95 protein-coding genes and 1 tRNA gene (1 of these 96 running past the window's edge) are annotated in these 115,343 nt (G+C 48.1%); 47 read left to right on the top strand and 49 right to left on the bottom strand.

The window, feature by feature from the left end; translation table 11 throughout:
* The 3 genes from B067_RS0115700 to B067_RS0115690 form a co-directional block, all read right to left on the bottom strand.
* A protein-coding gene (locus B067_RS0115700) for a heparin lyase I family protein (protein WP_019531046.1) crosses the window boundary here: on the bottom strand, positions 1-212 show its beginning. The gene continues 613 nt to the left of window position 1, outside the view; only the first 212 of its 825 coding nucleotides appear in the window; its start codon is at positions 210-212; the stop codon falls past the left edge of the window.
* Between the two features lie 236 nt (positions 213-448).
* Positions 449-1,660, bottom strand: a complete 1,212-nt coding sequence (locus tag B067_RS21445; RefSeq protein ID WP_019531045.1) for a glycosyltransferase family 4 protein — start codon at positions 1,658-1,660, stop codon at positions 449-451.
* Between the two features lie 10 nt (positions 1,661-1,670).
* Positions 1,671-2,711: a glycosyltransferase gene (locus B067_RS0115690; protein ID WP_169335588.1), complete on the bottom strand. Its 1,041-nt coding sequence runs from the start codon at positions 2,709-2,711 to the stop codon at positions 1,671-1,673.
* 258 nt (positions 2,712-2,969) lie between these two features.
* On the opposite strand from B067_RS0115690, the gene B067_RS0115685 reads away from it, so the two are divergent.
* From B067_RS0115685 to B067_RS0115675, 3 genes are read left to right on the top strand one after another with little or no spacing between them, the layout of a single operon-like run.
* Positions 2,970-3,797 carry a sulfotransferase gene (locus tag B067_RS0115685; RefSeq protein WP_019531043.1) on the top strand — a complete coding sequence of 276 codons (828 nt, stop codon included), beginning with the start codon at positions 2,970-2,972 and terminating at the stop codon, positions 3,795-3,797.
* 56 nt (positions 3,798-3,853) lie between these two features.
* Positions 3,854-5,308: a lipopolysaccharide biosynthesis protein gene (locus tag B067_RS0115680; RefSeq protein ID WP_019531042.1), complete on the top strand. Its 1,455-nt coding sequence runs from the start codon at positions 3,854-3,856 to the stop codon at positions 5,306-5,308.
* 4 nt (positions 5,309-5,312) lie between these two features.
* Entirely contained in the window at positions 5,313-6,329 is a 1,017-nt protein-coding gene (locus B067_RS0115675; RefSeq protein ID WP_083921447.1) for an acyltransferase family protein, read from the top strand.
* A gap of 107 nt (positions 6,330-6,436) precedes the next feature.
* On the opposite strand, the gene B067_RS0115670 is transcribed toward B067_RS0115675, so the two are convergent.
* Complete coding sequence (locus B067_RS0115670) at positions 6,437-7,594, bottom strand: DegT/DnrJ/EryC1/StrS family aminotransferase (RefSeq protein ID WP_019531040.1); 1,158 nt, start codon at positions 7,592-7,594, stop codon at positions 6,437-6,439.
* A complete protein-coding gene (locus B067_RS0115665) occupies positions 7,573-8,772 on the bottom strand; it encodes a glycosyltransferase family 2 protein (protein ID WP_019531039.1) in 1,200 nt (399 codons plus the stop codon). Before B067_RS0115665 ends, B067_RS0115670 begins: the two co-directional genes overlap by 22 nt.
* Before the next feature lie 341 nt (positions 8,773-9,113).
* Here B067_RS0115665 and B067_RS0115660 point away from each other — a divergent pair, with 341 nt between their 5' ends.
* Positions 9,114-10,241 carry a glycosyltransferase gene (locus tag B067_RS0115660; protein ID WP_019531038.1) on the top strand — a complete coding sequence of 376 codons (1,128 nt, stop codon included), beginning with the start codon at positions 9,114-9,116 and terminating at the stop codon, positions 10,239-10,241.
* A 90-nt stretch (positions 10,242-10,331) separates the two neighbouring features.
* Here B067_RS0115660 and B067_RS22180 read toward each other — a convergent pair whose 3' ends face one another.
* From B067_RS22180 to B067_RS0115620, 8 genes are all read right to left on the bottom strand, one after another.
* On the bottom strand, positions 10,332-10,931 hold the full coding sequence (locus B067_RS22180) for a PEP-CTERM sorting domain-containing protein (RefSeq protein ID WP_019531037.1): 600 nt from the start codon (positions 10,929-10,931) through the stop codon (positions 10,332-10,334).
* A gap of 452 nt (positions 10,932-11,383) precedes the next feature.
* On the bottom strand, positions 11,384-12,079 hold the full coding sequence (locus tag B067_RS22175; RefSeq protein WP_019531036.1) for a PEP-CTERM sorting domain-containing protein: 696 nt from the start codon (positions 12,077-12,079) through the stop codon (positions 11,384-11,386).
* Positions 12,080-12,515: 436 nt separating this feature from the next.
* Positions 12,516-15,143, bottom strand: a complete 2,628-nt coding sequence (locus B067_RS0115645) for a tetratricopeptide repeat protein (RefSeq protein ID WP_019531035.1) — start codon at positions 15,141-15,143, stop codon at positions 12,516-12,518.
* A 32-nt stretch (positions 15,144-15,175) separates the two neighbouring features.
* Positions 15,176-16,519: a PEP-CTERM-box response regulator transcription factor gene (prsR, locus tag B067_RS0115640; RefSeq protein WP_019531034.1), complete on the bottom strand. Its 1,344-nt coding sequence runs from the start codon at positions 16,517-16,519 to the stop codon at positions 15,176-15,178.
* 40 nt (positions 16,520-16,559) lie between these two features.
* Entirely contained in the window at positions 16,560-18,605 is a 2,046-nt protein-coding gene (prsK, locus tag B067_RS0115635; RefSeq protein WP_019531033.1) for an XrtA/PEP-CTERM system histidine kinase PrsK, read from the bottom strand.
* A 114-nt stretch (positions 18,606-18,719) separates the two neighbouring features.
* The gene (locus tag B067_RS0115630) at positions 18,720-20,957 is read right to left on the bottom strand and encodes a DUF1631 domain-containing protein (RefSeq protein ID WP_169335587.1); all 2,238 of its coding nucleotides are present in this window, start codon (positions 20,955-20,957) and stop codon (positions 18,720-18,722) included.
* Between the two features lie 206 nt (positions 20,958-21,163).
* Complete coding sequence (locus tag B067_RS0115625; RefSeq protein ID WP_019531031.1) at positions 21,164-21,748, bottom strand: fibronectin type III domain-containing protein; 585 nt, start codon at positions 21,746-21,748, stop codon at positions 21,164-21,166.
* Positions 21,749-21,780: 32 nt separating this feature from the next.
* Positions 21,781-22,743, bottom strand: coding sequence for a polyprenyl synthetase family protein (locus B067_RS0115620; RefSeq protein WP_019531030.1), 963 nt, complete (start codon positions 22,741-22,743; stop codon positions 21,781-21,783).
* A 326-nt stretch (positions 22,744-23,069) separates the two neighbouring features.
* Here B067_RS0115620 and rplU point away from each other — a divergent pair, with 326 nt between their 5' ends.
* The 4 genes from rplU (at position 23,070) to proB (ending at position 26,163) form a co-directional block, all read left to right on the top strand.
* A complete protein-coding gene (gene rplU, locus B067_RS0115615; protein WP_019531029.1) occupies positions 23,070-23,381 on the top strand; it encodes a 50S ribosomal protein L21 in 312 nt (103 codons plus the stop codon).
* 20 nt (positions 23,382-23,401) lie between these two features.
* Positions 23,402-23,659 carry a 50S ribosomal protein L27 gene (gene rpmA, locus B067_RS0115610; RefSeq protein ID WP_019531028.1) on the top strand — a complete coding sequence of 86 codons (258 nt, stop codon included), beginning with the start codon at positions 23,402-23,404 and terminating at the stop codon, positions 23,657-23,659.
* A gap of 128 nt (positions 23,660-23,787) precedes the next feature.
* Positions 23,788-24,984 (top strand): Obg family GTPase CgtA, encoded by a 1,197-nt coding sequence (gene cgtA, locus B067_RS0115605; RefSeq protein WP_019531027.1) that lies wholly within the window; start codon positions 23,788-23,790, stop codon positions 24,982-24,984.
* A gap of 51 nt (positions 24,985-25,035) precedes the next feature.
* Positions 25,036-26,163, top strand: a complete 1,128-nt coding sequence (gene proB, locus B067_RS0115600) for a glutamate 5-kinase (protein ID WP_019531026.1) — start codon at positions 25,036-25,038, stop codon at positions 26,161-26,163.
* A gap of 64 nt (positions 26,164-26,227) precedes the next feature.
* Here the strand turns inward: proB and rpsT are convergent, their stop codons facing one another.
* Positions 26,228-26,494, bottom strand: coding sequence for a 30S ribosomal protein S20 (gene rpsT / locus B067_RS0115595; protein ID WP_019531025.1), 267 nt, complete (start codon positions 26,492-26,494; stop codon positions 26,228-26,230).
* Between the two features lie 277 nt (positions 26,495-26,771).
* Here rpsT and B067_RS0115590 point away from each other — a divergent pair, with 277 nt between their 5' ends.
* Positions 26,772-27,095, top strand: coding sequence for a hypothetical protein (locus B067_RS0115590; RefSeq protein ID WP_019531024.1), 324 nt, complete (start codon positions 26,772-26,774; stop codon positions 27,093-27,095).
* On the opposite strand, the gene B067_RS0115585 is transcribed toward B067_RS0115590, so the two are convergent.
* The 4 genes from B067_RS0115585 to B067_RS0115565 all read right to left on the bottom strand — a co-directional run bounded on the left by B067_RS0115585 (position 27,092) and on the right by B067_RS0115565 (position 28,986).
* Complete coding sequence (locus B067_RS0115585) at positions 27,092-27,340, bottom strand: hypothetical protein (protein WP_019531023.1); 249 nt, start codon at positions 27,338-27,340, stop codon at positions 27,092-27,094. The genes B067_RS0115590 and B067_RS0115585 overlap by 4 nt on opposite strands.
* Before the next feature lie 134 nt (positions 27,341-27,474).
* A complete protein-coding gene (locus tag B067_RS0115580; protein WP_019531022.1) occupies positions 27,475-27,744 on the bottom strand; it encodes a hypothetical protein in 270 nt (89 codons plus the stop codon).
* 82 nt (positions 27,745-27,826) lie between these two features.
* Complete coding sequence (locus B067_RS0115575) at positions 27,827-28,042, bottom strand: hypothetical protein (RefSeq protein ID WP_019531021.1); 216 nt, start codon at positions 28,040-28,042, stop codon at positions 27,827-27,829.
* A gap of 867 nt (positions 28,043-28,909) precedes the next feature.
* Positions 28,910-28,986 (bottom strand) — tRNA-Met (locus tag B067_RS0115565).
* A gap of 377 nt (positions 28,987-29,363) precedes the next feature.
* On the opposite strand from B067_RS0115565, the gene B067_RS0115560 reads away from it, so the two are divergent.
* Genes B067_RS0115560 through B067_RS0115550 form a run of 3 tightly spaced genes read left to right on the top strand, consistent with a single transcriptional unit; the run spans position 29,364 to position 32,975 of the window.
* Positions 29,364-30,524, top strand: coding sequence for a 1-acyl-sn-glycerol-3-phosphate acyltransferase (locus B067_RS0115560; RefSeq protein WP_019531019.1), 1,161 nt, complete (start codon positions 29,364-29,366; stop codon positions 30,522-30,524).
* Entirely contained in the window at positions 30,524-32,653 is a 2,130-nt protein-coding gene (dinG, locus tag B067_RS0115555; protein ID WP_019531018.1) for an ATP-dependent DNA helicase DinG, read from the top strand. Before B067_RS0115560 ends, dinG begins: the two co-directional genes overlap by 1 nt.
* A 4-nt stretch (positions 32,654-32,657) precedes the next feature.
* The gene (locus B067_RS0115550; protein ID WP_019531017.1) at positions 32,658-32,975 is read left to right on the top strand and encodes a YqcC family protein; all 318 of its coding nucleotides are present in this window, start codon (positions 32,658-32,660) and stop codon (positions 32,973-32,975) included.
* Between the two features lie 7 nt (positions 32,976-32,982).
* On the opposite strand, the gene B067_RS0115545 is transcribed toward B067_RS0115550, so the two are convergent.
* Complete coding sequence (locus B067_RS0115545) at positions 32,983-33,612, bottom strand: response regulator transcription factor (RefSeq protein ID WP_019531016.1); 630 nt, start codon at positions 33,610-33,612, stop codon at positions 32,983-32,985.
* A gap of 190 nt (positions 33,613-33,802) precedes the next feature.
* Between B067_RS0115545 and B067_RS0115540 the strand changes: the two genes are divergently transcribed.
* Both B067_RS0115540 and B067_RS0115535 read left to right on the top strand, forming a co-directional pair.
* Positions 33,803-36,499 carry an ATP-binding protein gene (locus B067_RS0115540; protein ID WP_083921446.1) on the top strand — a complete coding sequence of 899 codons (2,697 nt, stop codon included), beginning with the start codon at positions 33,803-33,805 and terminating at the stop codon, positions 36,497-36,499.
* A 15-nt stretch (positions 36,500-36,514) separates the two neighbouring features.
* A complete protein-coding gene (locus tag B067_RS0115535) occupies positions 36,515-38,113 on the top strand; it encodes a response regulator (protein ID WP_019531014.1) in 1,599 nt (532 codons plus the stop codon).
* A 43-nt stretch (positions 38,114-38,156) separates the two neighbouring features.
* Here B067_RS0115535 and csrA read toward each other — a convergent pair whose 3' ends face one another.
* The 4 genes from csrA to B067_RS0115515 form a co-directional block, all read right to left on the bottom strand.
* Complete coding sequence (gene csrA, locus B067_RS0115530; protein ID WP_019531013.1) at positions 38,157-38,348, bottom strand: carbon storage regulator CsrA; 192 nt, start codon at positions 38,346-38,348, stop codon at positions 38,157-38,159.
* A gap of 694 nt (positions 38,349-39,042) precedes the next feature.
* The gene (bktB, locus tag B067_RS0115525) at positions 39,043-40,230 is read right to left on the bottom strand and encodes a beta-ketothiolase BktB (RefSeq protein ID WP_019531012.1); all 1,188 of its coding nucleotides are present in this window, start codon (positions 40,228-40,230) and stop codon (positions 39,043-39,045) included.
* Between the two features lie 27 nt (positions 40,231-40,257).
* A complete protein-coding gene (locus B067_RS0115520; protein WP_019531011.1) occupies positions 40,258-40,914 on the bottom strand; it encodes a 3-oxoacid CoA-transferase subunit B in 657 nt (218 codons plus the stop codon).
* An 11-nt stretch (positions 40,915-40,925) separates the two neighbouring features.
* On the bottom strand, positions 40,926-41,627 hold the full coding sequence (locus B067_RS0115515) for a CoA transferase subunit A (RefSeq protein WP_019531010.1): 702 nt from the start codon (positions 41,625-41,627) through the stop codon (positions 40,926-40,928).
* A gap of 146 nt (positions 41,628-41,773) precedes the next feature.
* Between B067_RS0115515 and B067_RS0115510 the strand changes: the two genes are divergently transcribed.
* The 8 genes from B067_RS0115510 (at position 41,774) to B067_RS0115475 (ending at position 51,585) form a co-directional block, all read left to right on the top strand.
* Positions 41,774-42,661, top strand: a complete 888-nt coding sequence (locus B067_RS0115510) for a LysR family transcriptional regulator (RefSeq protein WP_019531009.1) — start codon at positions 41,774-41,776, stop codon at positions 42,659-42,661.
* 542 nt (positions 42,662-43,203) lie between these two features.
* Positions 43,204-44,154 (top strand): extracellular catalytic domain type 1 short-chain-length polyhydroxyalkanoate depolymerase, encoded by a 951-nt coding sequence (locus B067_RS0115505; protein WP_240472875.1) that lies wholly within the window; start codon positions 43,204-43,206, stop codon positions 44,152-44,154.
* Between the two features lie 46 nt (positions 44,155-44,200).
* Positions 44,201-44,386, top strand: coding sequence for a hypothetical protein (locus B067_RS0115500; protein ID WP_019531007.1), 186 nt, complete (start codon positions 44,201-44,203; stop codon positions 44,384-44,386).
* A 310-nt stretch (positions 44,387-44,696) separates the two neighbouring features.
* Entirely contained in the window at positions 44,697-46,136 is a 1,440-nt protein-coding gene (locus B067_RS0115495) for a sodium:solute symporter family transporter (RefSeq protein WP_019531006.1), read from the top strand.
* Between the two features lie 210 nt (positions 46,137-46,346).
* Positions 46,347-48,608: a TonB-dependent receptor gene (locus tag B067_RS0115490; RefSeq protein ID WP_019531005.1), complete on the top strand. Its 2,262-nt coding sequence runs from the start codon at positions 46,347-46,349 to the stop codon at positions 48,606-48,608.
* Between the two features lie 126 nt (positions 48,609-48,734).
* Complete coding sequence (locus B067_RS0115485) at positions 48,735-49,613, top strand: alpha/beta fold hydrolase (RefSeq protein ID WP_019531004.1); 879 nt, start codon at positions 48,735-48,737, stop codon at positions 49,611-49,613.
* Positions 49,614-49,645: 32 nt separating this feature from the next.
* Positions 49,646-50,428, top strand: coding sequence for a 3-hydroxybutyrate dehydrogenase (locus B067_RS0115480; RefSeq protein WP_019531003.1), 783 nt, complete (start codon positions 49,646-49,648; stop codon positions 50,426-50,428).
* A gap of 521 nt (positions 50,429-50,949) precedes the next feature.
* Complete coding sequence (locus B067_RS0115475; protein WP_026244712.1) at positions 50,950-51,585, top strand: TetR/AcrR family transcriptional regulator; 636 nt, start codon at positions 50,950-50,952, stop codon at positions 51,583-51,585.
* Positions 51,586-51,645: 60 nt separating this feature from the next.
* Here B067_RS0115475 and B067_RS20705 read toward each other — a convergent pair whose 3' ends face one another.
* The 5 genes from B067_RS20705 to B067_RS0115450 all read right to left on the bottom strand — a co-directional run bounded on the left by B067_RS20705 (position 51,646) and on the right by B067_RS0115450 (position 58,910).
* The gene (locus tag B067_RS20705) at positions 51,646-51,870 is read right to left on the bottom strand and encodes a hypothetical protein (protein ID WP_019531001.1); all 225 of its coding nucleotides are present in this window, start codon (positions 51,868-51,870) and stop codon (positions 51,646-51,648) included.
* A 98-nt stretch (positions 51,871-51,968) separates the two neighbouring features.
* Positions 51,969-53,192, bottom strand: a complete 1,224-nt coding sequence (locus B067_RS0115465) for a ribonucleotide-diphosphate reductase subunit beta (protein ID WP_019531000.1) — start codon at positions 53,190-53,192, stop codon at positions 51,969-51,971.
* An 88-nt stretch (positions 53,193-53,280) separates the two neighbouring features.
* Positions 53,281-56,151: a ribonucleoside-diphosphate reductase subunit alpha gene (locus B067_RS0115460; protein WP_019530999.1), complete on the bottom strand. Its 2,871-nt coding sequence runs from the start codon at positions 56,149-56,151 to the stop codon at positions 53,281-53,283.
* A 659-nt stretch (positions 56,152-56,810) separates the two neighbouring features.
* Positions 56,811-57,716 (bottom strand): ornithine carbamoyltransferase, encoded by a 906-nt coding sequence (argF, locus tag B067_RS0115455; protein WP_019530998.1) that lies wholly within the window; start codon positions 57,714-57,716, stop codon positions 56,811-56,813.
* 18 nt (positions 57,717-57,734) lie between these two features.
* Entirely contained in the window at positions 57,735-58,910 is a 1,176-nt protein-coding gene (locus B067_RS0115450; protein ID WP_019530997.1) for an acetylornithine transaminase, read from the bottom strand.
* A 284-nt stretch (positions 58,911-59,194) separates the two neighbouring features.
* Between B067_RS0115450 and grxD the strand changes: the two genes are divergently transcribed.
* From grxD to B067_RS0115430, 3 genes are all read left to right on the top strand, one after another.
* Positions 59,195-59,527 carry a Grx4 family monothiol glutaredoxin gene (gene grxD, locus B067_RS0115440; RefSeq protein ID WP_019530995.1) on the top strand — a complete coding sequence of 111 codons (333 nt, stop codon included), beginning with the start codon at positions 59,195-59,197 and terminating at the stop codon, positions 59,525-59,527.
* Between the two features lie 165 nt (positions 59,528-59,692).
* A complete protein-coding gene (locus tag B067_RS21440) occupies positions 59,693-62,248 on the top strand; it encodes a serine/threonine-protein kinase (RefSeq protein ID WP_019530994.1) in 2,556 nt (851 codons plus the stop codon).
* Positions 62,249-62,258: 10 nt separating this feature from the next.
* Positions 62,259-63,023, top strand: a complete 765-nt coding sequence (locus B067_RS0115430) for a hypothetical protein (protein ID WP_019530993.1) — start codon at positions 62,259-62,261, stop codon at positions 63,021-63,023.
* Between the two features lie 68 nt (positions 63,024-63,091).
* Here the strand turns inward: B067_RS0115430 and B067_RS21435 are convergent, their stop codons facing one another.
* Entirely contained in the window at positions 63,092-64,213 is a 1,122-nt protein-coding gene (locus B067_RS21435; RefSeq protein WP_019530992.1) for a GNAT family N-acetyltransferase, read from the bottom strand.
* A gap of 369 nt (positions 64,214-64,582) precedes the next feature.
* On the opposite strand from B067_RS21435, the gene purU reads away from it, so the two are divergent.
* From purU to B067_RS0115400, 5 genes are all read left to right on the top strand, one after another.
* Positions 64,583-65,452 carry a formyltetrahydrofolate deformylase gene (gene purU / locus B067_RS0115420; protein WP_019530991.1) on the top strand — a complete coding sequence of 290 codons (870 nt, stop codon included), beginning with the start codon at positions 64,583-64,585 and terminating at the stop codon, positions 65,450-65,452.
* Between the two features lie 43 nt (positions 65,453-65,495).
* Positions 65,496-66,602: an S-(hydroxymethyl)glutathione dehydrogenase/class III alcohol dehydrogenase gene (locus B067_RS0115415; RefSeq protein ID WP_019530990.1), complete on the top strand. Its 1,107-nt coding sequence runs from the start codon at positions 65,496-65,498 to the stop codon at positions 66,600-66,602.
* Positions 66,603-66,729: 127 nt separating this feature from the next.
* Complete coding sequence (gene speB, locus B067_RS0115410; protein WP_019530989.1) at positions 66,730-67,656, top strand: agmatinase; 927 nt, start codon at positions 66,730-66,732, stop codon at positions 67,654-67,656.
* Positions 67,657-68,034: 378 nt separating this feature from the next.
* Complete coding sequence (locus B067_RS0115405; RefSeq protein WP_019530988.1) at positions 68,035-68,589, top strand: hypothetical protein; 555 nt, start codon at positions 68,035-68,037, stop codon at positions 68,587-68,589.
* A complete protein-coding gene (locus tag B067_RS0115400; RefSeq protein ID WP_019530987.1) occupies positions 68,590-68,982 on the top strand; it encodes a response regulator in 393 nt (130 codons plus the stop codon).
* Here B067_RS0115400 and B067_RS0115395 read toward each other — a convergent pair.
* Together B067_RS0115395 and B067_RS0115390 are read right to left on the bottom strand one after the other, a co-directional pair.
* Complete coding sequence (locus B067_RS0115395; protein ID WP_019530986.1) at positions 68,965-70,095, bottom strand: NADH:flavin oxidoreductase; 1,131 nt, start codon at positions 70,093-70,095, stop codon at positions 68,965-68,967. The two genes, B067_RS0115400 and B067_RS0115395, sit on opposite strands and share 18 nt — an antisense overlap.
* 134 nt (positions 70,096-70,229) lie before the next feature.
* Complete coding sequence (locus B067_RS0115390) at positions 70,230-71,357, bottom strand: aminotransferase class V-fold PLP-dependent enzyme (RefSeq protein WP_019530985.1); 1,128 nt, start codon at positions 71,355-71,357, stop codon at positions 70,230-70,232.
* A gap of 371 nt (positions 71,358-71,728) precedes the next feature.
* Here B067_RS0115390 and B067_RS21430 point away from each other — a divergent pair, with 371 nt between their 5' ends.
* A complete protein-coding gene (locus B067_RS21430; RefSeq protein WP_019530984.1) occupies positions 71,729-74,350 on the top strand; it encodes a sensor domain-containing protein in 2,622 nt (873 codons plus the stop codon).
* 28 nt (positions 74,351-74,378) lie between these two features.
* Here the strand turns inward: B067_RS21430 and B067_RS0115380 are convergent, their stop codons facing one another.
* Positions 74,379-74,972 carry a DUF4136 domain-containing protein gene (locus B067_RS0115380; RefSeq protein ID WP_019530983.1) on the bottom strand — a complete coding sequence of 198 codons (594 nt, stop codon included), beginning with the start codon at positions 74,970-74,972 and terminating at the stop codon, positions 74,379-74,381.
* A 220-nt stretch (positions 74,973-75,192) separates the two neighbouring features.
* On the opposite strand from B067_RS0115380, the gene B067_RS0115370 reads away from it, so the two are divergent.
* From B067_RS0115370 to pepN, 5 genes are all read left to right on the top strand, one after another.
* Positions 75,193-76,836 (top strand): peptide ABC transporter substrate-binding protein, encoded by a 1,644-nt coding sequence (locus B067_RS0115370; protein ID WP_019530981.1) that lies wholly within the window; start codon positions 75,193-75,195, stop codon positions 76,834-76,836.
* 7 nt (positions 76,837-76,843) lie between these two features.
* Positions 76,844-77,782: an ABC transporter permease gene (locus B067_RS0115365; protein ID WP_019530980.1), complete on the top strand. Its 939-nt coding sequence runs from the start codon at positions 76,844-76,846 to the stop codon at positions 77,780-77,782.
* On the top strand, positions 77,779-78,663 hold the full coding sequence (locus B067_RS0115360; protein WP_019530979.1) for an ABC transporter permease: 885 nt from the start codon (positions 77,779-77,781) through the stop codon (positions 78,661-78,663). Before B067_RS0115365 ends, B067_RS0115360 begins: the two co-directional genes overlap by 4 nt.
* A gap of 102 nt (positions 78,664-78,765) precedes the next feature.
* Positions 78,766-80,367 (top strand): ABC transporter ATP-binding protein, encoded by a 1,602-nt coding sequence (locus tag B067_RS0115355; RefSeq protein WP_019530978.1) that lies wholly within the window; start codon positions 78,766-78,768, stop codon positions 80,365-80,367.
* 26 nt (positions 80,368-80,393) lie between these two features.
* Complete coding sequence (gene pepN, locus B067_RS0115350; RefSeq protein WP_019530977.1) at positions 80,394-83,096, top strand: aminopeptidase N; 2,703 nt, start codon at positions 80,394-80,396, stop codon at positions 83,094-83,096.
* Here pepN and B067_RS20685 read toward each other — a convergent pair.
* On the bottom strand, positions 83,093-85,063 hold the full coding sequence (locus B067_RS20685) for a DNA topoisomerase III (RefSeq protein WP_019530976.1): 1,971 nt from the start codon (positions 85,061-85,063) through the stop codon (positions 83,093-83,095). The genes pepN and B067_RS20685 overlap by 4 nt on opposite strands.
* 175 nt (positions 85,064-85,238) lie before the next feature.
* On the opposite strand from B067_RS20685, the gene B067_RS20680 reads away from it, so the two are divergent.
* A complete protein-coding gene (locus B067_RS20680; protein ID WP_019530975.1) occupies positions 85,239-85,904 on the top strand; it encodes a ParA family protein in 666 nt (221 codons plus the stop codon).
* A gap of 94 nt (positions 85,905-85,998) precedes the next feature.
* On the opposite strand, the gene B067_RS0115335 is transcribed toward B067_RS20680, so the two are convergent.
* The 14 genes from B067_RS0115335 to B067_RS21875 form a co-directional block, all read right to left on the bottom strand.
* Complete coding sequence (locus tag B067_RS0115335; protein ID WP_019530974.1) at positions 85,999-86,400, bottom strand: CBS domain-containing protein; 402 nt, start codon at positions 86,398-86,400, stop codon at positions 85,999-86,001.
* A 44-nt stretch (positions 86,401-86,444) separates the two neighbouring features.
* Positions 86,445-87,890 carry an NADH-quinone oxidoreductase subunit N gene (locus B067_RS0115330; RefSeq protein ID WP_019530973.1) on the bottom strand — a complete coding sequence of 482 codons (1,446 nt, stop codon included), beginning with the start codon at positions 87,888-87,890 and terminating at the stop codon, positions 86,445-86,447.
* The gene (gene nuoM / locus B067_RS0115325) at positions 87,887-89,422 is read right to left on the bottom strand and encodes an NADH-quinone oxidoreductase subunit M (protein WP_019530972.1); all 1,536 of its coding nucleotides are present in this window, start codon (positions 89,420-89,422) and stop codon (positions 87,887-87,889) included. The genes B067_RS0115330 and nuoM overlap by 4 nt, the downstream gene beginning before the upstream one ends.
* Positions 89,419-91,263: an NADH-quinone oxidoreductase subunit L gene (gene nuoL, locus B067_RS0115320; RefSeq protein WP_019530971.1), complete on the bottom strand. Its 1,845-nt coding sequence runs from the start codon at positions 91,261-91,263 to the stop codon at positions 89,419-89,421. Before nuoL ends, nuoM begins: the two co-directional genes overlap by 4 nt.
* 2 nt (positions 91,264-91,265) lie before the next feature.
* Positions 91,266-91,580, bottom strand: coding sequence for an NADH-quinone oxidoreductase subunit NuoK (gene nuoK / locus B067_RS0115315; protein ID WP_019530970.1), 315 nt, complete (start codon positions 91,578-91,580; stop codon positions 91,266-91,268).
* On the bottom strand, positions 91,577-92,116 hold the full coding sequence (nuoJ, locus tag B067_RS20675) for an NADH-quinone oxidoreductase subunit J (protein ID WP_476695841.1): 540 nt from the start codon (positions 92,114-92,116) through the stop codon (positions 91,577-91,579). The genes nuoK and nuoJ overlap by 4 nt, the downstream gene beginning before the upstream one ends.
* The gene (gene nuoI, locus B067_RS0115305) at positions 92,113-92,640 is read right to left on the bottom strand and encodes an NADH-quinone oxidoreductase subunit NuoI (protein ID WP_019530968.1); all 528 of its coding nucleotides are present in this window, start codon (positions 92,638-92,640) and stop codon (positions 92,113-92,115) included. Before nuoI ends, nuoJ begins: the two co-directional genes overlap by 4 nt.
* Before the next feature lie 3 nt (positions 92,641-92,643).
* Positions 92,644-93,597, bottom strand: a complete 954-nt coding sequence (nuoH, locus tag B067_RS0115300) for an NADH-quinone oxidoreductase subunit NuoH (protein WP_026244710.1) — start codon at positions 93,595-93,597, stop codon at positions 92,644-92,646.
* Complete coding sequence (nuoG, locus tag B067_RS0115295; protein ID WP_019530966.1) at positions 93,590-96,364, bottom strand: NADH-quinone oxidoreductase subunit NuoG; 2,775 nt, start codon at positions 96,362-96,364, stop codon at positions 93,590-93,592. Before nuoG ends, nuoH begins: the two co-directional genes overlap by 8 nt.
* Entirely contained in the window at positions 96,364-97,734 is a 1,371-nt protein-coding gene (gene nuoF / locus B067_RS0115290; RefSeq protein WP_019530965.1) for an NADH-quinone oxidoreductase subunit NuoF, read from the bottom strand. Before nuoF ends, nuoG begins: the two co-directional genes overlap by 1 nt.
* A complete protein-coding gene (nuoE, locus tag B067_RS0115285; protein WP_035802501.1) occupies positions 97,731-98,216 on the bottom strand; it encodes an NADH-quinone oxidoreductase subunit NuoE in 486 nt (161 codons plus the stop codon). Before nuoE ends, nuoF begins: the two co-directional genes overlap by 4 nt.
* 66 nt (positions 98,217-98,282) lie before the next feature.
* A complete protein-coding gene (gene nuoC, locus B067_RS0115280; protein ID WP_205619989.1) occupies positions 98,283-100,031 on the bottom strand; it encodes an NADH-quinone oxidoreductase subunit C/D in 1,749 nt (582 codons plus the stop codon).
* A 191-nt stretch (positions 100,032-100,222) separates the two neighbouring features.
* Positions 100,223-100,891: a NuoB/complex I 20 kDa subunit family protein gene (locus B067_RS0115275; protein WP_019530962.1), complete on the bottom strand. Its 669-nt coding sequence runs from the start codon at positions 100,889-100,891 to the stop codon at positions 100,223-100,225.
* Positions 100,891-101,340, bottom strand: a complete 450-nt coding sequence (locus tag B067_RS21875) for an NADH-quinone oxidoreductase subunit A (RefSeq protein ID WP_019530961.1) — start codon at positions 101,338-101,340, stop codon at positions 100,891-100,893. Before B067_RS21875 ends, B067_RS0115275 begins: the two co-directional genes overlap by 1 nt.
* Positions 101,341-101,819: 479 nt before the next feature.
* Here B067_RS21875 and B067_RS0115265 point away from each other — a divergent pair, with 479 nt between their 5' ends.
* Positions 101,820-102,983, top strand: a complete 1,164-nt coding sequence (locus B067_RS0115265) for a DUF819 family protein (RefSeq protein ID WP_019530960.1) — start codon at positions 101,820-101,822, stop codon at positions 102,981-102,983.
* A 49-nt stretch (positions 102,984-103,032) separates the two neighbouring features.
* Positions 103,033-103,308 (top strand): acylphosphatase, encoded by a 276-nt coding sequence (locus B067_RS0115260; protein ID WP_019530959.1) that lies wholly within the window; start codon positions 103,033-103,035, stop codon positions 103,306-103,308.
* Here B067_RS0115260 and B067_RS0115255 read toward each other — a convergent pair.
* Entirely contained in the window at positions 103,305-105,209 is a 1,905-nt protein-coding gene (locus B067_RS0115255; RefSeq protein WP_019530958.1) for a GGDEF domain-containing protein, read from the bottom strand. The two genes, B067_RS0115260 and B067_RS0115255, sit on opposite strands and share 4 nt — an antisense overlap.
* A 209-nt stretch (positions 105,210-105,418) precedes the next feature.
* Here B067_RS0115255 and rnr point away from each other — a divergent pair, with 209 nt between their 5' ends.
* A complete protein-coding gene (rnr, locus tag B067_RS0115250) occupies positions 105,419-107,953 on the top strand; it encodes a ribonuclease R (RefSeq protein WP_035802498.1) in 2,535 nt (844 codons plus the stop codon).
* Between the two features lie 27 nt (positions 107,954-107,980).
* Here rnr and B067_RS20665 read toward each other — a convergent pair whose 3' ends face one another.
* Positions 107,981-108,454: a Z-ring associated ZapG family protein gene (locus tag B067_RS20665; RefSeq protein WP_019530956.1), complete on the bottom strand. Its 474-nt coding sequence runs from the start codon at positions 108,452-108,454 to the stop codon at positions 107,981-107,983.
* Positions 108,455-108,626: 172 nt separating this feature from the next.
* On the opposite strand from B067_RS20665, the gene zapE reads away from it, so the two are divergent.
* From zapE to B067_RS0115210, 7 genes are all read left to right on the top strand, one after another.
* Complete coding sequence (gene zapE / locus B067_RS0115240; RefSeq protein ID WP_019530955.1) at positions 108,627-109,754, top strand: cell division protein ZapE; 1,128 nt, start codon at positions 108,627-108,629, stop codon at positions 109,752-109,754.
* A gap of 119 nt (positions 109,755-109,873) precedes the next feature.
* The gene (rplM, locus tag B067_RS0115235) at positions 109,874-110,302 is read left to right on the top strand and encodes a 50S ribosomal protein L13 (RefSeq protein ID WP_019530954.1); all 429 of its coding nucleotides are present in this window, start codon (positions 109,874-109,876) and stop codon (positions 110,300-110,302) included.
* A gap of 13 nt (positions 110,303-110,315) precedes the next feature.
* Positions 110,316-110,708 (top strand): 30S ribosomal protein S9, encoded by a 393-nt coding sequence (rpsI, locus tag B067_RS0115230; protein WP_019530953.1) that lies wholly within the window; start codon positions 110,316-110,318, stop codon positions 110,706-110,708.
* 259 nt (positions 110,709-110,967) lie between these two features.
* Positions 110,968-111,567: a ubiquinol-cytochrome c reductase iron-sulfur subunit gene (gene petA, locus B067_RS0115225; protein WP_019530952.1), complete on the top strand. Its 600-nt coding sequence runs from the start codon at positions 110,968-110,970 to the stop codon at positions 111,565-111,567.
* Positions 111,567-113,807, top strand: a complete 2,241-nt coding sequence (locus B067_RS0115220; protein WP_019530951.1) for a ubiquinol-cytochrome c reductase — start codon at positions 111,567-111,569, stop codon at positions 113,805-113,807. Before petA ends, B067_RS0115220 begins: the two co-directional genes overlap by 1 nt.
* Positions 113,808-113,875: 68 nt before the next feature.
* On the top strand, positions 113,876-114,523 hold the full coding sequence (locus B067_RS0115215; protein WP_019530950.1) for a glutathione S-transferase N-terminal domain-containing protein: 648 nt from the start codon (positions 113,876-113,878) through the stop codon (positions 114,521-114,523).
* Positions 114,524-114,684: 161 nt separating this feature from the next.
* A complete protein-coding gene (locus tag B067_RS0115210) occupies positions 114,685-115,128 on the top strand; it encodes a ClpXP protease specificity-enhancing factor (RefSeq protein WP_019530949.1) in 444 nt (147 codons plus the stop codon).
* The last annotated feature ends 215 nt before the right edge of the window (positions 115,129-115,343 follow it).

Raw genomic sequence — 115,343 nt, 5'->3', positions numbered from 1 at the left:
AGTAGGGCGGATTGCCCTCCATTATATGATAGTGACGAATCATAAAATGATTGCTCTGCTGCGGTATCAAATCCGTCAAGTGAGGTGTTGGCTGCAGTGCCATGTGCTCCTTCATTAAAGTTTCTCTCTATACTCCATGAAAAAGCGTGTGGGGTAATACAAGAGAAAATAATAAAACAAATAACGTAGTGGCATATATAGTCTTTTTTCATGGCGCTGACTCCGATGTAAGGTATATTGTCATTATAGGTTAATTGCAGAATATTATGGGGATATACGTCACGTTTTATTTAACCATTAACGATATAGCATGCCTTAATGGCTTGGCATTACCTTATCTTTAGTCGTTATATAGGCGGCTGTAAAACACGATAAATATTATATAACTTAGTTTTCCTCTGGGCTCGATAAGAGGGCTCAGTCTGAATATTAATAAGTGTTGTTATGGTTAGGTTAAGATTGAATTACCTATAGATGAATATAAAGATTCAAGTTTAAGTGTGTAGATTAAAGGGTCAAATTTTAAGATAGATTGTTGCTTGGCATTGCTGGCTAGACGCGACCTAAGCTTGGTGTCCCCATATAATCTAATAATTGCACTAGCGAGCTCGTTACTGTTGTTAGGGTTGACAATAAGGCCGGTTACCTCGTGGTCGATTATTTCTGGCGGTGCTCCTATGTTAGAGCAGATGACGCATGTGCCATTTGCCATTGCTTCAGTTATAACTAGGCCGAACGGCTCGGGTTCAATAGAGCTATGCACAATTATATCTGAGGCGGCCATGTAAGCTTGAGGGTTGTCGATATGGCCAGTAAAAATAACATGTTTAGTAAGGTTGTTATCTTTAATGTAAGTTAACAGCTTCTCCTTATAGTTGTGGCCATAACCTTCTCCTTCATCACCAGCAAGTAATGCTACCAATTTAGAGCATTTAGTTTTAGCAAGAGCAAATGCTTGTAAGAATTCTAGCTGCCCTTTCCACGGTATAAGACGGCCAAAATGTGATATGAGAATAGCGTCACTATCTATTAAGTGTTCGGTTCTGATATCTCTAGTGACTATGTTTTGGTCAATTGATGGACCAGGGTTTAGCAAGGTTATAAGTTTGTGTTTAGAATAGTTGTGCTCAATTGCTTTATCCTTAACAAAAGCCGATATGCATAAATATTTTTTAATAATGGGTTGAAGTAGTTTGTGAAGCTTGCCGGGCTTATTAGGTATGCCATGGAAGTGCCATATTACGGGTGTTTTTAAAATATAGGCAGCTAATAGTGCCGGTTCAAAGTTGTGAATATGTATAATGTCAGGCTTTTCTTTATGCAGAGCTTTTAAGATTTTTAAAAATGGCACAACATTAGATAGCAATTGTAATAAAGAAAATAAGTAGATGGATATCTTAACAAGATATTTATTATACGGCTGGAGTTTAGACAGTAAATTCTCTCTAGCGGTATAGCTGAGGTTCATGGTGAATAATAATACAATATCGTTTTCTTTAAAGCGTTTAGATGCTTCTTGAATCGATAAGGCTGCAAAGAGCCGAGGCGTGACAATTTTTCTATTGATATTGGAAAATATTAACTGGGTAAGTGTTGTTGTCCCTCCTGGTGAAATAGCGGCATCGAAATAGCACACTTTTATTGGCGGTATGGTTGGCATTCTGTTCCTTTTAGATCTTAAGTGAGTTTATTATGCTGGTAATACTTTTTTTATAAGTGTTTAGGTTGAATTTTTGTAAAGCTAGTGCCCTTGCTGCTTTGCCATATTGTATTCTAAGGTCAGGGTTTGTTACCAATGTTAGCATGCTAGATATTAATGCCTTGCTGTCATTTCTTTCAAACTTCAGGCCAGTTACGCCATGCTCAACCGCCTCAGAAAGACCTGTGCAGTCCGTAACTATAGACGGCAGCTCACAGCCTGCGGCCTCAATGACGGATATGCCTAGGCCTTCTTCTGTAGATGCGAGTACATTAATATTAATAACCTGCTGCAGATATGGAAGCGTATCTTTTACGTAGCCAGTTATAGTTATCGAATTGTCGAGTTTCAGTGTTGAGCTGAGGGAGGTTAGTTGTTGATGCATTTCGCCTTGACCAATTATTAGCAGGTGCGTATCTGGAATTCTGCGATGGACCTCTGCAAAGCACTTTATTAGCATGTCGGGGCGTTTATGCGGTACAAGCGCTGCAACTTGGCCGATAACAATAGTTTTTTCGTTTATGCCGAGCTCATCTCTTAGCTTTTTGCTCTGTAGGGTGGTGGGGGCGTAGCGTGAATCCAGATCAACAGCGTTGTATATCACCTTTCCTTGCCTTCCGCATTTGTTGCGTACAACTGATTGGGTGTATTGGCTTGGAAATATTAATTTTGTTGCATATCTGACCAGCCAAAAATAAAAATATCGCTTGGCAGCAGGGTGATGGAAATGGCAGATAACTTTGGTATTGGTTAGTTTGCCCACAGGGACGGCTGTTTGGCAGGGAAGGCCGCTATTACAAAAAATAGCCATGGGCTTATAACGCTTAATATAGTGCAATAGGTATTTTAGGCCTGAATAATAGCCCTTTATAGGAAGTGATATCAGCGGTCCGTCAATCATTATTTCAGAATACGACATGCTAAGCACGGTTAGCATGTCACTTTTAGGTAGAAAGCCATCGATGATATCATTGTTTCTGAATAGCACTACCTTGTAGTTGGCTTCAAGCATGGCATTGATAGAGTGAAATAGGCAAATCTCTGAGCCGCGTACTTGATTTTCTCCATAGTGCATTACGCATATAGTTTGTTGGAGGCTATGATTCAATAGAGAGACCTTGCGTTTAACAGTTGTTATAATTGTGATCAGTAGGCTATCGAATGTCATGAGCGGTAGCTGTTCAGCGGCCCATGGTTATAATGTTACTCGTTATGCGTTTAAATGGGAGCTTAGTCAAGTTATTTTTGTCGTCCAAGGAGTGTTGGTTATATGGTTGCCCCAAACTTTTTATGTATAGGTGCTCAGAAAAGCGGAACGACCTGGCTCTATGAAAATCTTTCTAAGCATGATGACGTCTGGGTTACCCCGGTAAAGGAATTACATTATTTCAATAGAGTCTGCCTTAATAGTGAGTTGCTAGGATACTGGGACATGCCTCACCCTAGAGGTATGGAGCGCTATAAGGGGTTGTGCATTCCTCCTAGGCTAAAGCAATTAAGCTGGATAAGGCACTACTATGGCTATGGTCTTAGTAAAGATTGGTATTATAGATTGTTTGATGAACGATATACTGGCGGTAAAGTTTGTGGCGATATTACCCCTGATTATTCTACCCTTGAAGATAAGGGGGTTAAGTATGTAAAAGAAGTAGTTGGTGCGCAGACGCCAATTATTTTTATTGTCAGAGATCCTATAGAGCGATCTTGGTCGGCAGCAAAAATGATATTTAGGTATCGGGGTTTAGATATCAATGAAAAAAACTTTGATGAATTAGAAAGCTTGTTATTACACCCGGTTATTTCACTTTATAGCCAGTACTCAAGAGCAATAAAGCTCTGGCAAGGTCATTTTCCTAATTTCCACGTGCTCTCATACGATGAATTATGTGTGTCGCCATATTCTTTTTTAGAGAAAATTTCAAAAATTATTGGTATCAGCAATACCTGGGACAAGCCTACTGTTGAAAAGCAAGTGTGGGCTGATAGCAAAAAGTTACCAATTCCTTTGAGGTTTGAAGAAATGTTAAGTCGAGAGGCAGGCGCTGAAAGAGTTGATATAAAAGCTTTGGTAGACTGTGAGTTTATAAGCCGCTGGTAAGCAAAGTATATAAATCATATATATCCAATTCAAATAATAAGATAGGTGTAGACAGCTTGATTGCGACAATATTTAAAAAAAGTACCTTGTATGCAATTGGTACTGCGGCTCGTGCGGCTACATCAATAATTATGCTTCCTATTTATACCCGGTATCTAACACCCGATGTGTATGGTACCGCGGAGCTTTTGAATATAATTCTAGACCTTACGGTTTTACTTTTAGGTGCTCAAATAACAGGCGGTGTGTTTAAGTTTTATTCCGATGCGGGCTCTAAAAAAGAAAAAAACACAGTTGTTAGTACCGCTATTTGGTTAGGGTTACTGGTTAATGTTGTTGGCATTATTCTATTGTGGTTGTCTGCGCCGTTTTTGGCTTCAGCTCTAGGAAGCTCTGAGCTCACTTTAGCGTTGAGGTGGTTTTCGTTTACTCTTGCCTTTGCAACGATTACTGAGTTGGGGATGGGCTATTATAGAGTTAATGATATGGCCGGCAGCTTTTTAATGGTTAGCCTAGCTAAGCTAGCTATACAAATAGCAGCTAATGTTTATTTCATTGTTTTTTTAGAAATGGGATTATGGGGGATTATATATTCAGCTCTCCTTGCCGGCTCCGTTCAAGCAGCCTGGCTTGCTTATAACATTATTCCGAAAGTGGGTGTTTATTTTTCTATTAGTAAAGCCAAAGAGTTAGCTGTTTTTGGGTTGCCTTTAGTTTTCGGCTCAATTGCAATGTATTATATAACTTTTGCCGATAGATATTATTTACAGTATTTTCATGACGCCACGAGTGTCGGGCTCTATGCCCTTTCTTATAAATTTGGCTTTATGTTACTGGCGTTAGTTTGGGCGCCTTTTATGAGTTATTGGGGGGCGAAGCAGTTTGATCACGCCAAAGAAGATGACGGGGCAGCGTTGTTTGGTAGGGTCTTTGAGGTGGCGAATTATATTTTATGGTTGGCTGCAACAGGCATGTTGCTCTTTGCTTCTCCCATTATACGATTTATTGCTGATGCTAGTTATTTTCAGTCTATTGAATATATACCTTACATAGTTATGGCTTATGTGTTTTTAGGTTGGACGGAGTTTCATCGATTTGGGATATTTGAAAGTAAAAGAACTTATTTGTTAAATCGGATCAACTGGTTTTCCGTTTTGATTGTTAGTGTTGCGTATATAAGTCTTATTCCGAATTATGGCGGCGGCGGTGCTGCTTTGGCAACACTTCTGGTAATGGCGGTTCGATTTGTTGTTATCTATCACTATGCGCAAAAATATTACAGCTTTTACACTCCTTGGTTTAAGGTTCTGTCGCTGTACTTGTTAACTAGTGTTGTGTTTTATTTGTGCAGTAGTCTGTATGTAAATAATGTATATGATTTTATACTTTCAGCGATTGCTGTAATTGTGGCAGTGATCGCCTCTTTTATATGTAAAGCTAGCCCAATAACTATCCCAGAGCTTACGGCGTACTGGAAAATCTCTTTCAAAAATAAAATGCAGAAGATGTAGGGAAATGATTTATGTTTGGCATTTATCGAACTCTGTTGGCTCTTTGTGTTTTGTTGGGGCATTTATCCGCGGTGCCTTATGTTGCAAGTCAAGCCGTACATGGTTTTTTGTTTTAAGCGGCTATTTGATGACTTATATTATGGTCAATACTTACGGATATGATTCGAAAGGAATGGGTAAATTTGCTTTAAATCGTTTTTTGAGGCTTTATCCTGCATATATGTTTGTTCTATTTCTCAGTGTAACCACAATAATATTAATGGATGGGATGATTGAGATATATAAGCCAGCGATGTTTTTGCCTAGGTCGTTGCATGAAATCATTGAAAATATTTCAATGATTTACTTTAGTTTTTCCCCGATTACTGTTGAGCCAAGACTTTCACCTCCAACCTGGGCTTTAACTTTAGAGTTAATTTATTATTGTTTGATTTGTTTAGGTTTGTCCAAAACAAGAAAAATAACATTAATATGGGTGGCATTAAGTGTTTGTTACACGTTGTTTACGCTATATAAAGGTTATGGTAAAGAGTATCGGTATGCGATGATGTTGAGTGGTTCCTTGCCCTTTTCTTTAGGCGCGTTGCTATATCATTATAAAGAAGGGTTTTTGGGTTTGTTAAAACATTTGCCTAGTGTGTTATTAAATCCTTGGTTTGCCATGACGGTATTTGTTTTGAATACAGTGTCTCGAGTATACATTCCTGGAATGTGGTGGCTGGGTTTTTATACCAATCTGTTAGTGGCTGTATACATAGTTTTGATATTGTCAGAAAAAAATATCCCTGGCGTCTCTAGCCGCCTAGACTATAAGGTTGGTGAGTTAAGTTACCATATTTACTTGCTTCATTGGTTGGTTGCCGCTGTGATTGCTGGGAAGCTATTTGGTATTGAGGTGTTTGTGGTTAATCACTGGGTGACTGCTTTGACGCTGGTGGCTACTATATTTATATCTGTTTTTATCAGCAAGGTTGTTGACGCCCCTGTTAATTATCTTAGGAAGAAAGTTAGGGAGGGGTGATTTTTTTGACTCGCCTAGTGTATTAAGGCTGGGCCATAAATCTGTCGATTGTATCGGTAGGTATGTATGTTTTCAATTGTTTTACATGCTATTTATTTTTTATGGAATTATTTGACTCTGTGGTTGGTTGGTAGCGTTATTATTTTTTGAGAAAAATTCTCAGCATTTTTTGTTGAATGTAGTTTTGCTCGCTCTTTAATAGATGTGATATTAATTAATGCTGTTTGATACATGGTGCTATAGCCTAGCCCCAGTTTTTTTGATTTTACTATGAGCATTTCCCGGCTGCTTTTTGCATTCACTAAAATAGGATGGCGCAGTAGCTTTGTTGTTCTTTCCTTTAGTTTGTCCGCTAAATCTAGCACATTTTTTTCATTAGTTAATTGATTTTTTTTAGCTACTTGTGTCTGATAGGGTTGCTGATGCATGTGCTGATCGATATTACTGCTTAGCAGTGCGGTTCTTTGGCTATCTAGCTGCGTTATGGTGTGCAGTGGGTGGTAGTGTGTTTCACCTAATTTAATCAGTGGGCAGCGATTAACCCATAAGTAGAGTTGTGGTGTTAGTAGTGCGTTATAGAGTGCGATTTTTACTTTGAGCAGTTTTGGTTTTTGGGACTCTGAAATATGTCGCTCTAGGTTTAGGTTTTTTTCTAGATTGTTGTGCGCGTTGTTTAAAGGCTTACGGATTAAGGCTAGCCCACCACCTAATAGGCTTACGGGTTTACCTCTGCCAAACGATGTAATGGCAAAGTCACCTATAATATTTTTAGGTTCTGCCAATGCGGCATAACACTGCGCATTATCTTCAATGAGGTAGGTGTTATTGGGTAGCAGGGCTTTTATTGCTTTTAATCTATCACTAATCCCTAAAAAGTTAACGGCTACGACGGCAATGGTGTTGCCATTGATGGCGCTCTTTAGCTGCTCTAAATCGTAACCTGGGTCGTCAGCTTGTATATCGACTAGTACGGGCTGTACGTTTGCATAGACAGCGGCGGCAACTAAGTCGGGGCAGCCATAGGCGGGTAATATTACTTGCGGCTTAGCAATTTCGGGGCGTAGTTGTTTGGCTGCGATAATGGTTAGCGCTAATGCTGAGGTGCCGGAATCTACCCAGTAGGCGTCGAAGCCTTTATAAGTAGGAAGTGGCTGGGGCTTGCCTCGCCAAACTATTTTTTCACCTACGGGTGGTAAGTCGCCGTGGCGAATGCCACGGGCTATGCCGCTGCTCAGGCCGCGAATTAACGCGCCGAAGGTTGCCATACGCTCATCCGTTTGCCTGCTAAAAATTGGCAGCTAGCATCAAAAATAGCCATGTTTACCTGTACAAAAAAGTATATGAGTTTTGCTGCGGTATTATTTTTTATGTTGCTGGAATAGTGTGCGCATAAAGCCGTGCCGTAAAACAAGCATTGCAATACTAGGGTTAACGCGAAAAAACTATGCTGGCTGGCTAACATAAAGTTGACGAACAGCAGGCCGATTAAAAACCAAGGCTCTAGCCAGCGCATTAGCTTGTGGCTAAATACTTGAAAGGCAAACAGCCCGTGTTTGAATGGGTTGAGGGCTTGGGGGTTTCTACTTAAGGAGGTTAGGCCACGAATAATGGTGCGGGTTTTTCTTGCGTATTCTTTGCTTGGGTCGCTTAAGTCTTGGTAGTAACCTAGCACATCGGGGGCGGTAATAGCCCTCATGCCTTGGGTTGCGGTGTTTAGCGCGGTGTTAAAGTCGCTGGGGGAGTGTATGTCCCAGGTTTGGCATAGGTCTTTACGTGCCGCAAAAAACGAGCCGCTTAGGCCTACTAGGCCGCCTACTTTTGACTCTAGGCTGCGCAGCCACATTTCATAGCGTACATAGGCGCCTTCGCCAACTACGTCACCTGATTGGCTAATGAATCTATCTTCGCTGGATATTGAGCCTATGGTGGGGTCGCAGAAGTAGTTGCTTAGTTTTTCTATGGCGTCTTCGGGTATTTGGGTGGCTACATCTGAAAATATCAGTACGTCGCCCTGGGCTTGTTTAATGGCACAAAGTTGCGCGTGTTCTTTGCCTAGCCTTTCGGGTGCGCGCACCAGTTTTATACCTTGATCGCTATATTCTTTAACGATGTCGTCGGTGCCGTCATCGGAGCAGTCGGAGGCAATGATGATTTCTAGCTCTGGGCTTTTATTTTGCTCATGGCTGTTGTTTTTTAGTGCGAGGGTGTTGTTGATTTTATTGCGTATACGGCCTACTTCATTATAAGCGGTAATGATTAAGCTCAGTGTTGGTGCTTTGTTTAATAGTGCTGTGTTTGCTGGATCTGTGTTTGTTGATGATGTGTGATTATCAGGTTGTGGTGGGCTGGCTTTGCACCGTGCTAGGCATAGCAATATCACGGGGTAAATAAAATAGCTGTAGAGTGCGCAAAAGGTGAGTAGCCAAAATAATGTTACAAGCATGCTAGGAACCGTTATCCTTATCGTTAGCCTGGTGCTGGCTGTATGAGTTGTTTGATTTTATAATAATTTTTATAATTTTGCTGTTAAGTTTTGGTTTTGTTCATGTACGTGGATGCCGGATCAAGTCCGGCATGACGGGGTTTGTGTTGAGGCCGTAATAAAGCGGCCGGATCACGTTTGGTATGTGTCGAGTCGGTTATGTGTATGCTGGCTCATGTCTGGCATTACGGCGTTAGTTTCGATGCTGTTATATGGATGCCGGATCAAGTCCGGCATGACGGGTTTGGTGGCGGCTGTCAGCGGTGATTCATTGTTATTTAATCATAAGGTTAAGAGTGTAAATGGAAGTTTCTACGTTGTCTTCTACTAATGCCGCCATGCGTATTCTGCATGTTGCTTCTGGCGATTTATGGGCGGGTGCTGAGGTGCAGCTCTTTACGCTTGTTAGCGCGTTGGCGGCTATTGAGGGCAATGCGCTTTTTGTGGTGCTTTTGAATGAGGGTGAGTTAGCGCGGCGTTTGCGTGATATTGCCGTGCCGGTATTGGTTATTGATGAGTCGCACTATGGGCCGAAACAGATATTGGGTCGTTTAAAAGCGCATATGCTTAGCGTAAAGCCGCATGTGGTACACACGCATCGGTTAAAAGAAAATATTATAGGTGCACTGGCCAACACTTATTCGGCGAAGGCTTACTGCGTTAGAACCGTGCATGGTGCCCCAGAGTTTAGTTATAGCTTGATAAGGCAAACACCCAAATGGCTAATAAGTCGGCTGGATAAATGGGTGGGGCGGCACTTGCAGCATAAGGTTATTGCCGTGTCTCAGCCATTAAGTGGCCTGCTTCAAAATATATACCCTGCTAGCCATATAGCTGTGGTGCTGAATGGGGTTGATGTAGATACATTGTCGTCCATTAAGGCTGCAGAACTGGGCCGCGAGGGTGTGAAACATGTAGGTATTGTGGGGCGCTTAGTGCCGGTAAAGCGGGTTGACCTGTTTTTGCAGATGGCTAAAGCTTTGGTTGATCAGGCTAACGATAATTATTGCTTTCATATTATTGGTGATGGGCCTTTGCTGGATGATTTACAGCGGCAAGCGGCTAAGCTGGGTTTGAAAGATGTTACTTTTTATGGCCACCGAGAAGATGCCACTGCCTTGATAAAGGCTATGGATGTGTTGGTGATGTGCTCGGATCATGAAGGCTTGCCCATGACGGCTTTAGAAAGTGTGGCTATAGGCACGCCTATGGTTGCCCATGCGGTAGGGGGTTTAGTGCCATTGTTTGAAACGCTGGATGTGTGCGAGCTTGTGGCCCAGCATAATGCGGAGGGTTATGCGGGTGCGGTTGCGAGAGTGTTGGCGCGTATGGCCAGTGAGCCTATAGCGTTAAGGCTTCCCGGTGAATACACCGCGCAGGGTAATGCTATGGCGATGATGGCTGTTTATAGGGCGGGGGCTTTGGTGTAGGGGGGGCGCAGTAAAGCTGTAAGCGCTGAGGGTTCGAATTTTAGGCATAAAAAAAGCGAGCAATGCTCGCTTTTTTTATTGCAGAAGTAATTACTTCTGTTTGCGACGGCTTAAGCCTAAGCCCACTAAGCCAAGGCCTAGTAGCGCAATAGAGCCGGGCTCTGGAACATATACGTTTACACCAATAACCATATCGTCATGGTTGTCATCTGGGCCATGGCCTGAATCATCAAACAGTAATACGGCATCATAAAATACGCCGCCAAAGGTGTAATCAAGCATGATGGCGAAAGATTGAAATGAGTTATATGGCTGGTTAGCACCATTAGCTATGCCAGCAGTTACGCTGTTAGAGTAAAAGTTAAAGCCCATTAGTTGGTCGGTAGCGCCAGTGGTGCCAACATTCGAAGCAGTAAAGCTGTCACCAACACTGTTACCAATATTGTTTAAGCTGTTGCCGTAGGCGTTAAAGTCATTGTTGTAGGCAGCTTCTTTACCTAGGTAGGTAAACTTAACAGCTGAATACATGTCGTCAAACTTTAGGTTGCCGCCAATGTTGTAAGTGCCGGTAACTAGGTCATTGTTGGCAACAACGGCCATATCAGTGCCGCCGTCAACCATTAGGGCAGCGTTGGCGTTAAAAGATAGTGCTGCAACAAGTGCTACACCAAGTAATTTAATTGACTTCATTGTCTAATCCTTATGTTTTCTGTTTGGTGGCTCAGCGTGAACCATTGTCTTAAATTTGTTGTGATTAGTATAAAGCACGTATGGTGCCATGTTTTGTATCTTATTGTTTTATAGCGGTTTTCTATTATTTCCCCGTGTTATTAAAATGAGGGATGTAAATAATGCCGACAGGTTTAGGGGCGTATGAGGGGTAGCTTGGGCTTTACTTGGCAATAACTACTAGCTGTCGGTAGCGATGAGAGCCCTTGATCCTTTATCTACTAAGTAGTGGCTAGGGACGAGTAATCTATGAGGGTGAGGTTATAAAAGCGTTGTGCTTGAGTAACAGCCTTGAGGCTAGGGGGGCAGGGCAGGGTTTTGTTTTTGTTCTCGTTCTTGCTTAGAAGTAAGTGCTAACTAGAGGCGCATAAAAAAAGGCGAGCACTGCTCGCCTTTTAAGTTGGTTGTAACCCTTATTTTTTGCGGCGGCTCAAGCCTAAGCCTGCTAGGCCTAAGCCTAGTAATGCTAAAGAGCCGGGCTCAGGTACGAAAATACTGCCTCCGTCTATAGATAAGCGAACCACCATGTCATCGTGGTTATCATCAGGGCCTGCACCTGAGTCATCTAAGAATAGAAATACAGATGTGCCACCGAATGCTGTTGAACCATTGACGGTGGTATCCAGCATGTAATTATTATCAAAGCTTACGAAAAAGTTTCTATCGCCTGCGCCAATGGCGTCGTCAGGGTTGGCACCGTTTTTAACTTCATGTGCGTTGCTGTTAATAAAAAAGCTAAAATCTAATAGCCCTGCACTGACGCCAAGAAAGGTTGTAGAGCTTAAAGCATCTTCTGCGCCAAGGCCGGCAGCGGGGCTATCAACAAACGTGTTGCCGCCCGCGCCGGTATGAGTCGCCACATTAGAGCCGCCAAAACTAAAAGAGTTGGTGAACGCTGCTTCTGCACCGAAATACTCAACTTTTATGTTTGAGGTGCCAGTAAGCCAAAGGTTTGCACCATAAAGCCCTTCTACATTGCCGAGAGAAAATTTAGTTAGAAACTCGTTACTTGCACCCATGGGGATAGTGCCGATAGTAAGCGCTGATGCCGCAGAGGACGCAGCAACTGCGCCTGCGATAACAGCATATTTGAATAATTTGTTCTTCATTTTATTGCTCCCAAAATTGTTTTATAAACCAACAGGAAATGACTATTTACAGCTTAAGGGTTGTTGTTTTGCTTCCTTGCCAGTAATGCGGTAACGGCTTGTAGGCTGCTTACTAATTAGCAAATAGCGTGCCGCCAAAAATATTTCTAGATTTTACAATGGGTTGCTTCTGTTGCTGTTTGAGGCTGGGCGGGGGTTGTAAGTTATTTCGACGTGGCATTACCGTTATTTTTACCGATTCTTTTAAGGAGTATCTGTATTTATAACTAGGCTTTATATGGGTTTGAGATATTGATGCTTGCCGCTAGATTTTGACGAAGGCGTTTACATTATTAACGTGCTTAAGGTAGGGGGCAATAACTTATGGCTTGTAGCGCTACCCAGTATGCCGCGGGTTCGGCGTACTGGGTAGTTTATGGCGGGGGGCTAGCGAGGGTTAACGTGTTTGCTGGTAGTGCTCTTGTATCTCTTCGTTGTCGGGCGCTAGCTCGGCGGCTTTTTTGAGTGCAGCCTTACCTTTGGCCTTGTCCCCCATGTGCCACTCTATCCAGCCATAGGTATCTAGCACGGCGGGGCTTGATGGTGCGAGTTTAACGGCAATAGCGCCATGCGTTAAGGCTTTGGGGTTTTTGGTTTCGAAATATAACCACGCCAAGTTGTTTTGTGCTGCTATGTTGTTTGCTTGCACGGCAACCACTTGCTGATAATGGGATATGGCCAGTGGTTTGTTGTCGGCTTGCTGGGCATCACTGGCGGCAACAAAGTGCGGTGTTGGGTTTTGAGGCTGCAGTTTTAGCCATCTTGCTAACCAGACGCTACGTTCATCCGAGTTAGCGGGGCTTAAACCTGTCATGGCGGTAGCTATACGCGGGTCGGGATTGTTGTCCCAGGCGTTGTTTAGCAGAGTAATGGCGGCTTGGTTGTTGTTGTTTTTGGACAGTAAGTTGGCCTCAGCCAGTGTGATGGTGGTGTTATTGGGGAACTGCTGCTTGGCTAGCTCAATTAACTCTTCGGCTTCTTTGTTATTACCTTGCAGGGTCTCAAGGTTGATAAGTTCGGCGGTGAGTGTTTCATTGTTGGGTGTTAGCGCGATGGTTTGCATCAGCTGTTTGCGTGCTTGCGGCCATTGTTTTTGCGACACGGATAATTTGAATTGTTGGTACAGCACTTGGCTGGTAACTTTGCGTTGGTAGTCCGTTTGTTGCTGTAATTTACCGTTTTGCGGTAGTTCCTTGGCGGCTATGTCTAGCTGCTGGTTAGCTAAATAATATTCCGCCAAAACATATTGTGGTGTTTGTGTTTTGTCTTGGAATATTTTTTTGTATTGCTGAATTTTTTTAACGCCTTGTTCAGTTTGTTGTTGTTGCGCCATAGCCGTTAACAGGCCTCTATAACCTATTGGGTTGTTAGGGGCCGCTTCAATGAAGCGTTGAAAATAGCCGCTAGCTAGGTCGCTTTCTTTGCTGCTGAGGGCCAAGCCGCCTAATATGCTGAGGGCCTCTATGTTGTTGGGGGATGCTTTTAGGGCTTGAGTCAGTAGTTTGTTGGCCTGCTGCGGCTGTTCTAGTTTGATGCTGTGCCTGGCTGCAACAATAAGTGATTCGGCATCACGGTTTCTGCTGGCTAATAGTGCATCTATGGCTTGCTGGGCTTCAGCCTTACTGCCTTCTTTTAATAATGCATCACTATAAAGGCTGGTTAACTGAATGTTGTCGGGGTGCTCTTTTAGCATATGCTCTAGTTTGGCTAAGGCAATTTCTACTTTGTTGTTATTAAGGTAGTGGTTAATTAATGTGGCCTGTAGCTCGGCATTGCTGGGGTCTTGCGCAATAAGCTTTTCTAGTAGCACGACACCTTTGTTTTTGCGGGTGTTAGAGTCTAAGGCGGTGATGGCATAAATTTTTTGTAGTTCGATATTGTCGGGGTTACTTTTTAGTGCTTGCTCTAATATATCTAATGCTTCATTAATTTTTTGTAGCTGTAGTTTGGTGGCTACAATAGCTTGAATTAGCTGTGGGTTGGCTGATTCTGCATCTATATTATGGCCAAAAAATGCGTCTGCTTGCTCTGGGTTGCCTTGTTGTAAGTTAATTAAACCCAGGTAAATAGAGGTGGCTTCGTTGTTGGGGTAATTTTCGTTTATTTCGGCGAGTAACAGTGCCGCCTGCTCCAGCTCGTTCTCTTTTAGCAGTTTTAATGCCTGTTGAAATTGTTGGCTGGCTTGGGTTGACTCTGGGTTGGCTTCAGCCAGTAGTTTGGTGTATATCAGCGCTTCTGATGAGCGGCCCTGCTCGGTGAGCACTCTCGCCAGTTGGCTAAGCGTGGCTACACGTATGGGCAGCATAATGTCGGTTTCTGGCAGTTCAATAAGGGCATTGGTTAGCTGCTCTTCAGCTTTTGCTAGATCGTTTTTTTGGTAGGCGAGGTTAGCGGATAGGAATAGGGCCTCTGGGTTGCTGGGGCTATGGCTTAAGGTTTTGTTGTTGCTGTTAAGGGCTGCGGTAAAGTTGCCTTCTTTTAAATACAGCTGTGTCAGTGTATTTTCAGCGTCTGGATTATTGGGGTTTGCTAGTATGACCTTGTTAATAAGCTGGTGGGCAACGTCGCTTTGGTTTTGGCCTGCGGCAATTTTAGCTTCAAGAATGTCGACGGTAACCGGCCATTGGGTGCCTTTGTTTGCTTTGTACTTTGCTAGCGCCTCGCTGGCTGACGTGAACTTTGCTAAATGCGCGTAGGCTTGGGCCATTAATAGAAGGCTGTCGGTTGATAATGGGCCGGGGGCCGCCTCTAGGCTAGAGACTACACCTCTGTAGCTGGCGACTTCATTGAGCGTTTTCGCTAACTGTTCAAAGCCAAGGTTGTTGGCTGGGTCTTTTTTGATGATATTTCTAGCTTCAATGATGGCGGCGCGATACTGGCCTTGTTTTGCGTAGGCTTCACTTCTTTCTAGGTGTGAGGCCACTGTGGCGCTGGTGTCTTCACTGCCGCCGCAGCTCGCTATAGAAAGGCTAATAATAGTTGCCGCAACAATCCGTTTGATTGTTGGTAAATGATATATGTTCATTTTCCCTGCCTTGGATTTATTAATGATCATTGTTATATGTCGTATTTTTTTACCAAATCATACAGCGTGGGGCGGGTGACCCCTAATAGCTTGGCTGCCGCTGAATAGTTGCCATCGGTCATGGAGATAGCGAGTTTAATCGCATTTTTCTCGGCGCTGTAACGCACCTGCCGCAAGTTGATAGAGAAGTTTTCTTGGGTGGTAATGCCTAGGTCATCGGCGGAGACTTGTTTGCTCTCACACATAATAGTAGCGCGTTTAATTTTGTTTTCGAGCTCGCGTATATTGCCAGGCCAATTATAGGCTTCTATTGCTTGCGCGGCATCGGGGGTGAACCCGGTAATATTGCGATGCTGCTCATTGGCAACGCGGACCAGTATGTGCCTGGCTAGGAGTATTTTATCGCCGCTGCGATCGCGCAGTGGCGGCAGGTCTATAACCATTTCGCAGATGCGATAAAATAAGTCTTCGCGGAAGGTGCCTTCGGCTACCATTTCTTCTAGGTTTTTATTGGTGGCGCATATCACCCTAACGTCTACTGGTATTTCTTCGCGGCCGCCTACGCGTTCAATGACGCGCTCTTGTAAAAAGCGCAGTAACTTGGCTTGTAGGCTTAACGGCATGTCACCTATTTCGTCTAAAAATAAGGTGCCGCCATGGGCGGTTTCAACCTTGCCCAAGGTTTTTTTGGCCGCGCCGGTAAAAGAGCCTTTTTCATAGCCAAATAGTTCGCTCTCCATCAAGTTTTCGGGTACTGCGGCGCAGTTGATGGCGACAAAACGAAACTCTTTGCGTGGGCTGGCGTTGTGTATGGCGCGGGAGAAGACTTCTTTGCCGGTGCCACTTTCACCTAGGATGGTGCAGGTAACGGTGGTGGGGGCTATTTTCTCTATAGTTTTGCAGAGTTTTAGCATTTGCGTGTCGGCGGTAATAATGCCCGACAGCGGCGCGCTTTGTGACTCTTGCAGTTTGGCGTTTTCTTGCTCTAGGTCGAAGATGTTGTAGGCGCGGTGAACGATAAGGTCTAGGGTTTTGGTGTCTATCGGTTTTTGGTAAAAGTCGTAGGCGCCTAGGGCTACTGCCCGCACGGCGTTTTCATAGTCGTGGTTGCCGGTGACGACAATGATTTTGGTGCTGGGGGCGAGTTTGGTAATCTCTTGTACGCATTTAAAACCTTCTTCCACGCCCTCGTCGTCAGGGGGTAGGCCTAAGTCTTGTATAACAACCGCGGGTTCGTGCTGGCGCACGGCGGCGATGGCTTCTTGCCGGTCGCCGGCAATCACCACATGAAATTGGTCAAAGTGCCAGCGCAGTTGGCTTTGTATGCCGGTGTCGTCTTCGACTATTAATAAGGTTTTAGGTATGTCTTTGCTCATAGTGCTGGGTCAGCTTTTGGTGCTACTTAATTCATTATTGTTACGCTTTTACGGTGGGTATGCGTACCGTAAATCGCGTGCCGGATCCTTCGGTGCTTTCAACGGCTACCGTGCCACCTATGGACTCTATATAGGTTTTGGTTTGGTATACGCCTATGCCCATGCCTTTGCCTGATTTGGTGGTTGCAAAGGGTTTGAAAAAATAATTGTTAATAAAGTCTTGGCTCATCCCCGAGCCATTATCTTCGACAGTGATGATAGCAAAGTTTTCTTCTGAGACTAAGGTTACATCAATAAAGCCAGTATGGCTTGTGGCATCTTGGGCATTTTTGACGATATGCACCAGTGTCATTAGCAGGCTATCGGGGTCGGCGCTGACTTTTAGGCCGGCGCACTCTCGGTGTATAGAGGGCATGGGCTTTTGTGGCTGACATTTCTTAATCACGTCTACCAAAATGGCATCTAGGTCTACGGTGCGGTATTCGCTGGGTTCATCCTGCTGTAGTTTTCGCAGTAGGGTGTGCATGCGCGTGACGGAGTTATCGATGGTGTTGATGGCATCTTCAATGAAGGCGGGGTTGTCTTTGTGCTTGGCGGCGTTTTCTACCACTAATGCCTGTTGGGCTATGAGATTTTTGAGATCGTGCATCACAAAGGCTGAAAGTTTGTTAAAGGCGTCGAACTGCCTAGATTCTGCCAGTAACTCAGCTGCTTGGTGCCTGTCCAGATAGCTGGCGACTTGTCGCCCCACGGTTTTGAGCAGGTCTAGGTCTTCCCAGGTAATGCCGGTATCAATTTCGGGCTCGGTTAAAATGATAAAGCCTAATAGGTCCTTCTCCGTGAGCAGCGGCACTACCAGCCATAGGTCGGGGATGGCGGCTATCCACTCAGGTAGTAGGGCATTGAGCTCGCTAATCTTACCTTGGTCGGGGGAGCGCGGTGAAAAAACCCATTCGTGTTCTTTTAGGGCGTGACAGAACTCGCTGTCTACCGGCTCGGAAGGGGGTGGTGAGGGCAGTTCTAATTGATAGCTGGCGGCTAGCGTGAAGGTCTTGTCCTGTTGGCGCCATAACCCGCCCTTGGGGCTTTTGAATATGGAGGCCAAGGTTTGCACGGCGGTAAGCTGAAAGTCCTGGTTGTCGGATGGGCGTGATAGCGCGTTGATCAGCTTTAGCCATTCGACCCGGTAATCGTATTTGTGCCGAAAGAAATGTTTGTTAATCCATACATTGAGCCGGGAGCGCAAGGTTTGTGAAATAAATAAGGTGACCGTGCAGATGATGGCAAAGAAGATAATGAGCGTGCGAACAATGCTGCTCCATGTGCCACCGTAGAGTTGTAGGTAATAGCCGCCCGTGGCCATGATGGCGAGAAATGCACCGGAAACCGTCATGCTGGTGGTGTAAAAAGCCGCGGGCCTAGAGATGGCAATGCGGGTAGTGGTGCTGGGCGTGCTGAGTGTGAGCGCGCCTATAGTCATTAGCAGCGCCGAGCAGCCATTGATAGCGCCACGTGCCTGCCATAATTGCACGTCGATGACATTGAAGATGAGGCTATAGGCAAACAAAAAGATGTCGTAGGCAAAGATGCTACCTAGTACCAAGCTATAGAGTTTAATAATGCGCAGTGAGCTGCCGTTTTTGTATAGCTGCTCTACGGAGATGAGGCAGACTATGGAGAGCAGCAGGTTGACCCAAATAAAGATACTACTGTCGTTTAGCGTGCTGGCACTAAAGAGGTTGAGCAGTAATATGAAGGTGAGCGCTACGACCCATAAACTATGTATGGCGTAAAAAAACTTCTTAGGCAGCTCTTGGCCGGTGGCGAACTTAAGCGCTGCCAGTATGGCGGTGATCCAGGCGGCATACCGGCAAATTTCTATAATCAACATGTCGCCCAGAGAGAGGGCGCTGTGGTTGTAGTGGGTGGCGATTAATAATAGCCAGACGGTAGAGACTAGTGCGGCCGTGACAAAGGTAAAGTGAGTTGCTTTACGCTGCCATAGCCAGGTAAGTGTCAGGGTAAATAAGGCAAACAGTACGCCGCCGCCCATATAACTGAAATAGGTGATTTGATTGGCATCCATGAATCGCGAGAGTCTCTGTTATTACTATTATAAATATTTATTATTAATATAAATGGCTGCGGGCGCTAGGCCCGCAGCCATGTTAAACGATGCCGGACATGGCTGCTGTAGTTTCTATGAGGTGGGCTGCTGTGTGGGCTGGCCTAGCTGACGCAAGTTGTCGGAAATAGTGCTAAACGCCCTATCAAACAAGGGGGTGGCCTCTAAGCCTTTGGCATGTTTTTGTTGTAGGTCGTAGGCGAACTCTTTGCGGGTTTTCTCTAAAACATTAAAGCCAAAGCGGTTAACAAAAATATAGCTGTCGTTGGCCTCTATGCGCGCCGATAATTTGCAGCGTAGATGTTTTTGCTCATGGGTGACTTGATAGTCAAACCAGGTGTTGAGGGCAATAGACTCTGCTTGTTTAATAAACTCATAGGTCAGTGCTTGATGTTGCGCTTTTTGCCGCTCTAGGGCGGTCATTTCTTTCCAGTTTTTGCTGCCGCTACCGGGGGTGTGACCCAGCTCCTGTGCTTGCGCAGGGCTGATGGGGCGTATGCTAAGTTCGGCTTTGTTGATTTGCAATTGCTGAATGGTTTGGTGAATTTGTTGGCACAGCTGCAATCTCTCATTATCGTTGGTAATTATGTGCAGCAGGCCTTTTTCTATACGCGCCATTAGTGCCGGCTTGATTTTTTCAAGCCGGGCAACAGATTTGGCATCTTGCTGAGCCTGACAGGCCCATAGCAGGTCGTGTATTAATTGCGCGGCATCCAGCCATTCGGGGCTGTCTTTACCGTGTTTGATAAAGGTGGACACCATAAAGGCTTGCCAGTACTCGATAATAAACTGGCTTATTTCAATAGGCAGGGCAGCTTTTTTCAGTAAGTCTAAAATCGTTTTTTGGGTAAGCACCTTCGCTGAATGGGTGATTGCTTTGCCCTGTGCGGCCTGTTTGGAGCGTTTTTCAATTAAGGCCTGACGGTGCTCGTATTGTTTAACGGCTTCGTTTAGGTCTACTAGCTTGTGCGCGAATATGCTTTCGTCTTGGCCGTAGTTTTCAATAATGTCTTGGATGATTTGAGCGACCAACAGATAGAATTTATCTTTTTCGGGGTGCTCTGCCTCCCAGCCCAAGGCGGTGGCGGCTACGGTGTTAATTAATTTTCTTGCCGGGTGGCCGCCATTTTGAAAAAAGCTGCGATCTTTTAACGCTACTTTTAATACCGGAATTTGCAGGCGGCTAATGAGCGCTTGAAAAGCGGCGGGNAGGTTTTGATCATCAAGGATGAAGTCAAAAAACATGGCGACTAGGTTGATGGTGTCTTCGTCGGTTTGGTGAACCGATTGTGGGGCGCCGGGGTTGGACTTGGATAAAATCAAGTCTACAAACATATGTAAGCTGTTAGCGGCGTCTTCGACGCTAAGGGCTTGCCGAGTTTGTTCTATCTGAATGTTGGATAGTGCCGCTAGCAACTCGTTGTTGCTCATCTGAGGCCCAGGGTTGGCCGTGTACTGGCTGTAGTTGGGGGCTTGGATGGCGCCTAGCTGGCGTATGCCTGCCAGTAGGTTGCTGAGTTCGGCGAACTGGATGCCGGTGGTTGCTGCGGTGGCGCTAGGAGTTTCTGGGGCGCTGGTATCGCTGGCGGCGCTGTGGGTATCAGCTTGCTCGGGGTTGGAGGCTTTGGCGATAGTGTGGCTGATTTTGGGAATTACCCCTTCATTAATCAGCAGGTCGTTAGCGGTGGCGTAGACTTTGCCTAGCTGGCCTATAACTAACCTATCAAACTGTTTGTAAATAATGATTTTGGCTTTGATATGTATATCAAAGAGTTCGCAGACGTCGGCAAAGCTATTGCAGAGTTGTTGCGGGTCGAGTGGGTTGTTGTCGCTGTCTATGCTGCGATGGCCAATTAAGTAGTCTAGACGCACTTGCAAGTGGTACAGGGCTTCCTGGTTGTTGCCACGCGCTTTGCTAACCATGCTGTTAATGGCTACGTCGCGCTCGATATCATCGTCTTGTACTAGGCTGAGGCTGTCGGGGGTGGCGTCTCTGGTCAGTTCGGGCTTGGGGCTGCTTAGCTGATGTAATGCGTCAAAGTTGTCGTCTAGCTGGCGGCTGAAACTGCTTAGTGCGCCAGCTTTTTTGATGCGTAATTCACGCATGGATTCAAAGTAGAGGTTTTGCTCGGTATTGCTGGTGGCGCGACTGGAAAGGTCAAAAAATAAATCGTCGCAGCTGTTGAACAGATTTTCTAAGCAGTGCATTAATATGGATTTGGCACTGTCTTTTACCAGGCTAACAGGGGCTGGTGAGTGGGCTTTAGGGCTGTTGGAACCGGTAAGCCGAATGTGATCGTTTTTGTTTTTCATAAACATTTCAATTACTTAACTGCTGTGTTGAGCTGTTGGTTATTACGCGTGTACAACAGGGCCTGCAATAAACATGCCGCTTAAGGCGAGGGGTGAGTGCTAACAGTAAGCTCCTGTATTTTAAGTGTTTTTAGCCTATATGTGGGCTGGTGGCAAGTGTTGTTGTTATATATGTGTAAATTTATTCGACGAAATGTGTCCGCTGCTTAGTCAATTGCGGCTGATACCGGAGTTGATAGTGGGCTGTAAATCATGGCGGTGTCATAGGTTGAGATAGCAAAGTAATACTTGCCTGCAGGGAGCTCGGGAGTGGTGTAGGCGGTGGTGTTGCGGTTGCTGATATTGACCATCTCGCCCTCGTTAATGGGGGTGCCATCGAGGTAGTAATAAATTTCATAGCCACCTATGTCGGTGAGCGCTAAGGCGCTACCGTCGGCGCGGGTGCTGGGCGGTGTCCAAGTGAGCGTAATGGTGCCTGTGTTGGGGGAGGGTGTGGGCTCTGGCGTTGAGGGTGCAGATTGGTCGACTTCTTGGCTGGTGCTTGATGAGTTGCTGCTATTGGCCGGGCTGCTGTTAGCGGGCTCATCGCTGCCGCCACCACCGCCGCCACCGCAGGCAATCAAGAGAGTGGAAAGTAGGCTTAGGGTGAGTAGTTTACGCATGGTAACGGCCTTGGTGTGGTAAGCGTGGTGTTGCGCTTGTTGGTTAGCAGTGTTGGAAGTGTAGATAGTGGTAGGGGCTTTTGGCAACCACGGTGTGGGCTGCACTGCTAAAGTTGTGATGCTAGTCACCGTGCTGTTGGGCGCAATGCGCGCAAAAGGTTTTAACTCTGACGATTTACTGAGAGTTCGGCTAAGCGTAATAGCGTCTCTTTATATGGGGAGTCGGCAAAGCTGCTAATGGCGGCTGTGGCTAGCTGCTGATGTTTAATGGCTAGTTGCTTGGTGTAGTCTAGGGCTTTGGTCTGTTGTATGGCGCTGAAGATGGCGTCTATATCGGCATTGTTTTTTTCTTTAATGGCGCTGCTGACTAGTGCTTGCTGCGCCTTGCTGCCGTGCTTCATAACGTGGATTAAGGGCAGGGTGGGCTTGCCCTCGGCTAGGTCGTCGCCTACGTTTTTGCCCATGGTAGCGGGATCGCCCTCATAGTCTAAAGCATCATCGATAAGCTGGAAGGCGATGCCTAGGTTAAGGCCGTAGTCGTAAAGCTTGTCGATGCTGTTTTCGTCCAACCCTGCTAGTTCGCCACTGCCGGCGCAGGCGGCGGCAAAGAGTACTGCTGTTTTGCTTTTGATAACGTCAAAATAGTCGGCTTCTGAGGTGCTGGGGTCTCCTGCCTTAGTGAGCTGTAAAACCTCGCCTTCGGCGATGATGTTGGTGGTGTTGGCCATCAGCTCCATGACTTTTTGTTTGCCTAGGCTAACCAGCAATTGAAAGGCGCGGGTGTAGAGAAAGTCGCCTACCAGTACGCTGGGGGCATTGCCCCATTCGGCGTTAGCGGTGGGGCGGCCGCGACGCAAGGATGAGATGTCGACGACGTCGTCGTGCAGCAGGGTGGCGGTATGAATGAATTCTATAGAGGCTGCGAAGGCGATATGCTGATCGTTGATTTTGCCATTAAGGCCGCCGCACAGTAGGGCCAGCAGGGGGCGCAAACGTTTGCCGCCGGCATCGACTATATAGTGGCCTATGCTGCCAACTAGGGGGATGCGAGAGTGCAGGTGGTCAATAATAAGCTGATTGACGGCTTCAAATTCGGTGGCGACGATATCGCGAGCTTGCTGCATGTGCTTAATTCTATGTGGTTTATTTTGCTGTAGTGGAACGCGGCATGCTATGGGGGGTGGGGGGATCTGTCAAGGTGGCGGCGCAGTTGTGCTACGGCTTGGCGCTAGGTGAATAGCTAAAAGTAACGATAGCGGTTAAAATTGCGCCCTAGGTTTGCAAAGGACTTGTTCTTGATGGATAACTGCCGTAGAATCCGCCCTCCGAAAAACCGAACCGGCTTTATGTTCTTAATGAAGAGCAAATAGCTGAGGTTGCCTGGACTTGTCCCAGCATTTGCTGGCTGTAAGACCCTTTTTTGCAAGCAGGCTACACACTGGAGTTAAACATGTACGCAGTTATTGAGAGCGGCGGTAAGCAACATCGCGTCGTTGAGGGTGAGACCCTTAAGCTAGAAAAGATTGAAGTCGCTACTGGCGAAACTATCACTTTTGATAATGTTTTGATGGTCGGTGAAGGCGAGAGCGTTAAGATTGGCGCACCTTACGTTGCGGGTAGCAAGGTAACGGCTGAGATTATTGAGCAAGGTCGTCACAAGAAAGTAAAAATCATGAAGTTTCGTCGTCGTAAACACTCGATGAAGCAAGCCGGCCACCGTCAGTGGTACACCGAAGTTAAAATCACTGGTATCAGTGCTTAACAGATTTTAGGAGATAAGTAATGGCTCATAAGAAAGCAGGCGGTAGTACTAATAACGGTCGCGATTCCCAGAGTAAGCGTTTAGGTGTTAAACGTTACGGCGGCCAAGAAGTATTAGCGGGCAATATCATTGTTCGTCAACGCGGCACTAAGTTTCACGCCGGCGTTAATGTAGGTTTGGGTACCGACCATACCTTGTTTGCCAAGGCAAGCGGCGTGGTTAAGTTCGAAACTAAAGGTCCTAAAAACCGTAAGTTTGTTAGCATTGTAACTGCATAAGTTCACGGTGTTATTAAGAGAAAGCCTCGTCTACTATAGACGGGGCTTTTTTGTTTCTGGCTATTTTTAGCTATTGTATACCTAAGAGTTTATTAGCTTGCGTGGCAAGTGATTAACGGGAGAAAACTATGAAGTTTGTCGATGAAGCTGCTATCAAGGTCCAAGCGGGGCGTGGTGGTAACGGCTGCTTGAGTTTTCGCCGTGAAAAATATATTGCTAAGGGTGGCCCTGATGGGGGTGACGGCGGCGATGGCGGCAGTGTTTTTTTAGAGGCCGATTTTGCTGTTAATACCATGGTGGATTACCGTTATCAGCGTAACTATCAGGCTGATGGCGGCACATCGGGCTCGGGCCGCGACTGTACCGGCAAGGGCGGTGATGATTTGATATTGAGGGTGCCGGTAGGTACGACCATTATCGATGAGGATACTCATGAGGTGTTGGGCGACTTGCGTGAGCATGGTGAGCGGCTAAAAGTTGCTCAGGGTGGTTGGCATGGTTTGGGTAATACCCGTTTTAAATCCAGCACCAATCGCGCTCCTAGGCAAACATCGCCGGGCAGTGAGGGCGAGTGTAGAAACCTACGCCTAGAGCTAAAAGTGCTGGCCGATGTCGGTTTGTTGGGCTTGCCCAATGCCGGTAAATCGACCTTTATTCGTGCAGTATCCTCGGCTAAGCCGAAAGTGGCGGGCTATCCGTTCACTACCATGGTGCCCAACTTGGGTGTGGTTAAAGTGCAGGCGCACCGCAGTTTTGTGGTGGCAGATATACCTGGTCTTATTGAGGGTGCATCTGAAGGCGCTGGCTTGGGGGTGCGCTTTTTAAAGCATCTAACCCGTACCCGCCTGTTGTTGCATATTGTTGATGTGGCGCCATTTGATCAATCTTCGCCGGCAGATAATGCTAGGGCCATTGTTAAAGAGTTAGAGCGATTTAGCCCTACCCTGCATCAGCGTGAACGCTGGTTGGTGTTGAATAAAATTGATTTGCTGCCTAAAGATGAGCGCAAGCAGCGCTGCCAAGAGATAGTCGATGACCTGGGCTGGACGGGCCCGGTATTTGCCATTGCAGCTATCAACAAAGAGGGCGTGGAGCCTATTTGCGGCCAGATAATGACCTATATAGAAGAGCGCAATCTCTTAGAGCGAGAAGACGAGTCTATACTGCTCGAAGAGCAGGCTATACAAGAGCGTATGCAAAGCGAGTCCCGTGAGCGTATACAAGAGTTAGCTGAGGCTAGGCGTTTGGCACGTTTGGCGGCGGCCGATGACGATGATGATTTTGATGACGACGATTATGATGTTGAAGTGCAATACGAGCGCTAGCATGATCGTCGTGCGCAAGCACGGTTAACAATAAAATTAATGACGAAAGACATGAACGTGGATAAACCAAGCTTATCGAAAACCAAGCGCTGGGTGGTTAAAATCGGCAGCGCTTTATTAACTGCGGGTGGTAAAGGCCTAGATGTAGAGGCTATCGCTGGCTGGACTGCGCAAATGGCCTGGTTGCGCCAGCAGGGCATAGAGCTAGTGCTGGTGTCCTCAGGGGCTGTAGCTGAGGGCATGACTCGGTTGGGTTGGTCACAGCGCCCTAGCTCTTTACACGACCTGCAGGCCGCCGCTGCGGTGGGGCAGATGGGTTTGGTGCAAGCCTATGAAACCTGCTTTAAGCAATACGGCCTACATACCGCGCAAATATTGCTGGGGCATGATGATATCTCTGCTCGCGATCGCTATCTCAATGCCCGCGGTACTATCTCGCGCCTGTTAGAGTTGGGTGTGGTGCCGGTGGTGAATGAAAACGATACCGTGGTGACTGACGAGATACGCTTTGGCGACAACGATACCTTGGGTGCACTAGTGGCCAATTTGATCGATGCGGATTTGCTGGTGATCTTAACCGACCAGCAGGGCTTGTTTGCCAGTGACCCGCGCGCCAATCCCGATGCTGAGCTTATACGCCTTGCTCGCGCCAACGATGTTTCGTTAGATGCTATGGCTAGCGGAGGCTCTGGCGCCTTAGGTCGCGGTGGCATGCTGACTAAGGTGCGTGCGGCTAGGTTGGCGGCGAGATCCGGTGCTCATACCGTGATTGCGGGCGGCGCTTTAAAAAATGTGTTGGTGGGTTTGCTTAAGGATGAGGTGCAGGGCACCTTGCTGGTGGCCGAGCAGGCGCCTTTAGCGGCGCGTAAGCAGTGGTTGGCAGGGCAGTCGCAGGTTTGCGGTAGTCTGCAGCTGGATGATGGTGCGGTGGCTGTGCTGAAGCGCTCAGGCAAAAGTCTATTGCCTGTGGGTGTGACCGAGGTAAGTGGTACTTTTGAAAGAGGTGATTTTGTGGTTTGTACCGATGCCCGGGGCAGCATAGTGGCCAGAGGGATAGTTAATTACAGCATTGCTGACGCGCAAAAAATTATCGGCAAGGGTAGTGGTGCTATACAGGAGCTGCTGGGTTATCAGGGTGATGTGGAGCTAATCCATAGGGATAATATGGTCTTGGTGTAGCGATGTAGAATCGCCATGCATAAAAAAACCGGCCGAGGCCGGTTTTTTTATGCTGAAAGCAAAGTTAAGCAGCTAGAGCTTTAACTTTATCGTTCAGACGGCTTTTATGACGTGCAGCCTTATTCTTATGAATAATGCCTTTGTCAGCCATACGATCAATAACAGGAACCGCAGCTACATAAGCTGTTTGCGCTTCTTCGGCGTTGCCACCATCGATAGCTGCAAGCACTTTCTTGATAGATGTGCGTACCATGGAGCGCAGGCTGGCATTGTGTTGACGACGCTTTTCGGCCTGACGAGCGCGTTTTTTTGCTTGTGGAGAATTTGCCACCTTGTAACTCCTTGAAAAAATAGGGGGTCAAAAATAAGAGGCGAGATTATTCCTTGTTGCCGGTTGGATGTCAAGCCGCGAGGGTAGCTAATTGTAGGGCTGTGCAGCGAAGGTGCTGTGGGGGCTGATAAGAGGGGAAATTAAGCCGGGATAATTGATAACTTAGAATTATTGGTTATTATAAGTACAGCTATACATAACTATATAGTTGCTTGGAGGGGCGTTACATGAGGTTCGCTCGCTCAACGTTGCGGCTAATTAAAAAGAAGGGTTTGTTATGCTGCAAAAACTCATGATTATTTTATTGGCTTCTTTATTAGCGACGCCCGCTTGGGCGGCGTGTAGAGAGGCACAAATACCCTACCTGCCTAACCCTGACATGGCTGACATGGGTGAGATGCTGGAGGCGCAAGCGGCTGTTAAAAGCTATATACAGCGCCAGCAGCTGTTTCTGGATTGTCGTCGCGATAGCCTGCGTCATAACCGAGCGGTAGACCGCATGCACGAAATAGCGAAGGAGTTTAATAAAATCACCCGTCGTTTTAAGGCTAAGCGGCAATCTGAGGATATGTTTACGGAGTTGGCTCTGATTAGTTATTAGCGTTGCTTGCGCTGCTTGTCTGGGTTGCGGGTTGGTTTGGTTTTTGGTTGGCAGAGAGGGGTCGGGTTGAGGTTGCTGTGGCTAGCTGCGTAGGTGGGCGCTTCACTGTTTGCGGCTTGCTGGGGCTTGGTTTTACGGCGATGAAGCTCTAGGCCAAAACTGTTGTTGAAGGCGTCGGGGTTGGATTTGTGAAAGCTGGGCTTGGCGTGCGTCCACATCTTGGTGGGGGAGCTGGTATTGATCATGGCTTTGCCGCTGCTAGTTGTGATGGTTTGTATAGCTTAGCAGCTTATTGTCGTCTTGCTGTGACGCAGGATATAAAAAAAGGCCTCTAACGTTTGTGTTGGAGGCCTTTTTTTGTAGACGATTTAACGCGAGTTTAGCGGCAGGCTTTTTTGGCGGCCTTAATTTGTTTGCGTTCACAGTCTTCTGATAAACCTTCGCCTATGCACCATTTTTTACGTTTATCCCACGCGGATAGCTTTACGTTTTTATGGTTGGAGCAAGTGACCACATAAATAGAGTACTCGATACCTTCGGTTGTGGTTTGATCCGATTCAAAGGTGATACTGGTAGGTTTGGCTGCCTGGGCGGTTAAGCTTAAAAGGCATATTAGTGCTGACAATGCTGCCAGAATATTAGGTCTCATGAGAGTCTCGTTGTTATTGTGCCTATGGTGCAGGGTGGCGGATATTACCACTTCAGGTTTGTAATGTCAGTGTTGACTCACTTTAGGAGCCTAAGGCTAATAATGCTAACCCAATCAGGGCCAAAATAACCGCGTCTTTGGCTACATCCAGCCTGCATAAGCTATAGAGGTAAGAGAGGGGTGGGAGGAAGAATGAGCACAAGCCCCAGGTGAAATCTTCTTTTGCACTGCTGACGACTAGTGAAAACCAGCTTAAGACAAGCACGGCAGAGCCGCTTAGGGTTAGGAATGTATCCATGGAATCTTCTTGTTTTGTGTAAATATTATTATATGAGCTGGTGTGGCTCTGATGTTATTTGACTATGACCCAATTATGGTCGGGAACTCTGTTTTGAGCAATCAAATAACGTGTTTGAGCGGAATTAAAGTGTTTGTGTGGTTGGGTTTGAGGTGGTGATTTTGAGGTGCAAGTATTGCTGGGAGGGTTCTAAGTGCTTTGCGGCTTCCTAGTTTGCTGCTAAACCTACTGGGTTCCGGCTCGGAGGCCGAAACGGCTCATGTTTTTTGTTGAGTAAATACCGTTTGGGATAGCACCGCTTTGGCGGCTTGTTGCGATTGCTTTGCAATCGCTCGAACCGGGGTCGGTTCTGCATGCGACCGCTGCTCGCACACAAAAGGCCGGCCTATGGCATTGGTTAGTTTGGGGTTGGGGTGTAATTAGGGGGGGGTAGGGGTTAGTTTGGCCGGATTGAATTGAAACAGCTTGAGGCTGTTTCAACCCCTGCGGGGCTCAGTGTGCCCCGCGTAGCGTTTTGGGTATCGGCGCGCAGCGCCTCGTATCAAATTGCTGGCGCAATTTGTGAACCGGGGTCGGTTCTGCATGCGACCGCTGCGCGCACACAAAAAGGCCCGCCAAATGGTATAGGTTAGTTTGGGGTTGGGGTGTAATTAGGGGGTGGTTAGGGGTTAGTTTGGCCGGATTGAATTGAAACAGCTTGAGGCTGTTCAACCTCTACGAGGCTCAGTGTGCCCCGCGTAGCGTTTTGGGTAGCGCCGCGATGCGGCTTGTTGCGATTGCGGTGCAATCGCTCGAACCGGAGTCGGTTCTGCATGCGACCGCTGCGCGCAAATAAAAAAGGCCCGCCGATGGCGAGCCTTTTTTATTTGGTAGCGGGGGCCGGATTTGAACCGACGACCTTCGGGTTATGAGCCCGACGAGCTACCAGACTGCTCCACCCCGCACTTAACTTTGCTGATATTAACTTCAGCGTGAGAATGGTTCTGGTCGAGCCACTCTCCGTAATGAGCCGCGCATACTAATGATCTAGTTGCTGACCGTCAAGGGGAATCTAAGGTTTAGTGTTATTAAAGCTGTAAAAGTAAATTGTGGGTTGTTTTTCGTACGGTGGGAATATTTTACCTGGTGGTTTAGTGGTCAGGCTTGCGGTGTTGTTGTTAGGCGTTGGCTTAGTGACGTTTATTTATTAAGCGTGTGGTGCGGGTTGGTGGGAGGTGGTCGCTGTGATGGTAGCTGCTTTTGCGGATGACTAATTCCCTAATTTCCGGTATGGTTCATCGCTAATTTAACCTACTCAAAATGATGTGAAAACGGTATTGCTATGGGCCAGTTTGCCGATATACGACCCTACAATGATGATGAAGTTGCCCCGGTGCTTGCGCGCTTAGTTGACGACAAAGAGTTTGTTGCCGCTATTGCCAGCTTGCGGTTAGGGCGCTGGCATAAGTGCTGTAAGCCTCTGGTGTATCCCATTGTAAAGCGCCTGTTGCGTAAGCAGGTGAGCGGCATGTGCACGGTGCGTGAAGTGCAGATGCTGGTGAAAGCCTATATGGACGGCATGGTGGATAAAACCACCAGCCAGTGCACGGTGTCAGGGTTGGAAAAGCTAGACCCTAAACAGGCTTATTTATTTATTAGTAATCATCGCGATATTGCTTTGGATCCCGCTTTTGTTAACTACGTACTCAGCCATAACGGTTTTGGCATGGTGCGTATAGCCATAGGCGATAACTTGTTAACCAAGCCCTATGTGTCTGCGTTAATGCGGCTTAATAAAAGTTTTATTGTTAAGCGTTCGGTCAAAGGCCGCGCCATGCTGGCGGCCTATAAATTATTATCCCGCTACATACGTCACTCTATAGAGGTGGATAATGACCCTATATGGATAGCGCAGCGTGAAGGTCGGGCGAAAGATGGCAATGATAAAACCGAGCCAGCGATGATTAAAATGATAGCCATGAGCCAACACAAACAACAGGAAAGCTTCTCTGAATTTATTAATAAAATGCGTATCGTGCCGGTAGCTATTTCCTATGAGCTAGACCCTTGCGATGGCGCTAAAGCCAAAGAGCTGTACGAGAAAGCCACCCACGGTTATTACCAAAAAGGCGAGCATGAAGATGTGACCAGCATAGCCTTGGGTATTTCTGGTGATAAAGATCATGTGCATGTGTCTTTTGGTGAACCGCTGCAGGGCGAGTTCAACAATGCCGACGATGTGGCGGCTGCCATCGACCAACAAATCTTTGCTAACTATGCGTTACAGCCCACCAATTTTATTGCCCATAAAATGCTACACGGCAGCTACCCTGAGGGGGTTTATTCCGATCAGCGCAAGCCTTTTAGTATTAAAGGTTTGGAGTCAGTAGAGCAGGCTTTTCAAAAACGCATAGCGGCTTTGCCGGTGGAACACCAACCTTATGCCTTAGGCATTTATGCCAATCCTATAGATCGCATACGCGAACGGCAGGCACAGGGCTAATGCTAACTGATGACTTAAAAAACGAGATACAGGGCGCTTATCGCCATTTACTAGACAGTAAAAAACTAAAGCCGCGTTTAGGCCAGCGTTTAATGATGGCGGAAGTGGCGAGAACCTTGGCCGGGGCCGATATGGACGCCAATGGCCACCGCGAAGGCGCTGCCAAGGTGTGCGTTGCCGAGGCTGGCACCGGCACCGGTAAAACTATCGCCTATGCTTTATCGGCTATACCCATCGCCAAAGCTTTAAATAAAACCTTAATTATTTCTACCGCCACTGTCGCCTTGCAGGAGCAGGTGGTGCATAAAGACCTGCCCGATATTTTATTACACAGCGGTCTCAATTTTTCGTTTGCCTTGGCCAAAGGGCGCGGCCGTTATTTATGTTTAAGCAAATTAGATAGTTTGTTGCAGGGTAGCCAGAGCAGCCATCAGAGCATGGCGCTGTATCCCGATGAAATGCAGCAGCAGGTGCAGGTGCAGGATCAAAAAGTTTACGACGCCATGTTGGATGCGCTATCCGCAGGCGACTGGGATGGTGATAGAGATAACTGGCCCGATGAGTTAGAGGTTTCTTTGTGGTCGCGGGTTACCACCGATCACGCCCAATGCACCGGTAGGCGCTGCCCTAATATACGCCAGTGTTATTTTTATAAAGGCCGCGAGGACTTAGATAAAGTCGATGTGATAGTCGCTAATCACGATTTAGTGCTGGCCGATTTATCATTGGGCGGCGGTGCGATTTTGCCTGAGCCGGAAGACAGTATTTATATTTTTGACGAAGGCCATCACCTGCCTGAAAAAGCGATCAACCACTTTTCGCAATTTAGTCGGGTGCGTTCTACCGAGCGCTGGTTAGAGCAGGGGTCTAAAGCGTTAGCGAAAGCCGCGCCGGAGTTGGCCGTCACTACCGCCAACCAATATATACAGCGTTTGCCTGCGATTATGGATAGTTTAAAGCAGCAACTAGCTATGCTGTTTACGCATTTAGAGGCTACGGTTTCAACCCAGCCTGATCAGCGCGGCAGCATTCCCTACCAACGTTTTCCTCAGGGCATAGTGCCTGAGCATTTACGGCTGCAATCGCAAGAGTTGGCGGGCGGCTTTCGCGACATGCACGACCTGTTAGATAAAGCCTGTAATATTTTAGAAGAGGCGATAGCCACCCCTGAGCACGGTATTACCGGCCCCGAAGCCGAGGCTTGGTATAGTTCGTTTTCTATGTTGCGCAGCCGTGCCGAAGGTAACCAAAGCTTGTGGCAAGATTATAGCGCTGCTATCGAAGCGGAAGAGCCGCCGCGCAGCCGCTGGATAGCCGTGGTGGAAGGCGCAGGCGGGCAGTTGGATTTTGAAGTATCTAGCAGCCCGATTTTGGCGGCTAACACTTTGCAGCATTATTTATGGTCACGTTGTTTTGCCGCGGTAGTGACCTCGGCGACATTAACGGCGCTAGGACGCTTCGATCGTTTTATAATGCGTGCTGGCACGCCAGCAGATGCCGCTTATATCGTTGTACCCAGCCCGTTTAATTATGCTGAAGCGGGTGAGTTAGTGGTGCCCGCTATGCGCAGCGAGCCTTCGAATGCCGATGCCCATACTGAAGAGTTAATCGAGCTATTACCGCAGATTCTAGAGTTCGATAGTGGTAGCTTAGTGTTGTTTTCGTCTAAGCGGCAATTGGAAAATGTGTATGAAGGCCTGCCTTTAGCTTGGCAGCAAAAAGTTTTGCGGCAAAGTGATTACTCCAAGCAGGAGGTGCTGCGACGCCACCGCGCGGCTATCGATGATAAGCAGCAGTCGGTGTTGTTTGGTTTGGCTAGTTTTTCCGAGGGAGTGGATTTGCCGGGGGATTATTGCAGCCATGTGGTCATCGCCAAAATCCCTTTTGCCGTGCCCGACCAACCGGTGGAGTCGGCCTTGTCTGAATGGATAGAGATGCGTGGCGGCAACCCCTTTATGGATATTAGCGTGCCCGATGCGTCGCTGCGGTTGATACAGGCCAGTGGCCGCCTATTACGCACCGAGAGCGATACCGGCAAGGTTACCTTGCTAGATCGCCGCGTGTTGAGTAAACGCTATGGCAGAGCTTTGTTGGATGCCTTGCCGCCGTTTAGGCGCAGCTTGAGTTAGCTTTATGGACAGCGCTGTCACCGCTTTATTAACGGATTTACAACTGGCTCTACAGCGGTTGCAGCTATGGCAGCTAGAGCGGCCCAGTGAGCAGGCGCTGGCCAGCCAGCAGCCTTTTTGTATAGATACCTTGAACTTTCCGCAGTGGCTGCAATTTGTATTTGTTGAGCGCATGCAGTGGTTGTTAGCGCAACAGCAACCACTGCCGCGCAATTGCCAAATTAGCCCTATGGCCGAGCAATATTTTGGCCCGCGGCTAGCGCAGGCGGCGACCTTGCTGGCCTGCATCAAGCAGATTGATGATCTGTTATCAGACGCTTAGCGTAGGTTTATTCCGGATTGCTGGATAGCTGTCCTTCTACTGCCATAAACATACGCACTAGGTGAGCCAATGAGTTGGCATTAAGTTTTTCCATCACTCTGGCTCTGTGTATCTCTACAGTGCGCTGGCTAATTTCTAAATCTATTGCGATGACCTTGTTGGCCTTGCCCTCTACCATCAGCTGCATGACGTCTCTTTCACGGGGGGTGAGATCATTCATGCGCTGCATAATCAGCTGGCGCTGTTGCAGGCTGGCGCGGTTGTCCTCGTCCAAGGCCATAGCGGTGGCGATTTTGTCTAACAGTTCCTGTTCACGATAGGGCTTTTGTACAAAGTCTATAGCGCCTTGTTGCATAGCCTCTACCGCCATGGGTACATCACCGTGGCCGGTGACAAAAATAATAGGCAGTATGGAATTCAACTCGTTGAGCTGGCGTTGTAGCTCCATGCCATTCATGCCGGGCATACGTATATCCAGCACGATACAGCCCGCCATCTCTTGGTTGTAAATAGATAAAAAACTGTCGGCATTGGCAAAGGCCTTGGTTTTTTGCCCTATAGATTCCAGCATCATCTGTAAGGAGTCACGTACAGCGTCATCGTCTTCAATAATATGAACGCAAGGGAGTAAATCCATGGGTCGATATCCTTGTTCTCTTATTGTGCGGCTAGTCATTGCGGGTTGGTGTGTTGTTGTGGGTATTTATACCTATACCGGCTTATGGATTGCTGGCCTAGTATTAATATCAACTTAACGCTTTTAACAATAATCGTTTATTGGCAAGCTTGCCAGAAACTTGCGGTATTTATGGATCAAAGGCCAAAAGATGACCCATGCTAAATACAGCCTGATTCGTCGCTATTTCATAACAATGCTATTAGTGGCGATATTGCCTGTCACTATTGTGGGTTACTTATGGATAGCCGATGCTAGGCAAAGTTTCAAACAGTTTGAAACAGTGTGGCAGCAAAGCCTTATGCAGAAGCATGAGGCGGCGTTGAGTCAGCAGGTTGCCAGTATGCTTAGTTATATAACGTTTCGCCACTCCCAAATACAGGAAACCCTGCGCCAAGAGCTACGTTATCGAGTGCAGGAGGCCATGGCCATGGCGGATGCCTTATCGGATGCCGGTGCCGGGCGAGAGGCCGTGCTTACCGCCTTGAGAAAGTTGCAGTTGCACGCACAGCATGGTTTTTACACGGTGCTCAGCCCCGAGGGGAAGATTCTGCTGGGGCAGAAAAGCCCGGAATTAGAACAGACTTCATTATTAGCGTTTTATCAGGGGCAGGAGCAGCAAGCGTTAAAAAGCGCTATTGCCGAGGTACTAGATCAAGGCGAGGTGTATTTAACCATACACGGTGTGTCTGATGAGCGGCCCAACCAAGAGCTACGCTTAGCGTTTGCGCAATATCACCCGCAGCTAAATATTATTATCATCAATCACAACAGCCTAAGCGCCATAGCCCAGCAGGTGCGTTTAGAGGTGCTGCAACGTTTTGGCAATAATAATTCTATAGCCGACACCTCCATTTTTATTTTAGATCAACAGGCGCAGCTATTGGTTGCCCCCGATATCCTGCGAGGGGTGACGGAAATTTCATTTGCGGTAGATGAGGCTCCTCAACCTATTGTCCGGCTGTGGCAGCGCTTAGTTACGCTGTCAGAGCAACCGCCCGCGCAGCAACCGCCTTTTTTATCTTATCAATTGCGGGGTGAGTCCGCGGAAAATACAGTGCCAGCTATGAGCTATGCCGCTATTTATGATGAATGGCAATGGTTGGTTGGGGCGCAAATACTGCTGGGTGATTACCAGCAAAAACTAGCCCTGCAACAACAGCGCTTCGATGACAAGATAAGCCGCTATATTGTGTTTGTGATAACAGTGGTTGCGCTATTTATACTTGTTGTTAGCGTTATTGCTTATAGTTTTTATCGGATGAATAACCGAGGTTTTAAGCGATTTATACAATTTTTTAATCGTAGTTGTGAGCATGCCGAGGCTATCGATGTTAGTGAATTACCTTGTAGGGAATTTGTCGAGCTGGCCTTTCATGCTAATGATATGTTGGCGCAACGGGTATCTTATGAGCATGATTTACAGCAAAGTCGGAGGCGTTTTCGCTTGGCTTTAAAAGCGTCTAATAGTTATTTGTGGGAGCTGGATACCGCCAGACAGCAGGTTAATTTTAGCGGTCGATTTTTAACAAAGCTGGGTTATCCGCAATTACCCGTGCCGGAAAAGATTAGTATTGAGCAATTGTTGGAGTTATGCCATCCCGATGATAAGGCTGTTGTTGAAAGTGCGGCGTTAGCTCAAGATAAAAAAATGGAGGTTGCAGGCATAGAGTTTCGGCTTAAGCACGCAGATGGTGATTATCGTTGGTTTCACAGTCGCGGGGGCGTAATAGATGAGCAGTCTAATGGCCAGGCCAGCTTGTTGGCCGGTATAGTCACCGATATCAGTGAGCGTAAATGTTTAGAATCAGATTTACAGCGTGCCAATGTGGTTGTTGCTGAGGCTAGTTATGCACGCGAACAGTTTTTATCTAGCATGAGCCATGAGTTGCATACACCATTAAATAATATTCTAGGGCACTTACAGATTCTGCAGCGTGACCCATTGATGGCTGAGGAACAGTGTCAGCAATTAAAATCGGCAGAGGAGGCGGGCAATTATTTATTACGACTGGTGAATGATATTTTAGAGCTGTCAAAAATTGATAGCGGTTATATGCCGGTGCAGGTGGGAGAGTGTGTGCTGAATGAATTAGCGCAAAATATTGTCGATATGCTGGCGCAGAAAGCTAAGGATAAAGGACTGCAATTTGTCGTCAATGTTGATGGTCGGTTGCCGAACAAAATACGCTTAGATGTGGTTAAGCTCAAACAAGTACTGATGAATCTGTTATCGAATGCCATTAAGTACACGCAGCATGGTCAGGTGCGTATGGATGTGGAGCTGGCCAGTGTGCAATATGCACAACAGCCAGAATTGATTTTTAGTATTAGCGATACCGGTATAGGTATAGATAAAACGCTGTGTAAAAAAATATTTACGCCCTTTACCCAATTAGGCGGCGCTAATACGCAGGGCACAGGTTTGGGCCTTGCTATATGCTGGCGCCTAGCTCAGGCGTTGGAGGGGCGGCTTAGGGTGGACAGTGAGCTAGGCAAGGGCAGTTGTTTTAGCTTGCGCCTGCCACTACACGCCGCCGGTGCTGCGGTTGTGGGTGCGCCGTTAAATATTAGCGAGCATGGCGATGTTGTGGCTAGCGCTGAATCCACCTTAATGGCCTTTACCGGTTTATCCGATGCACAGTATGAAAAGCTCTGTTGGGCGGCCAAAATGGGCGACATAGAAACCCTGCAAGCGCTATTGCGCCAGCTAGAAAAGGACGGCTTTGGCTGCAGTGATTGGTTGCTATATTGTCGGCAGCTACTAGCAAGTTTTGATGTAGAAAAGCTGTTACAATTTTTGCATAGCCGGGTAGAGGCTAAGGGTAGTAAAACAATACTCACCTAACAGTAGCTGGCAATTATGGATACACATCACAATAACGCAATAACAAGCGCCGCAGCTGATGCGGACGCACACAAAGCCGACGAAGGCGCGGTAGAGTCGTTACTATTAGTTGACGACAACCCTATCAACTTACAGATTTTATATAAAACCCTAGAGCGTACCGGCCATCGTTTGCATATAGCTAAAGACGGTGAAACCGCCCTGGCTATTGCCAGAGAGGTTAAGCCGTTTCTGATGTTGCTGGATATTATGATGCCTGGCATGGATGGTTATGAGGTGTGCGAGGCTTTAAAAAGCGATCCGGAAACCGCCCATATAGCCGTAATATTCTTATCGGCATTGGAGGATAGCGCCGCTAAGGTAAAAGGTTTTGCTGTCGGCGGCGTGGATTATATCTCTAAGCCGTTTCAGGCTGATGAAGTGGTAGCCAGAGTAAGAAACCATATCAAAATTCATCGCCTAGAGACGGAGCTGGCTAGGCGCAATAGTGAGTTGGAGTCGGAAAACGTACAAATCTTAAATGCCGTCAGTGAGGGCATTATCGGTTTGGATAAAGATGGCCGCATTGTAATGATGAACCCCGCAGCTACAGCCATTACCGCTTGGCCCACAGCAGACTGTTTTGGTGAGCAATTGTCCGCTATAGGGCTGTTTAATTCCGATGCTGGTCATCAGGTTATGGAGTACCAAAGCCTACCTTATCGCAGTTATTACCACGGGATAGCGGGCCATAGTGATATGGAGATTATTCGTCGCCGCGATGGCGAGCGTATCCCGGTTGCGATTACTTGTAGCCCGCGGCCCGAAGGAGGGGCGGTAGTGGTGTTGCGTGATATTAGAGAGTGGGTGGCTAGCGAAGAGGCGTTGAAAACAGCAAGAGAGGAAGTTGAGTTGGAGCGTCAGTATATGGCGCATATGGAACGGCTCAGCACTACTGGTGAGATGGCTGCAGGTATTGCTCATGAAGTGAATCAGCCGCTAACGGCAATAGTGAACTATGCCCAAGTTGCCAAGCGTTTAATGGCTGCTGATGAGTTTGATAAAAGTAAAGTCGAAGCGTTATTAGATAAGTTGAATGCGCAATCAGTGCGTGCCTCCGAAGTGGTGCAGCGCATGCGTAGTTTTGTTAAAAAACCCGAGCAGGGCAGGCGTATATGTGATGCTAATGACTTAATGAATGATGTATTAGCCTTGGCGGAAATTGATTCTAGGGTAAATGATATCCCTCTGCATTATGAGCCTGACAGTTCTTTGCCCTCGGTGTTGGCCGATCCGGTACAAATACAGCAGGTTGTGCTTAATTTAATTCGTAATGCTATGGAGGCCTGCGCAGATCAGCATTCGGAAGATTTTAATACTCTGTCATCTAGTGTAATAGTTAGGGCGCAGCTAGAGGGTGATAAAGTGCGTTTTAGTGTCATCGACAGCGGAATAGGTATAGCTCAAGAGCTGCGGGATAAATTATTTACACCGTTTTTTACCACCAAAGATAATGGCATGGGTATAGGTTTGGCGATATGCCAGTCTATTATTCAAGCGCATGGTGGTGAGCTAAGTTTTAGAAATAATGTGGAGGGCGGGGCGACGTTCTTTTTTAGTTTGCCTAGTAGTTAAAGCCTGACTAAAAAATTGTCAGGCTTTAACTGAGAACCAGGGCTTAGCTGTCAGTGGCTTCGCTAGACACTTGTTCATCTTGAATACGAAGGTACACTTCTTCTCTGTGTACGCTGACATCTTTGGGGGCTTCTATGCCCAAGCGTACTTGGTTGCCGCTGATGCCTAAGACTGACACTTTTACATTGTCGCCTATAATCAGGGTTTCGCCTAAGCGACGTGATAAAACTAACATGGTAGCTCCTAAAACAGGTAAAGCGGCTGCGTATGATTAGTGGTAGTGTTTATCTTATAGCGATACAGCGCGCCTAAATAATTCGCTGATGTACTTACCGCTATAGGGGTTTTTACCTACCTCAATGTTAAATAACCCAATGGATCTAACATCTTAGGTTAGTGCCGCTAACTCTATCTGTTAGTTTTATTAATGTAAAGTGGTGGCGATGGGGTTGAAGCTTTCTTCTATCTCTTGGGTTTGGTGTTTTTTGGCTTGAGGTGGCGGTTGTAGCGGCGTCCAATATCGCTCACAAAAGTATATCGACGTTGTGCCTGCAAAAGGCTGTAAGCCAAGCAGGAGTCAAAACGGAAGCTGTTGGGCAGCGCCGCTGTGGCGTTGTTCGGTAGTCAATGGAAGATGGCGCTTAGCAACACAGAATAATATTTATCGATAAATAAAAAGCCAACATATTTAAATACAGCATATTTTTTATAACTGTAAAAGAACGCTCTCAGCAAACGACTATGCTCAGCCCTGCTGAGTTTGAGAGAGTGGCCGATCAGACTAGATGCTTAGACTATTTACTTTTATGGGGAATGTGATGCCTGCTTTTTTAATGAATAAGGCTTAAAGCATCTTGCCGGGCCAGTGACTGAGGGTTAGCCATTAGCTTGCCGGCAAGCATTGAATATACGCTACCGGTTCAATTGCATTAATGGTGGCATTCGAATAAGGCCGCTATACCTTGTCCGCCGCCTATGCACATGGTCGCCACGGCATATCGACCCTTAATACGTTTCAGTTCATAGAGGGCTTTGACAGTAATGATTGCGCCAGTGGCGCCTATAGGATGGCCGAGGCCTATGCCCGATCCATTAGGGTTAACTTTTGCAGGATCTAACCCAAGCTCTTTTGTTACCGCTAGAGCTTGAGCGGCAAAGGCTTCATTGGCTTCCCATATATCAATATCTTCGATTGAGATGCCGGTTTTCGCCATCAGTTTTCTAACAGCGAGAACAGGCCCTATGCCCATGATGCTGGGATCAACAGCAGCTACTGCGTAGCCTACTAGCGTAGCTAAAGGCGTTAAGCCTTTTGCTTCGGCAACGTTCTTTGCCATTAAAACGACCGCTGCGGCGCCATCATTAATACCTGAAGAGTTAGCCGCGGTGACGGTACCTTGTTTATCAAAAGCGGGTCGTAATGTAGCTAGTTTTTCTACGGTAGTGTCGGGGCGGATATGCTCATCTTGATCAAAAACGATAGTGCCTTTGCGCGAGCTTATTTCTATAGGCAGAATTTGCTCAGTAAACCGACCTTCGTCTGAGGCGAGCTTTGCTTGTTGATGGCTTTTTACCGCTAGTTGATCTTGCTGTTCACGGCTGATGTTGTACTGGTTGGCAACATTTTCAGCGGTAATGCCCATATGGGTATCATTTATGGGGCAGGTAAGGGCGCCAATCATGGGATCGGTGAGGGTTGCATCACCCATTTTGTAGCCAAACCTTGCGCCTTGTTGCCAGTAGGGCGCGCGGCTCATAGACTCAGCCCCGCCGGCAACTGCCGTATCGCAGTCTCCCAGCATGATCATTTGAGCCGCTGAGATAATGGCTTGCAGGCCTGAGCCGCATAGCCTATTCACCGTTAGTGCGGGGGTTGCTATGGAGAGGCCACCTTTGAGTGCAGCGGCTCTGCTTAGGTACATATCCTGGCGATCACCATGGATGACAGAGCCAATAACGCAATGCTCAATTTCACTGGCTGTTAAACCTGACCTAGCAACGGCTTCTGCTATCACTTTGCCACCAAGCTCGGTGGCTGGCATGTCTTTAAGCGCGCCACCAAAATCGGCAATTGCTGTTCTAACCCCGCTTAATACAACAACTTCACGTCCGTACATTTTATTTCCCTCGTTGATAAAGACTTTTTAAAGCTGCATTTCAGGTACGTGTTCAGGGATGACAAGTTCCCCGGCAGTAAGGGCTTTAATTTCCTCAATGCTAACGCCAGGTGCACGCTCACGAAGAATGAATTTACCATCGGCTATGTCTAACAGGGCCAGGTCTGTTAAGACGCGCTTGATACAGCCTTTGCCTGTTAGTGGAAGGGTGCATTCGGCTAGTAGCTTTGAATCGCCGTGCTTGGATGCATGGGTCATGGTGACAATTATATTGTCTGCGCCCGCCACTAAATCCATGGCGCCGCCCATGCCCTTGATAAGCTTTCCGGGGATCATGTAAGAGGCGATATTACCTTGGCAATCGACTTCAAATGCACCTAGTACTGTCAGGTCTACATGCCCGCCACGTATCATGGCAAAAGAATCGGCTGAAGAAAATATCGATGCCCCCGGTACTAGCGTGACGGTTTGTTTACCCGCATTAATTAAATCGGGGTCTACATCTTCGTCTAAGGGGAAAGCCCCCATACCTAAAATACCGTTTTCTGATTGCAGCATAACCTCCATGCCTTCAGGTATGTGGTTGGCCGCCAGGGTAGGGATGCCTATCCCTAAGTTGACGTAATAACCATCACTAAATTCTTGAGCGACACGTTGTGCTAATTGTTCTCGTGATAAAGCCATAATGCTTCCCCTTAAGCAGATCTAACTGTGCGTTGTTCGATAACTTTTTCAAATTCACCAACAATTAATCGATGGACATAAATACCGGGTAAATGAATTTCATCAGGATCTAATTCGCCTATACCAACCAGCTCTTCAACTTCAACAACCGCTATTTTCCCTGCGGTAACGGCCATGGGGTTAAAGTTTCTGGCGGTTTTTCTAAACACTAGATTGCCATAGGGGTCGGCCTTCCATGCTTTGGCAATAGAGAAGTCTCCACGTATAGATTCTTCTAATATATAGTTTCTGCCATTAAATTCTCTAACCTCCTTGCCCTCGCCCACTAAGGTTCCATAGCCTGTCGCGGTATAAAACGCGGGGATACCCGCTCCGCCAGCACGCATTTTTTCAGCTAAAGTACCTTGCGGGGTTAAGTCGACCTCAAGCTCGCCTTTCATTAGCTGTGCTTCGAATAAGGCATTCTCACCCACGTAAGATGCGATCATTTTTTTGATCTGCTTATCTTTTAGTAAGATTCCTAGGCCGTGTTCATCAGTGCCGCAGTTGTTGGACGCGACGGTAAGCCCCTTAGTGCCTTTTCGTTTTATTTCTTTGATTAGGTTTTCAGGGATGCCACAAAGCCCAAAGCCGCCAGCGACAATAGTCATGCCGTCTTCTAGCCCCGAAAGTGCTTCTTGGTAGCTGTTTACTATTTTATTAAAGCCTGCCATGGGGCCTCCTAAAGTGCTTGATTGGATTCAACGGATTCAGGATGTGATATAACAATAAATTAATCAAATTGATTTATTCTTGCTATTAATAGATTTAATTTATATATTGGCAAAGTCGATTTATACATCTTGCTGATAGAATTTATATGAAAGTGACCATTAAGCATTTAGAGGCCTTTACCGCGATTGCTCAAACAGGGAGTTTCGCAGAAGCCTGTGATTTACTTAATCTGTCGCAGCCTGCGTTAAGCAGTAGTATTAAAAATTTAGAGGGGTTGGTAGGCGGAAAACTATTTTTGCGCACGACTAGAAAGGTTCGGCTTACCCCTGAGGGGGAGGCCTTTTCTCCGATAGCCAAACGTTTGTTGGCTGATATCGAAACATCTGTTGATGATGTAAAAAGTTTGTTTTCATTGCAGCGTGGCAAGCTCGATATAGGCGTTATGCCTACATTTGCTAACAGTTTGCTAGCTAAAATATTAGTTGATTTTTGTAGCCAGAGTCCAAAAATAAAAGTAACGGTTCATGATGTCGTTGCCGAGACGGTTGTTGATATGGTGAAAGGCGGATCCGTAGAGTTAGGGATAAGCTTCTCTCCAGATGATGGTTCAGGGTTGAATTTCACCCCGCTTTTTGAAGATAAGTTTGTGGTGGTTTTGCCTAGGCAGCATAAACTTGCAAAAAAAACTAAAATTCACTGGCAAGACTTGCAGGGTACAAATTTTATATGCTTGCAAAGGCCGTCGAGCATTAGGCAACTAATCGATGAGAAATTATTAGAGCTTAGTTTTCCCTTGTCGGCAAATTTTGAGGCTCATCAATTAACAACTATTGGCAAGATGGTTGGTGAAGGGCTTGGTGTTAGCATAGTCCCGCAAATTAGCGCCAAGCAAATGGAAGATTTCGGCGCGGTTAGTCGACCACTGCACGCTCCTGTAATTGCCAGGAGTGTAGGCATTCTTACCAAAAAGGACGCGGTCTTGTCTTCGGCTGGAATTGAAATGATGGCAACAATTAAGCGGCGATTTAAGTAATAGAGCTTATGATATTTGTGAGCAGAAAAATACTATAAGCTGAAAAGTGCATCGGCCTCCATGATTAATTGTCTGTGGCTAGTTAGATTCGTCTTTTGATGGCATGCAATTGCGATTGCAAAAGCTGCCGTTTGATATAGCTGGTGGGAGAGGCTATATGTTAAGCCTATATGAGGCCATCCCCTAAAATCGCAAATGCGTAAAGTATGGCTTAGCCCGTTATACTCGATCATAGAACACAAAAGATTCCTCATGCGAAACTTTATAACTTCCCTCTCTGGCATAGTGGTTTTGACTACGTTATTTGACAGTTCAACAACTGTTGAGTTATTGTGCTTGGCAAGCTCATGGCTAGTCGAGCCTAGCGTGTGCTTGTAAAAATAACTCCTCGTTAGGTCTTTTATAAAACGCTGCTGAGGGTTAATGGTCAGGATGATAAAAAGCGGATTTCGTAGTGGTGCGATGTTTTAGCAAAGCAGAGCCAATAATAGTAAATGTATAAAAAGGTACTCGCTATGCTCTTAAAACGATTGATAATATTGATGAGTGCTCTCGTTATGTGTGCTCTAGCGATGACCAGTAATGCGGGTAGCTGGCAGCAAGGTGTTTCTATTGGCGGCTTTAACAGCGTACATATTTATACCCCCGGTACACGCTCCCCCGTAGGTAATGGCAAGTCATTATTAATTGTGCTGCACGGCTGCGTGCAGCCTATCGATAATTTTTTAACGGCAAACCTTGAACTGGCAGCTGAAGAGCACGGTATGGTTGTCGCTGTTCCCAATGCTATGAACAAAGCCGGTTATGCTTGTTGGTCTTATTGGCACGGTGCCGTTAGTCGTACATCGGCCGACTATGAAAATCTAATAACACTCGCCAATACTATGAGTGGCGACAGCAGCCGTGATATCGACCCTAAGCAAGTGTATCTTAGCGGCCTTTCATCCGGTGCTATCATGGCCGCTCAAACTGGCTGCCTTGCACCTGATGTGTTTGCGGCTGTAGCTCCCAGTGCAGGCCCTAGTATAGGCACTAGTGCCAGCGGCGCTTTCTCTTGTGAGACGGTCACCTCCGCAACGTTTAAATCACGCTGCGAAGCTTATGCCGGAACAAACAAGAGTTACTTTGCAACACAAATTGCCGTTGTGGGCCATGGCAGCAGCGACACCACGGTGCCCAAGTGTTACAACCAGCAAAATGCCGAGGGCTATGCTGCCGTGTATGGCGCCACACAAGCCCCGGGCACGATTACCCTTACCGAATCTGCAGGTCATACCGCCGATCAAACTCTGTGGTCAGATAATCGCGTTGCAATGTTGTGGTTCAACAACCTTGATCATTCATGGTCTGGCGGCAGTGACGCTTCAGGGTCTTATGTGTCGGCTAATAGCATCAACTTTGCCAGCTACTTGGGCGCCTATTTCATTGACCACAACAAGCGTATCGATCGTAACCATGGCCCGCTTATTGGCAACCATACGGCAGTAAATTAATCCGATACAGCCATCTTGTTCAGTTAATGCCGAAGGCGTGTTAACCATGTGGTTATCTGCAGCGGTGGGAGCAAATATAGATACCAAGCTAAATATCGACAGGGTTGTGGCTGATTTTCCAATGGTTAAGGCAGTCGCTGGCCTATCGGGTAATAACGGCATGGCATTGAATATAGTCTCGTTAGAGGCGGCCAGTCAGCGACTATCACGACCGCCGGTGATCAAAAAATAAATAAAAATTTGCTCCACTCTACGCGCTTCATAGCGCTCAAGTTGATAAGCTGACACAGCGCCATTGCTTAGTTGAATGATACGCTCAATAGCGCTATTGCTAACTTGTTAGCCATTAAATTGTTGTAGAAGTCAAAAATAAAAACAGCCTGCAACGTACAGAAACTATCGGCTCGCTGGCTTCGAGTTGGATCAATTACTTAATAAATAATCATTCTATAGTTTGAAAATAAAACACAGTGCTTGACAGTTCAACGCTTGTTGAATTTAATAGTAGGTGTAAATACAAAACTATAATGAGAGCGATAATCATGTCCCCTGAGCTGTTTAAATATATTTGTGTTGGTTTTTATGTGCTACTAACCCTGTGGTTATCGTGGATAGGTATGCGTAAAACCTATGATATTAAGGGTTTTTCTATTGGTAATAAGGATATGAGCCCGTGGGTTGTGGGGGTTACCATGGCGGCGTCAATATCTTCCACGGCTACCTTTGTGATTAATCCTGGTTTTGTCTATACCCATGGTGTTTCGGCTTTTATGCACTATGCGGTGGCGGGTAGCGGCGGCATCATTACTGCTTTCTTGTTACTCACCCGTCGTTTTCGACAGTTAGGGGAAGAGAATGGGGCTATTACCATCCCTGACTGGATTTACCAGCGTTACCAAAGCCGTTCTTTGAGTACATTCTTTGCCATTATTAACCTATTGTCGGTGGCTTTTGTGGTGCTCATTTTGGTGGGCTGTAGCTTATTGCTGAGCCAGTTATTTCCAATATCAAACACGCTATCTTTAACGCTAATTTTATTGTTTGTTTTCTCCTACATACTCATGGGAGGGAGCTATGCACATGCCTATACCAATACCTTTCAGGGTGTGATGATGATAGGTGTGTCGATTTTTATTTTTGTGCAGGGCTACCATTATTTTCAAGGTGATATCAGTGGGGCGCTGGCCAGTATCGGCGACAATTACAGCAGCGTGTTTAACCGCGATAGCAACCTCTACTATGATTTCTTCTCGGTGTTTTTTAGTGGTTTTGTGATTACCTTTGCCCTGATGATGCAGCCGCATATTCTGACCAAAATGCTGTATTTGAAAAGTGATAGTGATGTGAATAAGTTCTTAGTCACGACCATTTTGGCAGGCAGCTGTTTTATGCTGATGCTTTCTGTGGGGTTTTATGCGCGCTTGAAGGGCATGGATATAGAGCAGCAAGATGCGGTGGTAGTGAATTATATCGCTACCGAGTTTATGGACTATGGCTGGGGCCCTTATGCCCTCGTGTTTATCACCATTACTTTATTGGCGGCAGGTATGAGTACCTTGGACGGTATTCTGGTGTCTGTATCGGCAATGGTCGTTAAAGATCTGTACCTGCCGTTTAGTGGCAAGCAGGGTTTTGAGCAGGGCGGGGGCCTCATGTTGTCTCGGGTGGTGCTGGTGGTGGTTGGTTTGCTCGCTTATGTGGTGGCATTAAACCCACCGGCCTTGGTTGGTCTGTTTGCGCAAAAAGGCGTTTATGGATTGGCCGCTGCTTCTCTGGTTCCCATTGTCATGGGGACTTTAATGAAAAAAACACCACCGATAGCGGTGGCCTGGGGGGCTGCGGCAGCCGGTTTAGGTGTGCATATTATTGGTATTTTATGGCTGGGTATTGAGAACCCAGCGGTATCGGCGACTTATGCAATCATCCTGTCGGCGCTTATTCCGATATTATATAAGGCCGCTAAGCTACTGAAAAAAATGTAAAAATCATCACTTCAAAGGCTTTATTTCAACGTTTGATGAATAAAGTTCATCGGGTGTTGAAAAATTCATTGACAGTTCAACGCTTGATGAATTTTAATGGTGGTAGCGGTTTAGTCGTATCTCGATTCGAAAGATGTGGCTGAAGTCTCAGGCTAATTCAGGGATAAGCCGCTACATACCTAAAATTTTAAGAAGAGCAGGATAATAATTATGAATAATACGGTGTTCTCAAAATCAAATATTTCACGAGTCATTGCCATCGCAGCGGCTTTAACTAGTGGCTCAGCGGCAATTGCTGAAGGCAATATCCGCTTACTTGAAGAAATCATTGTTACCTCGCAAAAAACTGAAGCCATGTTGCAAGACGTACCTCTTGCAGTAACAGCCTTTGATGCGACGGCACTTACCAATGCCGGCATTCAAGATATGACAGAAATTGCAAAGTCAGTACCAAACGTTACCTTGTCTGCTAGCCGCGGCACCAATACCACATTAACCGCTTTCGTGCGTGGTATTGGCCAGGCTGACCCTGTTTGGGGTTTTGAACCAGGTGTTGGTATGTATATCGATGATATCTATATGGCGCGTCCACAAGGTGGCGTGTTAGATGTGTTTGATGTAGAGCGTATCGAAGTATTGCGTGGCCCACAGGGAACGCTATTCGGTAAGAATACTATCGGTGGTGCAATTAACTACATCTCTAAGCGTATGACGGGTCAGCCTGAAATGAGTGCTGAAGTTACTGTCGGTTCATACGGCCAAAAAGATGTGAAAGTTGCCGGCCAATACCCCATCATCGAAGACAAATTGTTTGTAGGGCTTACTGTTGCTAAGTATGACCGCGATGGCTACGGTGAGTTTTTACAAAGTGGTGATGAGAACTACAATAAAGACCTGCTCGCAGCGCGTTTCAACCTAGAGTATATAGTCAACGATGATATCGATATTCGTGTAAGTATTGATGACACCCAAGATGATTCAAATGCCAAGGGCGGTCATCGTCTGACCCCTAGTGTTTTCCTTCCTGGAGAAGCTGCCCCTTCGGATGTGTTTGATTCTAATGCCGATATGTCTACCGACAATGAGGTGACTGCTTCCGGCGGCTCTGTAATTGTTAACTGGCACATTAATAGTGATCTAGCACTTAAGTCTATAACGGCTTATCGCGAAGGCGATACAGTAACCAATATTGATTTTGATAACACCTCCTTTGCCTCTGCGCATGTTCCTGCAGTTTATAATGATGATCAAACCTCACAAGAAATTCAATTGGCCTACAGCAGTGAAAAGTTAGAGGTAGTGGGTGGTCTTTACTATTTCACCGGTACCGCTTCAGGTGCGTTTGATGTATTGCTAGGTGGCTTTGATGCCTTTTTCGGCACAGCGGGTAATTTTTCGGCAACCTCAGCAGGCAGTGTTGACACTACTAGCTACGCGGCTTTTGTGAATTCAAATTTCACACTCAATGACGCGTGGTCATTAACACTGGGTGCTCGCTATACTATAGAAGAAAAAGACGCCGACGTTTATAAAGCATTCCTAGACGTTGAGACACGTTCAGATTTTACGGGCGGAACCACTAATAGTGTTATCGGCGCGCCAGCTACTGATTATTCAAACGATGAATCTTGGAGTGAGTTTACGCCAAAAGTCGGTGCTAAATATCGCTTAAATGAAGACGAAATGGTTTATGCCTCGTTTAGCCAGGGCTTCAAAAGTGGTGGCTTCGATATTCGCGGTGATGCGGCGGCAAACCCAAATACAGTGAATGGTTTTGACCCTGAATATGTTGATACATTTGAGTTGGGTTATAAAGCGGAGTTAATGGACGGTCGTATTCGCTTAAATGCGGCGCTGTTTTACTCTGACTATACCGACATGCAGGTAACCATTCAGGAAAGCTCAAACGGCGGCGCAAACTATGTGGCTTCTGTGTTAAATGCGGGTGAGTCAGAGATTCAGGGCTTTGAACTGGAAGTTTTGGCGCAGCTGACCGAAAATTTATCGACTAGCTTCATGTACGGTTATGTTGATGCTGATTATAAAGAAGTGCTGACGCAAGTTCCGGACTCTTTCGGTAATCCCACTACTGTAGATCTTGCCGATAGTTGGAGTTTTGCAGATACCCCGGACCAAGTGGCAAGACTTAGCTTCTCTTATAATCTAAATTTAGATAATAAGGGCAGCATGGTTATGACTACCTCAGCATCTTATCGTGATGAAACGCAGATATTTGTAGTTGAGTCACCGATTGATGAAGATTCTTACACCTTGGTCGACGCAAGTGTTGTTTGGTATTCAATGGATGAGCACTGGACTGTCGGCCTACACGCTAAAAATATAACAGATGAAGAGTATCGTACCGGCGGTTATAACTTTCCAATCCCCGGTGGTCTTGGTGGCGAAGATGTTATTATCGGTTACTATGGCAACCCTCGCTCTGTTAGCTTAAACGTTGGCTTTAGCTACTAAGTTAGAATAGTTCCGCCCCTACGCTAGGGGCGGAACATCCCTTCTAATCATATTTTTCTCCTGCAGTAATATGCGTTAAATTGTATTAATGCGTTTCAGTTGTATAAAAAAATAGGGGAATCCGGTATGGATTCGAAGAAGACAGTAGATGGAAAGTATACCGATATTTATTATAAGGTAGATGATGGCCTTACTTTACATGCTCGTGATTATGCTAACCCTCATGCTATAAAAACAATTTTATGTATGCATGGGTTAACACGAAATGCAGCTGATTTTGAAACGATTGTTGATAGCTTACAAAAAAATTATCGTGTGATAACGGTTGATCAGCGCGGTCGCGGTTTGTCTGATTGGGAAACTGACTCGCAACGTTACAGTCCTGTGTATTATGTGAGGGATATGTGGCAGTTACTTGACCACTTAAGTATCGACAAGGTGGCGTTAATTGGTACATCAATGGGCGGTTTGATGGCTATGTTAATGGCTGCAGAACGGCCAGAACGTATTCAGGGTTTAGTTATTAATGACATTGGCCCAGAGGTTGCGACGAGTGGCTTAGCTCGCATCATAAATTATGTTGGGGGTAGGTCTGAGGCGGAGAGTTGGGCCGCCGCTGCTGCCGATACTCGTGATGTAAATGCGATTTGTTTTCCTCACTATACGGATTCGCAATGGATGACAATGGCGCGTCGATTATATCGCGAGAATGAACAGGGTCGCCCTGTGCTCGCTTATGACCCCGCTATTTCATCAACTATTCAAAGTGAAGAAAGCGCGTCAGTGCCTTCTAATTTATGGCCGCTGTTTCATTCGTTGAAAGCAATGCCTATGCTAGTCTTACGCGGAGAGCTTTCTGATTTGTTATCGGAATCTTGTTTTGAAGAAATGAAAAGTAGTATGCCTGCTATGCGTAGTGTAGAGGTGTTAGGGGTGGGGCATGCTCCTGCATTGGATGAGCCAGAAGCTATCGATGCTATAGTTAAATTTTTATGCAGCTTTTAATAAATAATGATCAATAACAAAGAGTACTTAGCATGTTACAGTCAAGAATAGCCCTTATTACCGGTTCTACCAGTGGCATTGGTTTAGCGGTAGCAGAAGCCATGGCTGAGCAAGGATGTCACATAGTCTTAAATGGTTTTGGTGATAGTGATGATATTGCGAACATAAAAAAGCGTTTGTCGGGATCGTATCACGTAAAGGTTTATCACCATCCGGCGGATGTTTCAAAACCAGAAGATGTACTTGCGATGGTGCTCTATGCACAAGAGGTCTTTGGGCGTATTGATATTTTAGTGAATAATGCTGGTGTACAGCATGTTTCGCCCATAGAAGATTTTTCCCAAGCGCAGTGGGATCGTATCATTGCGATAAATTTAAGCAGTGTTTTTCATAGTGTTAGAGCCGCATTGCCTGGCATGAAAGAGCGTGGCTTTGGTCGTATTATTAATATTGCATCGATTCATGCGTTAGTGGCATCACCCTATAAATCTGCCTATGTGGCGTCTAAACATGGGGTGGCAGGTTTAACTAAAACCATTGCACTAGAGTCGGCCCAAAGTGGCGTAACCTGCAATGCGATTTGTCCCGGTTATGTATTGACGCCATTGGTTAAAAATCAAATTGCTGATACAGCAAAAGCTAGGGGTTTAACTGAGCAGCAGGTAATGGAAGATGTGTTGCTGGGTTCACAGCCGACTAAGCAATTTACCGATGTTAAAGATATTGCCGCTATGGCAGTGTTTTTGGCTGGCGAGAATGCCAGTAATGTTACCGGCAGCTTGCAAGTGATGGATGGCGGCTATATAGCCGTATAAGCGTTAGCTTCTCGATACCCTGTCGTACTGGTCATGCCCACTGCTATCGGTTAATTATGTAAATAATCACGCCAGCTGGGCCTGCCACTTTCGAAATACTACAGACTTCGTCATAGCCATGAAGTGAGAGGGCAATGATTACCTTTGGTAAGACGGTATGATTTTTTAAAGACAACAATCAGCGTGTTGAAGTTAGTCTGTCAGTTGATCCGGCCTCATGCTGAAGGTGCCACTTGTCATGTAAGGCAAAATTTCCCCACATATCAATCTATACACCAATCCATACACCAATCTAAACACCAACCCAAACGTCAAAGAGTGACTAGATATAACTCGTTGCAGTGTCAGGCTTTAATGCTTATATCTATTGTGTGATTCAATGGCAGACATTGTGTTCGATGCTAGGCATAGTCGAGGAAGGTGTTCAACGCACGTTGAAGCAAAGCTTGAATCCTGTCATTATTACGCTGAAATGGCATAGCTTGCCCCCCCCGCACGGTAAATCTGTAGGTATACAAATCATGAAGAAAAAAACAGAATCTAATAAAAGTGAAAGAATATTAGATTCCGCCGAAGAGTTGTTTTCGCAACACGGTTACGATGGCGTGACCATTAGGCAAATTGCCAAAAGTGCGAAAGTTGATGTGGCCTTAGCGAATTATCACTTTGGTAAAAAGTTAGATTTATTTCATGCGGTTTTTGATCGTAGAGCTGCGTTATTGAGTGATACGCGCCGTAAAGTGTTACAGGATATCCTAAATAAGGATGGTGAACTGACCTTAGAACAAATTATAGGGGCTTTCTTACTGCCGCTGAAAATGGCACAAGAAACCGGTGATCCGGGCTGGAGAAACTATCTTGCGTTGTTGGCTTATGTCATGACGTCTCCTATTTGGAGTAAGGAGTTAATGGGCAAGGATTTTGACAAGCGGGTGGGTGAATTTATAGATGCACTTAAAGCGGTGTTTCCTACAGCCAGTGAAGAAGATATACACTGGTGCTATAACTATGTGTCGGGTGCTTTGGCGTTAACCTTAGCGCAAACAGGGCGTATTGATCGTCTTTCACAGGGCAAATGTTTATCAACAGACTTTGATTCGGCTTACGAGCGAATGATTCCTTTTGTGGCCGCAGGGTTTAGAGAGGTTTGTGGTTGAGATTCGAACAAGCACTGTTTTTTTAGAGTAGTCACCGTTATTGATAACAGTCGTAAGTCTTTAATGTAGGGTTGTCGATATGGGTTTAAGGCTCTCTTCTATATCTTTGAGATTGGTATTTTTTGAGTTGGAGGGGAGGTTGTGGGGGGCGGCTTGTTGCTGTTCGCAGACATAGTGTCGCAGTCGTCCGACTACGGTGGTCATGATCTCTATGGTTTGGCTGAGCTGGTCCAGTGTCATCAAAATGGTTTCCGTATCAACGGGAACTTTTTTTTGCTCGTTCATAGTTAGGCCTTAATTATTTGAGTGTAAGCCAGCGCCGAATCCTGTCGGCGCGCTATTGTTATCCTCTTACTGCCTGCTATTGCGGTTAAGCCGGGGTATTACTCCCAGCTTAAAGCACCACCGGTTTGATATTCTATTACGCGCGTTTCAAAAAAGTTTTTCTCTTTGCGCAAATCCATAATTTCACTCATCCAAGGGAAGGGGTTAGCTGCGCCAGGGTATTGCTCGGCTAAGCCCAGTTGGTTGAGGCGGCGGTTGGCAATAAATTGCAGGTATTCTTCCATCATGGGGGCGTTCATGCCTAATACGCCTCTGGGCATAGAGTCTTTGGCGTATTCAATTTCCAACTCGGCACCCTCGACGATCATTTGGGTCATTTCTTCCTGGAATTCGGCGGTCCATAAATGGGGGTTTTCTAGTTTGATTTGGTTGATAACGTCTATGCCAAAGTTCAGGTGCATGGACTCGTCGCGCAATATGTATTGGAATTGCTCGGCAATACCGGTCATTTTATTGCGTCTACCCATAGAGAGTATTTGGGTAAAACCACAGTAGAAAAAGATGCCTTCGGTGACGGCATAAAAGCCAACCAAGTTGCGCAGTAATTCTTGGTCATTCTCTGGGGTGCCAGTATTAAATGTGGGGTCAGAGAGTGAGTGGGTGTGGCGCAAGCTCCACGCGGCTTTTTTGGCGATAGAGGGCAGCTCGCGGTACATGTTAAATACCTCGCCTTCATCCATGGCTAAAGACTCTACGCAGTATTGGTAGGCGTGGGTGTGTATGGCTTCTTCAAAAGCTTGGCGCAACAAGTATTGGCGACACTCGGGGTTGGTGATTAGGCGGTATACCGCTAATACCAAGTTGTTAGCGACTAATGAGTCGGCAGTAGAGAAGTAACCTAGTGAGCGCATGACGATGCGACGCTCATCTTCGGTTAAGCCGTTGGGGTTGCGCCATAGGGCAACGTCGGCGGTCATGTTAACTTCTTGTGGCATCCAGTGGTTGGCACAGCCATCCAAGTATTTCTGCCAAGCCCAGTCGTATTTAAAAGGCACTAATTGGTTTAAATCGGCGCGGCAGTTGATCATGGCTTTGTCGTCCACGGTCAAGCGGGCAGCGCCCATTTCTAATTCTTCTAAGCCTGCGGCTACGTCTAGTGACCGCAGATTGTCTCTGGCTTTTTGAACTCTATCGTTAGCGTGTACCGGGCTGGCAGTAGTGGCACTGGCTATAGGCGCAGCCTGTTCGGCGGCAGCGGCGACAACTTGTGGCGCTGGGCTGGCTTGATCTTCGTCAGCGTCGTATTCATCCCAATTCAGCATTACGTCTCTCTCTTTGTCTCTCTGTGTTAGTTGTGGCCTCGCAGCGTTTACGCGTTGAGGCCTTTGTGGTGTGTTATGGCTTGCCGGTTTACTGGCAGGCTTCGCAATCGGGCTCATCTATTGCGCAAGCTTGCGGTACCGGCGCGGGGCCTGCGGGTGCAGCGGCTTGTGACGATACTTTGTTGAGTGAACCTGTCTCTATGGTTGACTTCTCGGTGCCGGTTGCCGCTAAGGCGCGCAAATAGTAAGTGGTTTTTAAACCGCGGTACCATGCCATGCGATAGGTGACGTCTAGCTTTTTACCGGAGGCGCCAGCGATGTAGAGGTTGAGCGATTGCGCTTGATCTATCCACTTTTGTCTGCGGCTGGCGGCGTCGACTAACCAGCGTGGCTCTACTTCAAAGGCGGTGGCGTATAGGGCTTTAATATCGTCGGGGACGCGATCAATGCCTTGTACCGAGCCCTCGTAATATTTAAGGTCGTTAACCATGACCATATCCCACAGGTCACGCGCTTTAAGATCGCGCACTAGGTGTGGGTTTACCACGGTGAATTCACCGGACAAGTTCGACTTAACATAAAGGTTTTGGTAAGTCGGTTCGATAGATTGTGAAACGCCGGTAATATTGGCAATAGTCGCGGTAGGGGCTATGGCCATGATATTAGAGTTGCGTATGCCTTTTTTAACGCGCTCGCGCAGGTGGTCCCAGTCTAAGGTGATAGAGCGGTCGACTTCTATATAGTCGTGGCCGCGGTTATCACAAAGCAGGTCTATAGAGTCGTAAGGCACCTTGCCCTGGCTCCACAATGAACCCTCAAAGCTAGGGTAGGCGCCGCGCTCTTCCGCTAAATCAGCTGAGGCTTGAATGGCGTAGTAGCTAATGGCTTCCATAGAGCTGTCGGCAAAGTCTACCGCCTGCTCTGAAGAGTAGGGGATATGCTGTAGGTATAGTGCATCTTGGAAACCCATCAAACCTAAACCTACTGGGCGGTGACGCAAGTTAGAGGTGCGCGCCTGCGGTACCGAGTAGTAGTTAATATCTATCACGTTATCGAGCATGCGTACGGCCGTTTTAACGGTTTGCTCTAACTTGACCAAGTCTAAACCGTCGGGGCCTATGTGTTGCGCTAGGTTAATTGAGCCCAGGTTACATACCGCGATTTCATCGGCACTGGTGTTAAGGGTGATTTCAGTACACAGGTTAGAGGAGTGAACGACACCAACGTGCTGCTGCGGTGAACGCAGGTTGCAAGGATCTTTAAAGGTAATCCAAGGGTGGCCAGTTTCAAACAGCATGCCTATCATCTTGCGCCATAAGTCTTGGGCGCGTACGGTTTTGTAGTACTTGATCTCGCCGTTATCGCACATGGTTTCGTATTGTGTGTAGCGATCTTCAAAGGCCTTGCCGTAGAGATCATGCAAATCAGGTACGTCATTAGGTGAGAACAGGGTCCACTTACCGTCGTCGAAGACGCGCTTCATAAATAAGTCGGGTACCCAGTTAGCGGTGTTCATGTCATGGGTGCGGCGTCTGTCGTCACCGGTGTTTTTACGCAGCTCGACAAACTCTTCTATATCCATGTGCCAGGTTTCTAAATAAGCACATACCGCGCCTTTGCGCTTGCCGCCTTGGTTTACGGCTACAGCGGTGTCGTTAACCACTTTGAGGAACGGTACTACGCCCTGTGAGCGACCGTTGGTGCCCTTGATGTAGGCACCTAGTGCGCGTACTGGGGTCCAGTCATTACCTAAACCGCCGGCCCATTTAGAGAGCATGGCGTTATCTTGTATGGCGCCGTATATGCCGTGCAAGTCGTCGGGTACCGTTGTTAAGTAGCAAGACGATAATTGTGGGCGCAGGGTGCCGGCGTTAAATAGGGTGGGGGTAGAGCTCATATAATCGAAAGAGCTGAGGAGTTTATAAAACTCAATGGCGCGTTCGTTTTTGTTTTCTTCTTCTGCCGCTAGGCCCATGGCTACACGCATAAAGAAGATTTGTGGCAGCTCTATGCGCACTTCGTTGCTGTGGATGAAGTAGCGGTCGTATAAAGTTTGCAAGCTAAGGTAGTTAAACTGTAGATCGCGGCTGGCGTCTAGAGCGGCACCTATCACGTCCAAGTCATACTCTTTTAGGCCGGGGGAGAGTAGCTCTAGGTCTACGCCCTTTTCTATATAGGCGGGCAGTACTTGTGCATACAGTTGGGCCATCTCGGCCTGCGTAGCTGACTCGGCTATGCCGTAAAAGCTAAGGGCTTCGGAACGCAAATTATCCAGTAATAGGCGAGCGGTTACGTAAGTGTAGTTAGGCTCTTTTTCTACCATGGTGCGGGCCGTCATTACCAGTGAGGTATTCACTTCGGCTGCGGCTACACCGTCATAGAGGTTTTTTAAGGCTTCGCTCAAAATGGCGCTGGCGCTGACGTCGGCTAAGTCGGCACAGGCTTCAGTCACAATAATTTCTAAGCGCCCTAAATCTAAAGGGGCTAAAGAACCGTCGGCTTGCTTAATGCGTATGCTGGGGTGGGCCTTGGTGGGCTCATCGTCGCTTTGTTGCTCGGCGCGTTGACGGGCGTGCTCTTCGCGGTAGAGTACGTAGTCGCGGGCCACTTTTTGCTCGCCGCTGCGCATTAGCGCTAGCTCAACCTGATCTTGTATATCTTCTATGTGGATGGTGCCGCCCGAGGGCATGCGACGTTTAAAGATAACGCTAATTTGTTGCGACAGTTTAGCCACGGTTTCGTGTATACGGCTAGACGCGGCGGCGGTGCCGCCCTCTACCGCTAAAAAGGCCTTGGTGATAGCGACGCTGATTTTTGACTCGTCATACACAACAACAGTGCCATTACGCTTGATAACGCGTAATTGGCCTGGGGCAGTAGCATTAAGCTCTGCTTGGCTGGTGGCTGTGGGTTGTTGTGAGGTGGAGCTCGTAGAGCTGGTTTCAACGTCTGTGTGCATGTGTTCTCCGGAACGTAGCTGTGTGATCACGGGCGATCGGTCAAATAAGGATGCTGTTTTATAGGTTGTTGGTATTGCTGCTGCCTAAGCCTATCGCTAGTGGCCAGTCTCACAGCGGATGCTGCCACAGCAACAGGGTTTATGTTGCTGCTGGCGACAAATGCGCAAGGTCTATTTAGGTTTTGCTGTATACCCCCTTTTGTTCTCCATCTAGATCGCTTAGTAAGTGCTTACTAATAAGGGGTTGGCGACTTAATGCCCTACAGCGATTCTTTTTTTATTCCCCATATATAGGGGTGTTTAAGAAACTGCACACAAGATAATGCGGTTTGAGGTGTTTTGCAAGTTGTATAAGTGGCTAGCAAGCTGTGGATAAAATGTGGGTAAGTGGGCAGGTCGGCAGTTGCTAACCTGCAAAGCTAGTGGCTGAGAACAGTAGCGTTTTTGCAAGCAGATTTGATGAATGTTTTATTAAGATAAACTTTTTCGGCATATAAAAATACCTATGTATGCCTTTTGATTTTTGTGTGTATTTTGACCGTAATTGCCGTGGCTGGGGTTGATGGCAGGCGCTGTTTAATAGTGTGTTTAATTAAGCAGCTGGCAGCTATAGCGGCGCTGTGTTGCCGCTATAGCTGCCGGTGTTAAAACGGTGGGTTTTAGCTGTTGAGCAGCAATTCCATTAAGGCTTTTTGGGCGTGCAGGCGGTTTTCTGCCTCTTGCCAAATCACCGTGTCGGGGCTGTCCATCAGCTCGGCGCTAATTTCCTCGCCGCGGTGGGCGGGTAGGCAGTGCATATAGAGGGCGTCGCTGTGGGCGTGGCTCATGAGCTCGCCGTTGACTTGAAAGCCAGCAAATTGCTTTTCGCGTTCTTTTTGTTCGGCTTCCTGGCCCATAGAGGCCCATACGTCGGTGACGATTAGGTCAGAGCCTTTAGCGGCCTCTGTCGGGCTGCGGAATAGGCTGACGCGATCTTTATTGGCGGCCATTAATTCGCTATGGGGGTCGAAGCCTTTGGGGCAGGCTATGCGCAGTTCAAAATCAAACTGACGGGCGGCGTTGATATAGGAGTGGCACATATTGTTGCCATCGCCCACCCAAGTCACGGTTTTGCCCTGTATGCTGCCGCGTTTTTCGACAAAGGTTTGCACATCGGCCAGCAGTTGGCAGGGATGGTAGTCATCGGTGAGGGCATTGATAACAGGCACCGAAGAGTGCTGGGCAAAGGTCTGCACGGTTTCATGGGCAAAGGTGCGTATCATAATAATGTCTACCATAGAGGACAGTACTCTAGCGCTGTCTTCTATAGGCTCGCCGCGACCTAGTTGGGTATCGCGGGGCGATAAAAACATGGCATGGCCGCCCAGTTGTGACATGCCGGCCTCAAAAGATACCCGGGTGCGGGTAGAGGATTTTTCAAAAACCATCCCCAGTACCTTGCCTATAAAGGGGCGGCCGTGGCCGTCACCGCGCAGTTGCGCTTTCATTTCTATGGCGCGGGCAATCAGGGCGTTAAGCTCACTGGGGCTTAAATCGAGTAGGGTGAGAAAGTGTCTGGTAGTCATGGTGACGTTAGCTTCCCGTTAACTGTTTTGGGGCTGAAAATCATTAACAATATCAGCAACTGTGTTGATGATGGTGTCGGCGTCTTGTTGGCTGGTAATCAGGGGTGGCAGCAGCCGTATGACGCTGCCAGCGGTGACATTAATTAACACGCCGCGTTCGCGGGCACGGTGTACCAGCTCGGTACAGGGGCTGTGCAGTTCTATGCCTATCATTAAGCCTTTGCCGCGCACCTCTTTGAGATGGGGTGAGTCGGCTAGCTGTTGGCTAATACCCTCACGTATGTACTGGCCTATGGTGGTGGCGTTGGCGCACAGTTGCTGGCTTTGTATGGTGTTGATTACGGCCAAGGCTGCAGCACAGCTCAGCGGGTTGCCGCCGTAGGTGGAGCCGTGGTTGCCGGGGGCCAATACCTGCGCCGCTTTACCCTGTGCCAAGCAGGCACCTATAGGGGCGCCGTTACCCAGGCCTTTAGCGGTGGTGACCACGTCGGGTAAAATGCCGTCGTGCTGGTAGGCAAAATAGCGGCCGGTGCGGCCGTTGCCGGTTTGCACTTCGTCTAGCATCATCAGCCAGTTGTTGTTATCGCACACTGTGCGCAGCTCGGCCAAGTAGCCATCAGCTAACACATGCAAGCCGCCTTCGCCCTGTATGGGCTCCATTAGCACGGCGACCACGTCACTATTATTGCTGTGGGCCTGTATGGCGGTTAAGTCGCCAAAGGGCACCCGGATAAAGCCCGCTAGCAGCGGGGCAAAGCCCTCTTGCACCTTGGCATTACCGGTGGCGGTGAGGGTGGCCATAGTGCGGCCGTGAAAGGCGTTGTCCATCACGATAATCTGTGGCGAGTTTATACCTTGCTGGTGGCCGTGTAGGCGGGCAATTTTAATTGCCGCTTCATTGGCTTCGGCACCGGAGTTGGCAAAAAACACATTGTCCATGCCAGATACGTCACAGAGTAATTCGGCCAAGGCTTGCTGCTTGGCGATGCCGTATAAGTTGGAGGTGTGTATGAGTGTGTCGGCCTGCTGCTTGATGGCCTCGCTAACCGCCGGGTGGCAGTGGCCTAGGGCATTAACCCCTATGCCGCTAATGGCATCGAGGTAGGCCTTATTGTCGGTATCATATAAAAACACGCCTTTGCCGTGGCTGAAAGTCACTGGCAGGCGGCCATAGGTGTTCATGATGGCGGTCATGCGAAATCCTAAAAATAACCGGGCTATTTAGCTACTGTACTGTATTAACGACTGACTGTTAGTCACTAACTAATGGTAGGCCCGTAAAAACGCAAAAAGGCAGCGAAAGCTGCCTAGATAAGCAAGCATCATATAGCCATTGCATCGGCTTGGCAATGGCCTCAACAGGAGGTGATAAGGGGGAGCGCATCGCGGCTAAATACAGGGTATAATGCCTATCTTTACGCGTAGTCATTCCGTTGGGGGTGGCCGTGGTATTGTCAGTTTTAGGTAAAGGTATAGTAATGGACATCACAGAAACTCTGAAAGAACAAATCGAAAGCAACCCTATTCTTTTATACATGAAGGGCTCGCCCAATCAGCCACAGTGTGGTTTTTCGGCGCGTACCGTGCAGGCGTTAATGTCTTGCGGCCAGCGTTTTGCTTTTGTGGATATATTAAGCAACCCCGATGTGCGTGCGCATTTACCCGCCTACGCTAACTGGCCGACCTTCCCACAATTATGGGTAGATGGCGAGCTAATCGGTGGCTGCGATATTGTTTGTGATATGTTTGATAAGGGCGAGCTAAAAACCCTAGTCGACGAATCGGCCACTAAGCACGGTGTTACCGAATAAGTACGCTATTGTTAAAAAGCCCGCTAAGGCGGGTTTTTTTATGTCTACGATCTGCCCCTGCTTGGCAAGCTGGCCAGTTTGTGGATAAACCTATTTGTGGATAAATAAGCCGATAAAATAAATACTTAGGCTATTCTATTAAGCGTATTCTTAAACTACTTAAGTTTGCTGTGCAGGGGCACCACCATCACTACATCAACCGCTAATCCCATAGATATAGAAATACCCGGCTATAAGTTGATACGCCCTTTAGGTAAGGGGGGGATGGCGACGGTATACCTAGCCATACAGCAAAGCTTTGATCGCGAAGTGGCGCTAAAGGTGATGGCTGCCTCGCTGTCGGAAGATGCCGACTTTAGCGAGCGCTTTATTCACGAGGCGAAAGTGGTGAGCCGTTTAATCCACCCGCATATAGTCACGGTGCACGATGTCGGTATACACAAGGGCCATCACTATTTATCTATGGAGTATGTGCCGGGGCGCGAATTAAAGAATTGCTTGGCTGAGCTCAGTGGCGATGACATTTTACGGGTGCTACGTGAGATAGGTTCGGCGTTAGATTTTGCCGGTCAAAAAGGCTATGTACACCGCGATGTCAAACCCGAAAATATCATGCTGCACGCAGAGAGCGGCCGCGCCGTGCTGATGGACTTTGGTATAGCCAAGGCCGACGATGTAGCCAGCGGCCTCACCCAAACTGGTATGGCTTTAGGTACGCCCTATTATATGAGCCCCGAGCAGGCGCGTGGGCAAAAGGTGGATGGCCGCGCTGATTTATATAGCCTAGGCATAGTGTTTTATAAAATGCTGCTGGGCACCGTGCCCTACGACGGCGACTCAGCGGTGACCATAGGCATAAAACATATTTCAGAGCCCGTGCCCGAGCTGCCCATACGGCTGGCCGTGTTCCAGCCTATACTCAACAAGCTTCTAGCTAAGAATAGGGAGCAGCGCTACCAGCGCGGCGCGGAATTAGTGGCAGACTTAGCGCGCATGTCGGGTGCGGTGATCGATAAATCCCGCAAACAATATTTTAATAACGCTGCGACCAAAAAAGCAGCCTCTATGGCCTTTAGCGGCAACCATAATGACACCGTGTTGCGCGCCCAAGCCAGCCAGCAAATTCCCGCCGCCGCTACCGGGCCCTCAGTGCTATGGTTATTGCCGGTGCTGTTAGTGGCGGCCTTGGCTGGCGCTTATTATTTTCTGTTTGGCCTACAGCTTCCCCCCAGTGCGGCGGCTCAGCAAGTGGCCCTAGAACGATTGGGCTTGGTAGAAAAACCTAAGCTGACTTTAGAGCAATTATTAACGCCCGCGATTGAGCCAGTGGCAGAGCAAGTTGTTGTTGAGCCGATTACTGGCAGTGATCCACTCGCAGTGGGTGCGGACGAGACTCAGCAAGCCCTTGCGCCTGACACCCAAACTGCATCACAAGCGACAGGGTCAGAAACAGAGATAGCATCGGCGGCCGAACCTATCCAGCCGACATTAGCGCAGCAGGTGGCTGAATTAGAACAGGCCTATGCGGTAGACCTTGAGCAGCTGCCGGCCTTAATCGCCGCTTATCAAAACCTATTGGCCGAACAGCCAGGGCATGCCGGCGCCAGCCAAGGCTTGGCGACGCTAGAAAGTGAGTTGTTGGAAAATGTCGCTGCCGCCTTAGATCAGCAAAACAGTACTGATGAGCAACTGGCGGTGACGGAGGCTACACTGGTGGGGGCGTTGGCTTATTTCCCCGATTTAGAAAACAACAAGCGCTATCAGCGCCTGCGCAGTAAGCTCAGTGATCAGCAGACACTGCAGCAGCAATTAGCGCAGGCTGAACAATTATTTGCGCAAGAGCAGTGGTTAAGCCCGCCAGAGCAGAATGCCAAGGTGTATTATGATGCCGTGTTGGCGGTGGATGCCGACAATGCTAAAGCCCGTGACGGTTTGCAGCGTATTACTCAGGCCTATTATCAAAAAGCCCTAGCCGCCAACCAGCAGGGCCGTTATCAAAGTGCTTTAAGTTTTATCGCCAAAGGTTTGAGTGTTAATGCCGCGCACAGTGAGCTAAAACAACTACAAAGCCAAGTGCAAGCAGCGCAAGCTAAGCAGCAAAAAATAACAACCTTGTTGGTGGAGGCTGAGCAATTGGCGCAACAGGGGGCGATTTTTGGCGGCCACATCACCGCCGTGCAAACCTTGCAAGAGGTGTTGGCTATAGCGCCCGGCAATAGCCAGGCTCGGGCACAACTGCAGGGGTTTACTGAGCAATTAAATCAGCAGGTGCAGGGGCATATTAGGCGGCGCGAGTTAGACTTGGCGCAGCAGGTTCTCTCCCCCGCTTTGGATTTGTTGCCGGCTAATACGTTGTTACAAGCCAGTCAGGCCGAAATTGATGCCCTGCAACCGGTAATAGAGCGGCTAAAGTTAAGTGGCGAGCCTATTACTGATTTAGCGCAAAATCTGCCCGAACAATTTAAAGCTAGTAGGGTGTTACATATAGGCTTTAGTTACAATAATTTTGCTGACAGCACCACGGTGTTACAGGCTACCCTATACGACGGTGAGCAAACCGTACAAATTGCCGCGGTGCCGGTTATTGTTAGTGGCCAGGCAGGCAACAACTTTTTTAAAATTAAGCGGCCGGTAGAAGGGTTTAAAGCTGGCGGTTATCGCTTAGAAATTTTATTAGCTAATAAAAATATTTACAGTCAATCATTTGTGATTAAGCCATAAGGGTATAGAGATGAATAAAAAAGTGATAATGGTGGCTATGGCCTCATTGCTGGCGGCCTGTCAAACCCCGCCGGATATACAGCAGTTACAAAATGAAAAAACTGGTTTGCAAAATCAATTAGAGGAAGCTAATTCCTATATCACCCAGCTGAAATCCGATGAGGCAAATTTACAGCGTGAGATGGCCGAGCGCGACAGGGTGATAGGCGTGTTAAGCGGTGAGAAAAACTCGCGGGTAGTGACCTCTACCCAATTGCGCGGTCAGGTGCGCCAGTTTGTGCAGCAGCAAGTTGATGCCTTAAAAAGCTTTTTGCTAGAGGGTAATTTGCTGGACTATATAGGCGGTGAGTTGGTTGAGCGCACCGCTATAGATGAGCAACCTTTATTAGTCGTGGACTTAGCCAATGCCGTACCCAAAGATGGTTCGCTGACTAGTGTAGGCGGACATTTTATACGCTCGGGCAATTTACGGGTGAAAGTCATGCGTAGAGTTGAAGATAGTTTAGTGGTGGTATGGGAAAGTCAAACCCTAGTGATTAAAGACGCCGGCCTGCAAAAAGTAAGCTTTTCCGTAAGCGTGGGGGTGCAGCAAGGCGATGTGATTGCCTATTATTTATCTGACCCCGGTATGGTGGGTTTTGATACCGGTACCGGTAATAGCCGTTATTTAACAGAGGATGTGAGTTTTGGTAAGGCTATACGTCAGTCTTCGCTATTAGGTGAGCAGCAGCGTCGCTCATACTCACTGGGTGTTTATGGCTTGTTGGATACTTAAGTAAATGGCACGAAAAAAAGCTGACACACCTATGTGTGTCAGCTTTTTTATATCAGTAGTTTTTGAACTTATAATTCTAATGAATATTTAAAATATTGTTCTTCTTTTTGATAACCCAGATCTGCATATAGGGCTTGGGCAGGGTAATTATCTACCGCTGTTTCTAAATCTATACGCTGGGCTTTGCATTCTTTGGCGTAGGCTTTGGCGTGGTTCATTAAGGTTCTGGCTACCCCTAATTTTCTGGCGCTGCTGTCCACATATAAATCGTATAAAACAAAAATAGATGCGGCCTCTAGTGAGCAATAACTGCGATAGAGCTGGGTAAACCCCACTGCAGTGCCGTCGCTGGTATAGGCAATAAAAATAGTGGAGCTGTTATTGTCTATATGACTTTTAAGATAGTCGGTAGCCAATTTGATATTACTGCGTTCGCGGTAAAACTGTCGGTATAGGTCAAAGAGATGGGCGGCGTCGGCTAGCTGTTTAGGCCCTGCTTTAAGCACTGTTAGGCTGTTGTCGGCGGTAGAGAGTTGTGGGTTTTTAGCACTGGGTTGGGCGGGCATGGTAAAGCGCCAAGGGAATACACTGGCTAAAAATGCGTGGCATAAGGTCATGGCTTGCTCGCGGTCAAAATCTTCACCGGCGTAGAGTATGTCGTGCCAAGTGTCATCGATAATGCCTTGTATGCCGCTGGCTATAGCGCGGGCGTTCATCACTTGTTGTTTGTCGGCACGCTGAATAATTTCAGTACAGAGGTTGAGTACTAGCTCAAAGTTATTACTGTCGCGACTACCGCAGATACGTTTGTAATCCTCCCTAGCCCAGCGTTCAGCTGAAAAAGCATTCCATACCGCCACTTTGCGGTGCTCGGTAATTTCGGGGTCTAGTTGAGCGTTGATAATGGCCAGCAGGCGTTTGCCGGGGTCGGTGCCGGCTTTATGGAGGGCAGTGCTAATATTTTGATCTAATTCTTCGGCTACAGATTGCAGCGTTTCCAATAATAGGGCTTCTTTGCTGGCAAAATGAAAATTGACTGAGCCTGCGGTTAAGCCGGCACCGGCGGCAATTTTGGCTAGGGTTAGTTGCGATAGCCCAAACTCAGAGATGGCGCTGAGGGTGGCTTCAATAAGCAGGCGTTTGCGTTCGCTTTGTATGGCTGCACCGACATGGGTTTTGCTGCTGGACATAGTGGGGGCTCGCTGTGATTGTTTCCTTGAGGAATAAGTATTTTATACGCCTGTTTAGTCAATTAAATATCCGTATAATCAGCCAAAGTAAAGCAGCTCTGATAACGCAATGCTAGTTATTTTCTCGCTATGCTTGCAGTGCTTGGTATACCGTTACCTGCGGCGCCCACCGTCAGCCGCTGGGCCGCAGTTAATAAGCTATGCTGTAAGCGTTAAACCTATCAGAGTCAGCTTGCCCTAAGGTATAGAGCTATACGTGTTTGTGACATTAGTTATCGTCTTGGCTGTGCGCTTTTTAAAAGAGAGTGGGCTGCTAAAGATAGATGTGATGATTTACCCAATCGAAACCTGAGAAAGAGAGTCGTAGTTATGAGTGATACCGAACAGGCCCAAACCTATTGCCTGGTTATATCTTGCCCCGATGCGGTGGGTATCGTTGCCGAAGTCAGTAAATTTGTTGCCGAGCACGATGGCTCTTTTGTTGAGTCTAACCACTATACCGATGTGCCGGGTGCTTGGTTTTACATGCGTAATGTCATTAACGCTGACTCACTATCGATTAGTATTGCAGAGTTTCGCAAGCAGTTTCAGGCGGTTGCCGATAAGTTCGACATGATATGGACTGTGCGTGGCTCTAACGAGAAACAAAAAGTGGTGCTTTTGGCTAGCCACGCCTCACACTGTTTGGCTGATCTTTTATACCGCTGGCATAGTAATGAGCTGAACTGTGAGATTCCCTGTGTGGTGTCTAATCACGAAAACCTGCGCAGTATGGTTGAGTGGCACGGTATACCGTTTCATTACTTGCCGGTTAACAAAGACAACAAGGCCGAAGCGTTTAAACAGATGAATGAAATCATCGGGCGTCACAATGCCGATACTGTGGTGCTGGCCAGATATATGCAAATTATCCCGCCAGAGCTATGTAGAAAATTTGCCGGCCGCTTGATTAATATCCATCACAGCTTCCTGCCTTCATTTATAGGCGCCAACCCTTACCAAAAAGCCTATGAGCGCGGTGTTAAGTTAATAGGCGCGACTAGCCACTACGTCACCGAAGATTTGGATGAAGGCCCTATCATTGAGCAAGATGTGATACGGGTAAATCACAGCTGCTCTAAAGAAGACTTGGTGCGTCTGGGTAAGGACGTAGAAAGTTCGGTGCTATCCAGAGCCTTGCGCTATCATTTAGATGACCGAGTTATTGTGCGTGGCAATAAGTGTGTTGTTTTCCAATAAGCACACTTAAGCTACAGAGCTACAGACATCTAGAGGATAAAAAATGAAAACGCGTGCGGCAGTTGCCTTTCAAGCGGGTAAACCCTTAGAGATAGTTGAAGTTGATTTACAGGGCCCACAGGCGGGCGAAGTATTAGTAGAAATTATGGCCACCGGTGTGTGCCATACCGATGCATTTACCCTGTCAGGTGATGACCCCGAAGGGGCCTTCCCGGCGATTTTAGGACACGAAGGTGCGGGCATAGTACGTGAAGTGGGTAAAGGTGTTACCTCGCTAAAGCCTGGCGATCATGTTATCCCGCTATACACGGCCGAGTGTCGCAACTGTAAATTTTGTTTAAACCCCAAAACCAATTTATGCCAAGCGGTACGCGCCACTCAGGGCCAGGGTCTAATGCCCGACGGTACCAGCCGCTTTTCTTTAGATGGCGAGCCAATTTTGCACTATATGGGGTGCTCTACTTTCTCTAACTTCACGGTATTGCCAGAAATTTCCCTAGCCAAAATCCGTAAAGACGCGCCCTTCGATTTAGCCTGTTATATAGGCTGTGGTGTTACTACCGGCGTGGGTGTGGTGGCCTTTGATGCCAAGGTTGAGCCCGGCTCCAATGTGGTGGTGTTTGGTTTGGGTGGCATAGGCTTGAATGTGATTCAGGGCGCCAAGATGGTGGGGGCCAATAAGATTATTGGTGTCGACATCAACCCTTCTAAGGTTGCCATTGCCAAGCAGTTTGGCATGACCGACTTTATCAACCCCAAGGAAGTCGACAATGTAGTTGATGCCATAGTGCAGGCTACCGACGGCGGTGCTGACTACAGCTTTGAGTGCATAGGTAATGTTAATACCATGCGTCAGGCCTTAGAGTGCTGCCACAAAGGTTGGGGGGAGTCTTACATCATCGGTGTGGCGGGTGCCGGCCAAGAAATTAGCACCAGGCCCTTCCAGTTAGTGACCGGCCGAGTCTGGCGTGGTACGGCTTTTGGTGGTGCCCGTGGTCGAACTGACGTGCCTAAGGTAGTGGACTGGTTTATGGATGGAAAAATCAATATTAAAGATTTAATCACTCATAAAATGCCTTTGCAGGACATTAACAAAGCCTTTGATTTAATGCACTCCGGCGAAAGCATACGCTCAGTCGTTGAATTTTAGGCTGAGTTTTTGGCCGAGCTTTAAAGCCAAGCTCAATACTGCACTACACTAGTAGCAGTTAAAACAGACGGGTAACTTAGGTTGCCCGTTTTTGTTGGTAACTAGATTACAGCAGGAGGCCCCACCAATGAGCAACAAGCAGCCAGAGTTTTTAGCCGAAGAATACGGCATTTACGGCAATATCTTCAGCTATATGGGTTTTCCCCTTTCCCGTGACCTAGCGGATGATGACGTTGATGTGGTGGTTATGGGTATACCTTACGACTTGGCCACCAGTGGCCGAGCGGGTACCCGTGGCGGCCCCAATGGTATACGCCAAGCTAGCGGCAACCTGCGCTGGGAAGAAAAGCGTTGGCCTTGGTCATTTTCTATAGACGATAAAATCACGGTTATAGACTACGGCGATGTGCAATTTGAATGCGGCAATAGCGAGGCTATGCTGGAATTGGTCGAAGCTGAGGCCAGTAAAATACTCGCTGCGGGCAAAACCCTGCTAAGTTTAGGGGGCGATCACTTTGTTACCTTACCGTTGCTACGCGCTCACGCCAAAATCCATGGCAAGTTATCGCTGATTCATTTTGATGCCCACACCGACACCTATAAAGAAGAGGTGAAATACTCCCACGGCACCATGTTTTATCACGCCCCTAAAGAGGGCTTGGTAGACCCCGAACGCTCCGTGCAAATTGGCATACGCACAGAATACAACCCCGAGGGCCACGGCTACCAAGTGTTGGATGCCGACACCGTCAATGAGCAGTCAGTAGCGGCAACAGTGGCAGCGATTAAAGCGCGAGTGGGTGATCGCCCTGCTTACTTAAGTTTTGATATCGATGCCCTAGACCCGGCCTACGCGCCCGGCACGGGCACGCCCGTGGTGGGTGGCCTGAGTAGTAACAAGGTTTTACAGATTTTACGCGGCATAGCCGACTTAAATATCGTCGGTTACGATTTGGTAGAAGTGGCCCCAGCTTACGATCATGCAGAAATCACCTCCCTAGCCGGCGCCTCGCTGGCATTACAGTTTCTATATATGCATGCGGCCAAGCGCTAAGCTTTTATTCCCTATGATGGCCGCAGCTAGCGCTAGGCTTAACTGAAAAATAAAACAGGGCTGACCGTTCTGTTGGCGCTTATTGCTTGGCTGAGCTATTGTGTTAGAGGTGTTGCGGCAAAGGATATAACGGCTAGCTATATTGGATGCTTTTATAATTGTTAAATCATTGAATCCACGCTAGGTAGAGTATGTTAGCTTACACCTACATCGGCCATTAAGGCCGTGTTGCTAAACCGTATTTGCTCAGGATGCTGTGGTACAAAAATAAGGATATGACGGTATCTCTGGGGCTGTGATTGTAGCCTGTTGCTTAATCCTGTTTTTTAAATCTGTTATCTACATTAAAAAGAGAGCGCTATAGGTGTGAGTAATGCTATGGGTGACGTTCAATATACCTTAAATAATAACAATCACATTGTTGCGGTTAATCAGTCTTTTATTAATTTTGCCCGTGATAATGACTGGGATTTTGATAGCAAGGTGCTTATTAATAGCCCTTTGTCGCAATATATTGACGGTGAAGAAACCAAGCTATTAACCGAGTTATTAATTAGTCGCGTGCGCGCGAGTGGTTTGGGGGTAAGCTTGCCGTTTAGGTGTGACTCCGCTGATAAACGCCGGTATTTAACGATGACGATAACGCCTGTTACTCACGGTTTACTCAGCTTTAATAGTTGTTTGACCAAGGAAGAGCCTAGGGGGCGCATTGATTTTTTGAAAGACCATCGGCTTGATGCTGGCCACCCTGAAATGATCTGTATGTGCAGTTGGTGTAATCAGTTTAAGGTGTCTAGTAAGTTGTGGGTCGAAGTTGAAGAGGCGATTGATAGGCTCTATTTGTTTTCAGATCGTTATAAAGGCCAGCGTATTAGCCATGGTCTTTGCCCAGAGTGCAAGGATGTGATGTTGAAGTCTGCAGGAGGGGAATAAATGCGTTTACTGGTAGTAGAGGATGATGATGTGTTGCGCCAGATGATGGCTGAAAAGCTAATGCATGAGGGCTATGAGGTTGTTACGGCTGTGGATGGTGAGGATGCGATACGGCAAATAGCTAAGCAATACTTTGACTGCGTGCTAACCGATATCTTCATGCCGAATAGGGATGGCTATGAAGTTATTCAGGCTTTAACTAATTCCGGCCTGGCAACTAAAATTATTGCGATTAGCGGCATGCCGGAAACAACGGAAATGGGCAAAGACTGTCTTAAAATTGCCACTATTTTAGGGTCACATTCGGTGATAAGAAAGCCTTTTGACTTTGCTGACTTATTACAAACGGTCAACGATCTGGTAGCCGGCGCAAGCTTATACAAGCGTATCTAAGCAGCTGCGCTCAAAGGGCGTAATTTCATTGATGCGCTGCTCACGAACTTTATTAGCCCATTCCGCATCGGCAATCAGCGCGCGGCCCACCGCAATAAAATCAAAATCTTGATTGTGTAGGCCATCCCCCAACTGCTGTACGTTCGACACCTTCGATAAATGACGCTCCTCGGGCTGGCTCCATAGCTCCCAGCCAAACTCGGTATCTAAACCCACGCTACCTACCGCTATTACCGGCTTGCCGCTGAGTTTCTTCACCCAAGCCGCCATGGTTAACGGTGAGTCGGCAAAAGCCGGTTGCCAAAAGCGACGGGTACTGACGTGGAAGATATCCACCCCGGCCTTGGCCAAGTGATTCACAATAATCGACAGCTCATCGGGGTTGCTGGCGATAGTCGCCTTATAGTCTTGCTGCTTCCACTGTGAAAAGCGAAATACGATGGGGAAGTCTTTACTGACCACTGCCCGTATCGCGCTAACAACGTCGCAGCCAAGGCGCAGCCGGTTTTCTAAAGAGCCGCCATATTGGTCGTTGCGTTGATTCATCTCGGCCCAAAAGAATTGATCAATTAAATAGCCGTGCGCAGCGTGTATTTCTATACCGTCAAAGCCCATGCTCTCGGCCTGTAGAGCGGCCTTTACATAAGCAGAGGTAACATCGTCTATGTCTTGCTGGCTCATGGCTTTTACTTTGAGTTGGTCATCTTTACCGCGTAGCTCCATGGGGCCGTAACCTGGGGCGCTGGGGTTGGGTCCGGCAGCGCCGGGGCGTCTCACCGCACCCACATGCCATAGCTGGGGGATAATTTTACCACCCGCACGATGCACAGCACTGAGCACTTCAGCCCAGCCCGCTAAGGCGTCGTCGCCATAAAAGCGCGGCATATTGTCGGGGTAGGCACTGGCTCCTTGGTGATCTATAAAAGTGCCTTCAGTAATAATTAAACCCACCCCGCCTTCTACGCGGCGGCGGTAGTAATCGGCCACCTGCGGGCCGGGTACGCCGCCCTCACAGTGCTCCCGCGACATGGGTGACATGACTATGCGGTTGGGCAGTTCGCCAGTGCCAAAGCTAACCGGTGAAAACAGGGCGTGTAGGGTGCTGTCAGTCATAGGGGTTCTCAAGCAGGGCTTATAATGGAGGGCGAAAACTGTGCCGCATTCTATCCTAGTTTGCGGCCATAAAAAAACCGAGCGTTAAGCTCGGTTGCTGTTTTGTGTCAGCGCGTTAGTGTTGCAACTCGTGCTTAAACGATTTGGTTTAACGCCTGCTCTAGTCTAGCGGTGGTGCCGGTTATGTCGTTAAGTTTATCCAAGCCAAATAAACCTATGCGAAAGGTTGAGTAATCGGCAGGTTCATCGCATTGCAGCGGTACCCCGGCGGCAATTTGCACGCCTATGTCGGCAAACTTTTTACCGTTTTGAATCAGACTGTCATCGGTGTAGCAGACAATAACACCAGGGGCTTGAAAGCCCGGCGCGGCGACGCTTTTAAAGCCTTTGCTGTGCAGTAAACCACAGACACTATCTGCCAAGGCAAATTGTTGCTGGCGTACCTTATCAAAGCCCAGCTGTTCGGTTTCTTGCATGATCTCATGAAAGCGCACCAGCGAGTCGGTAGGTAGGGTGGCGTGATAGGCATGGCCGCCATTTTCATAGGCGTTCATAATCTCTTTCCACTTTTTCAGGTCACAGGCAAAGCTGCTACTGGTGGTGTTTTCGATTTTTTCTAGGGCGCGGTCGCTCATCATCACTAGACCGCTGCAAGGTGAGGCGCTCCAGCCTTTTTGCGGCGCGCTAATCAATAGGTCAACACCGGTGGCTTGCATATCTACCCAGGCGCAGCCCGAGGCTATGCAGTCTAAGACCATTAAACCGCCCACTTCATGGGTGGCGGCGGCCATTTGCTGTATATAGTCATCGGGTAAAATGATGCCTGAGGAGGTTTCCACGTGGGGGGCAAACACCACCGCTGGTTTGTCGGCTTTAATGGCGGCGACTACTTCTGCTATGGGGCAGGGCGCGAAGGCCGCTTGTGGGCCGTCTTCTATAGTGCGCGCCTTCATTACCGTGGTGGCTGAAGGAATGTTGCCCATCTCTAAAATTTGGCTCCAGCGGAAGCTAAACCAGCCATTGCGCACGACTAGGCATTTTTCATTATTAGCGAACTGTCTGGCGACAGCTTCCATGCCATAGGTGCCACCACCGGGTATTAGTGCTACGCCTTGGGCCTTATAAACCTTTTTTAAAGTGGTTGAAATGTCGCGCATTACCGCTTGGAATTTTTGTGACATATGATTGAGCGAACGGTCGGTAAATACGACTGAAAACTCTTGCATACCGCCTGGGTCGACGGCCGGTGTTGAATGGGTCATAAGCTAACTCTTGTTATTAATGAGGTGAATTAGTAGGGGGTTATATACTTAGCCATAGTAGCATTCAGCAATGCTAGCCACACCTTAGCGCGGGAAACACTGTTGTGACAATAGCCTTTAGGTGTTTGGGCGGCACTGCTGGTGAGGCCGTTCTTAAATGGCGATTTATCCCTAGACTTTCACGAGCCTGAGTACAGGCTCTTACTGTAGTTAAATGTCTTTATATTCGCAAAAAGGGTCGTAACTGCTACAGTAAACATGTTATTTATCAATAATATAGTGGCCGGACTGGCCGTTGTACTTTTTTATAATAGTAGGTGTATTGACTTTGTTTAGTGACTATTTTAGCCCGTTGAGGGCTTGGTCTCACTGTGGCTGACAGTGATGCTGAGAATGAGCCGCGCGCGCCTCACCGTACTAAGCTGCAGCGCAAGCAAACCGATAGTAAACTCGCCAACCTGTTTAGGCAGCTGGCTCTGTCTTTTCTGTGGGTATCCATTGGCTTTATTGTCATTATTACCGCTTTATTGTGGCACTTTGCCGATACGGTTGATAAAGAAAAAGTTCAGCACTCCATCACCTCCACCGAAAGCCAGTTGCGGCGTGTGGGTAAAACCTTGGCTGTGCAAACTAAGGATTCTGCCTGGTGGTCGCATAGCATAGAAAATATACTGGTGAATAAAAGCGAGGAATGGCTGGCGATTAACTTTCGAGACTACCTAGCTGATAGCTACGGTTTGGCTGGAGTGTTAGTGCTAGAGGAAAATTATCAGCCTGCATATGCAGAGCGCTATGGCAAAGAAGTGCCCGCTGATGATTATCTGGGTTTTGATGCTCAGGCCTTACAGCTGCTAATCAATCAAACGCAGGCCTCACCACTGATAGAGCCTATACCCTATAGTGGTTTTATTATCCGCGGTGCTGAGCTGTATTGGGTGGCCGCATGCGCTATGAGCAATGAAGACCCTCAACAGGTTTTACCTCCGGGTAGCCTGCGCCCCAGTTTACTATTTATACGTAGTTTTAATGATTCTCGCAGTGAAATCGCCGAGGAAATTGGCCTGTTAGATATGCAGTGGTCAACAAGCGCTAACGATAAGTCGAATTATGTGTCGTTGCCTATAGAGGATAACCACGGTAATACTCTCGGTTATATTTCCTGGACCTTGGATCTTCCCGGCAGGGGTCTGCTGTTGCAATCCCTTAAATGGGCTTCGCCATTATTTTTATGTGCTGTGATACTGGCTGGCTTTATGCTGCGGCGTTTTCGTGCTACTTCTATGAAAGTAGAAAATATGACGATTGAGGCTGCGTTGCTAAAAAACAGCCAGCAATATTTTCAGTCCATGGCTGATGATGCGCCGGTATTAATGTGGGAAACCAATCACAAGGCTCACATTGTTTATGCTAATAAACGTTTTAAAAGCCTATTGGGGCGAACGCTTAATAAGGACAAGGTGCTGAGCTTATATGATTTAGTGGCCGAGCGTGATCGTGAAGTAATGCGGGCCTTTTTTGAAAATAGCAAAGTTGATAACGACCCTAAAGGCCATGAGTTTAGAGTGCTGGACTATAAAGGTGATATCAACTGGTTGTTTGTAGTCTGCGCCAGGCAGCATCGCAGCACAGATAGCGAACCGCGTTATATTTTTAGTGCCAACGATGTTACTGAACGTAAAGCGGTGGAGCAAGAGTCTTGGTACCGGGCTAATTATGATGAGTTAACCCAGTTGCCCAACCGCAGTTTATTTCAAAACCGCCTAGCCCAAGGTTTGAAAACCAGCGCCCGCAATCAAAGCAGTTGCGCGTTGATGTTTATCGACTTAGATAACTTTAAAAATATTAATGACTCTCTGGGTCATAGTGCTGGCGACCACGTGTTGCAAGAAGCGGCTAAACGGATACGCGATAGCATAAGAGAAACAGATACCGCCGCACGTTTGGGGGGCGATGAGTTTGTATTGCTGCTACTAGCCGAAACCGGCAGCCCTTTATTTGATCAAGTCGCTAATCGGGTATTAAAAGAATTAGCTAAGCCTTTTGCGCTGGAACATGGCGAGGTCTATTTGTCGGGTAGCATAGGCATAGCTATGTACCCAGAGGACGGCGATAGCGACGAAACCTTAATGATGAATGCTGATACCGCGATGTATCATGCTAAGCGTGCAGGTCGCAACCAGCTCAGTTATTACGCGCCAGTTATGAACGCCAAGTTAAAGGCTGCACTGCAAATGGAAGTGGACTTGCGCAAAGCCATTAATGAGCGGGAATTGTTTTTGGTGTATCAACCTATATTTAATGTAAAGCATCAAGCTATGGTGGGGGTGGAGGCCTTGGTGCGCTGGCGCAGAGCCGATGGCTCACTGGTTTTTCCTGACGACTTTATCCCCTTGGCCGAGCAAACTGGTTTAATCGTTCCCTTGGGTGGCTATGTATTAGAAGGGGCCTGTCAGCAATTGCAGCAATGGCATCAGCAGGGCTTGGACTTATCGATGTCTATTAATGTCTCTCCGGCACAACTGCGTGAAGAGGATTTTTTGACGCATTTAAGTGCTTGTTTGCAGCGCTACGCTTTAGACCCGAAAAAAATACAGTTGGAGTTGACCGAGAAGATTTTTATAGAAAGTACTGAGCAAATAATACATACCTTAGATACTCTTTCTGATTTAGGCGTGCATCTGGCAATAGATGATTTTGGCACTGGTTATTCATCGTTAAGTTATTTACAAAAAATGTCTGTGGATGTGTTGAAGATTGATAAAAGCTTTATGGACTTAGTGCTAGAAGAAACAGAAAGCGCTATGTTGGTTAAGGCCATGATAGCTATGGCCCATAGCCTGAATTTAACAGTAGTAGCTGAAGGTGTGGAGACTCAGGAGCAACAAGACTTTTTAGCGGCGGAGGGCTGTGAGCGCGGCCAGGGCTATTTTTATGGCCGGCCAGTAGAGCCTGAGCAACTAGCCTCTTATTTTAATGATTATGTGCTGAGTTAAAGGCTGCGCATAACCCTGTATGTAAAACTTAGAGTGCATCCGGCAAACTGGCCAGCATGGACTGTAGTGCGGCTTTTAAGCGCTGTTTGCGTAACTCTGCGCTTAGCGTGGGCTCTATGTATATTTCTACCTCGCCGCGCCAGGCGGTTTTGCCGTTGGGTTTGTTAATAATTAATAATAAGCTGCCCCTTTGTTCGGCATTATTGTCACTACCCAGGCCGGCATCTATGCCGTAATGTTGCTGCAAATTATTATTTTGGGCTCGGTGACTATAAGTGACTATGCCTTGTAAATAGTAATCGCCATCATCATTATCGTTTTGTATATGATAGCCTTTACTACTTAATTGCTGGTTAAGCTCTTGTTGTATCAACTCGGTTTGCTGCGTGGGCGGTGTATCTTGGCCGGCATCCATCACCTTGAGATCCCCTTGCCAGGTGAATATATCACCGCTGCGGGGTTTAAAATTGCTGCTGGCTTTGCTAACGGTAGTAATGGTGTGGCGCTTAAAAGCGGGGGCCGTTGTGGTGGTCGTGCTTTGGCAGGCACTTAGTAGTGCTAGCAGTGGCAGGGCTAGGATAAATACTGAGGCTAAAGATTGGCGCTTGCGTATACTCTTCATAATAATAGACGTTAACTTAGGGTTGTTAGTGGGGCTGCTAGTTGCAGACCTTAGTTGTAGTTTATAAGTCTAGCCGATTCACTGTTGTTGACAATAGTTACGAGCCAGCTTTTTTAACAGCAGTGCTGAGTTGCTTGAGGGTATAGCACCCTCATGCGTCTCTCTTAGGTATAAAAACAATAATGCACTTAGTGCATAGCAAAGGTTAAAGGCGTTAATCATGTTTAAAACTTGGCCTAGGTTACTGTGCATATGGGTAATGTTCTTGGGGTTGTCGGCCTGCGGTGGCGGTGAAAGCAATGTTAGTAAGGGTAATAGAGAGGGCATTTTACATTTTGGTAATGGCACCGAGCCGCAAGAGTTAGACCCCCACGTGGTAACCGGAGTACCGGAGCATCATATAATAACGGCCTTATTAGAGGGGCTGATTAGTAAAAACCCCGAAACCTTAGAGCCTGAGCCTGCGGTAGCCGAGAGCTGGACAGTTAGTGACGATGCGAAGGTCTATACCTTTCAGCTACGCGCTACGGCGCGCTGGTCTAATGGTGACACGATGACTGCCGAGGACTTCGTTTGGTCTTGGCAGCGGGCTTTGTTGCCCGAGCTGGGTAATCAATATGCTTATATGTATTTTCCTATAGTCAATGCCGAGGCCTTTGCCAATGGCGAGCTTAGTGACTTTTCGCAGGTAGGGGTTAAGGCTATAGCACCACTAACGTTGCAAGTGACCTTAAATAACCCCACCCCGTTCTTCCTGCAACTACTCGATCATTACGCCATGTATCCCGTGCATAGAGCCACCATAGAAAAGTTTGGCCAGCCAGGTGAGGCGGGCACGCTGTGGACCCGCGCCGGAAATTTTGTCGGTAATGGTCCCTTTGTGTTGCAGCAATGGGATTTAAACAAAGTGCTAAAGGTAACAAAGAATCCACTTTACTGGGACGCCAATACGGTTAAGTTAAACGGTATTTATTTTTATCCCACCGAAAATATCACCACCGAAGAACGTATGTTTAGAGTAAGCCAACTGCACTATACCAACGATGTGCCCACCGAAAAAATTGCTATTTACCAGCGAGATAAACCCCAGAAAATTAGAGTGTCGCCTTATTTAGGTACGTACTTTTATAGGCTGAATACAGGCTTGCCACATTTAAGTGATGTGCGGGTGCGCAAGGCTCTAGCTATGAGTATTGATAGGGATGCCATTGTTAACAGCATCTTAAAGGCTGGGCAATTACCTGCTTATAGTATCACCCCGCCTAATACCTTGGGTTATACCGCCGCCAGCGATTTACGTTACGATCCCGAGGCCGCCCGTGCCTTGCTAGCCGCGGCCGGTTACGGCAATGGTGTGGGCTTTCCGGTAACTGAAATTATTTACAATACCAGCGAACAGCACCGTCAGGTGGCAGTAGCGATACAGCAAATGTGGAAGCAAGTATTAAATATAGATATACGTCTACATAACCAAGATTGGAAAGTGTATTTAGATAGCGTTAGCAGTGGCAACTATCAAATAGCCAGAGCTTCATGGATAGGTGACTATGTAGACCCCAATAGTTTTTTGGATATGTGGCTAACTGATGGCGGTAATAACCGCACCCGTTGGTCTAGTAAAAGCTATGATGAGCTGGTGCAAACGATAGCGCCCAGTGCTGAAACGCGCCAGCAGCGTTATGCCGCCTTACAGCAAGCTGAAAGCTTATTATTGGATGCTATGCCTATAATTCCCATCTATACCTATGTGAGTAAGCATTTAATACATCCCAGTGTGAAAGGGATAAGCAGTAACTTATTAGACACTCCCTATTATAAATACATTTATTTACAGCCAGAAACGCAATTATCTGTGACGCCATAGGTTCATCATGCTGAAATTTATTAGTGGTCGATTATTACAAGCCATACCGGTTTTGTTTGTTGTGATTACCGCCACTTTTTTTCTAATACACTCCGCCCCCGGCGGCCCTTTTAGTAATGACAGGGCAGTGCCGCCGCAGGTGCTTAAAGCCTTAAACGCACGTTACAACTTAGACCAGCCAATATGGCAGCAGTACGTGGGTTACTTGGGTGATTTAGCGCAGGGGGATTTTGGCCCGTCTTACAAGTATCCCGGCCGCTCAGTTAATGAAATGATTTTTGGCAGCCTGTCGACTACCGCCGAGTTAGGGTTATACGCTTTATTAGTCGCGGTGCTTATAGGCGTGTTGGCGGGGGTGTTGGCCGCCTTAAAACCCAATAGCCCACAAGATTATGTACCTATGAGCATAGCCATGGCCGGTATTTGTATGCCCTCTTTTTTATTAGGCCCGCTATTAGTCTTAGTGTTTGGTATTTATTTGGAGTGGTTGCCTATTTCGGGTTGGGGTGATATGCCCGGCGATAAAATTTTACCCGCGATTACCTTAGGCTCTAGCTACGCCGCCTATATCGCCAGGCTTAGCCGTGCCGGTATGTTAGAGGTGATGACGCAGGATTATATACGTACCGCCCGCGCAAAAGGTTTGCCGGAACATATCGTGGTGCTTAAGCATGCCCTGCGCGGTGGCCTAATGCCAGTAGTGGCATTTTTAGGGCCGGCCTTTGCCGGCTTGTTAGGCGGTTCCTTTGTGGTGGAAACTATTTTTCAAATACCGGGCTTGGGCCGCTTCTATGTGCAAGCTGCTTTCAATCGTGACTACACCATGATTTTGGGAACAACTATTTTCTTTTCGGTGAGCATTGTGCTGTTTAATTTACTGTCGGATGTTTTAGCCACCTGGTTAAACCCCAAGCTGCGTCATCAGGGGCAGGGAGATAAACCATGAGCGAGGCTGTTGAGGTTTATAGTCGTGCCGAGCAAGGTACTTCTCTTTGGCAAGATGCATGGCATAGGTTGCGTCAAAATAAATTGGCGCTATCAGGATTAATTATTTTACTACTTGAAATTATTATCGCCTTGCTCACCCCTTGGCTGGCGCCTTATGGCTATGAGCAACAAAATTTGGCTTTGGGCGCGGTGCCGCCCTCTCTAGAGCACTGGCTGGGTACCGATACCTTGGGCCGTGATTTGCTGACCCGTATTATGTACGGCGGCCGAGTTTCTTTAACGGTAGGTTTTATCGCCACCGCTGTGGCTTTGCTGATAGGCGTGGTTTATGGCGCCGTGGCGGGTTATTTAGGTGGCCGAGTTGATGCGGTGATGATGCGCGTAGTCGACATTTTATATGCGCTGCCCTTTATGATTTTTATTATTTTGCTGATGGTGATTTTTGGCCAAAACATATTGCTGTTGTTTTTAGCTATAGGTGCGGTGGAGTGGCTTACCATGGCGCGGATAGTGCGCGGCCAGGTGCAGTCTTTGCGCCAGCAAGAATACATAGAGGCGGCCATCTCTATAGGGCTGGCCCCGTGGACCATCATACGTCGCCATATTATTCCCAATACCTTGGGGCCGGTAATTGTGTACACCACGCTAACCATTCCTAGTGTAATGCTGCTGGAAGCCTTTTTAAGCTTCTTGGGTTTGGGCATACAGCCGCCGCAAAGTTCCTGGGGTTTATTAATTTCTTACGGCGTAGAAACCATGGAGGAATTCCCCTGGTTATTAATTTACCCGGGGCTGACCCTATCCATTACTTTATTTGCGTTAAATTTCTTGGGTGATGGTTTGCGTGATGCTTTGGATCCTAGAGCCAGCAAAGATTGATAGGAACAGTCGCTAGGGGGCAGTCTCTGGTTTGTAGTCGCTAGTCTCTAGTAAAAGAAGTAAAAGAAGAAAAATGATGGTGGATAAATAATTGGAAGTGTTATGGCGTTGCTAGAGGTTGACAATTTAACGGTTAAGTTTCACACCCGCAATGGTGTGGTGAACGCGGTTAATAATATTAGCTTTACTATAGCTAAAGGCGAAACCTTGGCCATAGTGGGGGAGTCGGGTTCGGGTAAGTCGGTGTGTTGTTATAGTTTGTTAAATTTAATTCCTCAGCCGCCGGGGCGTATAGAAAGTGGCAGTGCGTTATTTGAGGGGATGGATTTATTAAGTATGAGCGAGGCGCAGTTGCGAAAAATTCGCGGCAGCGATATCGCCATGATTTTTCAAGACCCTATGACCAGCCTCAATCCGTTTTTAACCGTAGGCGAGCAATTAATAGAACCCTTGGTTTATCACCGTGCCTACAGCCGTAAAGAAGCTAGCCAGCGCGCCTTGGCGGTATTAGATGAGGTGGGTATTAACGACCCCGGTATGGCCTACCAGCAATATCCCCATCAGTTTTCCGGTGGCATGCGCCAGCGGGTGATGATAGCCATGGCGTTGATTACCGAACCGAAATTACTAATAGCCGATGAGCCTACTACCGCCTTGGATGTCACCATACAGGCGCAAATTTTAAAACTGATTGCGGAGTTACAGCAGCGCCACAATATTGCGCTGTTATTTATTAGCCATGATTTGGCGGTGGTGTCTGATATTGCCGATAAAGTGTTGGTGATGTACCAGGGTGATGAGGTAGAGCAGGGTAGCCGCGATGCCGTTTTTAAACACAGCCAACAGGCCTACACACGAAAACTATTGGCCGCCATACCATCCGGTGCAAAAACCGCTGTAGAGTCTAAAGGCGATAGTCCGTTGCTCAAGGTTAGCGGTTTGAAAACCTATTTTTTCAGCCAGTCTGGCTCGCTGTTTAAACGCAAGCAACATATTAACAAAGCGGTTGATGATGTTAGCTTCACGGTTAATCGTGGTGAAATTATCGGCTTGGTGGGGGAGTCGGGTTCAGGTAAATCTACCGTAGGTCGATCGCTGCTGCAATTATTGCCGGTCACCGCAGGGTCTATTAATTTTGATGGCACTGAATTAGTAGGCTTGCCGGCCAAAGCTTTAAAAAGTATGCGCCGGCGTATGCAAATGATTTTTCAAGACCCCTATGCCTCGCTCAACCCGCGCATGACGGTGTTTGATACCCTGGCCGAGCCCCTGCTGTTACATGGCTTGGCCCATAGCCGTAATGTGCACGAGCAGGTGTTGCAGTTATTAGATGATGTGGGCTTGGCTAGAAACAGCCTGCGTAAATATCCCCATGAATTTTCCGGCGGCCAGCGTCAGCGTATAGCCATAGGCCGTGCCATTGCCACCAAGCCTGAATTGATTGTCGCCGATGAGCCTGTGTCGGCTTTGGATGTAACCATACAGGCGCAAATACTAGAGCTGATATTAGAACTAGTCAAAAAACATAATTTAACTATGTTGTTTATTTCCCACGATTTATCAGTAGTGCGCAGCCTGTGTGACCGCGTGTTGGTGATGAATCGGGGGCTAGTCGTCGAGCAAGGTGATACTGAGAGCCTTTATGGGCAGCCACAGCATCCCTATACCCAGCGTTTGCTGTCAGCCATACCCTTACTTCAATAAACTTACACTGTAATAAGCGAATAATTATGAATAGCAATAAAGTCAGTCGTCATTTAACGGTGTTGTTGCTCGCTGTTGTCTTGGCAGCTTGTGGCGATAAAAAATCTGAACAGCCCGATCAAACTAAGTTACTGCGAAGTAATGAGGCTGCGTTAAGCGGCGACTATGCGGCATTGCGCAAGCAGCAAATACTAGCTGTGGATTATCAGCTGTCGGTGGTTTTAGGCAAACAAAGTCCAGATTTCTCTGGCGGTGTGTTGATAGATTTTGAGTTGGCCGAAAATAATAATGAGCCCATCACTGTGGACTTTAATCAGGGCCAAGTACTGGCTATAAGCGTTAATGGCCACGCCGCGCAGTGGCAATATAATAATTACTTTATTAGCCTGGCCCCCGAGTTATTTACCGCGGGTAAAAATACCTTGGCGATAGAGTATCAACACGCCTACGGCAGCGAAGGGCTGGGCCTGCATCGCTTTCAAGACCCAGAAAATAATGAGGTGTATTTATATACCGACTTTGAGCCCTATGAGGCCAATAAATTATTCCCCCATTTTGACCAGCCCAATCTTAAAGCCAGCTATGTGTTAGATGTGGTAGCGCCCAGCCACTGGCAGGTAGTGTCGGTAATGCGCGAGAACAGCATTACCGAAGATGCGACGGCTAACACCCGTCACTGGCACTTCCCTGCCAGCGCTAAAATATCCTCCTATGTATTTGCCTTGCATGCGGGGCCGTACTACGTTTGGGAAGCTAAGGCCGGTGATATACCCCTGCGCTTATTTGCCAGAAATTCGCTGGCTCCCTATGTTAAAACCGAAGATTGGTTTCACTTTAGCCAGCAAAGCTTTGCCTTTTTTAACGACTACTTTGAATTCCCCTATCCCTTTTATAAATACGATCAGATTATTGTGCCGGACTTTAATTCCGGCGCTATGGAAAACGTAGGCGCGGTAACCTTTAGCGAGGCCTATGTTAGCCGCGGTGAAAAATCCAGCGCCCAGCGCTTAAGCTTGGCTAATGTTATTGCCCATGAAATGGCCCATATGTGGTTTGGCAACTTAGTGACTATGGATTGGTGGAATGGGCTATGGCTAAACGAAAGCTTTGCCACCTATATGGCTAACCTGCAATTAGAGCAGGCCAGCGATTTTGAAAACACCTGGGATAGTTTTTATTTCACCACCAAGTTGTGGGCATACGATACCGACCAGCAGGTGACTACTCATGCTATAGAATTGCCTGTGGCCACCACTGACGATGCTTTTACTAACTTCGACGGCATTACCTACGGCAAAGGGGCCTCGGTATTAAAGCAGTTATCCCATTATTTGGGGGCAGAGCAATTTCGCGCAGGTGTGAGGCAGTATTTAAAAGCACATGCCTACCAAAACACCACGCTAGCGGATTTCATGAGCGCCTTAGCGCAGGCGGCCGATAAAAACTTGGATGATTGGCAGCAGCAATGGCTGTATCAAACCGGCTTAAATACCGTAGAGCTGGCCTTTAGTTGTGAGCAGGGCAAGGTCACTACTATGGCGCTATTACAAACCGCGCCCAGCGACTGGCCCACCCTGCGCCAGCAGCGCGTACAAGTAGGCCTGTATCAGTTACAGGGCGAGGCCATGCAGTTACAAGATCTTATGGCGGTGACCTATAGTGGTAGCAGAACTGAGCTACCACAGGCACTAGGGCAAGCCTGCCCCATGCTGGCCTATCCCAATGTGGGTGACTGGGGTTATGTGGCGGTGCGTTTGGATGCACGCTCTTTGCAAACCCTAAAGCAGCATATCAATGATTTTGAGTCTGCCGGTATGCGCATGATGTTGTGGCAGAATATGTGGCAGAGTGTGCGTGAGGCTGAGTTAGCGCTAACGGATTATATAGATTTTGCGCTGGCGAATATTGCTGGCGAGCGCGATCTTAATACCACTAGGTTGGTGGGTGACTCTTTATTGCAGGCCTACGATTATCTGCAGCGCCTGTCACATCAAGCCACTATCACTAAAGATTTACAGCTAGCGCTAAGCCATCGGGCAGCGGCAATAGAAAACATGGCTTGGCAGCAATTAAGCCATGTAGAACCGGGCAGCGACTTGCAAAAACAGTGGTTTACTATCGCCCTTAACACCAGCCACAGCCCTGCAGTTTTGAAAAAAGCGCGGGCTTTATTATTAGGCCATAGTGTTATTGAGGGCATATATATAGACCAAGATAGGCGTTGGCAGTTAGTGGGGCTGTTAAACCAATATCTGTATGCGGATTATCAACAGCTGCTTAATGCCGAGGTACATCGCGACAGCTCAGACTTAGGCGCAAAAATGGCTATCTATGCTGAGGCCGTGCGGCCCTTGCCAGAGGCTAAGGCAAAATGGTTTCAGCATATTACGGCCAGCTTGTTAGATGATAGCGCTAGTAAAAAATACAAGCTATCGGATTTACGTTATGCCATGCAGGGTTTATTCCCTGCCGAGCAAAATGCGTTTATGCAATCTTATAATGCCACTATTTTGTCTATGGTTAGCGACCTTAACGAGCGGGCCAGCCCGCAAGCGCTAAGCAGCTTTGTGGGTAACTTAATGCCCGCGGCCTGCAACCCGCAAAGTGTAAAGTTGTTACAACAAGCGGTGCAGGATTTTAAGGATTATCAACCGGTGGTGAGCAAGGCGTTTAAGATAGGCCTGCAAGAAGACCAGCGTTGTGTGGCTATTGCTACAACCCTAGATTAACTCGCGCGCCGTTTACTAGAGGCGCTGCGAGTTTTAGTACTACGAGCTTTAGTACTATGCTTAGTGGTTTTTTTGCTAAAAGGTTTGCGCTGGCTTTTAACCCCGCGCAAGGAACTGAGTGTGCAGCTTTGGCTGTGGGCTATCAGTTGCACTAAGGTTTGGCTGAGCGGCTCCATAAAACTTTGGTAGCTTTGCTCTTGTAAGCTGATCGCGTTGAGCTGCATTTCCCAGCGGGCAGTCATGTCGGCTAGCCTGGCGGTATCGGGCAGGCTGTTGATTAAGGCGGTGCCGGCATCGCTGGCGCGTATGGTTTTACCTTGGCGCAATAAAAATTCCCGTTTAAATAATAATTCGATTATGCCGGCGCGGGTGGCTTCGGTGCCTAGGCCGTCGGTTTCTTTTAATATTTTCTTTAACGCTGGGTCTTGCACATGGCGGGCTATGCCGGTCATGGCGGCTAACAGGCTGGCGTCGTCAAAGGGTTTGGGCGGCGTGGTTTGTTTTTCTACGCACAGGCCTTGTAGGCACAGCAGTTGTTCGCCCTTGCTAACCTTGGGTAGTGAGCGGTTAAGAGCAGTGCTTTTTTCTTTCTCCTTGCTTTGCTCTGTTGCAAATAAAGCCTTCCAACCTGCCACCAAGCTTTGCTTGGCTTTGGCAATAAAACTACCACCGGCGATTTGCAGCTGTATTTCGCTATCGCTGTATTCATGGGGCGGGTAAAACTGGGCGATGTATTGTGTGGCTACCAACTCATAAAGTTTGCGCTCTTGTGGGTTTAGCGAGCTAAGCTGGGCGCGCTTTTCGGTGGGGATAATGGCGTGGTGGGCTTGCACTTTGCTGTCGTTCCAAGCTTTGCTTTTGAGTTGTGGCTGGGCCTGATCAACCGCTGTTTTCAAGTTCTCGCTATTGCTGGCGATAGCGGCTAATACTGCCGGCCCTTGTTGAAAGTGCTGGGCGGGTAGGTAGCGATTGTCGGATCTAGGGTAGGTGAGTAATTTGTGGCGCTCATACAAGCTCTGGCAGCTATCCAACACCTGTTTCGCGCTTAAGCCATAGCGTTGGGCGGCATCAATTTGTAAGGCGGATAAATTATAGGGCAGCGGCGCGGACTGTTTTTTACGGCTGTTACGGCTGGCGGTGACCTCGGCGGGCTGGCCGCTAATACTATCCACCACATGCTCGGCTAATTTTTTTGACAGCACCCGGCCTTCTTCATCTTGATAGCTCTGGCAGGCCTCGCTGGGCTGCCATTTGGCGATAAAGGTTTCGCCCTTAGGTGTTTCTATAGTGGCCAGCACTTGGTAAAACGCCTTACTGGTGAAATGGGCAATGTCTTGATCGCGTTGTACCACTAAGCCTAATAGCGGGGTTTGCACGCGCCCCACCGAGAGCAGGCCGTCATAGCCCACTTTGCGCCCTTGCAGGGTGTAGGCGCGGGTCATATTAATGCCGTATAACCAATCGGCGCGGCTGCGGGCCAAGGCCGACGCCGATAGCGAGCGAAACTCAGTATTGGGGCGCAGTTGGCTTAGTGCTTGTTTTACTGCGGGGGTATTCAAATCGCTAATCAGGCAACGTTGTATGCTGTCGCGTTTGCTACCCGATACTTTAAAGTGATGGATGACTTGATCCACTAATAGCTGCCCTTCGCGGTCGGGGTCGCCGGCGTGGACTAACTGCTTGGCCTGTTTAATCAGTTTGCCTAGTACTGCCAGCTGCTTTTTGGTGCTGGCCTTGGCCTGTAACTGCCACTGGCTGGGGTTGATGGGTAGGTGCTCCACGCGCCATTGCTTGTAGGCGGGGTCATAGGCTTCGGGTGGGCTTTGCTCTAGTAAATGGCCTATGCACCAGCTTACGCAGTCACCGTTGCCCACATAGATACAGCCCTCGGCCTTTTTATGGGGCTTGGGCAGGGCGTCGGCTATGGCGCGGCCTAGGCTAGGCTTTTCGGCTATATACAGAATCATAAAAGGCAGATTACTGTATGTTTAACCAGTTGTCTATGTGCTGTGTTTGTTGCTTTATTCTTTGCAGTATCTCTTGTTCTATTACTTGCTGTATAAGATACGGCCTAGCAGCTATTCCACGCGGGGTTTATTGCGACTACACTAAGACGAAATTCTAATTAAAAAAGCAGGAAGCATGTTTCGAGTTGCGGTAGTCAATGCTAAAGGTGGTGCAGGTAAAACCACAGTAGCGACAAATTTGGCGAGTTATTATTGCTCGCAGCAGTTAAAAACGGCAATTGTGGACTACGATAGCCAAGGCTCTAGCACCTTTTGGGTTAGCCGCCGCCCGGAAAAATCCCATCCTATACAAATTATCCCCGCCTACAAGCAGCCCAAACATGTTACCGCTAATTGGTTTATACGCCCCGAGCGTGATACCCAGCGGGTGATTGTTGATACCCCTTCGGGCATGGATGTGATTCAGTTTAGAAATATTTTAATAGAGTGTGATGCGTTGTTAATTCCCGTATTGCCCTCTGCCATTGACATACATGCGGTGGCGCGCTTTATTGCCGAGTTGTTATTGCAGGGCAAGTTTAAGCGGGAAGATGGCCGTATAGCTGTAGTGGCTAACCGCGCCAGAAAAAACACCTTGGTGTATCAGCGCTTAGAGATTTTTTTAAATTCTTTGGGTATCCCTTTTATCGCCACGCTGCGTGATACCCAGCAGTATATTAAAGCCAATGAAGAGGGTAAGGGTATATTTGATATGCCGGCCTCGGCGGTGGCAAAAGATTTGGCCAGCTGGCAGCCCTTGCTAGCCTGGTTAGAGCAGCGCAGTGGTGAGGCCGATGACTAGCGGAAACTGTTATCAAAGTACTAGCTATTGAAGTAACAGCTTCTGCTTGCTAATGGGTGCGACATTATTTAGCTGGAAAAGTTAGCTGGCAACGTTAACGGGGGAAGGTTTTAACCGCAGCCAGTAAGCGTCGGCAAGTGACTTGGCCTACCAGTTTGCCGTTTTCGACGACGGGGCGACGACGGTGGCTTTTTAATAGCATGTCTTGGGCTACATCGACGATATCATCATGGGGGCTGGCGGTGATAATCTTGTCGCTATACATATAGTTGCTCACAGCACCTACGCCACTTTCATTATAGGTGGCGCTAAGTACACCTCTTAAACAATCCATTTCTGAGAGCACGCCGAGTAGGTGATTGTGCTCGTCTACTACACACAGGCCGGAGACTTTGTGCTCAATAATTAATTCCATCGCATCTAATAGATTAGCATCAGGTTTAACTGTCATGGGGTTAGGATTCATATAATCCCGTAAGTCTATCGATTTCAGCATAAGGGCTGCCTCTTGTTATTGGTCTAAGCCTGGTGGTTAGTTAGCTACAGTATAGACCTTAAATAAGCCATTAGGGGCTGTGGTACGGTGCCTAATAATAAAATAATGATTATTAGGCCTGTGCTTAAACTGTTTATATGCCAACCTTTAGCCGTTGCTGCCAGAGTGTAAGTTGGGCTGCTGCGTTTAGTCATATAAAAAATAACCCGCAAATAATAATAAATGCCTATGGCGCTGCCCAAGATTAACGCGGCGATTAAGACCCAGTGGTAGCCGCTAATCGCGGCGCTAAAAATATAAAACTTGGCGACAAAGCCCGCGGTTAAAGGTATACCGGCCAGTGACAATAAGGCCACTAACATCAGCCCCGCTAGCAGAGGCTGCTGCCAAAACAGGCCGCTAACATCATCCAATAACACGTTTTCGCGCTTATGTTGCTGTGCCGAGATTAGCGCCAGCAAGCCAAAGGCAGCCAAGGTGGTGGCGGTATAGGCGATCAAATAATAGCTGGCGGCCTCTATGGCCAGCGCACGATTAGCGCTGCTGCCACAAACCACCAGAATAATAAGCAGATAGCCCATATGGGCAATAGAGGAGTAAGCCAGCATGCGCTTGATATTGTCTTGTTGTAAGGCCAGCACATTGCCCACCAGCATGCTCAATACGGCCACTAAGGCTAGGCAGTTGAGCAGCATATTATAGCGATACAGTTTGGCCTCTATAAACAAACGCAGCAGTAGGATAAAGATAGCCGCCTTGGCCACCGAGGCTAAAAATCCAGTGATCGGTGAGGGTGCACCCTGATAAACATCGGGGGTCCACATATGAAAAGGCACCAGTGATAATTTAAAGCCCAGCCCCGCCAAAATTAATGCCATGGCGACTAAGAGCATAATATTGCCCGAGGGTTGGTAGGCTAGCTGTACGCCCAAGTCATTAAAGCCTAGGCTGCCGGTGATGGCATAGAGTAAGGCAAAGCCAAATAACAGGGTGGCTGAGGCGGCACCCGACAGCACTAAATATTTACTGGCGGCTTCCAGTGGCAATATGCTTTTATCGGGGTAGGCGATTAAGGCATACAACGCTACGGAAAGTAGCTCCATGCCTAATAATAAGGAGGCTAGATGTTCGGCATAGGCCAACACACAGGCACCTAGCGTGCTTAACATAAGCAGTAAATAATACTCCTCGGGTTGGTCGCCGCGCTGCTTCATATAATCTATGGATAATACGGTGGTGACCAAGCCCGCCAAGCAAAACACCGCGCTAAACAGCAACGATAGTTTATCAGCCACTAACAAAGGGGTAACTAACCTAGGGCTAAACTCGGCAGCGGATATACAGGATAGCGCGGCCAAGGCAAATACCAATAGGGTGAGGGTACTGCTCAATCGCACATTGCGGATAAAGGCAATTTGCAGCATCAATAGGATAGCGCCGCTGCTTAATACCAACAGTGGCAGTAGGGCTTGAAAATCGGCAGTGCTCATAGGCTAACCTCGGCGATGACAGGGCTGAGCGGAACCAGCTGTTGTAGGCTGTCGATAACCGGCTGGGCTAAATCCAATACCGGTTGTGGATATAGACCCAGCCATAATAGCGCTAGCATCATCGCTGCCATGGTAAACATTTCGCGGCCGCCAAAATCCTGTAAATCCTTGCTGACTTTTGTGGCGACTTGGGTTTTACCTTGAAAGGTTTGCTGCATCATCCACAGTGAATAAACCGCGGCGGTAATTAGGCCTAAGGTGGCGATGGCTGTCATCATTGGGCTGACGGCAAACAAGCCTACTAAAATTAAAAACTCGGCAACAAAGTTACCTAGCCCGGGCAAACCCAAAGACGCCACCGCAAAAAATAAGGCGCAGGCCCCCATGCGTGGCATGAAGTACCACAGGCCGCCCATCCTAAACATATCGCGGGTGTGCAAGCGTTGTTGCAAGGCTCCGGCCATCATAAACAAGGCGGCGGTGCTGACGCCGTGGGCCAGCATTTGCATAACCGCCCCTTGTATAGCCAAGCTATTCCAAGCGTATAAACCCAGCAATACAAAACCCATATGGCTGACGCTGCTATAGGCCACTAGACGCTTAAAGTCGCTTTGGGCAAAGGCTAGTATCGCCCCGTAGATCACGCCCGCCGCACCTAGGCTCATGGCGATGGGGGCAAATTGCATAGAGGCTTCAGGGAATAGCGGAATACAAAAACGCATCAAACCGTAGGCACCGGTTTTTAATAAAATACCCGCCAGTAATACGCTGCCGGCAGTGGGTGCTTGGGTGTGAGCATCGGGTAGCCAAGTGTGCACCGGAAAGGCGGGAAGCTTCACCACAAAGGCAATAAAAAACCCTAACATCAAACAGTAAGCCAGGGTGCTATCCAATGGCAGTGCCAGCAAATCAAAGTAACTGAAGCTATAGTGGCCGTTGTGTACATAGCCCTGCCACGCCAAGGTGATAATCGACAACAGCATGAGTAGGCCAGACACTTGAGTAAAGATAAAAAACTTCATTGCCGCATAGGCTTTGTTTTCATGGCCCCAAATGGCAATCAGTAAATACATGGGGATGAGCATCACCTCCCAAAACAAAAAGAACAGCAGCATATCCATAGCTAAAAACACGCCGCATACACCGGCTAGGGTCCACAGTATGTTGGCTTGAAATAGGCCGGGTTTAAAATCAATTTCTGTCCACGAGGCGGCCACCGCTACCAAGCCCAATAATAAGGTAAGCACCACTAGCAATAGGCTGAGGCCATCCATCGCTAGATCAAAGCTAATACCAAAGCGGGGTATCCAGCTCAGCTGAAAATGGATTAGCCAACTGCTGGCATCAGTCGCGTCAGGTACCACGCTAAAGCTATCGGCAGGTAGAGCATGTAAGCTGTTAATGAGTTGCAGTAATGCGAGGACAATGGTGATTAAAGAAATGCTGCGTGGCAGGTCGGCATGCCAGCGTTCGGACTGCCAGGCGACAACACCACCTGCGAGCAAAATCCCCAATAGCAGGGCTAAACTCATGACAAGCTCCTCAACATAATTAACACCAAAATAACCAAGCCAAACACCATGGAGGTGGCATACCAGCGCAGCTCACCACTTTGTGATTTACTGCATTGGGTATTACACCATTGCATGACGGTGACTATGGCGCGGTAGAAATAGTCTATGGGTTCATTGCGCCACAGTTTGCTTACCACTTGATAAGGGCATACCCATAACATCTGATAGAGGGAGTCAATGCGCCAGCCGCTAAAGAAAAAGTTTTGTAAGGCTTTGCCTAAGCTAGATTGCGTAAAGCCGGCGATAGAAACCTGTTTTCCTAAAAACAAAACATAGGCTATGAATAAGCCGACTAAGGGCGTGGCTATAGAAATAATTTCTACACTGTGATTAATCTCGCCGTGGCTGTGAGCCGGAAACACCTGACCCAAGGGCAGTACAAACCAGCCTCCGATTAATGACAGCAAGCACAACAGCCCCAAAGGCAAGGCCATTTTCCAACCCGGCTGTTTATTGGGTTTGCTGTGTGCCTCACCAAAAAACACCACAAACACTAAGCGAAAACTGTAGATAGCGGTGAGCAGTGCGCCCAGTACGCCGCCAGCCCATAACCAAGGGCCTATGCTAGGTACCGCCCAGGCTGATAGCAAAATAGCGTCTTTACTGTAAAAGCCGGAGGTGAAAGGCAATGCCGCCAATGCCGACGAGCCTATCAAGAAGCTCCAAAAAACAATCGGCAGGCGAGTACGCAGGCCACCCATTTTAAAAATATTATGCTCGTGATGCAGGCAATGTATTACCGCACCAGCGGCTAAAAATAATAAGGCTTTAAAAAAGGCGTGGGTCATTAAGTGAAAAATACCGGCGCTAAAGGCGCTGACACCTAAGGCTAAAAACATATAACCGATTTGGCTAATGGTGGAGTAGGCCAAGATACGTTTGATGTCGTTTTGCGCCAAAGCGGTAAAGGCGGCAATTAATAAGGTGGCCAAACCTATCCAAGCAACCACCTCTAATGTACCAGGGGCTAATAAAAATAAACTGTAGTGGCGGGCAATTAAGTACACCCCGGCGGTTACCATGGTGGCGGCGTGAATTAAGGCACTAACCGGTGTGGGGCCGGCCATGGCATCGGGCAGCCAGGTGTGCAGCGGCAGCTGTGCCGATTTACCCACCGCACCGCCCAGTAATAAGGCGGCGGCTATGGTGGGAATAAGGTCGCCGGCTTGCCATTTGATATCGGCGGCTAGCAACAGCGCCTGTATATCCAGTGTGCCCAGTTCGGTAAATAATAAAAATAAACCTAGCGCCATGGCGGCATCACCAACTCTAGTGACCACAAAGGCCTTACGAGCAGCTTTACCATTGTTGGGGTCGCGGTACCAAAAGCCCACTAATAAATAAGAGCATACCCCCACCCCTTCCCAGCCCAAGTACAACAATAATAAATTGTCGGCCATGACTAAGAGCAGCATGGCGGCGACAAATAAATTCATATAGGCGAAGTAGCGTGAGAAGGAGCTGTCATCGTCCATAAACTCCAGCGAGTATAAATGGATTAAAAACCCTACGCCGGTAATCACCGACATCATCACTATAGTTAATCCGTCTATATAAAAAGCGATGCCGGGTGCGAACGTGCCTACGCTCATCCATGTCCATAGGGTGGTTTGCATCACCTCGCCGCTAGCTAAAAACTGCTGCGCCACCATGGCCACAGTCACCGCCGATAGGGCGATGGAGCCTGCGCCTAATGTGCAGATTATTTTTTTAGGCAGCTGCCCTGCAGTCACCATTAAGAGTATGGCGCTTAATAAAGGCCAGAAGGGAATCAACCATAAGTAATGGGTGGTGACCATGGTTATCCTCGCATCCGGTTAGCGGCGTCCATATCCAGCGTTTTAAAACGACGCTGAATCTGTAACACCAAACCCAGCCCTACTGCCACTTCGGCAGCGGCGACACTGAGTATTAATAAGAAAATAATTTGGCCATCGGCCTGCGCCCACTTGGCGCCGGCGGCGACAAAGGCTAAGGCGGCAGCGTTAAGCATGACCTCTAAGGACATCAGCATAAATATAATATTGCGGCGCAGCATTAAACCCAGCAGGCCAAAGCTAAACATAAACGAGGCAACAATGAGCACATGCTCTAGGGGGATTTGTAAGCCGTTCATGGCTGCGCCTCTTTTTCATGTAACTCTTCTTCAATCTCGGTGCGCGCTAAAAAGCGGCGGCCCAAATGATAAGCGCCCACTAAACCGGCCAGTAGCAGCATCGACGCAAGTTCTACCGCCAACACATAGGGGCCAAACAGTTTTAGCGCTACCGCTTTTGGGCTCACCATAGTGCCACTGAGTGCGGCGCTGTGATGTTGTAGCGCGACTAGCATTTCACCAAATAATAAGGCGGCTAAGATACCGGGTACTATCCAGTAGCGGGGTTGTAACCATTGCCGTTCATTGGCGACACCACTGGCACCCAAGTTGAGCATCATGATGACAAAAATAAATAGCACCATAATGGCACCGGCATACACCAGCACTTCTAAGGCGGCGGCAAAGGGCGCGCCCAATAAAAAGAAAATCACCGCCACGGCCAACAGCGACACAATTAAATAAATTAAAGCGTGGGTGGCATTGGCGCGGCTTAGTGCCAGCACGGTGGCTATCAGTGCAATAAAAGAGGCGAGATAAAATAAGCTTTCCATCATGGCAGTAAACTCTTTACGTCTATGGGCTGGGCTTCGTTTTGCGCCTGGCCTTTGTCTTTACCGGTAATGGCTAGGCCGGATACCCGGTAAAAATTGTAATCGTGATATTTACCGGGGCCGTCTATTTGTAAATGCTCTTTTTCGTACACCATGTTTTGCCTGTCGTATTCACACATTTCAAAATCAGGGGTGAGTTGTATGGCATTAGTGGGGCAGGCCTCTTCACACATACCACACATAATGCAGCGCGAAAAATTGATGCGGAAAAACTCTGGATACCAGCGGCCATCTTCACGGGTGCCCTGTTGTAAGGCTATGCAGTCGACGGGGCAGGCTACCGCGCAGAGGTTGCAGGCTACGCAGCGCTCGTCGCCATCGGGGTCGTTGGTGAGTACTATGCGGCCGCGGTAGCGCGGCGCTAAATACGGTTTTTGTTCGGGGTATTGCACGGTTTCAGCCGGGGTAAAGCTGTGCTGCAAGATGGTCCAGATGGTGGTGAGTTGGCTGCGCAAAGATTTCAACATGGTCTAGCCCTCCATCATTAGCACAACAGCGCCAGTGACTAATAGGTTGAGTAAGGCCAGTGGCAGCATGTACTTCCAGCCCAGTGACATCAGTTGGTCGTAGCGGGGGCGAGGTATGGCGCAGCGCAGTAAAATAAAAAAACAAATAACGGCAAAAACTTTTAGAAAAAACCACACTACCGGTGGCAGCCAAGGCCCCAACCAGCCACCAAAAAACAGGGTGACTATCATGCAGCTAATCAACATTAAGCCTAGGTATTCACCCAGCATAAACATGGCGAATTTCATACCGCCGTATTCGGTGTGAAAACCGGCGGTGAGTTCGTGCTCGGCTTCGGGTAAGTCAAAGGGCAGCCTGTGGCTTTCGGCTATGCCGGCAATTAAAAACACATACAGGCCTAAAAACTGGGGGATGAAAAACCACAGGTCTTTTTGGGCGTTGACGATATCGAGCAAGCTAAAGCTACCGCTGAGCATCACCACGCCCATCAGTGACAACCCCATAAACACTTCGTAGCTCACCATTTGCGCGGCGCTTCTTAAGCCGCCTAACAGCGCATATTTATTATTGGAGGCCAGCCCGCCCAGCAGCACGCTGTATACCGCCAGTGAAGTCATGGCTAAGAAAAACAATAAGCCGATATTAAGATCGATGATGTATAAGTCGGGACTAAAGGGTACTACCGCAAAACCCAATAACATGGCGACGACGATGGCGGTAGGGGCAAATACAAACACGACTTTATCGGCAAAGGGTGGCACCCAATCATCTTTGGTGAGCAGCTTAAGCATATCGGCCAAGACCTGCAGCACGCCGAAGGGGCCTAAGCGGTTGGGGCCTAGCCGGTCTTGCCATATGCCCAGCAAGCGCCGTTCAAACCAGGTGAGAAAAGCCGCGCCGCCTACGGCACCGCCTATAAGTATAAGGCCGAAGACTATAGTTCCTAATTCAGACATGGGCACCTCCATCGGAGGCAATCACATCGGCTTGTTTCGGCCTTTGCCAGTCGCTGGCTTTTTGTAAGCGCACGCTGCTGCCCAGAGTTAAGTTAAAGCTGCCGTTAATACCTACGCTGTAAGCGGCGCAGCCTTGCACTATGGCTTGGTTAATCACCACCCGTAGGGTCGCCAAATCATCCCCTACCGTTAAGCCGTCGCCGTTTTGTACCTGTAGTAGCTGAGCGTCAGCGGGATGAACTTCTAGGCTGGCATCGCTGAGTAACTCGCTGAGATTTTCGCTATAGCTACTGAGTTCGTCGCTGCCAAAAATACGCAGACGCGGCACTAACAGCCACTGCCCAGCTTGGGCTTGGAAGGGCGCGGGTATATCTGCTGTTTGTTGTTGGGCTGGGTTACCGCCTTTCAGTAAACGCTTACCGGCGGTGCCGCCTTTTAACGGCCCGCCCACTTCGGTTTGAAATTTGTGTAGCGATTGATTGGAGTTCCAGCCCGGTGCCCATACAAAAGGCAGTAGCGAGCCGGGTTGATTGCGGTTGAGGCCTTCCATGGTATAGGCCAGTGCTGACTCGTCATCTTCAGTTTGTTTGGGTTCGTGCACCGATATATTGGCGCGCATGGCGGTGCGGCCGCTGCTGCGCTGGGTTTGCCTAGGTACTTTTACCCCCGCGTTGCGGTAAAAGTGATCGGGGGCGGCCAGTGTAATGCCCTGTAAGCTGGGGTTGGCCAGCGAGCAGGCCAAGGTAATATCGTCAAAGTGGTGAATGTCGGCTACTGCAGCGTGGCCCATTTCTTTTAAACAGGCTAATAACCAAGCCCAGCTGGCGCGGCGTTCGCCTTGGCATTCAGATACCGGGAAGTAGCGCTGGGCGCGGCCTTCCAAGCTGACTATGGTTCCTTCGCTTTCGCTAAAACTGGCGGCTGGCAGCGCCAGCTGGCTGGCAGAGAGGGTGGGGTTATCCAAGCTGTCGAGTACGACCAGTGTGGTGACGCTTTGTAGTAGTTTGTTGACTACGGCGGCAGGCGCACGGCGAAACAGGTCGTTTTCTAAGATGATAAGGGTATCAATTTTATAGGCACCCTCGGCCAGCGCCTCTATGCTGGGGGCTGCGCTATGGCTGAGCATGGCCTGCCCCAAGCTGTTGGCTTCGGGCAGGGTGAGACATAGCATGCTGTTGCCAGCGTTTTCGTTTTTACGCATAGCCAGCGCATCAGCGATGGCAGCGGCGGATTGCATAATAGCGGCATTGCCACAGCTGCTACCGGCTATCACCAAGGGACGCTGCGCGGCCATTAAGGCCTCGGCAATAGCACTGGCTTCGGCATGTTGTGGGTTTTGCTCGTAGTCCTCACCATTAATCTGTGCGGCTACCGCATAGCCCAAACGGGCAATGTCGTCAGGTGCTAGGCGATAGGTTTGTTCGGCCACGTCATCTAAGCGGGTGTCGGCGACGGCGGCAATAAACAGGGGGCTGAGTTGATCTTGGGCGAGGTTGCGCACGGCGGCATCTTGCCAGGGTTGTAGTTTTAACTCGGCGGCTAAGGCATAGGCTTTGTTGCGCACACTTTGGCGCAGCGCCAAGGCTATGCGCGGGGCGCTGTGGGTGAGGTCTTCGCCCAAGATAAAAATAGCGTCTGCTGCCTCCATATCTTTAATGCTGGCTATATGGGCGGCGGTGCCTTGTTGCAGACTTAGGGCCAGCTGCGCTAGGGCTTGCTCTTGGGCATTAAAGCCGGGGCTGAATTGCTGCTCGCCTACCAAGGTTTTTAATAAGAAATTGGCTTCTAGTGAGGCGCGGGGTGAGCCTATGGCGACGACCTTATTATCCTCTTGGCAGGCTTCAATTAGCTGATGTAGGGCGTGGTGGGGGTCGATGATATTGTAGCGGCCGCGCTCGTCCCGCAGCCCAGGATTGTTGATGCGTTTATCGCTATTTACAAACTTAGCTCCGAAGCGGCCGCGGTCGCAGAGAAAGTAACCATTCACTTCGTCGTTGTAGCGATTGTGTACTCGCTTGAGCTTGCCATAGCGCTCGCCGGGCAAAGTGTTACAACCTACCGCGCAGCTGGTGCACACCGAGGGGGCCGATTGTAAATCCCATTTGCGGGTGTAATCGTTAACTAGGCTTTTATCGGTGAATACGCCGGTGGGGCAGACTTCCACCAAGTTGCCAGCGAATTCGCTTTCTAATATGCCCTCTTGATGGCGGCCAAAGTAGACATGATCGTGGGCGGCCATGGCGGCTAAATCTGTACCGCCGGCGTAATTATTGTAATAGCGGGTGCAGCGGTAGCAGGTAATACAGCGGTTCATTTCGTGGTGTATTAGCGGCCCTAAATATTGATTGCGATGGGTATTCTTTTTGCCGCGGTAGTGTCTGTCGCGGTGGCCTGTCATGACCGTCATATCTTGCAGATGGCATTCGCCGCCTTCGGCGCATACCGGGCAATCGTGGGGGTGGTTGAGCATTAAGGATTCCACGATAGTTTTTCTAAACTCGGATGCCTTGTCGCCATTAAGTGAAAAAATCGCGCCGTCGCTAACCTGGGTCATGCAGCCCATCACGATACGGCCGCGAGAACCTTCTAGATAGTCCTCGGCATTTTGATATTGCACTACTGCGCACTGGCGGCAGGCACCTATAGAACCCATATCAGGGTGCCAGCAAAAATAGGGTAAATCCAAGCCTAGGCTGAGGCAGGCTTGCAATAAGTTATCGCCTTCTTTAACGGTGTATTGCTGCTGGTCTATGGTGATGACAGGCATTAGCTTGCAACTCCCTGGCCCAGTTCGTTGTGGCCCTCGTGGTGGCTGTCAGTATTTCCATGCTTGCCCTTATGACAATTCGGGCAGTGGCCGTTGTTGAGATGGCGTTCAAAGTCTTCGCGAAAATATTTAATGCCGCTGGCCAGTGGTTCCATGGCACCGGGGGCTAGGGCGCAGTGGGTATTGCCCATGGCACCGATAAAACCGATTTGCCTAGCCAGGGTATTCATGTCCTCGTCTGTGCCGCGCCCCTGTTGAATGTCGTCTAGCACCTGCGCCGACCAAGGCAGGCCATCGCGGCAGGGAGTGCAAAATCCGCAGGATTCCTGCGCAAAAAATTCCACCAAGTTTTTAACAAAGCCCACAGCGCAGGTTTTATCGTCCAGCACTATCATGGTGCCTGTGCCCATGCGGCTGCCGGCCTTGCCTATGGTGTCGTAGTCCATGGCTAGGTCTAAATGCTCAGGGGTGAGAAAGTCGGTGGAGCCGCCGCCGGGTAAAAACCCGCGTAATTCATAACCCTCTTCCATGCCGCCAGCCAGCGCGAAAATATCGCGTATGGGGGTGCCTATAGGCAGCTCCCAGCAACCGGGGTTTTTGACGCGACCGCTAATACCGTAGAGCTTAGTGCCGGCATCGCTGCCTATGCCCAAGTTTTGAAACCACTCGGCACCGTGCTGCACAATGTGGTGTATGTTGCACAGGGTTTCGACATTGTTGACGATGGTGGGTCGGCCCCATAAACCACTGACTTGCGGAAAGGGCGGTTTGGCTCTGGGGTTGGCGCGTTTACCTTCTAGGGAATTAATGAGTGCAGTTTCTTCGCCGCAAATATAACGGCCAGCGCTGGCGTGTACCTGCAGTTGAAAATTAAAACCACTGCCTAGAATGTTATCGCCTAGATAGCCCTTGGCATGGCAGTCGGCTATGGCTGCACGCAGTAGTCGTGCTGCTAATACATATTCGGAGCGTATAAAAATGTAACCTATGTCGGCTTGTAAGGTGTAGGCGGAGATAATCATGCCCTCGATTAATTGATGAGGGTCGCACTCTAATAGCCAGCGGTCTTTAAAAGCGCCCGGTTCCATTTCATCGGCATTGCAGACTAAATATTTGTGGCCGGTGTCGGCGTCGTCCATGGGCACAAAGCTCCACTTCATGCCGGTGGGAAAGCCCGCGCCGCCACGGCCGCGCAGGTTGGAGTCTTTAATACTTTTTAGGCAGTCAGCGGGGCTGCGTTTGGCTAAGGTGCTGTGCAAGCTTTGGTAGCCGCTATTGGCCTCGTAGTCGGCCATAGTGGTTGGGGTTTTATCGTCGCGTATGTTTTGTGTGAGCGGCCGAGTGGGTGCTTGGCTGGGGGTATTACTCATAGTTGCGCCTGCTCCCGGGTTCTAAAAATTTCGCTAAGTTCGCTGCGATCTATATTTTCGTATAAATCGTCGCCTACCATCATTACTGGTGCCTTATCGCAGGCCCCTAAGCAGGTGACGGGCAAAAAGGTGTAGGCATTGTCGGCGGTGGTTTCGCCCAAGCCTACGCCTAAGTGTTGGCTAATTTGTTGGCGTATTTTTTCGTAACCTTTAATCCAGCAGGTGACGCTATTGCATAGCAGTATTACTTGTTCGCCGACTGGCTTACGAAAAATTAAATTATAAAAAGTGGCTATGCCGTCTAGCTCTGCGGCGGACATATCTAGGTGTTTGGCGATGGTTTGTAGGCTTTCGTCAGATACCCAGCCACGGTAACCCTGCACAATTTTTAGGGCGTCTATAGCTACCGCCGCTTTGTAAGGGGCGTGCGCGATTTCTTTGTCTATGTCGGCCAATTCGGCATCGCTTAAGCTGCTTATCATCTGGCTACTCATCATTTGCTATATATCCGTTTACCTAGCTTTTTACTCGCTCGCTTATCTACTTAGTCATCTATCTACGTCAGCCATCACAAAATCGATGCTGGCGATAATGGCTATCATGTCGGCAATCATTAAGCCGTTGCTGATCAAAGGAATTTGTTGCAGCGCCGGGAACGAGGGCGTGCGTATGCGGGTGCGATAAGATTGCGTTCCGCCATCGCTCACCAGGTGGTAGTTGTTAATACCCTTGGTGGCCTCTATAGGAAAGGAGGCTTCACCTGCTGGCATCACCGGCCCCCAGCTGACATTTAAAAAGTGATGGATAAGCGTTTCTATATCTTGCAGTGTGCGTTCTTTTGGTGGCGGAGTGGTGAGCTTGTGTTCGCTTTTGTAGGGGCCTTCGGGCATGTTGTCCATACACTGGCGGATAATGTGCAGGCTTTGCCGTATCTCTTCTATGCGTACTACGGCGCGGTCGTAGCAGTCGCCGTTGTGGGCGATGGGCACTTCAAAGTCGAATTGATCGTAGCCGCCGTAGGGGCGGTCGCGGCGCAGGTCAAAATCAAATCCTGTTGCCCGTAAACTGGCGCCGGTAATGCCCCAGTCCATGGCCTCTTGGGTATTGTAAGCCCCCACGCCCTGGGTGCGCTGTTTTAGGATGCTATTGTCCATGGCCATTTTTTGGTAGTGATCTAGCCGTGCAGGCATGGCGTCGATAAACTCGCGCACCATTTTTTCCCAGCCCTTGGGTAGGTCTTGGGCGACGCCGCCTATGCGAAACCAGGCGGGATGCATGCGACCACCGGTGACCGCTTCGACTATGCCTAGTAGGCGTTCGCGGTCGGCAAACATATAAAACACTGGCGACATCTGGCCCACGTCTTGGGCAAAGGTGCCGTAAAACACTAAGTGACTGGAGATGCGAAACAACTCCGACATCATTATGCGTATCACCTTGGCGCGGTCGGGTACTTCAATATCCGCCAGCTGCTCTACGGCCATCACATAGGCCAAGTTATTCATCACCCCACCCAAGTAATCGATGCGATCGGTATAGGGGATAAACGAGTGCCAGGTTTGGCGCTCGGCCATTTTTTCGGCGCCGCGGTGGTGATAGCCTATGTCGGGTACCGAGTCGACGACCACTTCGCCATCTAGCTGTAGAGCGATGCGAAAAACACCGTGCACCGAGGGGTGATTGGGGCCTAGGTTGAGAAACATAAACTCGGTGTCGTCGGTAGCTCTTTGCATGCCCCAGTCTTCGGGTTTAAACAGTAAGGCTTCTTGTTCTTGCTGTTGTTTTTCGTCGTCTAGGCTAAAGGGTTCCATTTCGGTGGCGCGGGCTGGGTGGTCTTTTCTGAGGGCGTGGCCCTGCCAAGTAGGAGGTAATAAAATGCGCCGTAAATTGGGGTGGCCGCTAAACTCTATGCCATACATATCCCAAGCTTCGCGCTCATACCAATTGGCATTGGGGTAAATGTTGACCGCCGAGGGCACGGCAATGTCGTCTAGGCTAACGGCGGTTTTGATGCGGATTTCTGCTACCGGCCTAAAGGCCATTAGGTGATACACCACAGTGAAATCTTTGGCTGCTTCCGGTTTATGCTCGCGCAGGCGTTCATCGATGCCGAATAAATCCAGCAACATGGGGAATTGTTTTTTCAGGTGTATTAATACGTCTAGGAGTTTTGCACGCTCTACCCATAGCGTGGGCATATTGTCTGCGGTAGCTTGAGGCATAAACGAATCTGCGCCAAAGCGGGCATAGAGCTCGCCAACGGTATCGTTGTTATTCAGTGCTTCAGCGTTAAGCATAGTGCTCCCGATCATTATTAATGTGTTGCTAGCGTTGCTGTTTTACGGGTACGGCTTACTTTATAAAATTCTCTACTTTGCTTGCTACTCTGCCCTAGTGACGGTCATTCTCGCGTAGGCGAGAATCTATTTTTGTTAGTGTCACGGACTCTCACTCTCACTTGCATGGGAGTGACGCACAATAATCTCTTCTAAACGTCATCCGGGCTGCGCAGTAGGGTGGCCCGGTTTCTCTCTTCTTGTAAGGTATCTCTTTGCGATGGCATCTTGGGTTTAACTACGGTTTGGTCGCCCGCCACCCAACTTAAGGGGCGGCGCTCTTTACCTATGGATTCTTGCAACATGGTGAGGCCCTGCATTAGCGCCTCGGGGCGCGGGGGGCAGCCGGGTACGTACACATCCACGGGGATAAATTTATCCACACCTTGCACCACGCTGTAGATGTCGTACATGCCGCCGGAGTTGGCGCAGGAGCCCATGGAAATAATCCAGCGCGGTTCTAATAGTTGGTCGTAAAGGTGTTGCACTACCGGTGCCATTTTTCTAAATACGGTGCCGGAAATGACCATCAAATCGGCCTGCCTAGGGGTGGCGCGTATCACCTCGGAGCCAAAGCGGGCGATATCATGGCGGCTGGTGAAAGAGGTAGCCATTTCTACATAGCAGCAAGAGAGGCCGAAATTAAAAGGCCACAGTGAGTGGGCGCGGCCCCAGGCGACCAGATCTTCCAGCTTGGCAAAGGCGACATTGCGCTTGACCTGCTCTTCTATGCTCTCATTGATGCTTTCATGAGTGCCCTCGAAAGCGCCGCCGGGTGAGCTGGCAATAAGATTGTCGGGCTTGCTTAAATTCCACTCCATTAGTGTTTCCCTGATTGCGGTAAATGAGGTTGGGGTGCATGGGATTGCGATAAATTAGTTTGCTGTATGCCCGTTCTCGATTTAATGCCCCAGTCCAAGGCGCCGGAGCGTAGCTCGTAGACTAGGGCCACGGCTAAAACAAAAATAAACACGCTAATGGCAATGAAGCCTGCCCAGCTCAGCTCAAAAAAAGCCACGGCCCAGGCAAAAATAAACACGGTTTCTAAATCGAAAATCACAAAGAAGATGGCAATTAGATAAAACTCAGCTGACACATGAATTTGTGGGCTGCCCACCGACAGTACGCCAGATTCAAAGGGCATATTGGTGGCTTTATTGCCGCGCCGCTGCCCTAAAATAAATGACAGCCCCAGCATGGTGGCTACCAGCAGCAAGACGGCAGCGACGTAAACCAATAAAGGCCAGAGTGATTGCGTGGCTAAGTTCAAGGTGCAGCCCCCCCAAACAGTAAGGGATAGGAGAGCGTATACATAGCGAGAGGTTCGGCTAGGGCAAAGCAAGGGGGGAGGTGTGCGACAGATGATAGTGCACGTGGCAGTTTGCCTAGGGCTAACTGTCGGTAACATGGTGCTTGTGCTGTACAGTCTTGCATACGAGCTCCAGCTATCCCTAAGGGTTAAACATGGAGGTCACTTGCCCGAAAAACTAACCGCGTGGGTAAGAAATCGACCTGATACTGCTACCACTTACAACTGAATAAACTTTAGCGAGGTTAAAAAGTAAACGCAAGGTTCTAAAAATAATAATTTAGTTTGTACGAAAAGTGATCAGTGAGGTTGTTGATTTGGCCTAAGTTTGGGGGTGTAGGGTTAATATGTGTTTTGGTTTTACGGGTTGCTGGGTTAGGCTTTTAGGGATAAGGGCAAGACAGAGCAGTAAAATATAGTAGCAACATAGTGAGGAATAGATGAGTTTAATCAGTGCAGAAAACGCTATGGCGGTAATGGCGGCTTTATTTGTAATTGCTGGGTTGGGCTTTGTCGGTGAGAAAACTCGCGTGGGCGCACACTTAACCGGCGCGGTGATCGCGATAGTGACGGCTATAGCGGCGGCTAACCTGAATATTATTCCTCACAGCTCGCCGGCTTATGATTTTGTGTTTAGTTACTTTGTGCCAGTGTTAATCCCTCTATTTTTATTTAAGGCCGACTTAAAGCGTTTGTTTTTCGAGACTACGCGCACCACCATGGCGTTTTTATTAGCCAGCGTGGGCACGGTGGCCGGCGTCACTCTGGCGGCGCTGTGCTTGGACTTAGGCAGCTTGGCCTCGCAGGCGCCGCTGGCTATGGCTGAGCGCGAAGCCGCCGTGGCTGGCCTGTTTGCCTCTACCTACATAGGCGGCTCGGTGAACTATGCGGCCCTAGGTGAGGTGACCGGTTTAAGCCAAGATGCCTCGTTTTTTTCGGCTGCCACTGCAGCAGATAATTTATTTAGTGCCGTGTACTTGGGTTTGTTGGCATTGTTGCCTGGCTGGCGTTGGTTAGCGCAAAAATACCCCGCGCATGATTATTCGGCGGGCAGTGTTGAGGTTGAGCATAGTGAAGGTATCAGTGCGATGTCCTTGGTGCTGGCGCTTGCGGCCGCTATGGTGATAGTGGTGGTGGCCGATGCTGCAGTTGCTTATTTAGGGGGCAGTGGTTGGCGCTATATGGTGATTACGGCGCTGTCTTTGGCGGTAGCCACACTCGCGCCGGGCTTGGTAAAGCATATGATAGGCAGTTTTGAGCTGGGGGTGGGGCTGTCTTTGGTATTTTTTGCCGCCATAGCGGCGGGAGCCGATGTGGTGGCCATGGTGCAGGTGGCGCCTTTGTTAATCGCCTTAGTGCTGATACTGCTTAGCGTGCATTTTTTAGTGACCTTTACGGTTGGGCGCTGGCTGGGTTTGAGTATGCCGGAGTTAATCATCGCCTCTAATGCGGCTATTTTGGGGGCGACCACCGCGCCGGCCCTGGCGGCAGCCAAGGGCTGGAATAATTTAATTACCCCCGGTATTTTGGTGGGCGTGTTCGGTTATGCTCTCGGGACTTTTGTAGGTACGATTATTTTTAAATTTTGGGTATTTATTTTGTGAGTGTGGCTTTTTAAGTATGGCCTTGTGTACATAGTAAGGAGGTTTTTAAGTGAGTGAGTTATCAACATTGCATGGCTTTGTAACCGGCCGAGTGCAGGGCGTGTGGTTTAGGGCGTTTACCCAGCAACAAGCCTTAGCGGCGAATGTGAGTGGCTGGGCTAAAAATATCAGTGATGGCCGAGTGGAGTTTATGTTGTCGGGGGCCGCTGAAGATTTGTTGGTGGTGTGTAAGGCGCTGCATCAAGGCCCTGAACATGCGCGTGTTGATAGGGTGGATGTAGAAACCCTGACCTATAAAGAACTGCAGGGTTTTCAAGTTCTCTAAGTGCTGAGGGCGGCGTTTTCTACGCTGTTAATTTGATCTTTGCCATTATTTTTAGATACATATAAGGCTTCATCGGCCTTATGAAAAATCGTTTTGGCATCGGTGATGTCGGCGCTGTTATGGCATATGCCCATACTGATGGTGACATGAATAACCTCGCCGTTGGGCAGAGTAAAGGCTTTCTCGCGTACCGCCTGCAAGAGGCGGCTGACTATCTCTTCACACTGTTTGGGCGGTATGCGCGGTAGTATAAATAAAAACTCTTCACCACCTATGCGGCCTACTACATCGGTCATTCGTAGGGTATCTAGGCTAAGCTTGGCTATGGCTTTAATAACGCTGTCGCCAGCGGGGTGGCCGTAGTTATCGTTAATCTGTTTAAAATTATCGATGTCGGCAATAATAATAGAAAATTGCTTGCCTTCTTTTTCGTTGCTGAGAATATTATTTAAATAATTAAAAATATAACGGCGATTATAGAGGCCGGTGAGTTCATCGCGTATAGATAGCTCAGAAATGCGCTTTAAGTTTTTATACAATATATAGACAAAGGCAAGAATAATAAGCACTGTGAGGCTCAAACCTATTAACAGCATTTTTTGCAGTTTATTAACGCGCATTTGATTATTGGCGGTAAGCTGCTGTGTTTTTGCGTTTTCGGTAAGCAGTTTTATTTTTAAATCTTTCTGCTGGTTTTCCAGTGTGGCCTTGTAGGCAATCATTTTTTCTGAGTAGGTGGCCGAGTCTATACGTGATTTTTTCTCGCTGTAATTACTCAGTAATGCAAAGGCTAGGGGGTAGTTATTATTAGCTTGTGCCAGTTTAGCGGCGATAAGTAAGGTTTCAATTTGCCAGTTGGTGTCGGTTAAGTCGGGTAGCTGTGCAAAAATGTCAATGGCGGCATTGAGGGCGGTTTCAGCTTCGCTGAGCTGTTGTTGTTTGATATAGCACTTGGCCTGTAATTTATAGAGCTCGGCTTTGTAATCTTTTGGGCCTTCAGTGTTAACTGCTTTGTTTATAGCGGGCAGGGCTGCGTCGCAGTTGTTCATGGCGGCCAAGGTGGTGGCTATGCCGTAGTAGCCGTAAAACTTACTACCTTCGCGAGTGGTGTGGGATAATAGTTGTTCGTGTTGGTGAAAGTATTTGAGCGCTTCTTGGTATTTGCCCCAGTAGCGATGGCTAGTGGCTATGCCAAAAATTGCGGAGGAGGTGTATTGCTGATAGCCCAGTTGTTGGTAGCCCGCTAAGGCTTTTTGGTAGTAGGCTATGGATTCCTCGTATTGGTCCATATAGCCATAGATTGCACCATAGATATCTTCTGCTAGGGCGGTAATAAAAATATCCCCTAGTTCTCGCGCCTCCATATGGGCAAGGTGATTGGTTTCGAGGGCGTCTTGAAAATTATCCTCTAAGGTATAGGTGTAGGCGAGCTCAACTCTGGTGCGCAGCTCCAGATGTTTTAGATCTGCCGCCATAGCTTGAGCTATAGCGTTGGTGAAATGTGTTTTGGACTCTGCTAGCGCGCCATTGTTTTGTGCCAGCACACCTTGTAGCAATAATAACTGCACCTGAGCTTCGGCATTTTCTGTTTGTTTTATGACATTAGCTGCGGCGTTAAGCGAGATCTGCATATCGTCCAGCAGTACGATAATGCCCTGTGCTTCTGCCAAGCGTAACCAATACCACTGTTCAGCGCGAAGGTCTTGCTGGACGGCTGTGTTTTTGAGGGTGTTAAGCTGGTCTATAGCGGCTTCGGAATTAATATAGGCTTGCGCCTTCATGCTATAGAGCTCTGTTGCCAGTTCTGCATGACAGAGGGGGGCTAGCGCAATAAGCGCTGAGGCCAAGAAAAATTGCTTGATGCGCGCAGGCATGGAAATGCGAATAAGTTGTGAGGTCATTAATACGGCGGCTGCTAATCTAAATGATGGTCATTGTTATGCTTAGTATAGGAAGCATAGCATGTATTATCTGGCGATGGCTGCGGCTAACAAAGTGATGCGGGTTTGGCTCTGGGGGGAATAAATAGGTGCTTTGCCAAAACCTTGCGTATAATAAGACCTATATAGTGCCGATTCTGGCATATATTGAGAATAAAAGTGATTTAAACATGGCGAAACGCCCACCACAGAACGACCCTCACGCTGAGCGCGAGGCCAAGAAATACGATAATCCCATTCCCAGTCGCGAATATATTATTGAGCTGCTAGAGCAGGCCGATGCGCCACTCAACCGCAATCAGCTTAGCCGGCAATTGAATTTAGACGATTATGATGCCGCCGAAGCACTGCGCCGGCGCCTAAAAGCCATGGAGCGCGATGGCCAGTTAATGCGCAACCGCAAGGGCGCTTATTGCCTAGTGGCAAAAATGGACTTAGTAAAAGGCCGCATACAGGCACACCGCGACGGCTTTGGCTTTGTGATACCCGAAGACGGCAGTGACGATTTTTACCTGAATAGCCGCCAGATGAGCCAAGTATTCGATGGCGATATAGTGCTGTGCCGAGCCAATGGCGTAGACCAGCGCGGCCGTCGCGAAGGTACCATTGTTGAAGTGTTAGATCGTCACACCACGCAGCTAGTAGGCCGTTACGCCTATGAAAACGGTGCCGCTTTTGTGATACCTGATAATCCCCGTATGCAGCATGATGTTTTTATTGCTACCGATCAGCCTAGTGAGTTAAAACCCGAGCCTGGCCAGTACGTGGTGGTTGAAATTGTTACTCAACCCCAGTGGCGTGCGCGCCCCACCGGCAAGGTGGTAGAGGTGATGGGCGACCATATGGCGGCGGGTATGGAGATAGATGTTGCCATACGTTCCCACGATATTCCCCATGTGTGGCCTGAGTCGGTATTGGCTGAGGCGGCTACGCTAGCGGACGAGCCCAACGAACAAGATAAGCAGGGCCGTATAGATTTACGCGACTTACCCTTTGTGACCATTGATGGCGAAGATGCCAGAGACTTTGATGACGCCGTCTATTGTGAGGCTAACAAGTCTGGCGGTTGGCGTTTATGGGTGGCGATAGCCGATGTGTCGCACTATGTGCAGGTGGGTAGTGCCTTAGATAAAGAGGCGACTTTACGCAGCACCTCGGTCTATTTCCCCGAGCGCGTAGTGCCTATGCTCCCCGAGGCCTTATCCAACGGCTTGTGCTCCTTAAAGCCAGAGGTTGATCGCCTGTGTATGGTTTGTGAAATGACCATTAGCGAAAAAGGTAAGCTGACTGACTATAGATTCTTTGAGGGGGTAATACACTCCCATGCGCGTTTAACCTATACCAAAGTGGGCGCCATGTTGGACCCAGGGCACGGCAAGCATGAAGAGCTGTGTGAGCGTTACTCGGCGGTATTGCCTCATGTGCAACAATTGCATGGCTTGTATCACGCCCTGCGTGCACAGCGGCAGGTGCGTGGTGCCATCGACTTTGAAACGGTAGAGACGCGTATCGTTTTTGGCCCCGATAGAAAAATTGCCGATATCGTACCGGTGGTGCGCAACGATGCCCATAAGTTGATAGAGGAATGCATGCTCAGCGCCAATGTGGCGGCGGCTAGGTTCTTGGAAGAGCATAAGATAGATGCGCTATTTCGTGTTCATGAAGGGCCCACCGAGGAGCGGCTAAAATCTTTGCGTGAGTTCTTGGGTGAGCAGGGCATAGATCTGCCTGGTGGTGACGACCCTCGTCCTGGTGATTATCAAACCGTAATGGCGCAGATAGCGGGTCGCCCCGATGAGCAGCTAATCCAAACCATGTTGCTGCGTTCCCTGCGTCAGGCGGTGTACCAGCCGAAAAACGAAGGCCACTTTGGGTTAAATTACCCCGGTTATGCCCATTTCACCTCACCGATACGCCGTTACCCAGACTTATTGGTGCACCGGGCGATACGCTATATCGTGCGTTCACGGCCTGAGGCTGCCACGGTGCAGAGTGTTGCAGGCGTGGCCGCTATAGATCGTAAAACCATCTACCCCTATGACATGGCGGCGCTATTGGCATTGGGTGAGCAAACCTCCATGGCTGAACGTCGTGCTGACGATGCTAGCCGCGATGTGGTGGCTTGGCTGAAATGTGAATACCTGCAAGACCGGGTGGGTGAGACTTTTACAGGCGTGGTTACGGCAGTTACCAGTTTTGGTTTATTTGTTGAGCTTAAAAATGTGTATGTAGAGGGCTTGGTGCATGTGAGTGCGCTAGCCAGTGATTATTACCATTTTGATCCGGCCAAGCAGCGTTTAGTCGGCGAGCGTACCCGTACCACTTTTCAGCTAGGTAATGAGCTGCAGGTGAAGGTTTTGCGGGTTAATTTAGATGATAAGAAAATCGACTTAGAATTGGTGGATGTGGCGACGGGTTCCAATAAGCGCAAGCGCTCGGCATCGGCGGGTAAAGCGGGAGCCAAGGGCAAGAAGCCGAGTAATGCGGGTAATAAACGGACTGCTGCCAAGGATGAGCCTGTCGCGCGTAAGCCTGCCAAAAAAGCTAGGCCGAAAAAAGCTAGGAAAAAGCCGAAGCCGTTTGAGATCGAAGCTAAAGCTAAAGTCGTTCCAAAAGCGCCAGTCAAAGCGGAAAAGAAATCCGCTAAGAGCATGGTGAAGAGTGTTATCGCTAATGTGAGAAAGCGGCTGGGCAAAAAAGACTAGTTCGCCGTGCCGTATTAGGTCGCAGTGTTAGGCAGGGCTTTTAGGGTAGCCTGACTCGTTGCGCTCATCGCTTACTAGGGATTTTTTCATGCCCCAGTCTTCACTTAAAGTGCCACCGGTGGTGGCATAGTCTAGTGGCGGAGTCAGGCTAGAGGACTGCTCTGGTTGCTCTGTCTTACTGGTGCTGCCGTCGGCAGCTAGAGTTTTGATAGTGGTGTGTAATTGTTCGCCAGCGAGTAATTGCGCGCCTGATGCTAAGTGGCTGTGTACGTCCTTATAGCTTTCGGTGAGCTGGTTAAGCAATTCGGCGGTGTGATTGAAGTGCTTGCTGACATCGGCCTGATAACTTTGCTGCTGCTGTTGCAGATCCAGCACCTGTTTTTCTAACTCGACCTGGCGTTGGCTTTGGCCGCTCTTGCGTTGCGACAAGAAAATGCCAATAAAGGTACCGACAATAAGGCCGGCGAGGGTAATAGTGAGTACGACGCTGAGTGAATACACTTTGCTCTCCTAGGTTCTAGTTCTACGGTTATAAACTGCATTTTAAGTATAACCGTGATTGGCGATTCGCGGTAACAAACTTATACTTCTGGTATGCATGGTTGCCACTGGCAGGGGATAGCTGTAGAGTTGCCGCCTCAAAAATCATGATGGTTAGCTCTCCCTTTTTACTATGGCCGTACCCCTGTCCCCAAGAGAACGTTACCAGTTAGACCTGCAGAGGGATGACTTCTCCTATGATGTTGGCCAGAAACAGGCTGTAGAGTTATTGCAGCAGTTGTATGAGCGTCTGTTAGCAGCTGAAAGTGCTGCTCAGCCTACGGGCTTAAAAGCTAAGTTGCTGGCAGGGCTGGGCCGCCGCCAGCCCGCGTTGGAGCCGGTTAAGGGGTTGTATTTTTGGGGCGGGGTAGGTCGCGGCAAAACCTATTTAATGGATGCTTTTTATGATGCATTGCCTTTTGATCGCAAAATGCGGGTGCACTTTCATCGTTTTATGCGTAGAGTGCACGCGGATTTAAAGGTCTTGCAAGGGGATAAAAATCCGTTGCAGCAGGTAGCTAGAGGCATTGCCGACGAAGCGAGGGTCATCTGTTTTGATGAGTTTTTTGTTTCAGATATTACCGATGCCATGATTTTGGGTGGTTTATTTGAGTTGTTGTTTGATTATGGCGTAAGCCTAGTGGCTACTTCGAATATTATCCCCGACGGTCTCTATAAGGACGGTTTGCAGCGTAGCCGTTTTTTACCCACCATAGCTATGCTCAATAAGCATACGCAGGTGGTGAATGTTGATAGTGGTGTTGATTACCGCTTGCGTACTTTGGAGCAGGCTGAGCTGTATCATTACCCGTTGGATGCGGGGGCGGATAGCAGCTTACAGCGCTCTTTTGATCAGCTTAACCCTGATGCTGGCCATGTACGTAGTGATTTTGGCTTGGAGATCAACGGCCGGCAAATTCAGGCGCGTAGAGTGTCGGATGATGTGGCTTGGTTTGATTTTGGTGCGTTGTGTGATGGTCCGCGCAGTCAGAATGACTATATAGAGCTGGCTAAGGAGTTTCATGCGGTGCTGATTAGTGGTGTGCCGCAGCTGGGTGGTGGTAAGGATGACCAGACTAGGCGCTTTATTAATTTGATAGATGAGTTTTACGACAGGCACGTTAAGCTGGTTATTGCAGCTCAGGTGTCATTAGCGCAGCTCTATGCGGGAGGGCGTTTAAGTTTTGAATTTGAACGTACCCAAAGCCGCTTGTTAGAGATGCAATCCCATGATTACCTAGCGCTGGAGCACCGTCCTTAGGGGCTTGCGCAGGCTAGTTAATGTAACAGTAAAAATAGCGCGAATTAGGCTTGAAAACCCTCAGTGGTTTCTGTAGTATTCGCGCTCTTTGTAGGAACGGGCCCCAGAGGCATATATAGATGAAGACTTTCAGCGCAAAATCTGAAGCCGTAACACGTGATTGGTTCGTGGTAGATGCAGATGGCAAGACCCTAGGTCGTTTAGCCACCGAGATCGCTCACCGTTTACGTGGTAAGCACAAGGCGGAATATACCCCGCATGTCGATACCGGCGATTACATCGTGGTTGTTAATGCCGAAAAAGTACAAGTTACTGGCAAGAAAGCAAGCGATAAAATGTATTACCACCACACTGGTTATATCGGTAACTTGAAGTCTATAAGCTTCGAGAAACTAATTGATAAAGCTCCTGAACGTGTTATCCAGAGTGCGGTTAAAGGCATGTTGCCACGTAACCCATTAGGACGTGATATGTTCAGAAAACTTAAAGTGTACGCAGGCGCTGAGCATCCCCATGCTTCACAGCAGCCGCAAGCACTGAACATATAACGGAACGCATATTATGTCAGCTACTCAATACTATGGTACTGGGCGTCGTAAAACCTCTAGCGCTCGCGTATTCATAAAATCAGGCGCCGGTGAAATCACCATCAACAAGCGCTCTTTGGATGAATACTTTGGTCGCGAAGTTGCGCGCATGATCGTGCGTCAGCCGCTAGAATTGGTTGAAATGACCGATAAATTCGACTTAAACATCACTGTTGCCGGTGGTGGTAGCTTCGGTCAAGCCGGCGCTATACGTCACGGCATTACTCGTGCTCTTATGGAGTATGATGAAGGTTTACGTGGCCAGCTGCGTGCAGCCGGTTATGTAACACGTGATGCTAGGGAAGTTGAGCGTAAGAAAGTTGGTCTACGCAAAGCGCGTAAGAAACCACAATTCTCTAAACGTTAATTATTGCTGTCTATTGGAGGGTTGCGGCCCTCCAGCGAAAACGCCCGTGATTATTGTAATCTGGGCGTTTTTTTATGGTTGTTTGCAAAACGCCGTAAATATTTGATTTGATTTTAAAAAAATACCTCAAACCCTGCTATGTTGTAGGGTTAATTGTTGTCATGGCGCGTCAATATCTTTAGTATGCGCCGTACTAATAATTAATTATTCATTGCCTAGCTAATAGGTCTTTATACGCTAGTTTTAGGGGGATTACGTCATGAGTAATGACGGCGTTAACACTACGCGGCGACGTTTTTTGACCGCGGCTACTACGGTAGTGGGTGCGGCTGGAGCAGTAGGTGTTGCTGTACCTTTTGTGGGTTCATGGAACCCCAGTGCCAAAGCTAAAGCTGCCGGTGCTCCGGTTAAATTTGATATTAGCCGTTTAGAGCCTGGTGAGATGAAAGTGGTTGAGTGGCGCGGCAAGCCTGTCTATGTAGTGCGACGCACCCCCGAGACCCTAGCTGCCTTAGTCGGTAATGCGGACAATCTAAAAGATCCTGACTCAACCAATACCGCACAGCAGCCTGAATATGTAGGCACTATTACCCGCTCTATTAAAGACGAGTTCTTAGTGCTGGTAGGCCTGTGTACCCATTTGGGTTGTGCGCCTAAGTACCGCCCTGAAGTGGGTGCGGCTGATTTGGGCGGCGAGAGCTGGATAGGCGGTTTTTTCTGTCCCTGTCACGGTTCTAAGTTTGATTTGTCTGGCCGTGTATATCAAAGCGTACCGGCCTCTGCAAACTTATTGGTTCCACCTTATACCTATGAAAGTGATAGCGTCATTATTATTGGCGTAGACCAGGAGGCCGCGTAATGATCAATCTGTTAGTGGGTTTAAGAGATTGGGTAGATGCACGTTTGCCGATTATGCGCGCGTGGGATACTCACATGGGCGGCTACTACGCCCCTAAAAACTTTAACTTTTGGTACTACTTTGGTGTTTTGTCACTGTTAGTGTTAGTTAACCAATTGTTAACCGGTGTTTGGCTCACCATGAGCTATACCCCCAGTTCAGAAAATGCGTTCAACTCGGTTGAGTACATCATGCGTGATGTCGATTTCGGCTGGATTATTCGTTATATGCATTCCACCGGCGCTTCTGCGTTTTTTGTGGTTGTGTACCTGCATATGTTCCGCGCCCTGATTTATGGTTCATACCAAAAGCCCCGCGAGCTGGTATGGGTGTTTGGCATGTTCATCTTCCTAGTATTAATGGCTGAGGCTTTCGTGGGTTATGTATTGCCCTGGGGTCAAATGTCTTACTGGGGTGCGCAGGTTATTATCTCCTTGTTCGGTGCTATCCCTGTTGTGGGTGAAGATATCGTACAGTGGATACGCGGCGACTTTCTGATTTCAGGCATCACCCTAAACCGCTTCTTTGCTTTACACGTGGTGGCTTTACCTATCGTATTGTTGGGCTTGGTGGTTCTGCACTTATTGGCATTACACGAAGTGGGTTCTAACAACCCCGATGGTGTTGATATCAAGAAGAACAAGGACGAGAACGGCATACCTAAAGACGGTATCCCTTTTCACCCTTACTATACTGTGCACGATTTACCGGCAGTAGCCGTGTTCTGTTTTGCCTTTGCTTTGGTTATTTTCTTTGCGCCAGAAATGGGTGGTTACTTCCTAGAGCATGCCAACTTTGAAATTGCCAATGGTTTAAAAACCCCTGAGCATATCGCGCCAGTATGGTATTTCACGCCGTTTTACTCGGTGTTGCGTGCGGTGCCTGATAAGTTGCTAGGTTTTATCGCCTTTGGTGCTTCGGTTGCTATCCTGTTTATCTTACCTTGGGTAGATCGCAGTCCGGTTAAGTCGGTACGTTATCGCGGCCTAGTTAACAAGATTATGTTGGTGACCTTTGTGGCTACCTTCCTAATCTTGGGTGTGTTGGGTGTTAAGGCGCCTAATGCTGGCAGAACGCTATTAGCGCAGGTAACAACCGTATTTTACTTTGCCTTCTTTATTACCATGCCTATATGGACCAATAAAGATGCATGGCACGCCATGATACGCAGCATCGTGTTTTGGGTGATAGCTGGCATCATGCTGTTCTTAACCTTCTATGGTTATGAGGCAGCCAGGCATGAAACACATGTTTATGCGGTACGTGCCTATGCAGCGTTAAATGCCTTGTTCTTCTTTATCCTGCCTATCTTACTAACCCGAGATAAAATGTTGCCGGTACCAGAGCGCGTTACCATGAACGGTGGTATGGGGGCTTGGGGAACTATAGGTGGCGTGATTCTCGTGGCCTTGCTAACCTTATTGCCATTAAAGGCAGCGGGTTCAGAGTCGGCGTTTAACTGCGGCACGATGATGTGTGATGAAGTCACCACTGACCCTACTAACAAGGCGTCTTTGCAAAGTGGTGCTAAGCACTATATGAATAACTGTATGAGCTGCCATTCGATGAAGTACGCGCGTTATCAGCGTACTGCTGAAGATATAGGTGTGCCTTTAGATATATTTGAAGAAAATCTAAAGCTTGATAACCAGGCTAAAATCGGTGGCTTAATGTTTAACTCGGCACCGGAGCAGTCGGCAAAAAAGTGGTTTGGTGCGGCTCCGCCGGACCTAACCTTGGTAGCGCGTACGCGTAACCCCAACTGGTTATACACCTATTTGCGCAACTTTTATGCCGACCCTAGCCGTCCTTGGGGCGTCAACAACAAAGTATTTAAAGATGTGGGTATGCCTCATGTGTTGCTAGAGTTGCAAGGCATGCAAGCCTGCGCTCCCGGCCCGGTATTAGCGGACAATGGCGGCATAAAGCGCGACTCTTTAACCGGTGAAGAAGTTTTGTTTGATGAAACTACCGGTGAGGCCCTTAGCCCCTGTGGTCGCTTAAAATTGGTTTCTGAAGGTAGTATGACGCCGGAAGAGTTTGATACCGCGATGTATGACCTGGTTAACTTTTTATCCTATACCGCAGAGCCTATGGTTGAAGACCGTAAGCGCATAGGTATTTTCGTACTGGCCTTTATTACCTTGTTCTTCATATTTACCTATATGTTGAGTCGCGAATACTGGAAAGATATTCACTAATTGTAGTGATACGCAGCAGTCGCTTAGCGACTGCTGCTTTGATAGTCGATAGAACTTAAGGAATTAAAATGGGTGTTGTTGCCAAACGTTCGTCAATGACCTTTTACTCAGATGGTGAATGCCATTACAGCCATCGCGTACGTATCGTGCTGGCCGAGAAAGGTGTGACAGTAGATATCGTCGATGCGGACGGTGATAACTTACCTGCCGAGTTGGCTGATTTAAATCCTTACAACAGCCTGCCGACCATGTTGGATAGAGACTTAGTGCTTTATGAAAACAAGGTGATGATGGAGTATTTGGACGAGCGTTTTCCGCATCCGCCACTACTACCTGTGTATCCGGTAGCGCGTGGCTCTAGCCGTCAATATATCTATCGTATAGAGCGTGACTGGTGTGTGTTGGTTGATACCATCACCCAAGGTAGTAACCAAAAAGCGGTAGAGAAAGCCCGTAAAGAATTGCGTGAAAGCCTTATTGCTATCGCACCGATTTTTGCGGAAAAGCCGTTTTTTATGAGTGATGATTTTACTTTGGTTGATTGCTGCATGGCACCTATTTTGTGGCGTTTGGAAGCCTTGGGTATAGATATCCCCAGCACTAAACAAACCAAGCCATTGCTAACCTATATGGATACCTTGTTTGCCCGCGAGTCCTTTCAAGAGAGTTTGTCAGAATCTGAGCAGGAAATGCGCAGTGCCAAGGCTAGGGTGTAATCACCATAGCCAATTAAAAAGGGATGCTAGTTCATCCCTTTTTTTATATACCCAAAACGCTCGCGTTGTTCGCGAGGCCAGCTTTGCGTAAGAGCGGCGGCGCTTAGGATGAGCCAGCGTTGAAATAATTCTTACTATAGCGACAAGATTAGACTTTCATTATGAGCAAACAACCTACCCCCATGAGCAGTAGCCGCCCCTATATGGTTAGGGCTTTGTATGATTGGATATTAGAAAACGACTGCACGCCCTATATCCTAGTGAATGCCTTGGCTGATAATGTGATGGTACCTACCGAACATATTAAAAATGGCCAAATCGTTTTAAATGTCTCCCCCAATGCGATACGCGATTTAGAGTTGAGCAATGAGGCGATGATGTTTAACGGCCGCTTTGGTGGTGTGCCCATGGATATCTATGCGCCCATGTCGGCGGTGCTAGGTATTTATGCCAGAGAGAATGGCCAGGGTATGATTTTCGAGATGGAAGACCTAGACCCTGAGCCAGAACCCCCTAAAGACAAGCGCTTTAAAACGGTAGAAAGCTCAAAGCCGGCCGCTAAGACTGAAAGGGCGGAAAGACCTAGTTTGAAGGTTGTAAAATAGTCTCTAGTTCCTAGTTTATAGTCGCTAGTAAAAAGGCCAGCTCTCTTAGGAAGTTGGCCTTTTTTATTGTTTAAAAATTAGAAAGTGCTGGACACTGGCACAGGATACAGCAAGATTTTCACTATCGACTATCGACTATCGACTATCGACTATCGACTATCGACTATCGACTATCGACTATCGACTATCGACTATCGACTATCGACTATCGACTA

The organism is Dasania marina DSM 21967 (assembly GCF_000373485.1).
Lineage (GTDB): Bacteria > Pseudomonadota > Gammaproteobacteria > Pseudomonadales > Dasaniaceae > Dasania > Dasania marina.
Note: the sequence above shows the minus strand (reverse complement) of the source record. Positions and strands in the feature narration are given on the sequence as shown.

Coding starts and splice junctions, on each gene's coding strand:
- B067_RS0115665 (WP_019531039.1), bottom strand. CDS start 8,772: ATGCTTGTAACATTATTTTGGCTACTCACCTTTTGCGCACTCTACAGC.
- B067_RS0115355 (WP_019530978.1), top strand. CDS start 78,766: ATGGCGTTGCTAGAGGTTGACAATTTAACGGTTAAGTTTCACACCCGC.
- B067_RS0115670 (WP_019531040.1), bottom strand. CDS start 7,594: ATGGCAACCTTCGGCGCGTTAATTCGCGGCCTGAGCAGCGGCATAGCC.
- B067_RS22180 (WP_019531037.1), bottom strand. CDS start 10,931: ATGAAGTCAATTAAATTACTTGGTGTAGCACTTGTTGCAGCACTATCT.
- nuoK (WP_019530970.1), bottom strand. CDS start 91,580: ATGAACGGCTTACAAATCCCCCTAGAGCATGTGCTCATTGTTGCCTCG.
- B067_RS20680 (WP_019530975.1), top strand. CDS start 85,239: ATGTTTCGAGTTGCGGTAGTCAATGCTAAAGGTGGTGCAGGTAAAACC.
- B067_RS0115485 (WP_019531004.1), top strand. CDS start 48,735: ATGGATTCGAAGAAGACAGTAGATGGAAAGTATACCGATATTTATTAT.
- nuoI (WP_019530968.1), bottom strand. CDS start 92,640: ATGTTGAAATCTTTGCGCAGCCAACTCACCACCATCTGGACCATCTTG.
- B067_RS0115590 (WP_019531024.1), top strand. CDS start 26,772: ATGCTGCAAAAACTCATGATTATTTTATTGGCTTCTTTATTAGCGACG.
- bktB (WP_019531012.1), bottom strand. CDS start 40,230: ATGTACGGACGTGAAGTTGTTGTATTAAGCGGGGTTAGAACAGCAATT.
- B067_RS0115510 (WP_019531009.1), top strand. CDS start 41,774: ATGAAAGTGACCATTAAGCATTTAGAGGCCTTTACCGCGATTGCTCAA.
- B067_RS0115675 (WP_083921447.1), top strand. CDS start 5,313: ATGATTTATGTTTGGCATTTATCGAACTCTGTTGGCTCTTTGTGTTTT.
- zapE (WP_019530955.1), top strand. CDS start 108,627: ATGGCCGTACCCCTGTCCCCAAGAGAACGTTACCAGTTAGACCTGCAG.
- B067_RS22175 (WP_019531036.1), bottom strand. CDS start 12,079: ATGAAGAACAAATTATTCAAATATGCTGTTATCGCAGGCGCAGTTGCT.
- B067_RS0115505 (WP_240472875.1), top strand. CDS start 43,204: ATGAGTGCTCTCGTTATGTGTGCTCTAGCGATGACCAGTAATGCGGGT.
- B067_RS21435 (WP_019530992.1), bottom strand. CDS start 64,213: ATGTCCAGCAGCAAAACCCATGTCGGTGCAGCCATACAAAGCGAACGC.
- B067_RS0115660 (WP_019531038.1), top strand. CDS start 9,114: ATGGAAGTTTCTACGTTGTCTTCTACTAATGCCGCCATGCGTATTCTG.
- B067_RS0115575 (WP_019531021.1), bottom strand. CDS start 28,042: ATGGATACATTCCTAACCCTAAGCGGCTCTGCCGTGCTTGTCTTAAGC.
- nuoJ (WP_476695841.1), bottom strand. CDS start 92,116: ATGATGGAAAGCTTATTTTATCTCGCCTCTTTTATTGCACTGATAGCC.
- B067_RS0115405 (WP_019530988.1), top strand. CDS start 68,035: ATGGGTGACGTTCAATATACCTTAAATAATAACAATCACATTGTTGCG.
- B067_RS0115275 (WP_019530962.1), bottom strand. CDS start 100,891: ATGGAGTGGAATTTAAGCAAGCCCGACAATCTTATTGCCAGCTCACCC.
- proB (WP_019531026.1), top strand. CDS start 25,036: ATGAACGTGGATAAACCAAGCTTATCGAAAACCAAGCGCTGGGTGGTT.
- rpmA (WP_019531028.1), top strand. CDS start 23,402: ATGGCTCATAAGAAAGCAGGCGGTAGTACTAATAACGGTCGCGATTCC.
- nuoH (WP_026244710.1), bottom strand. CDS start 93,597: ATGTCTGAATTAGGAACTATAGTCTTCGGCCTTATACTTATAGGCGGT.
- B067_RS0115265 (WP_019530960.1), top strand. CDS start 101,820: ATGAGTTTAATCAGTGCAGAAAACGCTATGGCGGTAATGGCGGCTTTA.
- B067_RS0115365 (WP_019530980.1), top strand. CDS start 76,844: ATGCTGAAATTTATTAGTGGTCGATTATTACAAGCCATACCGGTTTTG.
- nuoE (WP_035802501.1), bottom strand. CDS start 98,216: ATGATAAGCAGCTTAAGCGATGCCGAATTGGCCGACATAGACAAAGAA.
- rplU (WP_019531029.1), top strand. CDS start 23,070: ATGTACGCAGTTATTGAGAGCGGCGGTAAGCAACATCGCGTCGTTGAG.
- B067_RS0115535 (WP_019531014.1), top strand. CDS start 36,515: ATGGATACACATCACAATAACGCAATAACAAGCGCCGCAGCTGATGCG.
- B067_RS0115585 (WP_019531023.1), bottom strand. CDS start 27,340: ATGATCAATACCAGCTCCCCCACCAAGATGTGGACGCACGCCAAGCCC.
- nuoL (WP_019530971.1), bottom strand. CDS start 91,263: ATGGTCACCACCCATTACTTATGGTTGATTCCCTTCTGGCCTTTATTA.
- nuoC (WP_205619989.1), bottom strand. CDS start 100,031: ATGCTTAACGCTGAAGCACTGAATAACAACGATACCGTTGGCGAGCTC.
- grxD (WP_019530995.1), top strand. CDS start 59,195: ATGGACATCACAGAAACTCTGAAAGAACAAATCGAAAGCAACCCTATT.
- B067_RS0115620 (WP_019531030.1), bottom strand. CDS start 22,743: ATGCAGCAAGCTCGCGATATCGTCGCCACCGAATTTGAAGCCGTCAAT.
- B067_RS0115465 (WP_019531000.1), bottom strand. CDS start 53,192: ATGCTGAATTGGGATGAATACGACGCTGACGAAGATCAAGCCAGCCCA.
- rnr (WP_035802498.1), top strand. CDS start 105,419: ATGGCGAAACGCCCACCACAGAACGACCCTCACGCTGAGCGCGAGGCC.
- B067_RS0115220 (WP_019530951.1), top strand. CDS start 111,567: ATGATCAATCTGTTAGTGGGTTTAAGAGATTGGGTAGATGCACGTTTG.
- csrA (WP_019531013.1), bottom strand. CDS start 38,348: ATGTTAGTTTTATCACGTCGCTTAGGCGAAACCCTGATTATAGGCGAC.
- B067_RS0115255 (WP_019530958.1), bottom strand. CDS start 105,209: ATGACCTCACAACTTATTCGCATTTCCATGCCTGCGCGCATCAAGCAA.
- B067_RS0115545 (WP_019531016.1), bottom strand. CDS start 33,612: ATGGATTTACTCCCTTGCGTTCATATTATTGAAGACGATGACGCTGTA.
- B067_RS0115540 (WP_083921446.1), top strand. CDS start 33,803: ATGACCCATGCTAAATACAGCCTGATTCGTCGCTATTTCATAACAATG.
- B067_RS0115390 (WP_019530985.1), bottom strand. CDS start 71,357: ATGACCCATTCAACACCGGCCGTCGACCCAGGCGGTATGCAAGAGTTT.
- B067_RS0115685 (WP_019531043.1), top strand. CDS start 2,970: ATGGTTGCCCCAAACTTTTTATGTATAGGTGCTCAGAAAAGCGGAACG.
- B067_RS0115520 (WP_019531011.1), bottom strand. CDS start 40,914: ATGGCTTTATCACGAGAACAATTAGCACAACGTGTCGCTCAAGAATTT.
- B067_RS0115210 (WP_019530949.1), top strand. CDS start 114,685: ATGAGCAAACAACCTACCCCCATGAGCAGTAGCCGCCCCTATATGGTT.
- B067_RS0115560 (WP_019531019.1), top strand. CDS start 29,364: ATGGGCCAGTTTGCCGATATACGACCCTACAATGATGATGAAGTTGCC.
- B067_RS0115495 (WP_019531006.1), top strand. CDS start 44,697: ATGTCCCCTGAGCTGTTTAAATATATTTGTGTTGGTTTTTATGTGCTA.
- B067_RS0115490 (WP_019531005.1), top strand. CDS start 46,347: ATGAATAATACGGTGTTCTCAAAATCAAATATTTCACGAGTCATTGCC.
- nuoF (WP_019530965.1), bottom strand. CDS start 97,734: ATGAGTAATACCCCCAGCCAAGCACCCACTCGGCCGCTCACACAAAAC.
- B067_RS0115430 (WP_019530993.1), top strand. CDS start 62,259: ATGAATAAAAAAGTGATAATGGTGGCTATGGCCTCATTGCTGGCGGCC.
- argF (WP_019530998.1), bottom strand. CDS start 57,716: ATGACTACCAGACACTTTCTCACCCTACTCGATTTAAGCCCCAGTGAG.
- B067_RS0115450 (WP_019530997.1), bottom strand. CDS start 58,910: ATGACCGCCATCATGAACACCTATGGCCGCCTGCCAGTGACTTTCAGC.
- B067_RS0115690 (WP_169335588.1), bottom strand. CDS start 2,711: ATGCTTGAAGCCAACTACAAGGTAGTGCTATTCAGAAACAATGATATC.
- B067_RS0115550 (WP_019531017.1), top strand. CDS start 32,658: ATGGACAGCGCTGTCACCGCTTTATTAACGGATTTACAACTGGCTCTA.
- B067_RS0115330 (WP_019530973.1), bottom strand. CDS start 87,890: ATGAGCACTGCCGATTTTCAAGCCCTACTGCCACTGTTGGTATTAAGC.
- cgtA (WP_019531027.1), top strand. CDS start 23,788: ATGAAGTTTGTCGATGAAGCTGCTATCAAGGTCCAAGCGGGGCGTGGT.
- B067_RS0115415 (WP_019530990.1), top strand. CDS start 65,496: ATGAAAACGCGTGCGGCAGTTGCCTTTCAAGCGGGTAAACCCTTAGAG.
- B067_RS0115515 (WP_019531010.1), bottom strand. CDS start 41,627: ATGGCAGGCTTTAATAAAATAGTAAACAGCTACCAAGAAGCACTTTCG.
- B067_RS0115380 (WP_019530983.1), bottom strand. CDS start 74,972: ATGAAGAGTATACGCAAGCGCCAATCTTTAGCCTCAGTATTTATCCTA.
- B067_RS0115475 (WP_026244712.1), top strand. CDS start 50,950: ATGAAGAAAAAAACAGAATCTAATAAAAGTGAAAGAATATTAGATTCC.
- speB (WP_019530989.1), top strand. CDS start 66,730: ATGAGCAACAAGCAGCCAGAGTTTTTAGCCGAAGAATACGGCATTTAC.
- rplM (WP_019530954.1), top strand. CDS start 109,874: ATGAAGACTTTCAGCGCAAAATCTGAAGCCGTAACACGTGATTGGTTC.
- B067_RS0115335 (WP_019530974.1), bottom strand. CDS start 86,400: ATGCTGAAATCGATAGACTTACGGGATTATATGAATCCTAACCCCATG.
- B067_RS0115480 (WP_019531003.1), top strand. CDS start 49,646: ATGTTACAGTCAAGAATAGCCCTTATTACCGGTTCTACCAGTGGCATT.
- B067_RS0115395 (WP_019530986.1), bottom strand. CDS start 70,095: ATGACTGACAGCACCCTACACGCCCTGTTTTCACCGGTTAGCTTTGGC.
- B067_RS0115360 (WP_019530979.1), top strand. CDS start 77,779: ATGAGCGAGGCTGTTGAGGTTTATAGTCGTGCCGAGCAAGGTACTTCT.
- B067_RS0115370 (WP_019530981.1), top strand. CDS start 75,193: ATGTTTAAAACTTGGCCTAGGTTACTGTGCATATGGGTAATGTTCTTG.
- nuoG (WP_019530966.1), bottom strand. CDS start 96,364: ATGCCTGTCATCACCATAGACCAGCAGCAATACACCGTTAAAGAAGGC.
- B067_RS0115400 (WP_019530987.1), top strand. CDS start 68,590: ATGCGTTTACTGGTAGTAGAGGATGATGATGTGTTGCGCCAGATGATG.
- B067_RS0115645 (WP_019531035.1), bottom strand. CDS start 15,143: ATGAACATATATCATTTACCAACAATCAAACGGATTGTTGCGGCAACT.
- dinG (WP_019531018.1), top strand. CDS start 30,524: ATGCTAACTGATGACTTAAAAAACGAGATACAGGGCGCTTATCGCCAT.
- B067_RS0115460 (WP_019530999.1), bottom strand. CDS start 56,151: ATGCACACAGACGTTGAAACCAGCTCTACGAGCTCCACCTCACAACAA.
- petA (WP_019530952.1), top strand. CDS start 110,968: ATGAGTAATGACGGCGTTAACACTACGCGGCGACGTTTTTTGACCGCG.
- B067_RS20705 (WP_019531001.1), bottom strand. CDS start 51,870: ATGAACGAGCAAAAAAAAGTTCCCGTTGATACGGAAACCATTTTGATG.
- B067_RS20685 (WP_019530976.1), bottom strand. CDS start 85,063: ATGATTCTGTATATAGCCGAAAAGCCTAGCCTAGGCCGCGCCATAGCC.
- B067_RS0115215 (WP_019530950.1), top strand. CDS start 113,876: ATGGGTGTTGTTGCCAAACGTTCGTCAATGACCTTTTACTCAGATGGT.
- pepN (WP_019530977.1), top strand. CDS start 80,394: ATGAATAGCAATAAAGTCAGTCGTCATTTAACGGTGTTGTTGCTCGCT.
- rpsI (WP_019530953.1), top strand. CDS start 110,316: ATGTCAGCTACTCAATACTATGGTACTGGGCGTCGTAAAACCTCTAGC.
- prsK (WP_019531033.1), bottom strand. CDS start 18,605: ATGGATGCCAATCAAATCACCTATTTCAGTTATATGGGCGGCGGCGTA.
- B067_RS0115500 (WP_019531007.1), top strand. CDS start 44,201: ATGTGGTTATCTGCAGCGGTGGGAGCAAATATAGATACCAAGCTAAAT.
- prsR (WP_019531034.1), bottom strand. CDS start 16,519: ATGAGCAAAGACATACCTAAAACCTTATTAATAGTCGAAGACGACACC.
- B067_RS0115580 (WP_019531022.1), bottom strand. CDS start 27,744: ATGAGACCTAATATTCTGGCAGCATTGTCAGCACTAATATGCCTTTTA.
- purU (WP_019530991.1), top strand. CDS start 64,583: ATGAGTGATACCGAACAGGCCCAAACCTATTGCCTGGTTATATCTTGC.
- B067_RS21445 (WP_019531045.1), bottom strand. CDS start 1,660: ATGCCAACCATACCGCCAATAAAAGTGTGCTATTTCGATGCCGCTATT.
- nuoM (WP_019530972.1), bottom strand. CDS start 89,422: ATGAGTTTAGCCCTGCTATTGGGGATTTTGCTCGCAGGTGGTGTTGTC.